Here is a 96,352-nt window from a genome sequence, read left to right as displayed (position 1 = left end):
GACGGCATCCCCAGAATATGCCTTAACAATTCCATGGTCTGATAAATCCGTATTGAGCACATTAAGCTGCTCTTTTAGCAGCTTTCCCATCGGCCCCGATAGCACTGTTTCCTCATCCGTAGACAGAAAATCATTTACTATCTTACTCTTAAGGACATACGTTCCCAGCCGTTCCATTAAAACGGTGTTCGTTACAAACTCGGTCAGCAGCTTATTTGCAATGGCATCTATCAGACCCTGGCCGGTGGTCCCTGCACCCGCTTCTCCTCCAAGTATCCCATGAGTATCTATCGCTTTTAGATTAGCAGCCGTAAAAGTATCCCTGGTGATGATACTTCCCGGTGTCACCGCCGCTATCACATTGCTCACGCTGCCAACCAGTACATACAGAGTGAACTCCGCGAACTTCGACCGGTTCGTGGACCCATTGGCATAGATATAGGTTGGATCCGTTGAGATATCCATGTACCCGTACAGTATCTCCCCTTCATCCGGATCCTCCGCAAATACCCCCACCTCTGTGACCAGAAATCCTTCCGTTACGTTGTCGCTGCTCACCTGTACTGTGATATAGGCCATGTCATCCTGTACCCCGTAATCCGCTATCTCCGCATCTATTTTATAAGTATTCAGGCCAATCATGGATTCCGGCGAATATCCCTCCGGCGGTTTACCGGTCCCTACGGCAGCCCGTGTGAACTGCAGGCTTCCCTGGGATGCCGCCAGCTTTGTTAGCAACCTGAATCCCTTACTGACAACAAACGTTCCTGTTGCCTGAATTACATGTTCATTTGCCATCTTATCTTCCCTCCGGATATACAATCATTTTTGTATGTATGTACACATTTCCCTGTACCCTGACATGGGCCTTCCCTTCCCGGTGCCCATTCGTTTCCTGTGGCCGTCCTATGTATCTTACATAGGTTCCCAGCGTGGTGCCCGCATACAGCTTTCTTTTCCCTGCATAACGCTGCAGATATTCATGCACCGCTTTCAGATGGGCTGGGATATACTTCATGATGCGCTCCTCCTGTTCCAGGACCGGCTCCCTGGCATCAAAATAGTAACGGATAGTCAGGGTCAGATGCTCCGCATCCTCCAGTATCTCGCAGTCCCATCCGGTTATCTGTTTTATCTTGGCCTTCAGGTTTGGGATGTTCATGACTTCCTCATTTAACAGTATCATCCTCTCCCGCAGCCACTCCGCCACTTCCAAGACCACACCCAGATACGCCTGCTCCGCCTGGAGCAGGTCCTCCATCTGAGGAATCCGTATCTTAATTCCCGGAAGCATTTTTTCATCCAGAAGCATTTAATGTCAGTCCTTTCAATGTGAAAAATTGGTCATAGTCCGCTGTCATGGACTCTTCCCCTTCATTCACGGTATATTCCACTATCTCCTTCACGCCAGGCGTCCCGCCTATGAGCATCCCAATACGATAGTAATTCAATACCGTTTCTTTCTTTCCCTCCAGGGCAACTTCCGCCAGGTAAGATTTTACCTCCTTGCCGGCCTGGGCGCGGACACTTTCCATATCCGCCCCTTCCTGCAGCTCGATGATGCCGTTAATAGTCACTTCCACTGCCTCAGCTGCACGGATGACCGGCTGCGCTCCCACCGGCCTCTGGGTCTCAATGTAGGCCCGGACCAGCTCCACCACATCTGGTGTAGGTGCTCCGGCCTCTGGCGTGAGCAGGGCCACGTGTACAATTCCAGACCCATCTCTAACTCCATGGACTCGCGCGCTGCCGATAACCCGTTTCCCTTCTGCGTTTTCTACCTGCCTGGCCCAGAACGCATAGTGATTTTCATTTCCGGATGTGATGACCTCGTCAATCCGCAGGTCAATCTCATCCCACAGGGGTTTAATCAGCATGCTGTTGTACCGGGCCAGCTCCTCAGACACGGCCTGCATGTTATCCATGGAGAAGCTCCCTTCAATCCGGGTGTCCTCATTTTTCAGCCCAGCCTTCAGCCTGGCCAGGATGTCCGATGCGCTCCATTCCAGCTCCATTACCTCACCGCCTTTATATCATGTTGTATGGTTTCTTCACCGTACACGCTTCTGCAGCGGAATGACTCCTTGATTCCATCCTTTTGCAGCACGAAATCGAATTCCGATAGCTCCTCTATATAAGGGTTGCACATCAGTGCTTCCGTTGTGTACCGTTCCAGCTCCATCTGGGTCACCTCATCGTTCATCGGTTGGCCTATCAGCTGCTCCTCTATCTCGCTCCCAAACGTAGTATCATAGGCCGTATATCGGTACCTGGCTGTTTCCAACGCAAAATAAATCCAGATGCGCAGGGCCTCATTCCCCTGGACCAGATAGGTCCTGCCATCATCATCCAGTTTCAGGCAGTGTTTCTCAAAATCATACGCATATTCCCGGAACAAGGGAAGTTTCTTGGACGCGGCTTCCTGGACTGTCTCAGTATTAATGAATGGAAATACCCCCATGTCACACCTCCCTGCAGATAACATAAAAGGAGCTTCCTATCTGGGCCGCCAGCACGGTATCCCCGGCCGTTGCGTCACACTGTGGGTTTCCATGAACATTATGTGAGAACAGTTCCCCACCAATCCGGATGGCAGATGGCGACACATATTCCGCCAGGATGAGGGGACTGCTTCCGCCTGCCCCTTGCTCCTTAATACGCCTTGCCAGCTTTGCTGTATATCCTCCCATATCATCCTCCTCGCTTCTGTTTCTTGTCCTCGGATGGCTTATCAATCTCAACCTCATCCATCAGGTTCTGGAATGCAAGGGTCAGGCTCATCGTAGATTCCCCATTGGAATATTTGTGGCTGTCACTCTCAATAAAGAACTGGCCAATCAGCCCGGTTTCTTCCTCCTGTACCAGCAATGCATATCCGGCCATCGCCCGTGTGTCATCCGGGATGCCCGTGACCGTAGCGGATGGATCACTTCCATGAAGCAGATTCTTAGCTTCCGCCGCTGCGTCCTTTCCCTCTTCCTGTTCCAGGACTTTCTGGATGGTTCCATAGGCCGCCTGGCTGGCTGTATCCTCCACGATCCCCACTACGGTACCCTTTTGATTGGTGATTAAAACCTTGTTGACAAGGTTTTGAAGGGTGGTCTTGTAAGTAGCATCTGACAAGTTGGAATCTCCGGTCAGTATCACTCCGCTGTCCTGGCCTTTTTCAATGACGGATACCCGGTTAACCTCCGTCATCATCAGCTGATATTTCTTACCATTCTTCCGGGCGGCTGCCGTATAGGATGATTGTATGACCTGATATCCGGTCTTTTTTACACATGGATTCGTGATTGTAATACCCGTGGCTGCCATAGTTCCAGCCGTGATTCCAAGTGCCCCGCATACATCCCTTGCAATGTCCTCCGGAGCCCCGTTATAATCCTTCGTCAATTCGGATCCTGTTAAATAGAATATCAGGTCATAAGCCAGATACCGGACCAGGTTGCTTCCTGCCATCTTTTCAATATCAAAGATAATTCCGCCAAATAAGAAGGTTCCCGTGTCCGTCTGAAGGAGTACCTGGTCTCCCTCGTTAATGGTCACATTTGGGAAGTTTGGGTCCTGCGTGTTCTTGGCAATGGTAAATTCCAGTTTCCTGGCTATCTGTCCACTGTCCCCGCTCCAGGTTATGGTTTCCACCAATTCACTCAGATCCTTATCGCCCACCAGGATATTCAACTTTCGTTCTCCTTTCCGATTACGGGATTGCCAGGACCGTCCCCGGATAAATCCACCAGCCGTTGTTACTGCTGCTTTTTCCATGCTGCTTGGCGGCTGCTTCAATCACGGCACTGTTGGCCGCATATATCCGGGAGCTTTGGGCCCCGTTCCCGTATGCTTTTTTTGCGATCCCCCAAAGGGTATCCCCGCTTCCCACCGTATGGGTCTTAGCCGGGACTGCCTCGTCCGGGCGTTGTTTCAAGCCGTTGTCGCGCACCTGCAGCGGGATGGACACGGTCGGCACGGTCAGGTTCCGATACTCCGACAGCTCCAGCGTATAATACATATCCCCGCTGCCTTCCTTTACCTTAAAGCTGCATTTGTCAATCAGCATAGCCAGGTTGACTCCCATGTCCGTAATGATCAGGCGCTTTGTTTCCTTGTTCTCTTTCCAGTTCTCAATCTTAGCCCTGTATTTCTTAGGGGGCATATCAGCATAGCGGTAAAAAGGGGATTCCCGGCTAGGGAAAAAGGAGGAGATTGTCGCTGTGGCGACATCCCGGTTCCCCTTTAAATTGACCGTCCCCATGTTAAGGAGGGTCAGACGCTTATTAAGCTGCGGCGTGATGACTTCCAGCTCTACCGGGTTAACCGGCAGGACAATGTCTCCCAGCTTGATTTTCCTCGTTTTTCCCATATGCCTCTCCTTTCTGTTTATGCTGTATTGTCAAGTTCTTCTATGATTTTCTTTGCAGTGCGTTCGCTGATTTCCTCAATGTCATCCTCACTCCTTACATGGACTTCATCCGCTATCTTTTGGATTTGGATCGTGATGGTCTTTCCACCAGATGGCGTCACATCCCCTCCATCGGCTGGGTATCTGGAAAGTTGGATTATATTACTGTCTCCCATAGCTGCCCAGGTAAAGCTTTCCTTGGAAGGCAGTATCCGCGTCCCCTTCGGAAGGTCAATCAGCTCAGGGCCCTTCTCACCCACCCAGGTGGGACCGCCTCTCCAGTTATTGTCTCCTCTGGCATTCTTCCCGGGACTGACGCCGCTTCCGGAGCTTCCGCTTCCGGTATCTCCTCCGCCGGTCACCAAATCCTTAACCTTGGACCAGGCCCCGGCCAGTAAGTCCGCGCCCTTTCCAATGGTGTCAAATATCGGCTCAAGATGGGACCACACCCCGCTGATTGTATCCTGGATGCCGGGCCATACCTTCTGGACCACGCCAAATACCAGCTCAAAGGTGGTAATCAGGATGTCCATAACCGGGCTGATGATGCCCCAGGCAGTTTCCAGTACCTTGGCAATGGCTGGGCCTGCCGTTTCTATAACGGACTGGATGAAATCTGACCGTTCCGCTAAAAATTCCACCACGCCGCCTATCTTGTCCCCGATTTCCGACATGATGGTCGTGACAACCGTAGCTACTGCGGAGATGGCTGAACCAATCCCGCCCGCCACAGCCCCTATGATAGAGGCCGCCTGTTGGATAACCGGCACCAGGCTCATGACCACGGGGCCGATACCCGCCATGGCCGTGGTAACAACCGGGGCTATCTGTCCAAATACCGTGGACATACTCCCCAAGAAGCTGGATGCGATGGGCAGAGCCGTGGATACCACGCTGCTGATGATAGGAGCTATCTGAGTGAAGGCGGTCTTAGCCAGACCGATTCCCTTCCCAAGTCCCTGTCCGAATCCGGAGCTGAGTTTCTTTAAGACGGGCTGTGCCTCGTCCATTAGCCCAATCACCTCGGACAGAACCGGCTTTAACTGCTCCACCACACCAAGGCCGAAGTCCGCCGCGTTGCTCTTCATTTTGCCGGTGATCGTGGACATAAGCCCCGCTCCGGAACCGGCCAGCTTTCCGGCTGCTCCTCCAAAAAAGTCCTGGAGTTCACCGGATACGCCGGAAAATCCCTTCTTTTTGAACTCCTCCGCTGAAACCTTGAAGCCGAAGGATTTAAGCCGCTCCGTCTCCCCGACCTTTAAGTCTCCCAGGGCCTCGATGGCATCCATGATGGAGGCAGTCCCTCCACTGGCTGCTGCCATATCCTCCGCCAGCGTTACCAGGTTCATGGCGTCCGTGGTGCTTCCACCAGCAAGTGAAATGGCCCTTGAACCAGCCTGGATGACTTCCCCGGTTTCAAAGGGAGTCGCATTGGCATTCTCCCTCAGCTGCTGAATGTAGGACTGAGACTGCGCCTTTACATCCGCTTGGGAAAGCTCTTTATTCGTGGCCCCAACGAAATGTTCAATGGAAATCTGCTGCTGTTCCAGCTGCATCCCCGCACTGACGGATGCGCCAAGGGCCGCTGTCCCGGCTGCCGCAGCAATCCCCACCGGTATCGCCACAGCCTTGGCTGCCTTGCCAATCCTTCCCACGATTCCCTTGATGGCCCCGCTGGCCTTGTCCACCACCTTAATGACGGGGGAAGCCACCTTCCTTCCCAGACGGTCCAATGCACCGGCTGTCTTTTTTACCACCTTGAAAGCCGTATCCTTCGCCTTCAGAACGGCCGTTACAGGCCTCCCCACAGCCTTCAGGACAGTTCCAGCGCCCTTAATCACCTTTGTGGCTGTATCCTTTGCCTTGACTGCCACCGTGACCGGTTTGGTTTTCTTCGCTGCATCCGTGACACGTTTTAACGCTCTGGTCGCATCGCTTACATCGGCCTTTAGTTTTCTGGGTGTTCCCCATACGCTTTTCAGGGCGCTGGATGTCTTTTTTGTATCCTCACGGAGTTTTGACTGCTCGCTCCGGAGGTTCCTCAAGGTGGCGCTGGCGTTATCCTTGAGGCTGATGCTTCCTGTTACGCCTCCCATCGCCTACCTCCTTCTGGACAGTACCCTGCATAGTGCCTTAAAATATTCCTCCTCCCGCTTCTGTTCCAGCCGCATGGATGCGACAAAGAAAAGTTTCTGGGACAGTCCCATGGACAGGAGATATTCCGGGGTGAATCCCTTCTGGATGTAATGGCTTAAAAATTCCGCCTCTCCATCCAGTCGGATTAGTTTTTTAGGCTTTCCTCTATGACCTCAATCTTGTTCTTTCCACTTACACCGGACAGCTCCATGATCTTTTCCGCCATCTGCCTAATCTCGTAAATCTCAAAAATGTCAACCACATCCGTGTATTCCTGGATGTTCCCGTCCTCCTTCATCTGCTTGGCAACCGCTTTTAAATCCGGCTCCACGGTGGCTATGTAGACGGAATATTTATCACCTGCGTAAGGGTCATCCGTATTATCAATCTCCGACACCTCCGCAATCTCCTGTTTTGAAAGGCCGCGGATCCGGATCCGTTCATCCATACTTGGCACCCGGACCAGGCAGGTGCGGTGTATCTTCTTTTCCTCCGCCCGTTTTTCTGCCTTTGCTAAAAAACGTTTAAAAACATCCTCTTTATTCTGTTCCATCTTCCGATTCCTCCGTCCTATTTGATTTCGTCTAAATTCTTCATGTCACTTGGAGTAAAGCCGAACTCCCACTCCTCCTGTACCTGTCCCCCTGTCTCCCAGTTGATGACCGGGATGGTGTTCCACCAGACATTATCCGTGCTCCAGCGTTCTATCTGGCCGTCCACGGCATCCGGGTCCTTCAGCTTTGCAATGATCTGGCTGCGGACATCCTGGCCTGCACTTAGCTTTTCCAAGACAGCCTTTGCCCTGGAATAAACCTTCTTGATGGACAGGGTGCCTGACCCCTTAAGCCCGGTCATCTTGCTGTCCACGTCCATCCCCATCTGCACATCCTCGCGGTTGACCTCCACCTTCTGTTCAATCTTCTGAAGAACGAAGATTTTTTCACCGTCCACCCAGACCTCTCCCCAGCTTCCGGTCAGGGTCCGGTTCCCTCTCACGTTTCCTGCCATTGTCTCCTCCTTACATGTTCACGGTCATCTGCAGGTCCTCCATTGCGTCCACGAACTTCACATGGCTGGCAATAAACACCTTGGCCCCAGTGTTGGCCGTCAGAATTTCTGTCTCTGTCATCTGGGATACATCCTGCCCCCGTTCCTGCAGGTACTGCTTCTGGGCCTGCGCGTCCACCGATGCCGTATTGTCATAGCTGGCATCCAGCACCTCCCCTGCGAGTCCTGCCTGGTACGCCCGCACAGCTGCCACGAATAGCTGCTTGTTGTCATAGTCATTCACATACTTTCCTACATAGCTGTCTGTGAAGGTGTTGCGGATGTCGTCCTGATATAGATCCATCCCCTCCACGATCTTAATCTTGCGCACATCCTCCGTCTTTTCCTTCGTAAAGGTGGTCAGGCTATTAACACCACGGCCCACCTTGTACTTTTCGCCGTCAAACACCAGAATAAACTCTCCCTTATTAATGCGTTCATCCGGGTCCGATGGACACTCTGCCTTTAATACGTCTCCCAGCACGTAGTAAGTGCTGGAGCGTGACAGGGAAAGCCCGGCTAAGACCCCCGCAATCCGTGCACAGTATTCCTTTGCCGTGTGGGTCTTTCCAGTAATGGAGGACTCTATCCCATCCGTGGTCAGATTGATAATCCCTTCATGATCGCTGGCACTTGCTGCCAGCACTGCTTTAAACGTCTTATGGTTCTTATCCCGCATCTCCTTGATCCAGGCCGCCAGCGTGGTCTTGTCCTCGTCTGAAATATCCGGATAGCACAGGTAATTCCAGCGCAGGTACATCAGCACCTTCAAGGCCGCAGCCAGGTTGGGGGACTCGGCGGACTCCCTCAGTACAATCACCCGCACGGGTCCTCCTTCGAATAGCAGCTTTAAATATCCGTAGTTGGCTTCCGTCATGTGCTCAAAGTCAATGTCCAGGATGCTCTCATAGACCGACAGCCTCTGGCCGCCCTCCGTGTCATCCTTTATAATACAGGCCACAATCCCCCTCTCGCTCCGTTCGATGGCGGAGGCGGCAAGGCCCTTAAATATAATTGTGATGTTCGGTAATCCTAATGCCATGTTCTCATCCTCTCTCGGTTCTCATTTCCAGTGTTCCAATCTCCGTTCCTTCCTCAGGCCTGTCCGATACGATGAAGGTAAGAGGGAAGGTCAGGTGAAGCATGCCGCCGCTGATATTGGTGGTAACGCGGGCTACCGTGGCTGCCCGCCTCTCTCCTCCGTAAGCAAATGGAAAGACCGGCCGGAATACGCGGTCCAGTTCCATGGCCTTTTCGCCATATCTGCGGATTGACTCCTCTGGCTCATGGTAATCTACGGATACCATCAGGGCCGCTTCTGTCTGGTCCGGGCTGATAGTCGTGAATGAGGTGGGAATCACCTCCACAAAATACCATTTACTGCTATCCTCGTTCTCCGGTTCCAGCGTCCTGTCCGTCCGCATAATTTCCTCGGCATACACATCCACATCCGGTTCATGGCCGCGCAGCATACCGATGGCCGCGTCCTTTACTGCCTGTAAGATGTTCTCATCCATACAGTTAGTTCCTCCTGTCTTATACAATGTCATGGGTGTTCAGGAAATCGTTCATCCACTCCTGCAGGTATCCGGGAAGTACGGCCTGAAGCTCCGCAAGGGACAGCTCCATCATGTGGGCCCCCTTAACCGTCTTTGCCTTCAGGCGCTTCCCCAGGGCCGGAACATACTGCCCTACCTTCTGGCGGTGTCCCCATTCCACTGCCTCGGCGTACTCTACGTTGTTGTACACCTCAATCACATATTCATCCCCGCGTTTCCGGACTTCCCCCACTTTCCAGTTGTTCTGCAGCCAGCTGGTCTTTTTAGGAGTTTTCTCCTCGACCTTGCCCTGCAGCTCCATGGCCACCTGGATGACCATGGCCTTAAACTCTTCCGGATACTGCTCCTCAATGGCCCTGGCCAGTTCCTGTTCCCATTCGTCCAGTCCATCCATACGGTATTCCGTCCCGGCCATCAGACACGCTCCTGTTCCAGGATAAGCGGGACCTGGTTGTGAGAGGGCTGACGCTCGGCCAGTCCGGCCATGGCTTTGGTGAGCCGTCCCCTCTGTTTAATTTCCAGGTAATCATTAGGCTCTATCTCTATCTCCGGACGCACAAACAGACTATACTGGGTGGGGACACTTCCTGCGGGCAGTTCCCGGTTCAGAGTTCCTCCCGTATGGGTGGACAAAGCGCAGGAGATGGATTCATAAACCTTCCTTCCCTCCGCTTTCCTGTGAAAGACCGTCTCTCCGTTTGGCAGACGGTCTTTGAAAGGTCGGTAAACAGTCACGGTATCTTCATAGGTCAAAGCCAGGATATCTGCTTCTGTCATGTGTTCCTCCTTTATTTTGGCAGGTTCATCTTTTTATAGCGGCGCAGCTGGGGCTCATAGTCTTTCAAAAGCCGGGAGGATGCCTGGGTAAGGGCCGTGTCGTCCCGATAGGTGATGGAGGTATCTCCCCTGGTCACGGAGGAGACAGCACCTGCACCGGACAGGTTCATCTCCTCCTTTAAGGTGTCCTCCGCCATCTGTGCAATCACCGGCTCCAGCATTTTTGGAATATCCTCCCGATTGCAGCGGATGAGGACCATGGTTCCAATCCGCCGGATACACCGCTCCACATCTGATTTCTTGTCATCCGATAGCTTTAGGGAGGCCATCACCTCCCCGGTTATCCATGTAAGCTGCTCACTGGTCATCTGCGTCTCCCCTCCATTACGCCGTTTCTTCCGGTTCCACAGCGGCCGGTTTTGCCTGTTTGAAATTCGCACGGCAGGTCTTGAGCTTTTCCTTCGTGATCCACAGATCATGGTATCTCCGGTAATCCCAGCCCCATGCCCGGGCCTTCTGGTTGGTATCCGGGTCAAAGATCCGCATCTTGTCCGTCTTGGAAACCGCGATGGGGGCGTTCTGCGGCGTGATGAGCCAGTTAATGTCAATAGCATCCTCCGCCGCCTTAAATCCGCCTTTTTCCTGTCCGGCTGTCTTTCCGTCCTGGAACACGTACTTGGACTTCATACGGCCGGACGGCACGGACCGTAAGGGAATCCCATTCAAGGATTTGACCTTGACCGTTACATCTCCCTGGGAAAAATCCGTCACATCCAGCCGTCTGGACAGCTTATCCGAATTATTCAAGAGGTTTAAAACCAGGGTGGAGATGGAGACGATGAGAGGGGTGTTCTCCCCTACCACGTCCTGCACAGCCGCTATATCATCTAAGAGCGCTTTCAAGATGCTCGATTCCGCAGGCGTATAGCTGTATGCTGCCAAGTCCGCTCCCATACATTTTTGCGCAATGGTGCTGTAACGGTAGGCATCAATCTCCGGGACAACATGGACCCGCTGGAATTCTCCCATCAGGCTGGCGGCTGCCAGCACAAAGCCGGACTCATCCACATCGTTTTCATCGATTTGGAAGGAGCGGCCCCTGTCCTTGGTCATCTTCATGGTCTGCCACGAAAGGTCCACGCTGCCTGCGACAAACCCGTTCGCCCGGTCATAGTCCGCCAGCCCGTCCATGACAACATTGGGAATTTTCACCTCATCGCCCCCGCTGTAGCGCACCAGGTCACGGTTCACCTCCATCCAGCCGGATGTAGCCTGTTCCACAGCTGCCGCGTCAAGCTCCGGCTGAAATATCTTTGCATACTCAATTGTGTTTGCCATCTTATAATCCTCCTCTGATTCGTTTCTGAATTTCCGCGCTGATCATGCCGTCTGTCAGGCTGGCTGCTCCTCCCAGTCCCTTGGGAGTGGTGCCCTTAAGCCGCTCCTTGATGCCTGTCTCCAACTGCTCCTGGTACATGGCTCCAATCTTCTCCAGGCTGGCCGCCATCCTGGCTTCATCTGTATAATCCAGGAATTCCGACAGTCCGACCGGAAGCTTTTTCTCCGCCAGCTTAGCGGCCGCTTTCTGTTCCAGCTCCATCCGCTTCAGTTTCCCGGTCAGCTCTGCGTTCTCCTTTTTCATAGCCTCCCGCTCCTCGGCCTCCCGTTCCTGCGGCGAAAGCTTCTCCAGGCGCTTTTCCTCCGCCCGCCGGGCCTCTTCCGCCTCCTTTGCTTCCTTTACGGCTTTTTCAATTTCAGCGGCCAGCTCTGCCTGGGTATAGGTTTTTTCTGCCTGCTTTTCACGGGAAGCCTCCTTCCCGTCTGTCCCTTCCTCCTTTTTTTCCCCTGCTGTTTTCCCATCCTTTGCGGGCGTCTGTACCCCCGGGCCCTCCTCTTTCTTCTGGCTTCCTCCCAGGAGGCTGCGTATCTTATCAAGCAGTCCCCCCTCCTCCTGTTTCTCTCCCTGCTGCTCCAATACCGTATCTGACACAGCTGCCTTTGTTCCTTCTTCCATCCGATGTTCCTCCTATCCATTCACTTCCGCCATGATTTGGGCTTTCTCTTCCTCTGTGATCCACTTCTTTTTGACCGCATTGGTCAGATATTGCTCGTTGCCTGTTTCTCGATAGATACGGGTCAATGTCTGTATCATGCTCCCTCACCTCCTGTCAGTGCATCCATAGCAAGCACATCCGTGGTTTCCTCCACTGCCCCTACTCGGTCCGCCAGCTTTTCAAGCTCCGTCCGTTCCCGGATTCCCCAGGAAGCAAGGAGGGTGCCGTCCTCCTTTCCCCGGACTACCAGCACCGGATCTCCAAGTATTAGGTGCTCGTAGGTCCCGGTCACCGTATCACCGTTCTTTATCTGTACCCGGGATAAGTTCTCTTTTGTCATCTTTTCCCAATCCGCCATTAAGGCTTCCCGCCCCTCATAGGCGGCCTCCATCTGCCCCAGGCAGGATCCGGCTTCCAAGATGATGGCTGTTCCGTCCTTTAACAGTAATTTACGTTTTTCCATGATATTCTCCTTCCATTGCTCCTATTTTTGCGTAATAAAATAAGCCCCATAGCTGGGACTCATTCTCATTTCGTTACTGTATCGTTCCCTCCAGATGATTCTGGCTCAATCCGATGCGGGCAGGCGTCCTTCCCGGACCATATCTCTTTTGGGATTCCTTTTTCATATGACAGACAGTAGTGGAGCTTCCATGCCTCCTCTTCATCACAGGGAGCCAGGATTCCCTCCATCAGTTCATCGTATACCAGGCAGTTTTCACAGTTCTCATGCTTCATGCGATTTACACTCCTTCACCAGGCGTTTTATGTATTCCGGCATCGGCTCCCCGTTTTCGTACATAACCGCCGCCTCACAAATAAACTCCCGTTCATTTTCCGAAGCACGGTAGGAAATACCATAAACATCGCCGCTTTTCATAGCCCTATTATAACATTCCTTTAATTTCCTGTCATCCCGCATCCCTGTTTCGTTTACAATCATATGCATCATTTCATGCTGGATGACGCATGCTATCTCACGGCCTTTATATAAGACATTTCCCCGGCTGTAACGTTTTAATTCCATCTGCCTGCCATATGCCTCCCTGACTGCTTCCGACGCCCCTTCATTTAGTCTCGCCCGCAGCTTTCCCATGGAAGCTTCAATCCGTTTTGTCCAGTGCAGTACACTTCCTTCATAATACTGCTCCGGCGCATTCATGAGCGCCGTACCCATCCGCAATCGTTTTCCTACGGCTGAGCCCATTTTTCCAGGAGCATCCCGGGAATCAAATATTGTGATTTCATCCAGTTTCTGAAACGGGGCCTTTGCAAGCTGCCGTTCCAGCTCCGCAGCTGCTTTCTTGTAATTTGCTTGATTCACCTCCCCTGTCACCTTTACCTTGGATGCGTAGGGCTGCAGCAGGCCGGTCGCCTCCCGCCGATTCTTTAGATTCGCAAAGATGCCTTTCTTCGCATTTTCCTGTCCTGGTCCTGATTCTGCTTTATCCGATTCCTCCATATGTTTTTTCTTCCATTCTTCAAACTTCGGATTACTTTTCAGCGGATTTCCCTGGCGTTGTTTAAATACGGGTATATCATAGGCTGCCACCGTGGTGCATTTGCAGTTCGGATGGATAGGCGGCAGGTTCTCCCCGGCCCTCGCGTCTGATAGTTCAAACACCTGACCATTCAGGCGCTGGCAGATTTCACAACCTCCGCCCAGGAAACGGTACTTTGTCACCCCAGCATCCTGATACGCAAGCAGCTGGCCCTGATTGGCAAAGTAGATGGCCTCTGTCCGTACCAGACGCTGGGCCGCATACCTTCCCTTTCCCATCACATCGTCAATCTCCTTTGCAATTTTATCCACACCGGCCCCGCTCATGAATCCCAGGGTCAGCTCCCGGCGGGTCAGCGCTGCCAGCTGGTCCGTGTTATCCCAAAGCGCTTTTGAATACTGCTTTCCGCTCCATGGATAAGATAAAATCTGCTTTAACAGCCGTTCATCCACCTTCGACACATCCCAGGCCACTCCCCCGATACTCTGGATATCGAACATTTTACGTTCATAGTTGGTCTGCACCAGTCCTTCCAGCAGTCCGGTCAGCCCTGTTTCTGACCGGCCAGCCAGGCGGGCCATGTTGTGATAGATATTTGCCAGCAGCTGCTCCTTCCGGCTGACCTGGCTCTTGGCCGCCAGGGTGTTCAGTTCCAAGGCCAGCCGCGAATCCTTCCCCTGGCCTTCCAGTTCCTCAAGGTATCCCTCCAGTGACTTTTTCCATGTACTGTACTCCTTTCCCGTCAGCAGTTTTGAAGCCTGGGCCTCTGTCAGCTGGTTGTCCCTTGCATACCGGCTGTAAAAGGCCCGGATTTCATTCTCAAGGCCGTTGGCACATTCGTCATACAGCTCCATCAGGTCTGCCTCGCATCCATCGGATGCTTCTGCATTCCGTAAGACCTGTTCCTTCGCCGCCTCAATCCATGCATTACGCTGCCGCTGGTTCATCTTTTCTCAGCCTCCACTTCCTGGTCAGACTTTTCGGTCCGGAATGCCCGGACCAGGTTCTGGTACATCCCAAAGGATTCCACCCCTTCCTGTTTCTCCTCCTCCAGCTTTTCCAGTTCCTCCTTCGGATTGTCCACAAAGGGCAGGAGCTGCAGCAGCGTCTCCTTGGGCAGCATGCTGGACAGGTTTCCGATGATTTGTGACTGCTCCAGGATGTTCTGCGGCTTATTACGCCGGAACTGCATATCAAGGTCCCGGTAATCATAGTTATGTCCCAGCAGGTTCAGGACGTGGGTAATCAGTTCAATCCTCCGCTGCAGGGCCCGCTTGAACTTCCGTTCCTTGATGGCGCATATCTGCTCCAGGCCCCACAGCTTATAGGATACCGCCACCCCGGACAGGTTCCCTCCAAACGCTTCATCTGTCATGTTGGGGACATTGGCTCCCAGGTGGATATCCTCACGCAGCCGGTTCTTATAGTTCTCCAGCGCCGTGTCATCCACTGTCTTTAAAATCCAGCCCACATCCCCTCCATCCTCCAGAATAACGGCACGTTCCCGCTTCATCTGCGCGATGTCCTTGGAATCCACATCCCCCAGCCGCGTTACCTTCAGGATGGCATCGTCATTGTACTGGAAATAGTTGGCCGTATTGGACTGCACCCGGTTATAGGCATCAATCTCAGAAAGGACCCCTTCAAAATCCCCAATCCGCTCCCGGTTGTTGACGTACTCGCAGAATGGCACATCATTCCAGTAATGCTCTTTCCACCCGGTCACTTCTAACATTCCTCCGTTAAAAGATCGTAGGTAGATAACCCGGGTCCATGTCCAAAACTCCACACGCAGGAGGATGTTCCCATTCTTATCCATGCCCCGCACCATGCGGATAGCCGCAAGCGGGGAGGTGAACTCGCTTTCCGTCTCATAAAACAGGATGAGGTTTTCCGGGAAAACCAGGCCCAGCCGGATCCTCCCGTCCTCATCCAGATAGACCATCTCAAAGCAGTCCCCCTTGATGCTGCACTGTTTCCCCAGCTCCGTGTTGTGATCCTGCTCATCGTTATAGTCGAAGATATCCTGGATGGTCTGCAGATATTCCTCGTTCTCGGAGCTGTACACCACCGGCTGCCCCAGGAAATAGCCCGTGGCCGTGTCGGTGATGTAGCGGGCCATGTTATTGACAATCCGGTTGTCACCTCCGGTCTTATCCGTTCTCTCTGAATGCAGGATGTCATGATCCCCCACATAGTAGCGTTCCAGTTTCTGATATTTCATCTGGTAACTCTGCTTCACCACGATTTCCCGGATATCCTTCACCGTCAGGGACTCGATGGAGGCCCGGTCCATATATACAATCATTGGATTCCTTCTTTCCTCTTTCTTATCAGATCAGGCTTTCCCTTGGGATGACCTTAAACTTTCTGACTTTCTTGGCCAGGGTCCGGCACCCCTCCAGGGCGTCTGGGCCGTCATCATGGGCTCCCATTGGGAACTGTATCAGCTGCTCCAGCAGGCGCTTATGGCGTCGGCTAAACTTGATGTATTTGTTCTTGATATCCGGCTGCATGGTCTGGATGCGCAGCGTTTTGTCCGCCGTCTGTGGGACTTCCTCCACAGGCAGGTACAGCCCCGCTCTGGCGCTGGCTTTTACCAGCTCCTCCTTTAAGAACCATTGGAACTGCACCGTCTCACAACCGAATTTCTTATATCCCCTGCCATAATCCCGTCTGATCCGCCGCTCCTTTTCCAGGATATCCGATATGATGCGGTCCGGATGGCGGCGCTCGATATCGGCGTCAAACACATACATATATCCCGTTCCCTTATGCTTAGCCAGTGTGATGATAGCCGAAAAGTCGCTGTGCTTGGTCTTTCCAAGGGATGGGTCCACAAAGCCGTAAAACACAAAGCTGCGGTCCTTAAAGTCCACCTCGGCTTCGTTGTAGTAATCCAGCCATTCCTCCTGGAACAGGCAGTCATCCGGATTGATGGGCTCGTTCTGTTCCTCACTGTTAAAGGATGCCTCTCCCTCATCAATCCGCATCTTCATCAGGTCATAATAGGACAGCTTCTCCTCCCACAGGACCTCCGTCCCTTTGAGCATCTCTGCCTTATGGGCTTCAAAGAATGCCTTTGCGTCCTCCTCATGGGAATCATTGGAAAGGTCCGTGTAGATGTCCTCCCATTCCTTCCAGAGGTCATCTGCCTGGGAAAAGGAGAGCACTGCCTTGTATTTGATGGATTTATACCCCGTATTGGTCAGGGTATGGGCTAGCAGGCTGTCATAGTGCAGCAGGGTCCCGATATACACGATATCCGTATAACTGTCGCCTGCCTTGGAAACGGCCTTGTTAAACCAGTTTGACAGCTTGGAACGCTGCTCCGCGGTCCGGACGTTCTCATCATTCTCGATATCATCCAACACCAGCAGGTCCGGCCTCCAGTTCCGATGCTTCCTGCCTCGTATCTTCTTGCCTGACCCGATGGCCTCCACCTTGATGTTGGTGGTAGTCAATATTACATTGTTACGCCATACCTTTCCCTGCAGGTTCCCGAAGTCCTCCCGTATCAGGCCGTTTTCCTCAAACTCCACACGGATGTTCTCCAGGAATCCTTCGGCCTGGTCCGAACTGTCAGAGAGGATGATGGGATAATGCTTGTACTGATACAGGATGGCATGCATGCTGCCCTTGAAGGTCAGCGTGGTGCTCTTCGCATGGCCTCGGGGGGCTGCCACGGCCCGGCGGCATCCAGGCAGGCGGTCAATCTCCCTGGCTGCCTTCGGTGTGATGGGGAAGCGGCCCTTTAACACGCCCTGCTGCCAGATGGCGTCCAGGTCCCGGTGGAAGCTAGGGGAGGGCTTGGAAAAGTAGTGGGGGAAGTAAGCGCGGCCAAAAAACTCCATGTCAATGGCTCCCAGCTTCCTGCGGATCCCCTCAGGTCCGGTAAGTGGCAGGCCGGAATCATACTCCTTTAAAAGCTGCCTGCGTTCCGGCTCCTCACCCTTCCTTAAAAAAACGTTCAAAAGTTCATCCAGGTCGTTTAAAACGTTGTCCTCTTCCTCATAAAAAGCCCGGCTTTCCGCCTCCGCCAGTGCCCCCATCAAGGTGTCAATGCTTTTCTGCTTTCCTTTCCTCATGGCTCCCACCTCCTCCCTGCCGTTCCCGGCTTCATATACGGCCCGTATTTGGAATTTCCCGTCTATTGGGGCGTTTCCCCGCTGGGAATCTTTTGAACGCTTTTAAACGGGTCCTGATACGATTTAAACGGGGTCTTGTCCCAATCAAAAACGGAACCCCGCCTGGAGTTCCCGGAAGGACTGGCTTCGCCATCCCGACCGGGCTTTTCCCGCTTGGTTCCGTTTCCTTATATCCGCGCGCTTCCTGCACCGGGACGAATCAACCGTCTGCATTCTTCGCGTTTCCTGTCTGTCCTATACTTCCTCTGGCAGCCGGATGCCCAGCTGCACCTCTTTCTTCTCACCACAGATAGATAGCTCAATGGTAGCCCTGAGGCTCCGCTTATCCATCCGTATGATACGGCTCTTAAAGTTCTGCAGGATGCCTGTTTCAATCTCCAGGCCCCCCTCTGTCTCCCGCACCAGTGTGGGCTCCAGAGGTATTCCTCCCTGTCCGGCCAACAGCCGGATCCATTCTGCTTCCAGGTAGGTCAGGGTACCGGACAGCAGCTTTACGATTCCTGGGACAGCCTTCAGCCGGTAATAATTTCCGGCATTGTAATCCATCTGAAGAAACACATAACCGGGGAACAGTACATACTCCTTTGTTCCCCAGGCTCCTCCGCTTCGGACCGGACGGTTCTCCACCGGTGCCAGCGTCTGGAACCCCATGTCCGTCAGTTTCGCGGCAATGTCTCTTTCTTCACCGGTTCTCACCTGGACCACATACCACAGCATGGCTATCCCTCCATCCCTTCCTGCTTCTTTTTGTTCAGATAGGCGCTGACTTGCCGGTACAGCTCCGGCTGTTCCTTGGCCATGGCCTCGAATACCAGTCCCTTAACCGCTTCCAGTCCGGCCTCATAATTCTCCCGTGTCTGGACTTCAATACGCTTCTTGTAGGCCGCTGCGCGGATAAGGCCGTTAGTCTCCTTAATCAGCTTATCCACCGGCACTTCCTTCATCTGCTCCTCGTCCACGTTCGTCAGGGCATTCATCACATGATGGCTGGCCAGACGGATAAGCGCCTCCGATGTGTCCAGATCCGGGTAGCGGTTCATTTCATCCATCAGCATTGAAAAGTTACTCTGAGCCACGTTAATCATTTCCACCGTGGCCAGGTACTTCTTGGCATAGGTGCAAATGGCCATTTGGCTCATTTCCTCACCGTTTTCCTTCAGGTATGCCACAATCTCCTTGTAAGTGCTTCCGGTCAGCAGCATCTGCTCCACTGTATCCTTTAGCTCCGGAGGAAGCCGGTCTACCTTTCCAATGCTGCGACGCCGGTTCTCGCCGCTCATACCTTCACACATTCGTCAGTCAGACTTCCCTGCATCAGCCGGATGCCCTTTTCCGACGCCCTTGCTTCCAATTCGTCATAATTGTAGTCGGCCAGATCCGCGCCAGAAATGCGGCCTTCAATGGTACGCGTTTCGATGTATCCGGCCAACTTCAGGAAATGGATGCTGTCCAGAAATTCCGGCTTTTCCACGCCCCAGTTTTTCACTCCTACCCGGACCTGCTCCAATGGGCTGAAGCCGCTCCGGTTCAGCAGGTTGATACAGGTAAGGACCGATCCGTTGTTTGCCGGGAATGCATCCGCTCTGATCCGTTTCATCATTTCGTCTCTGTTCATATCACTCACCCTTTCTTTGCCGCTTCTATCATCATTTCCATCATCCGGTCCAGCTTCCGGTCCATCTTGCTGATTTCACGGATAAAGTCATCTTTGGTCAGGTAGTTCTCACGAATTTCTTTAATGTCCTTCCGGCATTCATCAAAGTCCTTCTGGTGGGTATCCCTGGGTGTATAATCCTCACGGATTTTCCGGATATCGTCCTTAAGTTCTTTCGTCTGCTCCTTCAAATCCTCTTTACTGGCAGATTGTTCGCGGCCCTCCCGAATCTCCGTGTCGTGCCGGTCTACCTGGGACATGGTCCGTTTCAAAAAATATGAGACAACCCCGATTCCCAGGGTGATTACCGTCGTTATGACCCATTCATTCATCGCTAACCTCATAAATCAAAAAAAAATACACCTGCAAACTAGTGCAAGTGTATCTCATCATGGGGCAATATTCAAAAAAAGTACTTAAGAAGTTTAGTACAAAATTCCTTTTAAGGATATCTGGCCATCCATCGGCTTTGCCCGTATCTCGCGGGCTTTCTCTATGACTATATTCCGAATCCAGGTTTCTGTCAATCCATATTTCAAGGCAAGCTCACGGTAGTTCTTTCCGTCAAACTCCTCCCGTATAAGTTCGTCCCTCACCGGTTTCTCCAGGCTCTCTATCTTGGGGATATAAATGGGGGTACCGTTATAGTTCCTTACCAGGGCCCGGAACGCCTCTATACCGATGAGTCCGGCAAGGGTACGCTGCTCCTCATCCAGGTCCTCCATCTGCACCTTATCCAACAGGTCCATCCTTACACCCCCTTCCGGCGCTCTTTACATACCCCTTTAATACTTCAATCAGCTTGTTTCCTGAGTCAAAGTCAATCCAGGCAAAGGGTGTCCTGGCAATTGCGTCCGTCCCCAGTTCCTTTTTGATGATGGCGCACAGACGGTCTCCCAGTGATACACTCCCAGGCTTTTTATCGTACTTGGCCAGCTCATACATCAGGGCCCATATCTTCTTCTGCTGGCCGCTTGTTACCCCGCCAGGCCTCGATGGATGCTCCCGTTCCCGCCGGGGCCTTGGAGGGGCCTGCCCGCCCTGCAGCTGCGTAAGCCTGGCAATTACAGATTCCGCTTCCCGGTAGCTCAGGGCCTTCACGGACTCTTTCCCGGTTATGGTTGCCACCAACGCATGCAGCTCGTCCTCATGGTCATGGCCCACAAGGCTTAACTGATGTCCAACAGCATAAATCCGCTTCATCTGGTATGGGTCAATGCTTCTCATGGCTTTATCTCTCCCCTCCTCTATGGCCTCCTGGCCTGCTGACAATCCCTAACTTTTTTCTTCCGCTCCTACCGTCACCTTGAGGCTCTCATCCACAATCACGGCCGCGTTGATGATATCAACCGCTTCCTGGGGGGTCCCGCTCCATTCGGCTGCCTTCAGCACCTGGAGCATCCACTCCCAGTTGACCACCTCTGACACCAGATAGGCCCAGTCGCTGGCTTCCTTTGCGTCCAGCCCGGCTGACTTCATCAGGCTTTCCGTGTCCTTCTCATACTTTCCCTTCAGCTTCTCATCCTTCGTGATGGCCTGGATGGTATCATCCAGTGTTCCTTCCGTATAGGCGCCAAGATAGGCGATGGTGAACAGGCGCTTGGCCGGAGCTGCAAGGGAATAGCTGGTCTTTTCCGTTACAAAGTCTGGGTAAACGGTATTTAAAAGCCGTTTAACCATCGCCATGGAGACCGGCTTGACCGTTTCACTGTTTCCCACCACCACCCGGGCATTGCTGCTGCCCCAGTATTCCACGGTCTTTTTCTTGGTGTCCTTTAAGTCATTGACAGCCAGGTTCTCAAACCACGCCTTGATTTCCTCCATCTCCGCCTGGATCCGCTCCTTCTGGGCCGTCAGCTCCACCAGACGGTCCGCCCTGGCTTTGATTTCCTTTGTTTTCTCCGTCACTGGAACACCTCCGCAATCTTCCCGGCACAGGTCCGGCAGACTTCCATCCCGCATACGGCAGCCACATCCTCCACTGTCCCGCAGAACCGGCAGGCTGGGACATGCTTCGCGATATGGATTCCGGCCTCATCCGCTGTCACATCCACTGGGACCCCCGGAAGGATTCCTGTTTCCTGGCGGAGCATACGCGGAATTGTGATACCGCCGCCTTTGGTAACTTTTTTACTCATCTGCATGGAATTTCTCCTTTCCCACTCTGCATTGATCAGGGCTTGTGACCCGCACTGGCTATAAGCCGGTGGCTGCATTAGGAAGGGGCGGCTGCCCCTTAGCGGTTCCTTTTTCCATACCGCCACTTATTACTGTATTTCTGTATCTGGCAGACCAGGGTGAATACCGCTTCAATCCGCTGTTCCTGCTTCATCTGGTCACTGTCCAGCGTATAGATAAAAAGCTTGCTGCCATTATCTCTTATGTATACGGTCTCCTCCGTGTGCGGGAGCAGCATGTTGCCGGTGTATACTTCCCCATACCAGCGCAGCTTCCCGCTGCTGTCAATCACACGGGGTTCAAAGTAAAACTCATCCCTTAGTGCTTTCATCCTTTCTCACCCCCATCCAGGCCGTCTGGAGCAGGAAACCAAGGAGGTTCCATATCCGGTCCCGGATCTTCTCCATGCAGGCCTCCTGGCCAATCTCCTCCGAATAGTTTCTTGGGTCCACGCAGGCACTGGATTCCACCAGCTCAAACCCATTTTTCAGGATGCACCGGACCACGGTCGTGCGCTCCCCCAGCTTCATGACCTCTACCTGGTCAATGAACGCCTCCACCATTCCGGGTCCGATGCTCACGCCGGATGGGAGCTGCGGGTTATCATCCACTTCCAGATAGGAGTGGTCAAACATCCCCTTGGGGCTCCAGCTGACATATCCATCCGGGTACTGTATCAGGTATCCTTCATCTTCCGGGTTTTCATCCGCCGGGTTTTCCCACCCACGGTATCTGTTATACGCGCCTCTTGTCATTGGACGCGCCTGGACCAGCTTGGTTCCTATGTATTTCTTCATATGTTTTTCCTCCAATTTTAATTTTTCGGTTTGCTTTTTAACGCTACTCCCAAAACATACGGAGCGAGTTCTCCAAGTGGAATATTCCACACTACCCAAAACAAAATCCTTTTTATCATGTTATTTTTTCTCCTTAAAAGCCTAAGTTTTAATATCCCAGATACCGGCCGCATGTCCCAAGGGGGCATACCGGATTCAGGTACTTCCTTCCCACTGCGCATGCACACAAGCTAATGCTCTCACCCCTGCTGTCCTCTATTACTCGCCTGTGGCGACAGGACAGGCATCGTTTTCCCATTTCTGTGGGCCTATGCTCCTTTTCCATTCCCGCCTCCTTCTACTCTTGGCTTGTATGTCCGCTTCCCGTCCAGGTACTGTTCCTCCGTTTTCTGACGGCCCACCAGTTGATTCATCCGTTTAAGGATTGCTCTCGCTGGCTGTTCCCGGAAGAATTCCACTACCTGCTCATTCCGTTTCATGATGTCCTTCTGTTCCCTGCGAAGCTTCCGGCTCCTGGAGAGCTTCGTTGCCACACGGCTCCGTTCCTTGCTGGTGGCCGCAAACTCCATCTCATGCAGCAGGTCCTGCAGACGCCGGTCCTCAAGGGCTACCGCTTCACTGGCTGTCCGGTACTGCTCCTCACATTCCTTCACCCAGGCCAGGAACTCCTCCAGCCTTACGGAATGGTTCTCCTGACTCTTCAACTTAACCTCCCTCCTTTTATACTTTCTTCTTCCTTTTGTTTCCTCACTCTGCATTTGTCAGGGCTTGTGACCTACACCATCAGGTGGCTGCATTAAGGAGGGGCCTAGACCCCTTTTTACTAATGAGTTATTCCCGGTGTGAAGGTATCAGGCATCCGTCCTGGCGGCCTTCTTTATATCCCTTCAGCCACACCTGATCCGCATCCAGACGCGTTCTGGTCTGAAATCCAATCATCCAGCCGCTCAGACCCGCCAGAACGATCAAACCCAGAACGCTAATGAATCCCCATATTCCAAGCTTGCCCCCCATCACTAAAACTGTTAGTACTGCCGCCATGCTGCTCCCGATCATAAGTCCTCTTACCATCATTATCACTTTTTCATTCAAACGCTTCATGCCTGTTCCCCTCCTATATAAACCTGATTCCCATGGTACCGGCCACCCGCTCAAGTCCAGCCATTGATACATCCTCATCATTTACCGCGTTACGGAACACATTGACCATTCCACGGATTCCCCATTTGCTTCGGCTGATGCTGTGCAGGTAGTCAATCTCTTTCGTCATCCTACGTTCTTCCAATGCGGGAAGCAGTTTGACCACATCTTCCCTTTTGATGTCTGTAGTCCGGTACCGGCCATGGAGCCGGGTCCGGTTAAACTGCTGGGAAAAGATGGCTTCCTGTCTGCCCAGCATCTTATTGTATACTTCTACGTTACCGATCAGGACGATGCCGATTCCCGGCTTCCCCGTAAGAGGATCTTCATCCACCCAGCCCCTTATCTCTTCCAGAGCCATGAATTTTAGGTTCTGGGCCTCATCAATGATGATGATTTTATCCGTCTCCTTCAGCTTGTCCTGGATTGCAAGGGACAAATCTTCCGTCCGCTGGTTCTCCGGCAGTTTCAACGTCCTCCCGATCATCTTCAACAGGCTTCTTAATGTCCCAGTGCTGGGGGCCGCCTTCAGGTATACCGTGGTGGATGGGTTGTCCTGAAGAAACTTGGCAGCTGCCTTGGTTTTCCCGATTCCGGCGTCTCCGTCAATAACCACAATCCCCTTCTCAAGCTGACAGTAGCGGATCAACTTGTAGGCCGCTTCCGATATGGATGTAGGGATGTATCCCTGGAGGCTGGCTCGGAAGGGCTCCGCCTTCCGGCTGTTCTGGCCCTGTTCTTCCTTGATCCGGAAGAATTCTTCCAGCTTTTTCTCGACCTCCCCAATATCGCCCTTGTCATAGACGCTTCGGCGGTACTGGCTGAGTACTGCCGCGCTAATCCCCAGGATCGGTGCTGCTTTTGCCTGGCTTAGGCCCTCGGCCTCCAGGTAATCTTCCAGCTTCTTCTGTAATTTTACGTTATACTCTTTACTCATTGCATTTACCTCCCTGTCTGTCCCTTATCTCTGTTTTTCCTGTTCATGTCTGATTTCCGCATTCCGGATCATTCGGTCCAGATTGATACCTCCAACCACCTTCTTAAATGCTGGTTCCTCGTCTGCCCTCTGAACCTCTATCACCTTGGGGTTGGCCTTGCCCTGGTAATTCTCTTTATTGTATTGTGCTTCCTTCAGCACCAGTTCCATGGCTGTTACCTTGTCACAATCTGCCAGGACAGCATGTTCAATATATTCCTTAGCAACCTTTTCCAGCCTCCGGGTTTTTGCCATAGCTGCTTTGACATCTTCTCTGCTGGCATTATAGGAAAGAACTGCTTCATTATCCGCTGGTACCGTCATAATGTAACGGTCCTCCAGGTCATAAATCCGTACTTCGCTTAGATTATCCGGGTCATATCTGAAATACACCTTCTTGCCAAGCATTAGATGGACAAAATCATCGTTCCAGTAATCAATTCGCCCTCCGGCAATATCCAGGTGTACCCCTCGCCTGCCTACGGTCTGTGCACGGCTGCTGCGCATAAGCATGAGATTCAGGGCTTCTGCCGTGGCTGTGCGTTTTTTAATCAGATGTTCGTTAAATACATCCATTTTGAGTTTTCCATGGTCTGCCGGGACTGCCCCATGATAGGGCTGAAGGTTGAAATAATAGTCAATCACTGCCTCGACATATTCCTGAAACTCATCATCTGAATAGATTCTATCCTTCTTTAAAACGCCTTTTAAACGTTCTGGCTTTTCAACCACACTGCCTCCCGTATAAGTATCAAACAGCCTTGACAGGGAATCCTTGACATCGCGGAACCGGCGCTCAATAATCTTGGCCTTTGCGTTCCGGACGATGGCATTCGTCATGTTGATTCCAAGCCGCTTGAACACGCCAGGCGGTTCAAACCGCTCCTCGCCATTTTTAGGCTTCTTTCTGCGGTGCCCCAGCCCTCCGATATCAAAGGTCAGGAACTCCCGGCCATTATCTACGTAAATGTTATCTGGAATACCGTAGTTCAGGATTCCTTTCCGGAGGGCAATCAGTGTAGCCTCTGAACTGGGATTGTATGTAATATGGTATCCGGTAAATATGCCGCTTCTGGCATCCAGGAAGGCCGTCAGATAAGGCCGGTGGAGTTTTCCGCTCTTATCCCTTACCATCACGTCAAATGTATGGTTATCCGCAATCCACCACTCATTGCTGGCAATGTCCTCGTAAATCCTACGAATGTGTGGAGCACAGCGATCATTATATGCCTTATGGCCCTCACGTCCCAATACCTTCACGCCCTCCGGAACCTCATTATTCAGTCTCCGATAAAAAGCAGAATAGCTTGGAATATCCGCGTACAGCTCCGGCTGATTTTCACGAATCCACATCTTTGCATACTCCAGACATTTCTGGATTGGGTGCTGGCTCTCGTCCAGGTAGTAATAGAGAAACGCCTGCCAAACGGTTTCGTTAATAGCGCTGCTCCCCTTCCTCCATTTTCCACGCTTGTCAATCAACCCGCTCAGATCATCCTCCCGGACAGATTTCCACTTCCGATAAAGGATATCGAGGGAAATGTTCCGGTCTGGGTATTCCAGGCTGCACCAGGCGATAAATTTCTGATCCACCTCCGCCTTTGAACCGCTCGGGGCCATGCAGCGGTATTCCTGCCACTTCCGAATCAGCCCTATCCAGAAATCCATTTCCTTCCGTTCCGCTTCTGAATATCGGTCAGGTTGCTCCTGCTCTGGTTCCTGATCCGCCGGGACGGCTCCCTCAGCTATCTGCTCCTTCTGCATTTGATACCAGCGTTGTTGGAGCTCTTCGTCTAAGGATTCCAACGGAATCTGGTAGACCTTACGGTTCCGGCTGTTGACCGTTTCTACAGCCTGGAGCTTTCCTTCTTTTATCTTTTTTTGAATATATTGAAAACTACAGCCTTTTACTTCTGCCAGTTGCTTTGCAGTCAGCATCTGTCCCATATCCTTATCACCACCTATAGCCTGTCATCATCAAATGCAGGAGGCTGGCTCTGCATGACGGAGCGGTTGTCTCTGTTTCGACTGTTCCATAATTCTTTATTGTGCTATACTTAAAGAAAAATGGAGGTATCGTTATGAACATAACTGCTGTTGAAGTTTCTAAACGCCTTGACCATCTCGCCCATCAACTATTCATGGTTCCTAAATTTTCTGAACGCTGTGCGTTTCTGGAAGTGACTCTAAAAGATAGGCTTCCTGTACCTTTAAATTTGGCGTTTACATTTGCTAATCCTATAATGAATCTTGTGGATATCTTGATGTATTCATCCTTTCCTGATGATGAACAGTTTTATGAAAAGTTGTTTTCCTTTTCCGATCCACGTGTACTTGTCGGATTTAAGGCCGCCGTTGCGCACTCTGTGGCATATCTGCAAAATGAAGGGCAACAACTGTATAGCGTACCAGAAGATGATTATACATTCTTTCGTGACTATGCTTTCATAGCATTTACATAAGCATTTCACAAAGGCGGGGTTGAGCTTTTTGATATTCTTCCAATAAATCCCGCCTGCATATATTTAGCCAGGCTTTTGTATACCTCAAGCACTCATCAACACTATACTGTGCCGCGTCCAGATAGTAATAAAGGAATGTTCCTATGATTGTCCTGGCACCCTCAGTTGAAATACCCGCCTGTTCTAATTCCTTATAGCATCCTTTCATTTTGAGCTCCTTTTTCAAATGACTTTTAATAACTCTTCAAAATCCTCCACGTTTCCACCCAGCTTCTCAATAATTGGAATTATGTACTTTCTTCCCGACATCCTTCCATGCAGTGCCTCACTAATCCGCGTAGCCGGTATCTGCATCTGCCGCGCCAGCTCCGCCTGAGACATTTCCTGCCCTGCTACTTGGATCCGTACCCAACGGCGGAACTCCGCTATACTTGTAATCTTTTCATTTTTCAAATTCATCAGCCTCCTTTACCCGGTATTGTAGCAGTTCTTTTCCCGTTTGTTGTTAGTTTGTTACAAAATAACGTTTACGGTTATATTCTAACGTGTTATAATTCAATGTAACGTTATTACAAATAGTATATATTCTATTTTGAATAAAGTCAATACTATTTTGAATTATTATATATTGTTTTGAATTCGGAGGATGTCACTGTGGGGACAATAGGAGAACGTTTAGAATATGTAAGAAGTACTATTTTATCAATGAATCAGAAGGATTTTTCACAATTGATAGGTGTTTCTCAAGGTGCTCTAAGCGCAATTGAAAATAATAAGCGCGGATTACCTATGGAGGCAATCATCGAATTAATGAAATATTCAAAAAAGGATAATTTATTTTCATGCTATTGGATATTAACAGGGATGGATGAACCCTCTACGGATAAGGGACTGAGTGTTGATCAAGAGGAGCTGATTAGCACATATAGCCAACTTGATCGTCGTGGTCAGCATCGTGTCCATACTATTATCTATGAAGAATTAGATCGTATGGAACAGGCAAAAAATTCCGCCAAGGTCGGATAATCGAACAATATGACAACATTTTACAAATTGACTTCCATCATACAGAGTGATATATTTTAATTGCATTTACCACCATGCCAGTTTGCCCCTGGCGTACAAAAGAGGAGCTTCCTAGCAATAACGGTCTGCTCCTCTTTTGATGAATATATTCAGTTGGCATTAAGGTTGGCATTAAAATTTTAAATTTGTATATCTCATATATATCTTTTAAAAGGTTCTGTTTTTAACCGTTCAAACAAAAAAACAACATAAAATCAATAGTTTTAAGTACTTTACACAATTTCTTTAAAAAGGTTTTAAACGCTTTTAAACGGTATTTTAAAACCCCTATCTTGATTTCAATATTTCTGGCAAATCTATTTATTTTGACCATTCTAATTTTTCAAGTTGGCATTAAACTTACATAAAAACTCTAAGCCTATTTATAGTCCGTTAAGCCTAAAATATCCCCATTTCATGAGCTTTCTGACCATGTAAGGAGTTTTAAGGGTCTATAAGGGGTCGAGGTTGGCCTACTTTGCATTCTACATGAAAACTTACAACCACACCCATAACGCGTCCGTTCTTTGCCACCACAAGAGGTGTTCCTCCCTGGTTTGCAATCCGCTTTACGATGTCCTCGCATTCCCTGCTGAACGCGCCTCCATGCCGGTCCACATAGGCTTTAATGGCGTCAGCCGCGCCCTTTCTGATCTCATTTCCATTGTAGTCAATGCCGCTCATCCTGGTCTTGGCAGTGAAGGGCACGAAGGAGGCCTGAAGCTCCTCCATATTCCTTGCGCGGATTCCGAAGCGCTCCTTTGCCAGAACCACAATGCTGCGTCCCTCAGGAGTTTCGTCTGCCAGGGATGACAGCTGGGCCGCATCTGCCAGCTCCATTTCCTTGTGGCCGTCCACCGGAATAAAGGCGTCTGCCTGGCGGTTTCCAAGTGTTATGGTACCCGTCTTATCCAGCAAAAGGGTATCTACGTCTCCGGCCGCCTCAATGGCCCTGCCGCTCATGGCCAGCACATTGGCCTGGTTCAGGCGGCTCATTCCCGCGATACCGATGGCAGACAGCAGAGCGCCAATGGTAGTGGGCGCCAGACAGATTAAAAGCGCTACCAGATTGGTGATGGATGTGGGATTGGCTGCTCCTGCCTCCACGGAGGAGAACACGGAATAGGAGTACAGGGACATGGTAACAAGCACAAAGATAATAGACAATGCCACCAGAAAAATCTGCAGTGCCAGCTCATTGGGGGTCTTTTTGCGGGAAGCTCCTTCCACCATTGCAATCATTTTATCCATGAAGCCCTCGCCCGGATTGCTGCTGACCCGCACCACGATCCAGTCGGATATAACCGTGGTGCCTCCTGTGACGGCACTTCTGTCACCGCCGCTTTCCCGGATTACAGGAGCTGACTCGCCGGTAATGGCGCTCTCATCCACCGACGCGGCGCCCTCCACCACGTCGCCGTCTGCCGGTATCTGTTCCCCTGCCTTAATATAGACAAGGTCCCCCTTTTTCAGTTCCGTGGATTTCACCCTGACGGCCTCGCTTTTGCGGTCAGCCGAAGGAATCCTGGATGCCATGGTATCCTTTCTGCCTGCACGCAGGGCATCTGCCTGGGCCTTTCCCCTTCCCTCTGCTATGGCTTCCGCAAAGTTACCGAATAAAACCGTAAACCAGAGGATGACGGATATGGCCAGTATATAACCCGGCGCAGCGTCCCTGATACCTGCCAGAGAAAACAGGAACATCACAAAGGTCAGGATGGCGGATACAAAAACCATAAACATGACCGGATTCTTTATCTGGGTCCTTGGATTCAGTTTAATAAAGGAATCCTTAAGGGCCCTGCACATAATCTCATGATTGGAAAATATACTCTTTTTTTGTTCATTCATGTCTCATTGACCTCCCTATGCTATCATCTGGAAAAACTCAGCCACCGGGCCAAGTGACAGGGCCGGGAAAAAGCTGAGGGCCCCTACCAGCAGTACCACGAAAATCAAAAGGAAGATAAACATGGCATTATGGGTGGGAAGGGTGCCGGAGCTGACTGCTACCTTTTTCTTTGCCGCCAGACTGCCTGCAATGGCCAGGGTGGCAAACATGGGCAGGAACCTTACAAACAGCATAATCAGTCCGATGCTCACATTCAGGAAGGGCGTATTTGCGTTAAATCCTGCAAATGCGGAACCATTGTTGCCGCCTGCGGATGAATACGCGTAAAGGACCTCTGACAATCCATGGGCTCCCGGATTATTCAGGCTGTCATGGGTGGACGGAAGCAGCGTGGCGATACCGCTGCCCACCAGGATGGCCACAGGGGTCGCAAGGCAGACCAGCACAGCCATCTTCATCTCAAAGGGTTCTATCTTTTTGCACAGGTACTCCGGCGTACGCCCCACCATCAGCCCCGCTATAAACACTGTAAGGATGGCAAACCCCAGCATACCGTAGAGCCCGCAGCCCGTACCGCCGAATACCACCTCTCCCAGCTGCATCAGCAGCATAGGAACAAGTCCGCCAAACGGCGTGTAGCTGTCGTGCATGGAATTGACCGAGCCGTTGGAAGCAGCCGTGGTAAATACAGCCCATGTCCCGGATGTGGCTATGCCAAATCTGGTTTCCTTACCTTCCATATTACCGCCTGCCTGTCCCTCAGTCCCCATATAGACCGCGCCGTCCTGGGCTATCTGGGGGGTGCCGGCCTGTTCACTGCAGCCCACAATGGCCAGCGCTGCCGCCAGCATGATGAACATGGCCAGGAACACCGCCACGCCCTGTCTCTTGTCCTTCACATTCCTGCCAAAGGTAAAGCACAGGCCCGCCGGTATGAGAAGCAGGGAAATCATTTCAAATAAGTTGGATAACGGAGTGGGGTTCTCAAAGGGGTGCGCCGAGTTGTTGCCCCAGAAACCTCCGCCGTTGGTTCCCAGCTGCTTAATGGCAATCTGGCTGGCAGCCGGTCCCAGAGGAACGACTCCCTTTGTGACCTCTGCGGCGGTGCCGTCCTCCTGTTCCACCACCACCGGTTCCACCAGCTGTACCTCATCGTACTGCTTAAAGGTCTGCGGAACACCCTGGGAGGCAATGGCAAGAGATACCACCACTGACAGCGGAATCAGTATGTAAAGGACTGTCCTTGTCATGTCGGTGTAGAAGTTTCCCAGTCCCCTCTCCTTCACGCGGACGAATCCGCGGATCAATGCGAACAACACCACAATTCCCACAGCGGCAGACACGAAATTCTGGAAATTCAGCCCGATCATCTGGCTGAAATAGCTCAGACTGGACTCTCCTGAATAGGCCTGCCAGTTTGTGTTGGTGGTGAAGCTGGAGGCCGTATTAAAGCCCAGATGCCAGCTCATTCCGCCCATTCCCTGGGGATTAAGGGGAAGCAGGTTTTGAAAGCACAGGATGATCCAGAGCACCGCCAGGCTCATCACGCTGAATACGGCTGTGCACACGGAATATTTCTTCCAGCCCATCTCCTCCTCTTTATCAATCCTCAGGACCCTGTAAATCAGGTTTTCCACAGGCAGCAGAAGCCTTGACAAAAACACCCGCTCCCCGTTCATCACCTTTCCCATATAGGACCCAAGGGGTATTGCTAACACTACCAGTATGACACAGTAAATTATCATCTGCAACGCCACATTCATCATTGTTTATCACCTCTCAATAAAATGATTACCAGGTAAGCCAGTATAATAACCGCGGTTATTCCTATGATACCTAACAGTAATGCCATGGATGATTCCTCCTCTTTTCAAGATAGGGGTATGGTATCACAGATGGTGATAAAGATTCCATATGGGAGCTGGCTGCTTTGTATAAATATAATGTTAATATAAAAGAAATACGCTCCGTCCTCTGTCGCAAAAACATAATGCGGCTGCACCCATGTATGCGATATACATGGATGCAGCCGCAGCTTATCACAATATTTTTTATTCCATTATTCCCAAAATACCGACATGAGCTCCCTGACAGCCCTCTCACTGTCCACCTCCACCGCAAAACGCACGTATTCCGCCTGGAACGGGTGCTCCCTCAGATCCGTCACAATCATTCCCCTGCAATAGGAGCCGCCGCACTCCACCCTGGCCTTCCTGCTCTCGGTACGGACCAGGCTGGGCGTCACGGCGCACATAACAGCCAGGGGATCATGGAGAGGACAGTCACCCATGCAGTAGTTCTGGGTCTGGTTTCCCCTAAGATAATGGACCATGGCCTGCCTCATATAATCCACTGCCGGACGGCAGGCCGGCTTGCAGCAGCCCGACAGCCAGTCCAGATGCTCCATTTTAAGCCTTGTCCTCATGGTGACATCCAGTCCCACTACCGTGATATCCATACCGGAGGTAAACACCTGGTCGCAGGCCTGGGGATCGCAGGCCACATTGGCCTCGGCCACAGGAGATACATTTCCGCGCATGGTCAGGGTACCGCCCATCATCACAAGGCCCTTTACCTTATGCACAAAACCGGGATATTCCCTAATGGTGCGGGCTATATTGGTCAGAGGGCCAAGGGTGATGACCATAAGCTCTCCCCCATACTGCTCAGCCAGATCCATGTGGAACCGGCTCACGTCCACGTCTCTTGTACTGCGGCGGCTGGGAGGTAATTCCACATTGCCCAGCCCGTTTTTGCCGTGTATAAAGGCAACCCGGCCGTCCCATTCCCGGCAGGATGGCTTCTCCGCCCCCACTGCCACCGGTATATCGGGCGCTCCTGCCAGGTCCAGTATCTTCATGGTATTCTCCGCTGCCAGCCATGCCTCTACATTGCCGCACACCGCAGATATGCCCACTATCTCTATCTCAGGATTAAAAAGCGCGTATAATAGGGCGATGGAATCATCCACACCTGTATCCACATCCAGTAAAACCTTCATCTGCCTCTCCTCTTTCATTATGTCATGCGGTATATCCCGGCGCCAGTATCCTGTCTGCTGTCCCGGCTTTCTCTGCCGCCTCTGCTGCCTCAGCCGCCAGTTCCAGGGCGCACCGGATCATGCTGTCCAGGCTCTGCTCCCGTTCCTCGTTGGTAAGAGCCCTGTCATGGTGGATGCTGCTCCCCACAGTCACCATGCTGAGCGCTCTCCTGCCTGCTCTTGCCGCTGTGCAGTAGAGGGACAATGTCTCCATTTCCTGGACCAGAACCCCCATTTTTTCCCACTGTCCTTTTTCTCCCTGACAGTCCTCATAGAACACATCCGAACTGTATACATTCCCTGCCCGGAAGGGGGTATGGCTGTTTCTGGCATGGGCCGCAGCGGCCTCCAGAAGGCCGAAATCCGCTATGGGTGCAAAGGTTCCCGGCAGATGGTACTGGGAGGGAAAGTTAGAGTTGGTGCAGCAGCCCATGGCCAGCACCAAATCCCCCACCTCCACATTGCGGTGAATCGCGCCCGCGGTCCCCACCCGGATGATTGTGTCCACATCATAATTGTGATAGAGCTCGTACGCATAGATACCCATAGAGGGAATGCCCATGCCGCTGCCCTGGACCGATAGTTTCTTACCCTTATAATATCCTGTATATCCATTCATGCCCCTTACCCGGTTGTAGCAGAATACGTCGGTCAGATAGGTCTCTGCAATGTATTTTGCGCGCAAAGGGTCACCCGGCATCAGGACAACCTTGCCAATCTGTCCTGGTCCCGCTTCATTATGGAATGTTTTCATATTTGATTACTCCGATTTCTTTATTATATTCCTGTCATTCTTTCTTCGTATGCTCAGCTCATGCTGCTCGGAACCAAAAAACAGCTTTTGGGACAGGACAGGCGTATCATACTCGGAATAGAGCACCTCCTCCAGAATCAGGATTGGGTCTCCCTCCTGCATGTTCAGTATATTTGCCAGACGCTCCCTGGCCTGTCCCAGCCGGATTTTGGCATCGCTGTACAGGCCGCCTTCGGACAGCAGCCCGGTATAATACTGGTAAACGGTATCTGGATTCTCCAGGTCCACATCGCTGTTGTCAAGTACCTCATGAGGCATATACACCATGGCAAAGCCGGCCGGCATATCACCGCAGTAGTAGGTTATGTCAATGACCGCCACCACGCTGGAGGGCCGCAGCTTAAGCACCTGCTGGTGCTTTTGGGTGGCCGGCTGGAACCCTATGGCGGTCACCACCTTATCAATGGGCCTGCTGCAGAAATCCACAATGGGATTTCCCACCTTCTCCAGCCCGCTTTTGCTCATATCCTGGTTGGAAAGCACAATGTTGCCCTTTCCCTGATGGTTTATGATTAAACCATCCTCCTGAAGAAGCAGCATGGCCTGCCGCAATGTGCCTCTGCTGACTGCAAGCTGTTCTGCCAGGATGTTCTCTCCAGGCAGCTTATCCCCAGCCTTATACTTTCCCTCTTTCAGCCATTGGCTGATGGTCTCATAGGCAGTCACATACAACGGTATCTTTACATTCTTTTCATTTATCACATTGTCCTTCACAGGTCTGCTTGCTCCTTTCGCGCGCCCGGCGGGCAGTCCTCACTATAGCTCACTATAGATTAGTATAGAACTAATCCACCAATTTGCCAAGTGCCTCCGGACCTTTCACCCTCTTTCCCACAAACAGCAGTACCAGCAGCGTCACCCCATAGGGCAGCATCTGGACAAACTGGGACGGGACAGACGCATCCGTCAGATAGAATCTGGCTGCCTGGGCCACCGCAAATATCATTCCGGCTCCCATGGAGCCCAGGGGCTGCCATCCGCCGAAAATGTTGGCTGCCAGTCCCATAAAGCCCCTGCCTGCCGTCATATCCGCCACAAACAGGTTGTTCTGGGAAATGGACAGGTAGGAACCTGCCAGCCCTGCAATGCTTCCTGCGGCTATCATGGCAATGTAACGGTAACGGTTCACCTGCACACCGGCAGTCTGAACCGCGTAGGGCTGGTCTCCAATGGCCCGGTACCTGAGTCCGAACTTGGTCTTATAAAACACAATCCACACCGCAGCCACAATAAGGAACATAGCGTAGAGATAGGGGGACTGGTCTTTAAACAAGGCCCCGATAACCGGAATACCGGAAAGGCCGGGTATGGTCAGATTGGAAATGGAGGGAACGGATTCCGACATTCCTTCTGTCTGCCAGATTGCCTTTAACATTACGGCCGTGATACCGCTGGCAAAAAGATTGATGCCCACACCTACCACTGACTGGTGGGCCTTCCATTTCAGACAGAAAAGGGCATAAAACCAGCCAATCATACCGCCCAGGACCACGGACAGAAGCACCCCGGCCATGGCTGATCCGGCTGCATAGGAACCGGCTGCCCCGGCAAACGCGCCGATGAGCATGATTCCCTCCACACCCAGGAGGATGATGCCCCCGCGCTCAGCGATGGTGCCGCACAGGGCCCCCAATATAATGGGCACTGAAAGCTGAAGGGTAAGTCCGATAAAATTATTAATCATATCCATATGTCATCCTCTCTTTCTGCTCCACTTAATCAGTTCCGGAGCCGCTACCAGGAGTATCACCAGACTCTGTATTACCGTCACCATGTTGGTGCTTACCATGGTCTCGCGGCTCATTCGCAGCGACCCCATATCCATGATTCCGAAAAGCAATGCGGTCAAAAGCACACCGGCCGGATGATTCCTTCCCAATATGGCCACGGCGATTCCCGTAAAGCCGAAGGATGGGGAAAAACCCTCTATAAAGCGGTGGTATTTTCCAAACACCTCTGTAATGCCCGCAAGGGCCGCGATTCCTCCGCTGATGGTCATGGACATAATCAGAAACATGTTGACACGGATTCCGGCTGTTCCGGAGGCAGAGGGATTGGCTCCCACTGCCCTCAGCTGGTATCCCACCGATGTCTTCCACAGGAATATGTACATGGCTGCCGCCACAAAGAGCAGCAGGAACAGTGCATAGGTGAGCTGGGTCCTGGGCACCAGCTTTCCGAACCAGATTCCCTCGGCTATAAGCTCAGTCTGGGCCGTGGAACCCTCTGTCTTAAAGGGCCCATTTACCAGATAGGATGTAAAAAGAGTACAGATATAGTTCAGCATAATGGCCACGATTACTTCATTGGTGCTGAATCTGGCCTTAAAAATGCCGGGAACGCTGCCCACAAGCATGCCCGCCGCGATTCCGGCCAGGATACTGATTACAAGCAGCAGGGGAGCAGGGAGCGCGCTAAAGTAAAGGGCGGTGATGACACTGGCCATGGCTCCTGCGTGAAGCTGGCCCTCTGCACCGATATTCAACATACCGCACCTGGAACCCATGGCCACGGCCAGGCCTGTAAAGGCCAGCGGAATGCTCTTGCTGATTGTATTGGCCAGGGACTGCGGTGTGCCCAGAGCTCCCTGAATCAGGGAACCGTAGGCTTTAACAGGGGATTCCCCTGCCAGGAGGATAAAAAGGGCTCCTATCAGAAGCGCAAGCCCTATGGATGCCAGGGATTTGCCTATTTCCGCTGTGTGCCTGCCGCCACGGATTTTTCCAACGGTCCGGGCTTTCTCACCTGTCCGGTCACCTCCGTCTGCCTGGGCGTTCTTATTGCTGTTCCATTTCATGAGCCCGCACCTCCTGTTTTTTTCCTGCCATGAACAGTCCGATTTCTTCCTTTGTATACTCCCCGTTGTCAAACTGGGCGCTGACCTCTCCCTCGTAGAATACAGCGATGCGGTCGCTCAGGTTCATGACCTCTGAAAGCTCTGCCGATATAAGCAGGATTGCCTTTCCCTGCTCCTTTAACTGAAGAAGTGTCTTATGCACCCTCTCAATGGCTCCGATATCCAGACCTCTCACAGGCTGGGCCACCACCACCAGCCCGGGATCATGGCTGATTTCCCTTCCCAGTATCACCTTCTGCTGGTTGCCGCCTGAAAGCTGTCCTATCTCCTGGTCCACACCGGCCACCTTGATTTCAAACTCCTCTACCTGTTTCTCTGCATCCTGTCTCAGCCTCTCATAATCAATGAAACCCTTCCTGCAATACTCCGGTGTTTCCTGATAGCCCAGCAGGAAATTCTCTGTAATGGAAAAGCTGGAAATCATGGCATTCTTATGGCGGTCCGATGGGATGTATCCCAGGCCCATGGCCTTCCTGTCCTTGACAGCCATGTTCTGGACCGGAATTCCATTTATAAAAATTTCGCCTTCCCTGACCCTGCGGTTTCCCACGATCATTTCCTCCAGCTCCTGCTGCCCGTTGCCATCCACCCCGGCAATGCCCAGGATTTCTCCGGCACGGACCTTCAGGCTGACGGTTTCCCCGGCCCTCTCATGAAGGCGCACACCTTTCAGCTCCAGAACGGCCTGGCCGGTTTTCTGTCCCCTCTTTGCCACGATGTTCTCCACCTGCCTGCCCACCATCTGGGTGGCCAGCTCCCTCTCATTGGTGGAGCTGGTGTCGCACCGGAACACCACCTTCCCCTTCCTGATGACTGTAATGCGGTCAGACAGGGACATGGTCTCATTCAGCTTATGGGTGATGAATATGATGGTCTTGCCGTTTTCCTTTAGCTGGCGCAGAATCTTAAACAGCTCGTCCACCTCCTGGGGCGTGAGAACCGCGGTGGGCTCATCCAGGATAATGATGTCCGCTCCGCGGTACAGGGTCTTAAGTATCTCCACCCTCTGCTTCATGCCCACGGACAGGTTCACCACCTTCTCCTGAAGGTCAATCCTGAATCCGAACCGTTCCACCAGCTCCTCCACCTTTTTCCGGCTTTCCTTCCGGTTGAGGAACAATCCTCCGGATTCCTTTCCCAAAATAATGTTTTCAAGAACCGTCAGCTGATTCACCAGCATAAAATGCTGATGAACCATTCCGATTCCCAGGGCATAGGCATCGTTGGGATTGGCTATGGCGGCCTTTTTTTCATTGATGAATATCTCTCCCGCATCCGGATGGTACAGCCCGAAGAGAATATTCATCAGAGTGCTCTTACCAGTTCCGTTCTCACCCAGGAGGCAGTGGATTTCCTGCTGTCCCACGATGAGATCAATCCCGTCATTGGCGCGTACCGGCCCAAAACATTTGACGATTCCAATCATTCTGATTGCGTCCATATCTTCCTCCTCTATTTATCCGGCCTATCTTAATTAAGCTCAGAGGGAACCTGAATCTCTCCTGATATAATTTTCTGCTTCAGCTCGTCCAGTCTGGCCAGGATATCATCGGAAACCTTGATATTGCTTCCCTCCACCGTCACATCCACGCCTCCGTCGCTAAGGCCCAGCATCTGGTTCTCCCCTGTATAGGTATCCTCCACAATGCTGGCAATGGCGTGGTATGCGCAGGAATCCAGCTTTTTAAGCATACTGGCCATAATATAGTCCGGAGCGATGCTGTTCTGGTTTAAGTTCACGCCGATGGCAGCAAAGCCTTTTTCCTCGGCGGCCTGGAACATGCCCATTCCCGAAGCACCCGCTGCATGGAAGATTACGTCGGCTCCCTTTTCCACAAAGGTGTTGGCAATGGTCTTGGCAGTGGTGGGGTCATTGAAGCCGCCCGCGTAATCTACAAGCACCTTCATTTCCGGTTCAATATACTCAGCCCCTGCCTTGTAACCTGCTGCGAAGCGGTTGATAAGGGGATTATCCACACCGCCGATGAATCCGATGGTCTTTCCGTCTCCCAGCTTGTCATCTGTCTTTTCCTGCTTTGCAAGGGCTGCCAGGGCGCCTGCCAGAAACGCTCCCTCCTGCTCCTTACAGGAATAGGAGGCTACATTGGGAAGATCAGAGGTGGCATCCAAGAGGGCAAACCGCTGTTCCGGATATGTGGAAGCCACATTGGTCAGGGCATCCACCTGTTCTGCCCCCACGCAGATAATTAAATCATAGTCCCCGGACGCAGCCATCTCATCCTGGATGATTTCCTCATCTGACACGGACTTTGGCTCCACCTCATCGTAAGTGATTCCGTAATCAGCGGCAGCCTTTTTAACACCCTCCAGGGCCAGGTCGTTAAAGGAATTGCCTCCCAGTCCCGCCTCTGTGAAAATGATTCCTATGTGTGCTCCTCCCCCGGAACCAGTTCCGGTCCCATCTGCTGCTTCCCGGGAAGTCTGCCCGCTCCCTGCGTCTGGCTTCGGTGCAGACGAACCGCATCCCATCACTGCACTGCCTGCAATGCCAACTGCCGCACATAATGCTGCCCACTGTCTGATTCTTTTCTTCATCATGTTCCCCTCCATTTTATACCTGTTTTGTTTTAGTATATATATGTTGCTTAACTTGTTTAACAAGTTATCTAAAATGTAGCATGATTTATTATATTTGTAAATCCCAATTTTACATTCACCCATAGAATCGTTAAATCTTGCTAAATACAGGCAAACTTTTCTGTGCAATTTTACATCTGTATTCCCTTAAATTTACAATATATTGGAATGATTGAGATACCCGGATCACAGCCTGGCCAAAAGGACAAAAAAAGCCGGATGGTTTTCATTATCTGAAAGCCATCCGGCTCCGGCCTGTAACGATACTCAGGATTCCCATATGGGAAGCAGGCCCTATATTCTGTGCGCCACCGCTTTTATTCCACTAAAAAAACAAGTACCGATTCAGATTTCTCCTCCTCGATACCTGTTTTTTGTTTTTCTGCTCTCTTTACTCTGTTCTTTTGGATTTCCTTTACTTATACGGTCTGTTTATTTTCACCTTTCATTATCAAGTACATTTTAATGATACTTTCTCGTCATATCATTATAAATGTTCCCGTTCCTTGATCATCTACTCAGTATTTGAAAATATAACGGGACTCGTATTGTATCAGTTTCCTTTTGAACATTTCATCAGGCAGATTCCTTATTCTCTGTTTTCTATAATAATCATTTGATTATATGGAAAACGAAAAATCACTTTCCGGTGGTCTGTACCTCCTTTTTTAGATTTCGTTCTTTTTGATAGTTTTAGTATACTCAAAAGGAGGTCATTTGTCAATACTTTTTTATTAATATCTAAATTTTAATAGTCTTTTTCGTATATATTGTATAAATTTTCAGTTTTTTCACGACAATCAGACAAATCTGCACACTACCTTTTTGCAGCAGCAGCTTCCTATTCTCCCACTACCATTATTCTCCTACTACCCTGTATGTCTCCTCCACAATGCGCTCCATGGCGTTGAGTATGTTCTCATAGCCGGTACAACGGCAGAGATGCCCGGATATCAGCTTTTTCAGCTCCTCCCGGTTGTACTTCTTTCCTGTGCCTACAATCTCCACGGCCGACATAATAAGACCGGGGGTGCAGAATCCGCACTGCACGGCCGCCTCTTCTATGAAGGCTTTCTGGATGGGGCTCAGCTCGCCGTTGGGACCCTTTAAGCCCTCCACGGTCATGATACTTTTGCCGTCCGCCCACATGGACAGATAGATGCAGGAATCAATGGCCTCTCCATTTACAAGGACCGTACAGGCCCCGCACTCCCCAACCTCGCAACCCTTTTTTACGGATGTGAAGCCCAGGCGGCGAAGGGTATCCAGAAGAGATTCCCTGTCATCCACAGCAGTCTCCTGTTCCTTTCCGTTAATTTTCAGCTTGATTACTTTAAGCATCTGCCTTACCTCCTGCCAGTGTGATGGATGTTTTAAGAGCGCGCCTGGCCAGCTCCCCGATGAGCTGCAGGCGGAATTCCCGGCTGGCCCTCCAGGATGTGCGGGGATTTACCTGGGACAGGGCTTTATCTGCAAACAGGTCATATATGGTCGCATCTGACACCTGTTTCCCGCGAAGGGCTTCTTCCGCCTCGTAACAGCGCACCGGAGTGGGGGCCGCCACGCCGTAAGCCAGACGTACGTCTTCCAGCACTGTTTTATCAGGCGACAGCTTTACCCTCACCGCACATCCCAGTGTTGCAATTTCCATGGCCCTGCGTTTTCCGTATTTAATATAATGGCCTTCCCATCCCTCATAGTTTTCCCTGGTAATCTTAAATGCCGTACAGACCTCATTCTGCTTCCTGACCGTACGTCCGGGACCTGTATAGAATTCTGTAACCGGCACTTCCCGTACTCCCTCCGGCCCTTTTAACACCACTGTAGCATTCAGGGCGCACATGGTGGAGGCAGAGTCCGCAGAGGTGGCCCCATTGCAGATATTCCCTCCGATGGTGGCCGTATTTCTCACCTGAGGTCCTCCCACCTGGTCCACTGCCTCCCCCAGCATGCTGAGGTGTTTCTTTATAATGGGGTCATTGGTTATATGGGAAAAGGAAGTTGCAGGCCGGATGATGATGGTCCCGTCCTCCTCCAGGCTGACGCCTTTTAACTCCGGGATATTGTGGATGGATACCAGGCCCCTGCCTGCATCCTTTCCCTCCCTGACGCGTATGAGCACATCCGTCCCCCCGCTGATGACCTGGGACTGAGGGTCCGCGGTGAGGGCGGCAATGGCGTCCTCCACCGAATCTGCTTCGTAAAATGACTTTATATCAAACATGATGACTCTCCTTTATACTTACCTGACCTGCTGTTTTACATCAGCCATTACAGCTCTATATCAAACCCTTTGCCTGAAATGCCTCTATGAGCCTCTGTGGCGTCATGGGTATGGTATCCATGGCAACGCCTGTGGCATGGAGCACTGCATTGCGCAGGGCCGGCGCCACCGGGATGGCCGGCGGTTCTCCCAGGGACTTATTTCCGTAAGGGCCGGTGGGGTCCTCAAGCTGGATAAACTTCACATGAAGGTCCGGCGTATCCATGGCTGTGGGAATCTTATAATCCAGCAGATTATCATTGAGAGGCCTGCCGGCGTCATTATATAAGAATTCCTCGGACAGGCCGTATCCCAGGCCCATGGACATGCCGCCGTGCACCTGCGCCTCTGCCAGCTCAGGGTTGATCAGTATTCCGGAGTCATGGACATTTACAATGTCCTTTACCGTCACCTGTCCCAGGGGCATATCCACTTCCACCTCCACAAAACAGCAGCCGGAGGAAAATGAATTGTCCCTGCATTGGTTGGTGACCTCCGCAGTGATGTGCTCAGAGCGCTCCAGGGAGTAAAAGGCGGTAAGAGCCAGGGTTTCCATGTCAAGAAGCTCTTTTCCCGTGGCCTTCTCCACAATGTGATCGTGAGCCACGTCCATCTCTTCTGCCGGGCGGCCTCCCAGCATAAACCCGGCATAATCCAGAATCCTGGCCTTCAGCTGCTGCGCGCATTTCTTGACAGCCATACCGGTCACATAGGTCTGGCGGGATGCATACGCCCCTGTGTCAAATGGGGCTGTATCTGTGTCCTGTGTGGATACAATATACACTTTTTCCAGGGAAATGCCGGTTGTCTCAGCTGCCATCTGGCTGAATGCAGTGTCAGCACCCTGTCCTATTTCCGTGGCTCCCAGCTGAAGCTGCATGGAGCCGTCCTGATTCAGTATCATCCTGGCGGAGGCAGTCTCCAGTGAAATGGGATATACCCCTGTCTTATAACAGAAGATAGCCATTCCCACTCCCCTTCTCACGGGGCCTGTCTGGTTGGCATAAGCCCTGCGCTTCTCCTCCCATCCAATGTACTTCGCCCCTTCCTCCATACACTTTTTAAGGCCGTAGGAATGGAAGGTAATGCCGTTGGCAGGGTCCACGAATCCCTCTCCCATGCAGTTTTCCATGCGGAAAGCCAGGGGGTCTGCGCCGATTGCCCGGCACACATCGTCCGTAAGGCATTCCGATAAAAAGGCTGCCTGGGGAATACCGTATCCCCTCATGGCTCCCGCAGTGGCAGTGGAGGTCCATACCGTGTAGCAGTCAATCTCAGCCCCCAGCCGGTCCTGGTAAATATCCTTGAATACATTGCCGCAGTTGGCGCAGATGGCGTGGCCGTGGGACGCATAACCGCCGTTGTTGGCATAGGCTTCCAGCTTCCTGGCAAGCATTTTTCCGTCTTTTGTGGCCAGGGCCCTGCATTTCCCGTCAATGGCATGGCGGGTCCTGGTGCCGTAAATGGTTTCCTCCCTGCTGATTTCCAGGCGGACCGGACGCCCTCCCACCACTGTGGTCAGATAGGCATTTAAGGGCTCATAGAGCACATCCTGTTTGTTGCCGAAGCCGCCGCCGATGTAGGGCTTGATGACCCTTATCTTTCCAACCGGCAGTCCCAATGCCTGGGAAATGACGCGGCGCACAATATGGGGAATCTGCGTGGAGGACGTAACTGTTATCTTGCCCCCCGGCTCCTGATAAGCCCAGGATACCGGCAGTTCAATATGGCAGTGGGAAATACGCGGGGTGTGGTACTCCCGTTCCAGGACCACCAGATTCTCCTTTCCGTACTTCTCCTCAGCCTCCCTGAGCCCTTCCTCAAAGGTAAAATCCTCTGGCCCCATGGTGAGATGGGAATGGACAATTACATTGTCCTTTCTCAGATCAGGGTGGAGAGGCGTGGCATCCTCTGCCATGGCCTGTTCCACTGTGACCATTGGTTTGTATTCCTCATATTCCACCTTTATGAGTCGGGCCGCCTGCTGGCAGGCCACATCATCCGAGGCAATAACGGCAGCAATGTCATCCCCATAGAGCCTGACGCGCCGGTTCAGAAGCTTTCTGTCCCCGATATCCTGGTGGGCGGCCTCCACACTCCACGGATGACCGGCTGTGGGAAACTGGTAATCCGGCACATCAAAACAGGTGACGATTTTCACAACGCCCGGCACCTTAAGGGCGTCCTCAAGGTCAAACCTCTTAACAAGCCCATTGGCAATGGTGGAATGGACCACCCTGGCGCACAGGCAGTCCCTTGGTTCCAGATCCGATGTGTACTTTGCCTCTCCTGTGACTTTTGCGTAAGCGTCAACACGGGTAACGCCTTTACCTACTATATTATTCATGATAAATCCGTCCTCTTTTCCATTTTCCTGCCTCTTTAGAGGGCCAGCTTCCATATAGCTATCAATATAGAAAATACAGCAATGCCTTTTTTCAGAAGAATCTGATTGATTTTAACCGCATTCCTGCTTCCGTATACAACTCCTATGCCGTGGAACACAAGGGCCGCCGCCATAACAGGCAGAAGATCCTTGACGGAGCACTGCATCATGTATCCGATGCAGGCAGGTATGCCGATGAACACAGAGTTAAAGAGGGCCACTCCCACCGCGGTCCTGATGCCGATTCCCAGAACCACCAAAAGGGGCATGACCAGCACCGGTCCCCCGGCGCCTGACAGGGAGCACACGGCTCCTGTGACAAATCCCAGAATCAGTGTGGCTGCCAGGTGATCTGAGATGACATATGCCCTGCCGCCCTCCTCCTGGCTCTTATCCTTGCGGAGCAGGATGGAAATACCCGAGAGAAGGACCACCACGTACAGGATAACCTTTACCGTGGATTCCGGAATGATGAGATTCAATTTCACTCCCAGGACAGCGCCTGCAAGGCTTCCCAGACTGAGGCGGATGCCGAATGGGATATCCAGGTTTCCCGCCTTGTTATAATTGACGGATCCCAGGGCCCCCGACACAATGAATGCCGCAAAGCTCAGCGCCAGCCCCTCCGTCACCCCCATTCCCAGAGGACCTGTATACACGATGGGAAGCAGAAAGCCTGCCACCCCCGTAAGTCCTACAAACGCGCCAACTACCAGGTTCGCTGCCATAACAATCATCCAGAACACCATGAACCAGTTTTCCTCCTTGCTATATCTTTATAGAATCATTTAAAATGTATCTGCATTTTCTTCCATATACTTCCGGGATTCGTACATAATACGCTCCTCGTCCAGAGACAGGACCTCCCTGTTCTTCATGAGAATCCGGCCTCCCACTATCATATCCTCCACATCGCCTGCATTTACACATTCAAACAGTGTGTGAATCTTGTTTCCAGTGGGGCACAAATGGGGCTGGTCCATGTTAATGCTGATGATATCCGCCTTGTATCCGGCTTCCAGACGGCCCAGGCTTCCTTCCTCGTTAAGGGCTGCGGCCCCGCCTTCCAGCACAATCTTTAAAATAGTCTCAGCCGGCATCACCTTGGGATTTCCGTTGGGAACGCCGTGGTATATATTCATGACAGAGCGGAATATCTTCATCTCATTCCAAAGGCTTAAGCCGCCGTGGGCCGCTCCGTCCGAACCCAGGCCCACCGGAATTCCCATTTCCAGAAGCTGCGGCGTATCCGGCACTGCTTTGCCGCAGTTGCTGAAGGGACAGTGGCAGGTCTTTACGCCCCGCTCCATCACCAGGGATTTCTCCTGCTCGGAAAGTATCAGGCTGTGGGCGCCCAGGAAATTGCTTCCCAGCACATGCATTTTCTCCAGATACTCATAGGGCCGCATTCCCTCCCGGTCCACGATACCGTTGATTTCCCCCATGTACTCGTTCATATGGGCCTGAAGCATGGTGCCCCGTTCCCTGGCCCGCATAGCTTCCAGCTCCACAAGACGGCTGGAACAGGAATTCAGTGCCCGGAGAGAGTAATACACCTTAAGGTTTCCCTTTCCGTGGAACCTGTCATAGAGGGAATCCGTACGCTTTAACGCTTCCTCCGCGTCCATGGCTATGGACTCCGGCAGCCCCTCCTCATCCATGGTGGAATAGGACAGTGCGCCGCGAAGGCCGCTTTCCTCGTAGACAGAAGCCGCTGTCTCCATATGGTAGCTGCCCGCGTCGATGAATCCTGCCGTACCGCATTTTATCATCTCCAGAGCAGCTGCCTGGGCGCAGAGACGCATTTTATCCGGAGTCAGCGTGCTCTCAAAGGGAAGCATGATTCTGGTCCAGATTATGGGCTTTGCATCCAGCACCAGCCCTTTTAGCAGCTGCTGTCCCGTGTGCATATGGCTGTCAATAAGACCGGGCATAAACAGCTTTCCTTTTCCGTTTATTGTCTCAACGGCCTGATATTTTTTCCACAGCTCCTTACCGGTCTCCAGAATCCTTCCCCCGGAAACCGCCATATCCACATGTTCCTCCAATTGGTCATACTTTATCAACAGGGAACCATCTTTTATTAACAAATCACATGTCTGCATCTTATCTTCTCCTTTTTCAATCGGACGGCCTGTCAGATATCTCGCACCCCGCCGTCATCTCTTCACGCTATCAGATAACGCCTGCCAGGCTGAGAAGCATCTGGTCCCAGAGGCAGGAGCCAAGAAAGGTTCCTGTCATAACGAAGATCCCCACTATCAGTATCTTCCAGCCCTGGCTGATGAACGTCTTTAACTGGTCGCTGATGGCCAGGCCCGCAAACGCTCCAACCATGGTAAAGGGGGCCGTAAAATTAATGTTGGAGGCTGCCTGTATCACAAAATCCCTTACCGGTGAAATAGGGGACGCGGAAAGCAGCCCTATGATGGAGCAGTAAGCCACGATGGGAAGCTTCAGCGGAAGCACCTTAGTGAGTACGACCGCTGCCATGGATATCACAATAAGTACTGCCAGTCCGGGAATGGAATCCGTGATTCCCACCCCATAGCCAATCAGATTGGCAAGACCGGTTCCGCATGCCGCCAATACAAACAACACAAGCCATTCTATGTATCTCATACCGTCTCCTCCTTAATATCCCTGCCCTCTTTGTTCTTTAAAGCAAACCGTCCCAGCTTGGGTTCCAGAATCGTATATAATTTGTCCGTCATGGGTATGGCGATAAACATGGTAATATACATGCCCGTGATTCCGGCAATGGTTTCACCCACGCTGGCCATGGCTGAAATGGTATCGGTCCATTCCGGATAAATAGCGCACAGGCTGGCGCTTGAGCTTGCCATCATAATTCCCGCTCCTACACCGGAGCCAAGTCCCAGAGCCTGTGGATGGAACCATCCTGTCATTCCCACCACAGATGCCATGAGACCGAAGTAGATGGTACCTACCATACCGCCTACGATGTAGATGGAAAGGCTTCCTCTGGCCTCTGCCGAGTCAGGTCCGTAGATGTTGTTAATCAGCGCCATGTGGTACTCCCTGTTGATGGAATGACAGGAACCGATGGCCTCCCGTTTCATGCCCAGCAGGATTGCAACAGGCAGTGCCAGGAGCGGCCCCAAAAGATTTCCAAAACCATGAAGCAGAAGGACCGGACCGGACTGAAGAATGGTGTCGATGTTTGCCCCTGCCGTAATCCCCAGTTTGGCGATAAAGGGACATATACCCACCACCACCAGTTTGGAAGCCGCCTTCACATGCCTGTTATCCACGATTTTAAGCACCTGCGGCCCGCTTAATACCCCCAGAATAATTGCATAGAAAATCGGGAACAGGATAAACATTCCTTTCCCCACCGGAATCTTAATCTGGCCGATATTATCCGCTATGAGGATGAATCCAAATGCCAGGGCGTAAATCTTCCATTCCAGTGCAAACCGTTCCTTAAGGGAACCATACACATATGTTTCTTTTTTGCCGCTCATAAGAGCCCCTCCTTTCCAGCCGGCCATATTTTATTTATTTTCACCCCGGCCGGCTGTTACAATCACCTTGTATTGAATATTTTAGACAAATTCCCAAGATTAAAAAAGGACAAATGAGCACTTTTAACAAGAAAATACATTGATTTTAAGAAATATAAAATGATATACTTACAATAAATGACTGAATAAAGCGGGGAATACAAATGACACTGACAGAATTGGAAGCGGCCGCGCCCGCCCTGAAAGAATATACAAAGAACATGCCCGAGGACATCCGCAGCCGCTGCACCGTAAGGACCCATGCGGCGGGCTCCATCATTCACCAGAAAAATATGGAATTAGGGTATTTCGGAATTGTTGCAAAAGGTGAAAACCGGGTCATCAATGAATTTGAAAATGGAAATGTCTATATGATTGAGAGCAATAAAGCCATTGACTTTATCGGGGAGGTCACCATTCTGGCCGGAATGAGCCACACCTCGGTGACCATCGAGGCCGTGACCGACAACGTGGTGGCCTACATAAGCCGCAGGGATGCCGAGCGCTGGCTGGCATCCGACATAAACATACTGAACCTGGCTGCCCGCCACACCGCCTTCAAGCTTTACCGTTCCTCTTACAATAACGGGGCCAAGCTGTTCTACCCGCCCTCCTATCTTCTGTTGGATTATATGGTAAAGTACGGACGCCAAAACGGCATGGAATCCTCCCGCGGCATGGGGTCGTCCCGTGGCATGGGGACATCCCGCGCCCCGGCATCCGTCACTGTGCTGCGCACCCGGCAGATGCTGCAGGAAGAAATCGGCGTCAACGTAAAAACCCTCAACCGTACCATACGCCAGCTAAAGGAGGAGGGATTCTTTTCCATATGCAAGGGGAAGATAACCTTTACCAGGGAGCAGTATGAGAAGGCCATAGAGTGGCTGGAGGCGGAAAAGGATAAATAGAAAAAGAATCAATAAGAAACAGGATTTTCCCGCCATATAATCCCAGGAAATCAACCAATGTTTCCCTTACTCTTTCTGATATAATGGCAATATTCTAACTAATTTCAGGAGAATTGCCTTATGAATCAGACATCAGCCTTATCCCCGGTAACAGAAGACTACGGCGCTGCCCAGATACAGATACTGGAGGGGTTGGAAGCAGTGCGCAAGCGCCCCAGCATGTACATCGGCAGCACGTCCTCACAGGGGCTTCACCACATGGTATATGAAATCGTGGACAATGCCGTGGATGAAGCTCTGGCAGGCCACTGCACCCTGATTCAGGTATACCTGAACAAGGACGGCTCTGTAACGGTCCGCGACAACGGCAGGGGGATTCCGGCGGGAATCCAGACAAAAACAGGACTGTCCGCCATCCAGGTGGTATTTACAGTTCTCCATGCCGGCGGAAAGTTCGACGACAGCAACTATAAGGTTTCAGGAGGCCTTCACGGTGTGGGGGCTTCTGTAGTCAATGCGCTGTCCTCCCATCTGCATGTGCAGGTGGACCAGGACGGCTTTTCCTACGCCCAGTCTTATGAACGCGGCATACCTGCAGCCCCTGTAAAACAACTGGGTCCGTGCAGTCAGGGGACCCACGGCACCACGGTGACCTTTATACCGGACCAGGACATTTTCCCTTCCATTGCCTGGGACAGGAATATTCTGGAGGAACGGCTCCGGGAGACAGCGTTCCTGACACAGGGTCTGGAGATATCCCTGTACGATTTGCGGAGGGACCCGGCCGGCGAGGCAACCTGTCCGGTGACCGCCTGGTCCCGTACCTTCTGTTTCCAGAACGGGCTTAAGGACTTTGTATCCTGGCTGGAGCAGGACGGTGAACCCCTTTATACAGGAATCATTTCCGGCCGCCATGAGACAGATAAGGTGCAGGCGGAATTTGCCCTTGTGCACAACTCCTCCTACAGCGAGCAGCTCTTAAGCTTTGCCAATAACATTTCCACACCAGAGGGCGGCACCCATGTGACGGGTTTCCGCCAGGCGCTGTCCAGGGCAGTCAATGACTATGCCCGAAACGCAAAGCTTTTAAAGGACACGGATTCCTCCCTGAGCCGGGACGAGCTCTCCGAGGGTCTGACCGCGGTCTTAAGTGTACGTCTCCAGGACGCCCAGTTTGAAGGCCAGACAAAGCAAAAACTGGGAAGCAGCCATGTGCGCCCGGTGGTGGAGCAGATGGTGTATACACGTCTCACGCTGTTCCTGGAACAGAATCCCGCGGCGGCAAAGGCCATATGCGACAAGGCCATGTTAGCCAGGAAGGCCAGAACCGCTGCCAGAACCGCCAGGGAAATGGCCCGCCGCAAAACCGCGCTGTCCGGACTCTCCCTTCCCGGCAAGCTGGCGGACTGTTCCAGCAAAAATCCCGGTGAATGTGAGCTGTTCATCGTGGAAGGCGACTCGGCAGGCGGATCAGCCAAGCTGGCCAGAAGCCGCGAAAACCAGGCGGTTCTCCCCCTCCGGGGCAAGATACTCAATGTGGAGAAGGCGTCCCTGGACAGAATCAGCGCCAACGCGGAAATTAAGGCCATGATTTCCGCCTTCGGCACAGGCATACTGGACACATTTTCCCTTGAAAACCTGCGGTACAACAAAATCATCCTTATGACTGACGCGGATGTGGACGGCGCCCATATCACCACGCTTCTGCTGACCTTCCTCTTTCGGTTCATGCCGAAGCTGATCGAGGAGGGACACGTATTTTTGGCCCAGCCCCCTCTTTACCGGGTAGAAAAAGGAAAGAAACTCTGGTATGCTTATAGTGACAGCGAGCTTGAGCAGACCATAAACGCCATCGGGCGGGACGGCACCTACAAAATCCAGCGCTACAAGGGGCTGGGAGAAATGGATGCCGGACAGCTCTGGGAAACCACCATGGACCCCTCCAGGCGCACGCTCCTGCGCGTAACCATAAATGACATGGAAATGTACCATGAGACCTGCCAGACCTTCTCCATCCTAATGGGAGACGAAGTGGAGCCCCGGAAAAATTTCATTCTGGAACATGCGCAGTATATTTCCATGCTGGATATCTGATAAAGGGGGATTTTGCCTTGAACCGGGATGATTTACAGCTTTTTATGACCATACTGGAAGAAAATAATCTAATAAAGGCAGCCGAACAGCTCTACCTCTCACCATCCACTGCCGGTTCTCGGCTGAGAGCCATGGAGGAAGAGCTGGGCTACCCGCTCTTTGAGCGCAGAAAAGGAGTCAAGTCCGCCCTGCCCACATCCAGGGGACTTGCCTTTTCCCATATCGCGTCCCAGATGCTGGCCCTTTGGAATGAAGCGGACCAGATAGGGGGAATGAGCGATTCCCCCTTCCTGACCATCGCCACGGTGGACAGCTTTCTGGACTATAATCTGACGCCGTTTTACAGGGAGCTCATATCCCTGCACGGTTTTTCCCTGGATATCAAATGCTATCCCGCGGACATGATTTACTCCCTTGTAAGCAGCAAACAGGCTGATGTGGGATTTGCCCTCTATGACATCAGCACCCCCCATGTAAATGTGACCCCTCTCTCAGAGGATGACATGGTGCTTGTGGTTCCGGAAGGCTCCGGTCTGATACCGGCAGAGGATTGCCCTGCTCAACCGGTTCATCCGTCCGTCCTCCCTCCTGACAGGGAGCTTTTTACCGGCTCCTCCGCCAACAGCAATATCGGATGGGGTCCCCAGTTTAAGCTGTGGCACGACCGGTATATCAGATCCGGCTCCCGACCCCTGGTGACAGCCACCAGTATTTCCATTTTGAATGATTTCCTGGAAGCCGGGGATTACTGGACCATCATGCCCTCCACCACGGCCATGGGACTAAAAAAGCAGTACCCTGTCCGGATACTGCCCCTGTCACCGGCTCCTCCCCGGCGTACCCTCTATATGCTGAAACATAACACCCCTTCCAGGATATCGCTGGAGAACATGGCTCTCTTTACGGGATATCTGAATGAGTATCTGGACAGGAAAAATTCGTTAATACTGTAATTGTTGCGAAACAGCCGTTTAGATACCAAACACATGCCTGCAGAATTCCAGCGCACCCTTTGCATCCCTGTCCAGTGCTTCCTCAGAAAGATCCGGCACCATGTCTCTCCATATCTTTATCTCAGAACCGATGGTCCCTCCCTGCATGACAAAAGGTTCCATGACAGCGGCTCCCTGATAGTTAATATCACGGAGCGCCTGCCCTATCTCAGCCCATGGCAGGCTGCCTTTTCCCGGCACCAGGCGGTTCTGTTCTCCCAGATGGAGATGTCCCAGCCTGTCTCCCGCCTTGCGGATTGCATCAGCCATATTTGTCTCTTCAATATTCATATGGAAAGTATCCAGCATGATTTTTACATGGCTGCTTCCAATCTCATCGACAAAATCAATTGCCTCTTCACAGGTATTAAGAATATACCCCTCATAGCGGTTCAGTACCTCCATTCCAAGCACCACGTCACATTCCTCCGCTGTTTTGGACAATTCCCTCAGATTCCTGACAGCCCTGGCCCGGTCTCCCTGCTTGTCATTATTAATGGTAAAATCCACGGGCCAGTAGGAATATAATCCCCCTCCCAGGATATGGATATCCATTACCTGCAGCTTTGGAAGCAGGTCCTTGAAGAATGTCATGGCCCGTCTCACTGCCTCCGGGTCTTCTGAACACAGATTTTCTGCTTTAGTAGGTCCATAACCAGCTGTTAGAACAAGCCCTTTTTCTTTGGCGTATTCACGTAGCTCAATCAGCTGTTCCTTGGTTGTGTATACATCTCTGAGGGCTGCACAGGAAATTTCCAGGACATCAAACCCCAAAGCAGACACCTTATCCATATACTTCTTATAATCAGCAAACCATTCCTTCGTCCAATAAGCAAAATAAATACCATATTTCATCCCAGCTACCTCCTCTTTAAAATACCTCAAACAAATGTTCAAAAAACTTCTCTTTATTAACCTTCATGGCTACTCTATGACGCCCATCGCTCTTTTTCTTCCAGTAAGTGAATCCTGAAAGCAAAGAGCTGTCTGTTTCTATGAATAAGTCCCCCTGTTCAAATAAACACACATCATCGTGAAACAGGGAAACTGCTGCCAGCGGGTCATGGAATGTGACTCTCTCTTCATCCTTAAACCACTCTCTGGCAATATCTAATACTGGTTCCAGAATCGGGTGGCGGAACAAACCTTCCGCTTCCTCCGGCTTCATAATTAACTGACTGGTCACATTCAAACCGCAGGTAATGTGTTCCCGCACATCTGCCCCATATACAATCTTTGTCGCGTGAGGGTCGATAAGTGCGTTATTTTCAATAACTCCCTTACTTCCCAAAACAATAACATCACTCTTTTCCATAGCGCTCATGGTCTCGCCTGTATTATCGTATCTGGTATATGTAGGCGAGCCGCACATAAGCACAATACGTTTTAACAAGGAAGCAATTTCAGGGTCCATTGCAAAAAGCAGCCCCACATTGGTGAGAGGGGCAATACATACCAATGTAATCTCCCCTGGATTCCTTCGTATTACATCCTGCATGAACGCAACCGCACGGTTAGGCGGAAATTCCTTTTGATGTTCCCATCTGCCGAGTACCTTTTTCTGCGGTGCATACAACTCAATCTGGGGAACAAAAATAGGATTTTCACATCCCGGATAAATAGGTATGTCTTCCCTCCCCGCTATGCGGCACAGTACGCTTGCCAGCCTTGCCCGTTCTGCCGCCTCTCCGGTAACGGTGGTGATTCCCATGATTTCTGCATCCGGATTAGCCAGCAGATATGCCAGGGTAATGGCATCATCCACCTCTGTACCGATATCCGTGTCCAGTAATATCTTTTCTCTTCCCATATGTATTCTCCTTATGATTCCGGAATCCATCTGTATTAAATCATAAACCGCTCATTGGCTACATACAGTTCCCGGAAGACCCTGTACTGTTTTTCATAAAGACCCACATGCTCTGGAATGGGCTCATACACCTTTTCACGAAAACTAACAAACCTGTGGGCAGCTTCCTCTATACTGTTAAATATCCCGCACCCGGTTCCTGCCAGAATACAGGCACCCAGACAGGCCTGTTCATCCACTTCACAAACCTTTACCTTTTTATTGAATACATCCGCCTGTATCTGCAGCCATACATCACTGTGGGAACCGCCTCCTGAAGCAATGACAGTTTCGCACTGGATCCCCAGCTCCTCAAAAATAGTCAGCGAATCTCTCAGACTAAACGTCACTCCTTCCATGACGGCCCGGGTCAGATAACGTCTGTCCTGACATAAACTGAGACCAAAAAACATTCCTTTTGCACTGGGATTCATATGCGGTGTCCTCTCTCCGGACAGATATGGGAGAAATATCAGACCTCTGCAGCCCGGATCTATCTCCTGGGCCATGTGGCTCATGCTGTTGAAATCCTCTATGCCCAGCACTTTATTTTTCAGCCAATTTAAGGACATTCCGCTGCAAAGAGTAGCTCCGTATATAGTGTATGCCTTATCCAGGGCATGGCAAAAGGTATGGGTCCTCAGCTCTCTGTCATATTTTGCTTCCTTTATATAAGCGGATATCTGGCCCCCGGTACCTATATTTGAGATGACCTCACCTTCCCTGAATACTCCATTTCCAATGCTCTGGGCCATCTGGTCCCCGCTGCCATATACAACCGGAATTCCTTCCTTAAGTCCACATTCTTCATGGCATTGTCTGGTAACTGTCCCTGCCACCTCCATGGACTCTTTGCAGACAGGAAATATCTCCTCGGGAAGTCCAAACTTTTTAATGATACCAAAGGCCCAGTCTCTTTTAGCTGTGTCAAACAATGCGGTAGCTGAAGCATCCGTCACATCCGACGCCAGATTGCCCGTCATCCTGAATCGGATATAATCCTTTGGCATCAGGACTACCCCGGCTTTTAGCAGCACTTCCGGCTCATGCTCTTTCAGCCACATAAGGGACGGGAAGGCAAATCCGGTAAATGCCCTGTTTCTAAATATCTCTCCCATTTCCCTGAAATCCAGCACGCTGTTAATGGACTCCAGTTCTTTTCTGGATCGCTGGTCCAGCCATAGAATAGCTGGCCTAAGAGGCTTTCCCTCACAGTCTGCCACCACGATTCCATGCATCTGACCTGAAAAACCCACTGCCTGAATCTCGTTGAATTCCTGTTCATTTTTATCTCTCAAACGCCCCAGTACCTGTTTTGTCTCCAGCCACCATGTCTCCGGATTCTGCTCCGCATACCCTTCAAATGGTATAGATACCTCATAAGGGCTGCTCTCTACCGAGATAACCCCTTTGACGCTGTCTAAAAGCATGGCTTTCACGCTTGATGTCCCCAAATCAATTCCCAGAATAACTGACATATTTCATCCTTTCCGGCGAAAGATTAATCTTTCATCTTCTTGATATAGTCAATAAATACAGCTATGAGGACCACTACACCCTTTACCACATACTGCCAGGAGGAATCAATTCCAAGGATATTCATTCCATTGTTCAATACTCCGATTACAATACAGCCAATAATGGTCCCGCTGAGGCGCCCAACACCTCCGCTCATACTGGTACCTCCCAGTACAACGGCTGATATGGCATCCATCTCCGAACCTTCTCCTACATTAAACTGTGCCGAGAAGGTACGGGCAGAACTCAGAATACCTGCGCAGGATGCAAAGATTCCCATAATCACAAATACTGTCATGGTCACTCTTCTGGAATTAATGCCTGAATAAGACGCGGCCTGCTTGTTATCTCCTACCGCATAAATATTCCTTCCAAATTTTGTCCTGTTAAGTATGAGGCCCGAAATAACAATGACTACCAGCATGTATACAAATTGGATTGGCACCCCTCCCAAAATTTTACCACTTCCAATAAAAGTAAACAATGGGTCATCTACTAATATTGTAGTTGCCTTGGTATATATGCGGGCAAATCCCCGCCCTATATTCATCATAGCCAAGGTCACGATAAAAGGAGGTATAGTGGTTCTGGATATTACAAACCCATTAAACACCCCTACCAGGGTTCCTGCGCAGATGGAAATAGGAATAGCTATGATAGATGGAACTCCCACATTGGTAATCAGCCCGCAGCAAAGACATCCGGATACCGCTATAACCGAACCAACAGAAAGATCGATTCCTCCCAATATGATTACCATAGTCATTCCGCATGCCAGAATCACATTAATGGATATTTGCCGCATGATGTTGGAAAGGTTTCTCACTGTACAAAATGAGTCAGTCATGACACTCAGCAATAGACAAATGATTAAAAGGCCAATGATAATTCCGCCATTATACTTAACTGTTGAAACCACATTCCTGCCAAAACCAGGCAAAATGCCGTCACTCTTTTTTGCTTCCATTTTATCCTCCTGTTTTGAAACTTAAGCGCCTATCTCAGTAGTGGCCAGAGTCATAATCCGCTCCTGGGTCAGTTCATCTCTGTTTAAAATGCCTGTACTGTATCCATTGCACATAACCAGTACCCTGTCACTCATGTTAATAATCTCCGGAAGCTCCGAGGAAACCATAATGATTGACATTCCGCTGGCTGCCAGCTGGTCGATAAGCGCATATATCTCGGATTTTGTCTTTACATCCACGCCTCTGGTAGGCTCATCCAATATAAGCACCGACTGGGTGGAACACAGCCATCTTCCGATTAATACCTTTTGCTGGTTCCCGCCGCTGAGCTTTCCCACTACCTGTTCCGGCCCCGTGACACGAATATGCATATCGTTTATCTTTCCTTCAACGATGCCGTCCTCTGCCTGCCTGTTCCAAATGAAATGCTTTAGAAATCTGGGAACTACGTTAATCGTTGTATTAAACCGCACACCGGACTGTAAAAATAATCCCTGTTCCTTTCTGCTCTCCGGGACCATACCGAATCCATTGGCCATGGCCTCCCTTGGATTCCTAAAATCCACTTCCCTGCCTTTGAACCTGACAGTCCCTCGGACCTTTCTTCTGATTCCAAAAAGGCATTCCACCGTTTCACTCCTGCCTGCCCCTACCAGTCCGGACACTCCCAGGATTTCGCCCTTTCTCAGGTCAAAGCTTACTTTCTTGACCATTTTGCCGTCAGACAGCTCCTTTACCTCCAGGACCACTTCATCCTTTGCATTGTCATTCTTCGTATAATAACTGGCCAGGTCGCGGCCTACCATCATAGCAATGAGCTCGGCCCTCTCCGTCTCCTTCATCCTGACTGTACCCACATGTTCCCCATCCCGAAGCACCGTGGTTCTGTCCGCAATATCATATAGTTCATTGAGCCTGTGGGATATATAAATAATGGATACCTTCTGTTCCTTTAATATGCGGATCATCTCGTAGAGGATATCCACCTCCGCATCTGACAGCGAGGAAGTGGGCTCATCCATTACAATTATTCTTGAACCGAAAGACACTGCCCGTATGATTTCCACCATCTGCTGCTGGGCAATGGTCAAGCGGTCCAGCCTTGTATCAGCCTTTAGCTTTATTCCATAATGGTCCAGGAATCTCTGTGTCTCGGCTTCCTGCCTGGCCAGGTCCACAAACCCCCCAGCCTTTTTCTGTTCCCTGCCCATAAATACATTTTCCGCTATGGTCATGTGTCTGGCCAGCATCAGTTCCTGGTGGATAATACTGATACCATTATCACGGGCATCTGCTACATTATGTATCTGAACTTCCCTGCCGTTTATGAGAATACTGCCGGCGTCTTTGGTATAAATTCCGCCAAGAATCTTCATAAGGGTCGATTTTCCGGCACCGTTCTCTCCCAGAAGAGCATGGACCTCGCCTTCCTCAACCGTCAGATCCACATCCAGCAGCACCTTGTTGCCGGAAAAACTTTTTGCTATGTGTTTCATTTCCAAAACCGCACTCACCATTGGCACCCCGCTCTCTTCATACTATATAATAAAGGGAGGCTGGCCCGAAGCGCTCCTAAGAACACTCCGGGCCCACACTGTACTGTCACGTTCCCGCCAGTCCAGCATCAAAGGCCTCCACCTCACCTACTGCCAGTCTGACTTGTTATACTGGTCGATATTCTCAGGTGTTACCGCAAAGGATGGAATCTTGATTTCGGACTCATAGGATTCGCCATTTAAAATCTTATACGCAACCTCTGCGCTCTTTTGTCCTATACCGATTGGGCTCTGGGCAGCAGTACACTTCCAGATTCCGTCCACTCCGTCCTTTGTCATGGCTGCCTTTGCTTCGGGTCCTGCATTGACACTGTATATTTCAATCTTGTCGCCTGCTGTTGTGATAGCGGAATAGGCCCCCTGTGCGCACTCATCATTAATGCAGAACACGGCGGTCAGGTCACTGTGGGCCTGCAGTAAATCCTGCATTACAGTCAGTCCCTTCTCAGGTTTTGCCCCTGCATCCATCTGCGCCACCACTTCAAATAAACCGTCAGCCGTGACTGTGTCCACAAATCCCTTGGCCCTGTCAGCAGCAGCTGCTGATGCCGGGAAATCCAATACAGCTACTTTTCCGCCTTCAGGATGATTCTTAATCAATTCCTCGCCTGCAATCTGTCCGCAGGAATAGCTGTCGCTCACTACAAAACAGTTCACCTTAGAAAGGTCACTGACAGCTGAGTCAAAGTTTACAATGGGGATACCCGCGTCATTAAGCGCCTTGACCGCTGCCGCTGACGCCGCTGCATCTGATGGATTATAGAATACCAGGTCGCATCCCTGTGAAATAAAATCCTCAATTACACCCAGCTGGTATGCGCTGTCAGCTTTACCTTCCACATGGACGATCTCATCCCCATTGGCTTTGACCACTTCCTCAACACCACTGTAACAAGCATCAAAGAAAGAGCCTGCGCTCATTTCTGTAAACCCAAATTTATATTGTTTCTTCTCTTCTGTACCTGCTGCTTTTTCCGTTTCGTCTGTCCCTGCACCTTCTCCGGTTTTCTCTGCTGTACTTTCTGCTGCCGGTGCTTTGGCAGCCGCGGCCGTTGTATCTTTAGCTGCAGACCCTCCACATGCTGTCAAGCTGGCTGCCATCATAGCTGCAAGAACAACTGCTAATGTTTTTTTCATGATTTTTCCTCCTCCAAAATAATCATTTTTTGAATATATTCATTAATTGGATTAATTAATAAGTTGAGTTTATATTACAACAGATCGGATATTTTGTCAATAAGTTTTTAAAAATACAGCATTCCAATTTTATTATTTGCTATTTTGCACAAAAACAAGGCTGTGGTTTGTGCACTTTCACAGACCACAGCCTCTTTTATGTATCGTCTTCACACGCCTAATTTAGTCGTCTCTTTGATTACTCTCAAAATATGTTAACGGATGATTGAAAATATCATTTATCGCCACAATTGCCGCCCCATGTGCCATAGAATCATTGCTAACTACGCTCATGGTTATATTCATATTGGCATAAATTTCCGGCAGCACCCGTTCCTTTACATTGCTCTTAACCCTTTCCAACATGACGGAAGGAAGGATATGGGACATTTCATCTCCTATTACGATGACTGATGGATTAAAACTGTTGATGATATTCACGATTCCAACAGAAAGTTTATCACAAGCATCCAGAAAAATATCCGTAACCACCTGGTCTCCATCTCTCAGGAGCTGGGATACCTGACGGAAATTATATTCTATTTCAGGTCTTAATACGCGGTTCACCTCTTTGGTAAACGCAATGGATGAACAGTAATTTTCCAGACACCCATAATTGCCGCATGCACATCTGGGTCCATTGTAACAGATAGAGGTATGTCCCACCTCCCCGGCAACACCGATGCAGCCCTTCAGCAGCTCACCATTATTGATGATACCGGCACCAACACCCTGCCCAACTGCAATATATACAACAACTCCATTTTTATAATCCTCATCATTATGCCAGTACTGGGCCAGGGCACCTGCATTGGCATCCTGTTCTAAAAAAACCGGTATTTTGAAAATATCCTGCAGTTTCTCCTGTATGGGAATTTCATTCCATCCCAAAACGCCTGTCATCAGCTCAATCCGCCCTCTTTTTTCACTGTAAGGACCGGGTATGGCCATACCTATGGCTATGATTTTCCTGGATTCAGATGATCTGATGAGTTCTCCGGCCTCATGGATTATGGCTTCAAAGGTTACCCTTGGAGGCTGGTTCACATCCAGCTCCACCCGCTTCTTATCCAGAAGCCTGCCTGACAGATTGAAAATACCTACCGTATAATTTTTTCTGGCAAGCCTTATGGCTAAAACTCCAAAGTCATCGTTATTAATGGAAATACCTATGGATCTGCGCCCTTTGTTTCCAACTAAAAATCCCACCTCTTTTACCAGGCCCCAGTCAATAAAATCACTGACAATATTAGTCACCGTGGCCTGTTTTAACTGGGATAGGTTTGCCAGATGGGCTCTTGCACAAATTCCTTCCTTCCTGAGAAGGTTAAGGAGCAGCGTACGGTTCATGTCCTGTATATTCTCCTGATTAAAACCCCTTATACTTCTGTTCATACATTCTCCCTATTCATTAATTGATTTTAATGAATTAATCCAATTAATATATTCATCATACGTTGCCACGAACCGATTGTCAAGACAAAAATAAGGAAGAGGGGGGATTTATTATCCGGCCTCTTCCTGCTGCCTTCACTGCAATTTAAACTCAAACACTCCGTTTCTTCCTCATCCGAATCCCAATCAGCTCCTTCACATCCTCCAGCACTTCCCCATTCCTTACCTCTATCATCATCCATCTCCCCCCATTAAAGGGAGTAGTATCATGATACAGCTGCCGGACATACGCAGTGCAGCCGTTCAGTGCCAGTTCTGCCTCCGGTGCTTCCTTTGCCCCCACTGAAATCATGCAGATAAAATACCCTTCCTCTGGATACAATGTACAGACTGCCCTGGAGCTCTTCTTATACTTCACATTCCAGCCTCCCTGCATGGAGCATCTGCTGTACTCAATCCTGGGGGATATATGAAAGGTGTCCTCCAGCCACGCCAAAAGCGGCTGCCAGCAGGGACTTGCTATATACCTTCCGATTTGCTCCATGTCCGGCTGCCTGTGAGCCGGGTATGCCTCCATCCATGTCATTGTGTACCTTCCTTTCGTTATGCCGGAGAACGAAGGGAGACAGACCCGGCCGTGATGAAACCCCATTATAACCGGCGCGTCTGCCGGCCTGGTGCCGTGTGCCTCCGTATCATATATCTCATATATCTCATATATCTGTCATTTCAAAATTATATCACATATAAAATGACATCTGTATGTCATGTTTTTCCTGCCTCAGGCCCGGTCCTCTACGACATCATCACGGTACGGTATGCATCCGACCTCAGAAGCCCTTTAATAAACTCCTTTGCCTCAGGCCCGGTACGGTAAAAGGGCATCTCTGCAAATATCCGGGACTGGCCGTCAATCTCCTCCATAATGGCCCTGCACTGTTCTGCAATCCTGCTCCGTCCCTGTTCCATGCCGTTGTACTCCAGGCGCTCCGGTGTCAGCCGGCGGCTGGCAATAGCATAATCCACGCGCCTTCTGCAGCTGCATTTTCCTCCTGCCAGACCGCAGTATTCCCCCAAAAATGCCGCCATCTTTTCCCTTATCCGCGATAATCTCTTTCTGTACGCGGCCGGTGATATTCCCAGAATCTCTCCCGCTACTGCGCTGTCCAGCCGGAACATGGTTCCCAGAATAAAGATACATCTGCTTTCCCCGTCCAGACACTGAAGCATTACATTGGTGCAGGACAATTTCAGTTCTTCTTCCAGAATACCGCGGTCCACTCCGCCTGTCATATCCGGCACATCCTCTTCCCTGCCGTTAGCTATGTCTTCCCCGTAATACTCGAAACTCAGAGGATGGTGGCTGAACATATGCTTCCTGTACGCAAGCACATGATTTACAGCAACACGGAACACCCAGGTGCTAAACCGGCTTTCCTTCCTGAAATCAGACAAATGGGTCATTACTTTAATCAGTATCTCCTGGCATGCATCCTCTGCATCAGGAACCGTTCCCAGCATACGAAGGGACAGGTTAAACACCATGTCCTGCACATCTCCCAAGAGTTCCTCCAATGCGTCCCTGTTCCCCGACGCTGCCAGGTCAACCAGCCTTTCCATATCATACTTTTCCTGTTTCTCCATAGCTTTCCGCCTCCTTTTATAAAGTTAGAGGGAGGACACTGCTGGTTTGTGACATATATTTATAAAATTTATGTAATTTATGAAAGAATTTATTCATCCCAGTCCGATGACCGGTATATCACCGGCTTCCCAGCCGCCGGACACCATGCTCCGATATCACCATATCCATCAGCTGGTCGTGGGGCTCCACAGGTATATCCGCACGCATGATCCGTTCCCTGCATATGACCGCCTTCACGGCCCGGGTCCTGACCAGATAGCGGTCATAGTACCCGCCGCCGTACCCCAGACGCCTGCCGTCATGGCTGCATGACATACATGGCACAATGGCCAGATTAATTTCCTCCGGCTGTATGACCGGCGCCTCTGCACCCGGCTCCAATATACCGTACTTTCCTGCCTCCAAATCCCCAAGGCTCCTGATTTCACGAACTTCCATGATCCCTCTGGCCGTACACTTGGGAACACCCACCCGTTTTCCCTTTCTTAATGCATCCTCCAGTATGGGCACTGTGTCAATTTCTCCGCTGGTTCCCACAAAGCAGAACAGAGTCCCCGCCTGCTCATATTCCAGCAGCCCCGCCACATGGCTGAATATCTCAAGGTCCGCCTCCTTTGTATAACCTTCATCCAACGCTGCTGCAGCCGCTTTTATCTCCTGGCGCAATGCCTTTTTCCGTTCTTCCAAATCCATAGATGTTTCCCCTCCCTGTTGGTATTTTCCTAATTATACACTTCCCCATATAGGAAAACAACCACCTGAAAGACCGGATGGAAAACAGGCAGGGAGGTTTCGCTTAAGGACATGCTGGATGCCAGGGAGCACCGGCAGGAGGTCCAGAGAATGCTTCTGTCTGAACATCACCTGCCTGTCATCTCCTTTACCCTGAATATTGTAGGACCCGTCAAGGTATTCCCTCTGGCTCTGCGGACCTTTCACGAAGGCATCCGCCTCATTGAAACCCAGTGCCATGCATGGAAAATCCCCATCATTGCCACCTATTCCACCACATCCCATGCGGGACATGAGTATTTCTGGGCAGTAGACGGGGATGCCCGGTTTATAAAAGAAAATCTCTGCCTGCTAGAAGACTCTGTTGCCCTTGGCAGACTGTTTGACATTGACGTGATTCAGACAGACGGAATGAAAATATCCCGGACAGACCTGGGATTTTCCACCCGGAAATGCCTTATCTGCAACCAGGAGGCATTTGTGTGCAGCCGTGCCAGGACCCATTCCGTAAAGGAGCTGCTGGAGCAGGAATGCCAGATCATGACTAATTATTTTGCGAAACAGCATGCCAGGAAACTTTCCTCCTTGTCCATGCAGGCGCTTTTATACGAGGTCAGTGTTACTCCATGAACGGCGCCCTGGGCTACATGTATGCCAACCACATTCCATACTCTCCGGACGCCCTCCTTAAGATAAACAGGAAGCTGGTGGCAGACGTGCTTGAGGATTTTAATGATGTGACGGTTGAAAATGCCCGCACAAACGGAGAAAGACTTTATGCCCTCTATGGCATGAAAGGAGCCAGAGGCGAGGCCCTGTCAGGTTATCACACAGTCTTAAAGAAAGCTCTTCCTGTACTGAAACATCAGCTGGACAGGGGCCTCTCCCTCAATGACGCTGGCGCTGTGACCCTGTTATATATCATTGCCCACTCAGAGGATACCAATATTGTAAACCGATCCTCCTATCATTCCATGAAGAAAATCCAGGCCCTTCTTCGTGAAACGCTAAATGACCCGGAATTCATAAACAAGGACCCGATTCCTTATATTGAATCATTGGACAGGGAATTTATTAAAAACAATATAAGCCCCGGGGGCAGCGCCGACCTGCTGGCCCTTACCTTCTTTCTTTATCTGTTTGAAAACTCAGGGCTTTCTTCTATTTTATAGACCACATACCCTGCATCCTTAACAGCCTGTTTAAGCTCATTGTTTCCGTACTCCTGTTTCATCCGCACCAGGGCCTCGCCTTTTTCCAGGTCCACCTGGGCCCACACTCCTTCCAGGCTGTTGAGTGCATTTTCCACATGGCTGGCACAATTACCGCAGGACATACCGTCCACCTTGAGAAGCCGTGAATAGGGGTAATGGGACTTATCCTTATCCCTGACTTTCATTTTTTTCACCGATGGCTGGGAGGAGGCCCCGCAGCACCCGGAGGTTAATTTTTTGGCGTAGCTCTTGATTCCAATGATTGCAATGACAATCAGGACCGCGCATATAATGGCTGTTGACATGATATCACCTTCCTTCTGCTTGGCTAATGAGTCGTTTATGTGATAAGATTAGCATTGACTAACCAAAATGTCAATTCCTTCCTTATATAATATTTTCTATAATACTTATCTTTCCGCTTTTTCTATCCCAAATCTTCCCATACCAAAACAAATGTGTCCCGGAAGCCAGCCTTCTATAATAAAAGGCAGCATCCAGGACACCTATGCTTACGCTGCGGGCGCCGGGCCCGCTTATATTTTATCTGATTATCTTACCACACAGCTATTTCTCTTTCATCAAAGCCTTCACAAGGGCAGCCCCTGCAAACAGCATAATGAATATAAAGGGGAATGCCGCTGCAAGCGAAATAGTCTGAAGGGGTTTCAATCCTCCCGCAACCAGAAGTCCCACAGCCAGAAGAGACTGTACAACGCCCCACAGCACTTTTCTTCCGTTCTTCGGATTCAGATCTCCCTTGGATGAGAACATGGCAAGTACAAAGGTACCGGAGTTTGCCGAAGTAATGAAGAATGTACATAACAATATAAGGGATACCACGCACAGAATCATTCCCAGAGGATACTGTCCCATAACAATGAACAGTCCTGTCTCAGGCTTGCTTGCAATATCCGCCAGCTGGGCAACGGAAAGTGTACCGTCCATACCCAAATGCAGTCCCAGGCTTCCCATAATGGCAAACCAGAGGATGGACCCCAGGGCCGGTGCCAGCACCACGCCTGCGATGAATTCCCGAATTGTCCTGCCCTTGGAGATACGTGCAATAAAGGATCCCACAAATGGAGCCCATGCAATCCACCATGCCCAGTAGAACACTCTCCAGGCTCCCACCCAGGTATTGTCTCCATAATTGTTGATCATGAGGCTGTCCCCGAAGAAGTTCTGCAGATACTGCCCCAGTCCGTTTGTCAGGTTGTTAAGAATCTCAAGTTTCGGCCCTACCAGGAATGTAACAGTGATCAGGCCAATGGCAATATATAAGTTAGCGTCGGAAATGATCTTAATGCCGCGGCTGATGCCGTCAACAGCAGACCAGATGTAAATAACGCTTATTACCGCAATGATAATAATTTGAATCACCAGGGTCGTGGGAATGCCGAACAGGTAGTTAAGACCTGCATTGATCTGCATAACGCCCAGTCCAAGGGAAGTAACAACGCCCGCTACTGTGGCGAACACTGCCAGTACGTCGATGGTCTTTCCCACCCATCCGTTGATTCCCTTTTCACCGATCAGGGGTTCAAATATGGAACTGATAAGACCCGGTTTTCCCTTGCGGAACTGGAAATAGGCAAGGCCCAATCCAATGATGCAATAGTTTGCCCACGGATGAAGTCCCCAGTGCATATAGCTGGACCGTATGGCAAAATTTGCGGCGGCTTCCGTGCCAGCCTCAATTCCGGGAATCGGATTTGAAAAATGCGCCAGAGGCTCAGATATTCCCCAGAATACCAGACCCACACCCATGCCAGCCCCAAACAGCATGGCAAACCAGGATACAGTGGAATATTCCGGCTTGGAGTCATCCGGTCCCAGCTTAATCTTTCCCCATTTACTGAACGCAATTGCAACGGAAAAAATAACAAATGCGGTCATGGCCATAAGATACAGCCAGCCGAAATTATTGGTCAGAAATGAATATGCAGCATTTGAAACAACTGTAAAGTTGGCATTAAAGGCAACCGCCCATATTGCCATGATAATGGTTATTGCTAGTGAAACTACGAATACCTGATTTTTGTCTTTCATATAGGCCCTCTCCTTCTCCTAAAAGCATGCGGACAGCCGGCAAAATGATTCTGGACAGCCAAACAAAAGCTCTCTTGAAAACATAAGCTCCCAAGCAAACACAAATGCCGCCTGACAGGCCCCCCTGCCAGGCGGCACACAAAGCCACTCATCACTCATGGCATACAGAACCGTATTTCGTACCGCCCTGTATCCTAGATTTCTACTTTGAAAATCGTCTGCTTTTTAATATCTGTAGCCAGTGCATCCAGCGCTGCCTCCACTCTGGAGCGGCGCAGCAAATGCTGCTCCTCCTTGGAGGTGGAAGGATTGCCAAGAGGATAAGGTATGGATATAGTTGGTACCATACGGTTTACGCCAACCGTCTGGGCAACCGGAAGAAGGTTGCACATAAGTACAACAGGGAAACCTGCGCGCTCAAATTCTTTTACCATCGTTGACCCGCAACGAGTACAGGTCCCTCAGGTGGAGACCATGATGACGGCGTCCACATGGTCCTCCTTTAGAAGCGGTATGATTTCTTTGGCCATTCTTCTGGCCTCTCCCTGTGTGGTTCCGGTTCCTACGGTTGAATAGAAATAATCGTGGAGAGAACCATATTTGCCCTCATTCAGGAATTCCTTCATAACATCCACAGGCATAATGACGTTGGGGTCTGCGTTGGCAGCCGCCGGGTCAAAACCAGCGTGGATTGTCTTAAACTCGCCGCCTGCTAAGCGGTCCATCTTGGAAATATCATATCTGCCCCAGCGTGTTGCAGATGCGGACTGAATCCTGTCCGGATTGTCCACAGGAACAATACCGCCGGTGTTGGCCAATGCGATCCTGGCATGTTTTAAGTCCTTAAGAGCCGGTGCAATGGGTACCAGGTCCTTCTTGGGAATAATCAGCTCAGACTGATAGGGCTGTCCTGTAGCCTTGGCAATGAGCATATCCACTGCGCGGTCTGCTGCTGCCACGCCGTCCTCGCGCCATACCTGGTGGCGGATTCCTCTTGCATAGTAGCCCTCTGCATCCGGTCCCTCCGGTGTCTGGCCCTTTAACAGCTTATCAGCCAGCTTTACCATGGCGCCTGCATCCTTCTTCATGCTGGCTGCGGAATGGCTGCCTGTCATGACGTACATATCCTTCTTAAACATCTCAACACCGGGGTTCTCCGCATGCATGGATGTGATGACCGGTACGCCGAACCTGGCGGAAACCGCTTTTCCAATCTCACCGCAGGCAACTCCGTAGCGGCCTGCCTGGAAGGCTGGTCCGGCCAGGAAAAGATCAAACTCCCTGCCCTCTAATGCGGTCAGAATCCTCTCAATGGCTTCATCCCTGTGTGTACTCATAAAGTTGTCACCGCAGATAATGGTGGTGGTAACCTGGGCGTCAATCTCTGCCAGCATCTGGTTGATGGCTGCTGTGGGTCCCATGACGCCGTCTCTGATTTCCGGTTCATAATCAGCCTTGTCTTCGCCGCCAATGCCTGCAAAGAACTGATTGATATAACAGATAACGTTCTTCATAACGAAACTCCTTTCACTGATTTTCCTAAAATTCCCTGACAGTCTTGGTGGACCAGCCGATAATCTGGTCTCCGCAGAACATGGCGTTGTTTTCCATGATGATGGATCCATCCGGCCTGACAGACGGCCCTAAAATCTCATCCCCGGCCCAGCCTCCTGACAGACCGTCCCTGGCAAGGGCTTCCAGCTCGCCGATTACCTCCGGCATAGGAGGAAGTTCAATCAATTCAGAAACATTACCGGTAGAAACAATGGCGTCTTCCTTCTCATCCATGGAAACCAGGGGATCGGACTTGCCGTCACGGCCTGTACACTCATTTGTAAGGCCTACCGTCTTAACGCCTGCGTCCTCCAAAGCCACGATGCAGCCTGTAAAGTCAGCGTCCGGATTGCCGTAGCCTTCCTCAGTCACAAGGGCAGCGTCTGCTCCAAGGGACTTCGCAATCTGAGCCACAAACAGAGCGGAACGCTCCTTCTGCTCCAGGGCAACGTTCAGGTTTGACATAATCACTCCCAGGAAGTTAAGTGTCTTGCCGTGCTCCTTGTACAGCCTCTTGATGACTGGACAATTCTGGAAATCATAGGTTGCCCACTTGGAAGAGCATGGCATAAAGCTTCCGGAAATCATAGCTCCGTCCAACACCTCGTTGGGGTTCATGAAGGTGGGAAGCATATGGTTGCAGTCCCATCCATAGCAGAGATCGTTGTAACCCATCTCCTCCATCTGGGACTGAGGCTGCATCACGTACACGACGGATGGAAGCTTCTCCGTCTCAGGCGCTCTCCTGATAACCGGCTCCAGCTCGTAGCTTTCAACCTCTTCCGGCTCCATATCCTTTACACAGGAACCAATGTACTCGGCAAGTTTGTGAACTGCCTCCCTGATGGCCCTGTTTTTCTTCTGCTGTTCCCGCTTCTCAAAATCCTCGTCTGTATCTGCAACCAGCACAAGATTCTTAAGCTGGGAGAAATATGTATATTTAGCGCCTTCCCCTCCCATATCAATGAGTCCGTCCTGGAAACCTCCCCAGTGTCTTCCAACAGCCAAAAGGCTCATATCCTTCAGGCAGTGGGTCCTTCCGTCTCCGGCCTGTGACAGTGGTCCTGTGTAACCTGGGAACAGTGCGTCCCCATTTACCTTTACTCTGCACTCTACCGCCTCTTTAACAGGTACCAGTCTCACCATGTCACCAGGCTTTACTATTCTTAAATCTGCCTCCGTGATGTGCGGGTCTCTCTTGACAAAGGCAAGGCAATCCTCTTTGTCTACCGTAAGGATACCGTTCTCATACTTGGTTTTGTCACCAAAAACGATGTCCTTTACATAAAAATTACCGAGTTCCAGCTTCATAAATGAACTACTCCTTTCTTATAGAAATTTTCTATAGTTCTGGCTCTTAACAGTTAATATTTTAACATTAACTGCCTGGTTTGCAAGGCTTTTTGTGCATTTTGACGATTTTCAGAACATTGTTGGATAATACCATGGTAACTTTATGCATCATGTAAGGGACTCGATATTTTCAATCCATTCCCTCTGTATCTCAAAACATACCCCCAATTCGTCTGCCGGTGAATTGGGTTCCAGTTCAAATACCCGGTCCCAGCTGGAAATAATTCTCTTTTTCAGCATGGGATAATAATTGCCCAGAGACTCTGTGACAAGAGCCATTTCATTTTCAATCCCGTATCGTTTCAGCTCCTCGTTAAACGCGCGCTCATCCTCCAGGTTTAACGGCACATACATATAATTGACCCTGAACCCCCAGGCATACTCAGAAATGACATGAACCTTTTCCCGGGGTATCCTGAGGGTGAAGCAAACCGTATCCTCTGTGTTCCTCAGCCTGTATTCATCATGCATGGACAGCCATATGGGAAGAGAACACCCCTTCGGAATATCAATTCTCTCCCTGCACCGTTCAGCAAACCACCGGTAAAGTTTCAGGTAATACTCTGAAATAGAGTCATTTTTCATCCTGATATACTCCTCTTTAACCCGGTATTCCCCCGTTTTTTCCAGCTCCTCCAGCACCTTTTTGGACTGCCTGGTGTAAACCCTATAATATCCGTTTGCTGTCTCTTTGCTCATATCAATTCCTCCTGTCTTCATCACATATATTCTGGTTTCATAAAAAATGAGCCGCGGAAATCTCTTCTGACAGCCGCGGCAGTTCATATTGTTTCTGATGTTTTTCTATCTGGCATTTGCCAGATAATCATGACTCAGTGTATCGCTGGCATATATACCTACGATGACTTCCACATCACGCTTAAACTCCTGGACCTTACCCTCGATTTCATCCGGTTCCAGACCATAATCCAGAATCTCCTTCAGGTACCCCTTATACAAAAGGCAGACCATCCGGTTCATATTCATGGCATTCCCCATGGTAATAACGCCTGCCTGGGCACAGCGCTCAGCCATGACCATATCACGCTCAAACAGGTCTGTGGACTGGAGCATGACCTGAAGATATGGGCTGACTATATTGATTCGTTCCGGAAACATATCATAGTATTCACGGATGGCTGTGGTCAGGTTCCGGCTGGCCGCGCTGAAAAATATGATATCAAAGGCCTGGGGATAGCGGAAGGCAATACGGCAGTAGCATTCCCATATGCCAATGTGCATGTCCCAGATATCACGCCACTCCTTCTCATGGACATTCAGCTCCTCCAGGTACTCATCCAGATACCCCAGGTTGGCATAATAAAGCAGTTCCTCCACATTCTCAAAATACCGGTACATGCTGGTGGTGCTGCACTGGAATTCCTTGGCCATCCTGCGTATGGAAATGGCCTCAGTCCCCTCGTCCCTGATGATTTCCAAGGCCCTCTCTATGTAAACCTTTCGGTTTAAATCCTTAAAATACTTTCTCCTCACCCGTTCATTTTCCACTGAAACCATCCCTTTCTTCTAAAGCTGAATGGGAATTAATTCCCACCACATCCTCTTGTCTGAGCTGCCATACGGCGGCTCCCAGGTTAGTCTGTTCCGTATTGTCTATGTCAAATATGCGCTCCCAACTCTTCTTGATTTCTGACTTCAAGTATGGGTAGAAGGCGGACTGAAACACTTCCCAGTAAGTGGTCACACCCATCTGGTTCATTTTCTGTTCAAAGCGGGCCTCGTCCTCCTGCTCCTTCCCCACATAGGAAAGATTCAGAACCCTTTGCCACCTTTCACGGTCAAACAGCACCACCCGTTCCCTGGGAACAGACAGTTCCAGCAGATAACTGTCCGGAGACAAAAACACCCAGCCTGGGTCGAAAAAAAGCCAGACAGGAGATTCAGCTCCTTCGGGCGGTTTGACCATGAGCCTGGCCCTCTGTTTAAAAAAGCCATACGCCTCCTTAAACACCCAGGCGCTCTCCTCATACTTCTTGTCAATAAATTCCATCTTTACCTGGGAAAATCCATTCTCCCTGATACAATCAAGGACTGCATCTGTCTGAGCTGTCCACAAATGCAGCATGGAACCCGGGCTGAATCCATCCTCCTTATTATTCCTCAGCATATCAACCTCCATAGGCATATTCCTGACTTTAAACTATATTTTCAGTGTACATTGTTTTATAATATTTGTCAAAAAGAAAACGAAATCCCTTCCCGGCATTGTCCAATGTTCTACCATATGTCCCTATTTCATACAGTATAACAGGAGGTGCATATGAATATTTCACTAACAATAGCCGGGATACTGTGCGTATCCATACTGGGGACCCTTCTCCATTTCACCTACCGCTGGTCCGGCCGCAATCCCCTCATCGGCCTTATCGCTCCTGTCAATGAATCTGTGTGGGAACACATGAAATTGCTGTTTTTCCCCATGCTCCTGTTTGGACTGTGGAACCTAAAGGGAGTGACCGATGCCTGCCGCATATCTGCTTTTCACGCAGGACTGCTCATGGGGACGCTCCTGATACCGGTACTGTTTTACGCCTATACAACCGTGCTGGGACGTAACTTCCTGGTATTGGATATCGCCCTGTTTTACATTTGTGTAATTGCTGCCTTTCTCATATACCGCGGATTGTTAGGGAGCTGTCGATTGGAAAAATACAGCCATGTGACATCCATGGCCGTGTTTCTTTTATTGATTTGTTTTCTGCTGTTTACTTATTTTCCGCCGGGATTTTCTATTTTTAAGGATCCGGAGAGGTGACAGAGCAGGACAGATCCATGATGGATTGCTGAAGGTGCGGCGATGGTATGACAGCTTTTCCGGAATTATAATGCGATTAAATACTGACCGGAATGGTGCTTTGAAACAGCCCGGTATTGCCCGTAACAGGACATCAAAATAGTTCGTTATCGTCCAATTTGAAATGTATAAACAGTCTGTTTTCCACAGAACATATATGCTGATTTGCGTAAGCTAATGCCCGCCATATATACTGCATAATCTTATCATACAGTACATCTGACGGGCATTTCCAATTCGTCTTTTATGCAGATCATAATGACGTTATACACGGGAAATACAGGTCTTATACAGGTGTTATATTCTCATAATTTGAACCATTCATATCCGTCAAACCAGCCGATTTATTTTACCGGACCGGCTCATATTCCATGGCAGAATCCTGTCCGGCAGACTCCACTTTGAATATGACAGGCCGCAGTCCGTCATTGCAGCTGCATATGGCGACTCCCGGCTTTCTAATCCAGTTTCCATAATAAAACAGTTCATTTCCCGTACCATGGACCAGGGAAAATACATACGGATGAATGGCTATCCATGCCCCATCACAAAACCCTTCAGGCTTAGCATAATCCACATAAAATATCTGCCCCTCCTTCATCAGGGGACAGGCAGTAAGGCCCTCTGCTCCGTATTCCCGGGCCAGCTCTTTGTCCAGGGTGGTTTTTAAAACAGTTATCTTTACTTTACTCATGTTCTCAACCTCCTTTTGTCACTGCGGTTTCCCGCTGATATAATATCAAGGCAGCTTAAGACATCTAATGTCGCTTTAAGCCGCCTAAACTGACAGTATCAATAAAATGGGAACGGGTTATCTTTACTTTCCGCAACTGCTCCGACATACCCTCCCCATCTTTTTTCTCCCGTGCACATTATTATATTTACACTCAATCATTTGGTTCCCTGATTCTGATTAACTCTATTTTGCCTCCGCAAGTCAACCGCTCCGCCATAGACTTCACGCCCAAAATTTCCGTATTGGTATGACTTCCCACAAAGAGATTCATCCCGCAGAATCCAGCATATTGCTGTGAATACAGGGCATATTCCCCTGTAACATATGTATCACATCCCAGCTCCACTGCCGTCCTCATATCACTGGTCATATTGCCTCCGCCCGCAGCCACAGCTATCCGGCAGACCGGCCTGTCGTTATTCCGATGACAGCGCACATTTTCCTGCAATATATGAGAAAGGCTCGCCGCAAAAGACTCAAAATCCGTGGGAATAATTTCACCGGCAACACCTCCATAATACTGCTCCCTGTATGGCATGACCTTTTTACAGCCCTTCATCCCCAATGCCTGGGCCAGCGATGCGCTTGTACCAAAATCCGCATCGTCTAACGGTGCATGAAAAAAGGCATGTGTCATACCGGCTTCCCGAAGCATTTTATTACAATGTTCTTTCAATCCATATATAAATTCCCAGGAGTCATGGTGAGTAAGAAGAAAATCCACCCCTTTTTCTCCGGCTCGTTCTATGATCTCCCCGGTAAGATTTGTGGCATATCCAATGCACTTAATATCCCTTTCCGTTTCATTAAAAAATCCCCATTCTTCCGGAAATAAATGCAGTTTGTCAGAGTCAAACATACTCAGAAGCTGCTCTTTCAGGTATTTATATTCCATTGTTTTTTCTGTTTCTCCTTATAGTTATATTTTATTATTCTTCGCTTTATTGGGATTTATTTCTTTATTTTGTTCCGGTTTATTTCTATAGTTTGCTTCGATTTATCCTTCTTATTTACTCCGATTTATCTCCCTGACTTTATATATTTTAACATTAATTCCCCATTTCCCGTACGTCCGCACAGACTATTAATTCGCATCATGACCTGAACTTTATCACGCTCAATACTGGTCTCTCTATACTGTTCACTGTCCCTGTTTACAACCACTTCTTCTATTCTTCTGTCCCTGGAAAACTGAACCTTATAAATACAAATTCCAGTCCAGCTCCGGTGAATATACAGGATATTATTTTCAAAATATTCAAACCACTTATCCTCCATTTCACATGGAATATGACCATTTTGAAGTGCGGAAAATTCACCTTCTGTCAGACTGATATCAATTGAAAATGACGCTGTTTTCTCCGGCATATCCAGTGTTTTCCAGTCTGTTTTTATGGCTTTATTCATAGTAATTATACCTGCCTTTCAGTGCTTTTGATAACTCTTGAATTACCAGGATTAAATGGAACATTACACGCATTTTCATCCCTTTACATTATGATTGAAACGGCAGTTTTTCGCCAAATAAGAATAGTTGATGATAACCGCTTTTTCTATTATTCTTCCCAGGTATATCCTCCACCCCACACCGGCAGAGGCATTGGAAGTACCTTCTTTCATATAGTAATAAAACATCCGCCCATTGCCAAATTCCGGGGTACAAACCGCCTCTTGCTCAAGTGCCTCCAGGTCCTCAGTGAAGAACCCGACTAGCGTTTTCTGCTGCATTTCGGACAGCGCCTTCCTGTGCTGGTAAAATGGGCCGGTGCCACAGAATATTCCAGTCCGCATGCATTATGGCGCATCTTTACATGAGCAAAAGCATTCTGATATTCTGATAAGACAGTGTATTCTTCCCCCACCAGAGCTTCCACCTGCTGCTGAAATTGCTCCGGCGTCTTCTTTTTACACGGGCTGATACAAATATGATTTCTTCCATGCATAACTGCACTGGGCGTCACCTCCCAGATCTCCCCACAATGATGGCAGCGGAATTTATGGGGTACTCCAAGCCTCGTGCATACATCGCTTTCCAATGTATATCCTCTTGCTTCTATTTCAGGGAGTTTCTGATAAAAACTCTGAATCTCGCGATTTCTCCTGGTTTCTGCTGAATGGATAATACGATTCCGTTTTCCGCAAACCGGACAGCCACGTTTCATAAAATCCGTATAAGTAATCTGGAATGTTTCATTACAAACCGTATGATACATTGTCATGGAAGTTTTACAATTTTTATAAATGCTCAGAACCTGTATTTCCTCTCCGTATTTCTCTGCAATTCTGCCCTGAATACGTGCAAGCTGTTTACAGTAAGGACAAGCGTGATGCTCCATAAACCATGTAGCAGAGCATTCAAATTCCTGCCCGCACTGATTGCAGAGGAACCGGATAGGTTTTCGGGTATTTACGTAAGAACCCAACATCTGAATCTGTGGATACTCCTGTTCACAGCAGATACCGGACCTGCTATTTGATTTTAGTTCCTCATTCGGTCTGTACTGCATTTTTTCCAAATATTTCTTCTGGTCCTGCAGCCGCATTTTCTGTTTCAAATATCGAATTCTTTTTTCCTGTTTATGCTGACGATTTTGTTCGGCCTGTTCCACTCTTGGACATCTTCCATCAAACAGACCGTCCGCCTCAGCCTTTTTCAATTTTTGGCAGACTGTAGAAGGGTGTACCTGAAGCTTTTCACCAATCTGTTTCTGAGTGTATCCTTGTTTGGATAGTTCTATCATCTGCAATACCATTGAGGTATTTGCGTCCTGTCTGACCTTCCCCCAATCCACACCATCTAACGGATAACATGCTAATTTACTTATAATCTCTTTTCGTATCCAATCCGGTTCCGATTTTCTGCAATCCAAATATATATACTGTAAATGCAGAACTTCTTTTGCAAACCGTTCCTTCTCCCGATCACGTTCCTGAATCATCTCCAACGACCACCCTCCAATCCGTTTGAAAACATCTGGAGCAAAATGCTGAAGGCCATGTACTTCCAAAAGAATTCCTTGCGGTTCATCGTAAAAATCGTATTTATAATGACTTCTCTTTCCTTCTTTTTCAAACGGTACCATGTATTGTCTATGAAAGGAGATATTCAGCTGTGCCAGAAACGCATTGACATACCGTTCCGGATAACTCATACCATCTCTGCAATAAGGGCAAGGGACATATTTTCTCTGATAAACAGTATGAATACTCTTGTCCCGCACCAATGAGCCGCATTCCTGACAATAAAAGTCTGCCAGTGTATGCGAATAACGGCTTCTCTCCCTTGGAATCTGCGGTTCTGCAAACCATAATGCGAAATCCGGATCCGTCTCAGCAATCGGAGGATGATAACAATGTTTGCATGTGCGCAGACGCCCCTGCTGCAAATAGCTTTCTCCAACCTCATATTGGTGGCCCCTTCCGCATTGCAATGTATAGTATTTCCGGAAATGATCAGGTTTTTTCTCCACCTTTTGTCTTGCAATTACAGCCATGCTGCCATGTTTTGTTGAAAATACATGACCAATCTCATAAGCATACTGTCCGCGTTTTTCATTCATGGGTTTTGAATCCTTTCACCTGTTCTTTCCCTGCTGCTTCAGTGTGCTTTTTTCGTTAATGCTGCGGCCGCTTCGCAGGAAGCGTGAAGATTCTTTCCAGCGAGTGCCGGTAAATACGGCGTAGAGGTTGACCACAATCCAATGCAAGATTCTGTTCCCGGCCCGGTCGAAGTGATCCAGCTTTCTCAAAAATTCTTGATTGTTATCGTCTTTTCCCATCAGGGGATTTCTTTTATGAAAACTTCATATCCTCCGCCTGAATCGTAATGCGCTCTCGGGCCTCTTCCTCCGCATTCCAAAAGGACATTGGATGAAAACCGCACAATCCCGCGATGAAACTGGCCGGGAACATCTGGATGGCGTTGTTGTATTTGAGCACGGTGTCGTTATAGAACTGTCTGGACAGGGCGATTTTATTCTCCGTATCAGATAATTCGCTCTGAAGCTGCATAAAATTTGCGTTTGCCTTCAGCTCCGGGTATGCTTCACTCACCGCAAAAAGCCGCCGAAGCGCCGCCTGGAGCTTCCCGTTCGCGGCAGCCGCCTGATCGAAGTCCGCGGCAGCCATCGCGCTCTGGCGGGCCTTTACCACGGCCTCCAGAGTGCTCCGTTCAAAGTTGGCATATCCTTTGGCCGTTTCCAACAGATTGGGAATCAGGTCATAGCGCCGCTTAAGCTGTACGTCAATCTGCGCCAACTGGTTTTTGACCCGGTTTTGGAGTACAACAAACCCGTTTCTGGTCTTGATGATTACAAGGAAGATAACCGCGACAATCAGAACGGCGCCTCCAATAACAATGTATTTTCCTATGTCTCCCATTTTATGTTCCTCTCATTTCTTAGAAAAGTATAAAATCCCGATATTTCAAATTCCTTAAACGAAAAATATCCTCGATAATGCGTTCGTTTTCCTCCAGCACCACCGCATAAATCAAGAAATCGTCCCAAAGGACAAGCTGTTCTTTCTCCGATTCAGCCAAGTTAGAAAAGTCACGGATAAAATTTTTAAGCCCCCAAATCTGCGCCGTTAAAATCTCGCCCGCCTGCGTCCTCTTAAGCCGTGTTCCTGTGCCGTAAATGGACAACGCCGTGCGCAGAACAGCCGCAATCGGAAGCAGAAACATTGCCAGAAAGGACAGAACAAAAAAAGCGGTCAGAGGGATCGCAATCACCATATCCGGCGATGACAAAAGGTATTCCATTTGTCTCATACCGAAAGACTGTGGAGCCGCCGCAAGAAAGCCATCTAGCTTTTCCATCCAGTCGCTGTTGTTAATCGCAACGGCGGTGATACCCATTCCAAGGAAAATGAGGATAGGGAGCAGACATCCGCCGAGGCATCCTGTTAGACAGGATCGGGATGCGGAATGTACATTTTGCCGCATGCCTCTGTATTTCAAATTGCCTGACTCAACGGCCTCCGTGACGGCCTGCCTCCTCCACGCGCCAAGGTTTGCAGGCTGTGCCTGTCCCCCGGCAATCAGCGCCAGAAGCGTCCGGTCGCTGGGGAGCAGTCCGGGAAGCTCTTGATTTTGCACATGAACCGTCCCAGCCTTCATGGAAACCGCGCCCATTTTGGTATATTTTAAGAGTAATGCCGCCATGTCTTTTTTTGCTTCAATCTGCAAATCCATCAAGAGGCTGATAGTTGCGGGCGGAACGCCGGTCAGTTTTTCCCGGTAATAGTCGAAATCCTCATCGGCCTGAAAGGTGGCATTTTGAATCGCGGCTTTTTTCATGGTATGGCTGACGGCCCGCCATATAAGTACAATCGGCAGAGAAGCCAAGACAGCGGCCAGAGCCAGGAGAAGCAGCGCCGCAATCGTTACCACAAAATTCCGCTCCCTCAGAACGATTCCCCAAAGCAGCCGTCCTTCTTTTCCAATGGATAGAAAAAGAAACAGGACCAGCGGCACAAGTAGAGCCAGCCTGTCCAGCTTCTGCCAACGTTTCATTTGTTTTGTCGCTATTGTTTTTTTCATGGTTTACTCCCCGGTATAGGAAATGATGTTGTTCTCTGTTGCTTGTAAATCCCAAAGGAAGCGGGGAACGCCGATTTCTACAAAGCGGAAGTATCCACATAGTAGTAAATCGTGTATTTGTTCAGCTTACGCGCGCCGCTTTGTCTGCCCGTTCTGCGGGTCGAAATACTCCACGTCAATCCAGTAGTTCGGCACGCGGCGGTAACAGTTCTGGAACGTTTGAGGCTGGCGCCCACACTCCATGTTCGTCCACATGGTATCCGTCCGGAGTAAAGGTATTCGGGTGCATTCTTCCTCTCGTTCCATTCGGTTTTTCATGGAAATAATAGTATTTTCCATCAATCACAACCCAGCCGAGTCTCCATCTGCCGTCCTCCATTGCTTTCCAGATTACTTCTTCCACATAGCTGGGGACTTTGACGTTATTTATGATTTCCGTCTCACCTGTATGATTTTTCGGCAGGCTTTCTTTCAGTCCTCCGACCGCGGCAGCCGGACCTCCTGTGCTTCCACCAGATCCACCCATACTGCCAGAACCATCTGTATTCGTCCAATGAGCATAAATGGTACTGTCCTTTGTGAGTACCGTATCCACAGTTACCTTTGTGCCTCCTGCTTTCGCTTTAAACCAGCCGTCAAACTGATAATTTCCACTACGAATCGGGATTGGCAGACTGCCGTTATCATTATAAATGATGCGGCTGCCCTCGCCGTCTCCTCCGGTGACAGTTCCGCCGGATATGGACATATCACAAAGTCAAGTTTGATATTCGAGTATGCCTCCCCAGTCACAAACACCTTATTGTCCTCCGCTCTGGCTTCGATACCACCGTCAGCGCGATGGAACATAGTCTTCTGCATCGTTTCTTATCCCTTTGCATGTTGTTTCTCCCCTTTGTGTATTTATGAGTCAGCCAATCCTCCAGCTGACTATTCCTATCATACCTTATTAAATAAATACACAGAACAACTCCTGCAAAATCATACTATGGAACGCAAAAAAAGCTCATTCATTTCCGTCTTCACATATCCGGTATCAAGACAGTCGCTTTCACATAATCCCCCTCCGCCTTTACTACAAAGGTCCCATCATACCGCCCGGCAATATCCTGAATAGCCGCCAGCCCATAACCATGGTTTTCTTCATCCAGCTTTGAAGTCATCAATCTGCTGTCTTCCAGGTGCAGCTGCCCGGCATAAGAGTTTTTCACGGTTATCACAAGCTGCCGTTTTTCCCGGACAATCCGGACCAGGACCATTCCTTCAGACTCGCATTTTTCAGCCGCTTCTATGGCATTATCCAGCAGGTTTCCCAGCAATATAATAATCTCATCTTCTTTTAATATCATATCCCGGAGATCCCCGCACATGAGGTTTACGTTTACACCTCTGTTTAATGCTTCCTGCCTTTTCATATTCAAAATTGCATCAACAACCGGATGATTGGTGTAAATGCGTTCCAGCGCTTTCCCAATCTCTCCAGTCAGGCCCTGGGTGTATTGAAGCGTCTGGGATACCAGCCCCTGCTCCAGCATATCGCTGATTGTCAAAAGCTGGTTCTTATACTCATGAAGGCGTTTTCCCTGTTTTGTATACAGCTCCTGTTTATTTTGGTAAATTAGAAGTTCCATCTTTGTTTGACGGGCCGCGTCCTTCAAACTGTTTTTCTCCAGTTCCACTCTTGCCGCCAACAGCATATTAAAAACCAGAAAAATATTGAGTCCTATCATGCCAGCCATAAGAACCGTCACCTCCACAGGCACAGTCTGCGTCCGCATCAGAAACTGTGATGCAAAGATTCCTGCCCCCGCAATGATTACGAATGACGGAAACAATGCCCGTATTCCCTCTGAACGTATGGCTGCATTCCCGCCTTTTTTCCAAAACCATCGGATCAAAAAGCCGCTCCCAAGCTCCGTACTTTTTACCATCAGGCACATGAGGTAAAACATTGGCATATTTTCCGAAGTTCCAAAAATATAGTAATATCCGGACACACCAATAAAATCAATACAGATAATCACCGAATAATTAATTACATATACGGAGAGCGCCTCCCCTAATGTAGTTTGATAAAAATATAAAAGATAGGCATAAACAAGCAAAAAGTCAAAAAACAGCTTAAGTGCCACAATATCCTCAAACAGCGTCACACTGACTGACATAACCATGGTCAAAAAGAGCAGACCAAAAACACGTTTTGATCTGCTTCCCGATTTCTTTTTTATCAAAAAGGCATCGGCCAGAATATCCAGGAAAAGCATTTCCATAAACACCCACAGATGCGTCAAAATATAGGCAATCATAGGCTGTCTCCTTTGTAAATGGCATACTCCCGTTTTACATACGGATACCTGTTTCTAGGGACGTGCAGAATAATATCCGGCTCCAGTTCCAGGCGGTAGCTTGCGATGTTTACAATATATTTCATGTTAACCATATAACTCTGATGAACCCGCAGAAACCCATGTCCGCCAAGCAGGCCCTCCACGTCCGTCAGCTTCCGGTTCATGGTTCCGATGACATGTTTGCCGTCCACTGCCAGAAACAAAAGCTTATGCCCCCTGCTCTCCACGAGACAGATTTCATCTGCTTTCAGATACAGCTTTCTATCAGTAAATTCCAGACAGATTTCATCCGTATCTATATGAAATTTCTTCAGCACCGCTTCCATACATTCCTCAAAGCTAATCTCCAGGGAATCCTTCACCAGATAGCGAAACGCTCCGACTTTGTAGCCCTCCAGCACATAGTCCATATAACCCGTCACAAAAACAATGCAAATTTTCCGATTCCTGTCTCTAAGATACTCTGCTGCATCCATTCCACTGACCGCATTCATGCTGATATCCAGAAATGCAATATCAAACAATCTATCTTCATTGTGCTTAAGAAGCTCTTCCCCTGAACAGAATGCAGCCATCTGAAACGGTATCTCTCTGTTTTCTAAATAAACGGTAATTTTATTAGCCAGCCTGTCTAAAAATGGTTTCTCATCATCGCATATTAAAATATTCAACATACTTTTTCTCCATGTTTCGTATTTTATTGCAGCCATTCAGACGGCAGGAAAATGCCGTCTGAACTGTTACAACTTATCTTCCGCAACTATCTTATCACAGGTTTCTTTTCCTGTCATACCATTGTCATACCTTCATCCTTCACCATTTTTTTACCGTAAACGGCATACATAAAATACCAATCAAAACCGTAATCAGTAAATACGGGGACCAGATTAATTTACCAAAAACCAGGTATGTTCCAGCTCCGCCTCCATGCCGGCGGCTTCCATCCTCTGGTAGTCTCGCACCAGCTGCTGCTGCGTTTCATCCGTCAGTTATACTCCAAAGGAACGCGCATATTCCTGGTTGCCTCTTATCACTATGTATCCATCAAAATTGTTGCCAAAAGCGCTTGTGTGGTCACCGGAGCTTCCAAAGCTGAATCACTGGAGGGAAAGTACCCCCACCCCTTATGCAGGTTGAACTATCACACCACGTTCGTTTGATACCCCAGGAGATTGAATCGGCAATGAGAAATGCTGGAATCCATGCAAATTCACCTTTGGAGGTATGTAGAATGTACAACGCAGTAGGAATTGATATTTCAAAAAACAAGAGCACCATCGCTATCCTGCAGCCTGGCGGCACTATAATCCGCAAACCTTTCAATGTTTCCCATACATCCCAGAACCTCATTGAACTTGCAGATTACCTTGGTTCTTTAGAGGGCTCAACCAAAATCGTTATGGAATGTACGGTCAGATGCCATGAACCCATGCTTAAGGCTCTGTACGAAGCCAGATTATTCGTTTCCGTTATGAATCCCCACCTGAGCAAAAACTTCGGCAACAACTCCTTGCAAAAGGTCAAATCTGACCCGGCAGACGCCAGCAAGATTGCACGCTATACTCTTGACAACTGGGCAGAATTGCACCAATATTCAGGTATGGACAATACACGTACTCAGTTAAAAACTTTAAACTCTCAATTCAGCTTCTTTATGAAGCAAACGGTTGCCGCAAAAGCAAACCTGATAGCACTGCTGGATAATACTTATCCCGGTGTCAATAAACTCTTTAACAGTCCGCCACGTGAGGACGGAAGCGAAAAATGGGTTGACTATGCCTATTCTTTCTGGCATGTGGAACGTCTCCAGATTTACCCACAGGGAAGCACTAACCGCCTTTGCATGCGTTGACCCCGGTGTGGATGAGCCCGGCCAGCACAAGTCCAAGAGCAACAGGGCTTCAAAAGTTGGCTCTGCCAGGCTTCGCAAGACCTTATTTCAGATCATGGCAACGCTGCTCCAGAATGCCCCTGAGGACGATTCGGTATATCGTTTTCTTGATAAAAAGCGGGTACAAGGAAAGCCTTACTATGCTTACATGACCGCCGCAGCGAATAAGTTCCTCCGCATTTATTATGGCAAGGTCAAAGAGTGCCTGCGAAACTTGGAGCAGGCAGAGTAACATCTGTTTCTATACACAACCCCACCCACCCCATTTTTTCAAAGCCGGCGGTTCTGGCGGCTTAAAGGTTATGCCCTAATATATCAAATTTTATGCGGACACTCCCACTTTTTAATCACTTTAGACAATTCATGATTACACTAATCATCATTTCTTTTTCCTCTGGCCTTGATTCCGCAATCATAATTGTCAAAGCTACCAAAGTATGATCAGAAATTATCTTTTCATCATCCAGAAACAGCGCCTGATTTCTATCCATAAAATATAAGAAAATAGCAGCAGCAATCCTTTTATTCCCATCCGAAAAAGAATGATTCTTTGTAATAAAGTATAACAAATTTGCTGCTTTTTCTTCCAAAGACGGATAAACTTCCTGGCCTGCAAAGGTCTGGTAAATTGCTCCAATACTTCCCTTAAAAGAATCATCCTTCTCATTACCGAAAACATTACTGTACTCTCCATAGCTCATACTGTCAATTACTTTCCGACACTCTTCGTAAGAGAGTATATAAATAGTATTCCCACCTTCTGGCCGCTTCATATTTTGATGGTCATATGCATCCAACAAGTCCAGAGCTAAGTTATATTTTTCAATCACTGATAAAATCTGTTTTGCATCCAACTGTTCTTCTGTCCGTTTCATAATCCGCATCACCTCTTTTAAATGATAGTTGCGGTCTGATCCTGCAACTCCTCTTTCAGCGCATTGTTAACATGTTTTCCAATCGTTTTTACATCACGCTCAAATAATTCGGCCATCTGATTACGGTTTAACCAAACGGTATCCTGTTTCGGCGTTATGGGTACTTCTAACGCAACATTGCCATCTGTAAATAAAACAATTTCCTTCTTAATGCATTAAACAACCCTGTCTTAATTATTTTGCATGTCTAAAACATGTTTGAATCAATATCAAATATATCTTCTGTTTCCATACAATCCTTTATCATATTCTGTATCGCTGTAGAATTATTCGAATTATTGTAAGCTCTCCACATCCATCTTTGTCTATCCTCTTTTTCATTTTCTTGATTAAAACTATTCGCAGCCTCCAAATAAATCATAGTTTCTATCACTTTTGGAAGCTTTAATCTATTAGCTTTACGTTATACTTATTCTATCACATTTTATAGTCTTTTTTATCAGAAAACGTCATTAATCATTTTATAAATTATAACTAAAAAACAATGCCTGCTCCCTATGTTTGGAAAACGTTTTCATTTACTATTTTTTGTAATTGTCATTTCTACTGATTAGCCTATTTCATATTTTCGACAATTGGCAACAATCTTCCACATGGGTAGAGGTGGTGATTCGGATACCCGGAAGGCGCAGTTTCGCTTTGGCGGAAGCCCTATACCTCTTGCCAAAAGAGACGTCAAGCCCTATTTTTCAGTTAACTCTACGCCCACATCCTGTTTTTAGATTATACCATAGATTTTTAGATTTGGGGATGCTTCGCATCGCCAGAAAGAGAATTGTTTGCTGGTAGTAATTACTGCCAACAATAAAGCCCTTGAGCCTGGTTAACTCAAGAGCTTTATTCTTAACAGCATTCACGACTTATGAGAACAAAACCTTGTATTTTTTCTATCTATGGCCTCTCATAACTTATCCTCTGGATTATAGGTAAGGTTAAATACCAAGTCAGATAACCACTTCTTGAAAGATGGGTTATCCTGAAACTGTTTGAACAGCTCCATGTTGTCTGCCATAATAGAGAAAATGACATGCTGCAGGGCACGTTCACTTTCCAGCCTTGCACTTTGTTCATCTGAGTTTCGCATAGCGTTCTGGTAGGTTTCATCCTTAGATACCATCTCTGGAATAGCGACAATTTGTCGCTGCACATTCTCTGAGTCTTTCCAGTTGATGTTGCCAAACATATCATTGAAATCGGCAACAATTCTGGATAGTATATCCATTTCAGGCTCGACAATATGTCCTGTCTTACCTGCTGGAACTGGAGCCACCTCCGCATCTGCGTCCTCTAATTTAATGGATATCATCTCACGTGCTTCATTTCGATAGCTCTTCAGATCAATAACTTCCAGAATTCCATCTGACATATCATTATCGCGCGGAGACGGCAATTTCCGAATAAGTAAATTCAAAAAGATGGATAGCTTCTCCCATTCCATATTTCCATAAGGAAGTATCGATCCAAGGAAACCATACGTTCTGACAAAAGATTTTGCAGAACTCTTGAATTTAATCTGGTCATTCGTCTCAAGTTGCTTATATACAGCTGTACAAGCATCAAGGATAGAATCGATACGGTCACGGTTAACTCCATTTAAAAACAAGTCAACCACGCGTTCAATGTCTTCAATTGTATATATCTGATACGCCTCCATATCCGCAATCAGATCGTATAGCTTGTTTGGATCGGTTTCTCCTGACAAGATGGTTGTCCGGTAAAATGTAGAGAATGCTTTCTCAATGACCTCCGTCTTATTTGCAAAATCAAGCACAAACGTATCCTCCTTACCTGGACAGGCACGATTCAGTCTCGAAAGCGTCTGAACGGCACCTATATCGTAAAGAGACTTGTCCACATACATGGTATGGAGCAACGGCTCATCAAATCCAGTCTGAAACATATCTGCAACAATTAAAATACGGTATGGGTCTTTTTTTAATTCTTTCGGTATCTTAGAATCCGAAAAGCCATTCATTGCTGCGGAAGTTAATGCTGGTTCCTGACCATTATATTTATGTTCACCAGAAAATGCCACAATACTTTTATATGGGCTGTGCCGCTCTGCGAGACACTTGTTAATGGCATAGTAGTATTCAACACAACGAGGGATGCTTGCTGTTACAACCATCGCACGAGCCTTGCCGTTTATCTTCTTTTTGGCAATTACCTGTTCATGAAAATGTTCAACCATCATAGCCGCTTTCTTTGCTATGGTGTAGGAGTCGCTTTCCACAAAAGAGCGAAGCTTCTTCTGGGCACGTTTTTTATCAAACATAGGGTCATCATCCACCGTTTTCATGATACGGTAGAAGCTGTCAATGGCAGTATAATTCTTCAGCACATCGAGAATGAAACCTTCCTGTATGGCCTGTTTCATCGTATAGACATGGTATGGCTTCGCTTTTTGTGTGCCATCCTCATTTAAAATAGGCTTTCCGAATTCATCATACATTTTCTTGCCGAACATCTCCAGTGTCTTGTTCTTTGGCGTGGCAGTGAAAGCAAAGTAGCTGGCTGTAGTTAGGAGTTTTCTGCCTTCCATCATAGCGTTAATCTTGTCCTCATTGTCCATTTCTTCCTCAGAAGCAAAACCAGAAAGAGCCAGATTCATTTGTGCGGAGTTACGTCCGCTCTGACCAGAGTGTGCTTCATCTATGATAACGGCAAAACGATTATTTTTATGATTTTGACCGATTTCCGTCACAATGTATGGGAATTTCTCCACCGTGGTAATGATGATTCGCTTGCCGTCTTGAATTGCTTTCCGCAGATCACTGGAATGTTCTGCCCATATGACAGTATTCTTGACCTGCATAAATTGTTTGATAGTATTACGAATCTGTTTATCCAGTATACGACGATCCGTAACCACAAGCACGGAGTCAATCAAGGGATGGCCGGCCTTTTCCAAGCCAATCAACTGATGAGCAAGCCATGCAATTGAATTGGACTTGCCGCTGCCTGCACTGTGCTGAATCAGATATCGCTTGCCGATACCGTTTTCTTTCACATCAGCGAGAAGTTTCTCAACGGCATCCAACTGATGATAACGTGGGAATACCTGCTTAATAGTTTTCTTCTTGGTATCCTCGTCCGTTTCTTCAATAACTTGCGCATAGTTCTCTATAATTTTGGAAAGTTTTTGTTTAGTCAAAATATCCTTCCATAAATAGTCTGTCATTAGACCATCCGGGTTTGGCGGGTTACCTGCACCATCCATATAACCTTTATTAAAAGGTAAGAACCAGCTGTCCTGCTTGGCAAGCTTTGTGCAAAATTTAATTGTGGCATCATCCACGGCAAAATGCACCATACACCTTTTGAAAGAAAAGATAAGATCACGAGGATCTCTATCGTCCATATACTGCTGCACAGCATTTTCTGTATTCTGTTTTGTCAACTGATTTTTCAGTTCCATCGTAACAACTGGAAGACCGTTAATGAACAGGCAGAGATCAAGTGTGAGCTTTGTTGAATCCTGTGAATAACGGAGCTGACGGGTCACACTGAAAATGTTTTTCTCATACATTTCCTTCTGCTTTTGATTTTTCTCAGTTGGCGTGAGGTAGAACATGATGAGATCTGCAGGATAAACCTTGACTCCGTTTCTCAGAACATCGATTATACCGCGCTTGGCAAGCTCGCCTTGTAAGCGGTTTAAAAACTGGCGCTTCTTGGCATCGGAGTAGCACACACCGAGTTTCTCGATTTCCTCTGTCTGCGTGTTCTGTAGAAAGCGGAAAAGGCGAACCTCATCTATCGCATATTCTTTATTATAATCTTCATTCGAGCCTTGCTCGTAGCCATTCTGCTCAACAAACCATTTCACTATGAGGGATTCAAGTCCTTCTTCTCTGGTATTTGCAAAAGCCATAATTACTCCTCCTGTTCACCAGTTTCATCGATACCTACATCCTCTTCAGAAATAGTGCCCGTTTCATCCACCACATATTCAAAGTCAGGTACCTCAATGCCACGAACATCAATTTTACCTGTAACTACATCGGAAATGAGGCGGGTCTTAAACTCATCAAGTACTTCTCTCTCTTTCTTAATGGTTTCTATAATCTTGGCATATTTCTCATGCTGAATATCCAAATATGCGGCAATTTCCTTCTGTTCATTCATTGGTGGTATAACTACTGGCATCTGTTTTAATAGATTCTGCCCCAACGATGCACGGATAACAATGTTCATCATTGAAGAAAAGTGATTTCTGATGGCTGGAATTTTGAGGTAATATTTCATATAATCAATATCAACCAAAGTACGATATGGTCTGCATCTGATAACAAATCCAGAAAACACTGCTTTTTCTATTGTGTGCTTACAGACAGTCGCCATGCCAACTTCCTCTATATTTTCTGATGTCCGGGTAAAAAAGATATCTCCTTTACGAACAGAAAACGTCTTTTGCTGCTGTTCGTTGGAGCGGGCAACACCGCTCACTGTTTCTGGCAATTCCAAGTGGCGGTAGACATCTCCATAACTAACAAAAGGTGTACCAGAAGTAAAGAAAACACCGGATTCGCTGATTCCATTTTGAAATGAGCAGAATCTTCCAAGTTTTATAAGGCTCCAATCCGAAGGGATATCTCCAATCCATCTGTTTCCACTGTCCTTTAGTGCTGAATTATGCAAACCATGTAATACAGTCTCACTAATAATTTTCTTTTCCTGTTCCTCAAGTTCTTTTATTTGCATTTGCTTTATAGAAATCAACTTGTTAATTCTCGATATTTTCCAATTCAAAAATTTAACTATTTGATCTTGTTCGGAACGCGGAGGTATTGGCAATAGGACATTTCCTAAGTAATCCATTGATATTCGCATTCTCACAGAAGTTAGTGTACCAGATTCACTTTCATGCATAAGAATACCTTTTCCAAGTCCAATTAAGCTTCTTTGGAACGTCATCAACCGAAAAATATAATGGTAATACCATACGTTATTGTCATCATGAGGATAAAGAGCATAATAAACCGGACTAATTGCTCCGAAATATCGAGAAACACCAGCAGCCCCTGATACAACATTCATACAGTTTACAAGAAGATCATTTTTATGTGCTATATTATATTGGGTTAAATCACTTTTGGGTTTATTTCCTCCAGTTCCCTCTTTTTTTGCATAAGGAATGACTCCTTGTTTTGCGGTCAAAGATAGAATGTTGTCTGTTATGACAGGATTGTTTCGCTCTTTGCGCATCGCAAAAATAGCCTTTAAACGTTTTACATTCCAATGTGATGGTATAGTATCTACCCATTTTTGTTTTATGGTAGAATAGGAAGGATAATCATCATACATATACAATCCCCCCTAATATCTCTGAAAGCATTCCATTAGCTTCTTTTTCAAGATTATGCAACGTATCTAAAATTTCATGCATTTCCCTTAACTTGACTGGTTTATAAAAATACTTATTAAAGCTAATCTCATAACCAATAGATGTTTTTTTCTCATCAATCCATGCATCAGGAGCATAGGTCAGAACCTCATTCTGCATAAAAGAGCTAATACCTCCTTCATACAAAAGTGGAATGATTTCTGTATCCCTCAAATCAGCATCTGGTTCACCATCAATTGGCTGTGCTGCTGGGTCTTTTTCTGTGATAAACGGACGTACTTTTTTAAGGATAGCGACTTTTAACTTTGTCTCTTTAGCGAATGCTGTCCAATCATCTAAAGGTGTGCCAATTGGAACAGATGCGATCGCTTTTCTGACAGCTTTCATTTCATCTGCATTTTTTAAAATACCCACAGGAATTTCCCGGTCTGGATATATTCGGAGACGAAGAGGTCTCTCGATTGTAATAGACCAATAACCAAATTCTTCATTGGTAAAAATTCGGCTGACCTCGCTTTCTTCCATTTCCAGATATATTCGCAATATTTCCTTACGTATTTCAGAAGTAAATTCACAATTTTTTTTCCCCATGTTTTTGCGGAGAGGATTTTTCATTCTTGATGCATCTATTAGTTGGATTTTCCCCCGTCTCTGTTCTTCTTTTTTATTTGACAGTATCCAAATAAAAGTTCCAATTCCAGTATTATAAAACATATTATCTGGTAATGAAATGATAGCTTCTACCATGTCATTTTCTATCAAAAACCTACGGGTATTACTTTCTCCCGATCCTGCGTCCCCAGTAAAAAGAGAGGAACCGTTATGCACCTCAACAATACGACTGCCAAGAGCAGTGTCTTTCTTCATCTTGGATACATTGTTCAACAGGAACAGAAGTTGACCATCACTGGTACGAGGAATCATTGCCATCTCCTCTCCACCCTCAAGATATGTATTAAATCGAGTGTCGAGGATTTCCTTTTTTCCACCCATTTTTTCCGCATCTGTTTTCCAACTCTTACCATAAGGCGGATTAGACAGCATGAAATCAAATTGACGGGACGGATTTTGATCGGAGGAGAGCGTAGAACCAAATCCGATATGCTCCGCCTGATCCCCATCCCCCTTTAGTAGCATATCCGCTTTTGCTATAGCATAAGTCTCTGGATTGATTTCCTGACCGAATAGGTGAATGGAGACCTTCTTTCCGCGCTTTGCGGCGAGTGTGAGAAGTCTTTCCTGTGCTACCGTAAGCATACCACCCGTGCCGCAAGCTCCATCATAGCAGGAGTAGGTGGCATCCTTGATCTGGTCAGCCACAGGAACAAAAATGAGGTCTGCCATGAGTTCTACCACATCTCTTGGTGTCCAGTGCTCTCCAGCTTCTTCATTATTTTCTTCATTGAATTTGCGGATAAGTTCCTCGAATATCGTACCCATTCCGTGGTTATCCAGTCCTGGATGGCGAAGGATGGTTTTCTCATCATCCTTGTAAACGGGATTGGGGCTTAAATTGATATCTGGCGATACAAATTTCTCTATAACCGCGCCAAGGATATCCGCATCTACCATAGTAGCAATTTGATTACGAAACTTAAACTTGTCAAGGATTTCCTGAACATTTGGAGAAAAGCCGTTCAGATATTCCTCAAAGTCTTTCTTCAGTGTTTGCTTTTTGGAACGACTCGTAAGATCACGAAGCAGGAAAGGCGACGCATTGCAGAACGCTTGTCCCGCAGCATTGCAAAGTGCCGGCCACTGATTGTTAATCTTGGCCTCGTCCATTTTTTCCTTCATTTTAAGGACGTTTTCCTTTGAGTCCTCCAGCAGAGCATCCAGTCGGCGTATCACTGTCATTGGTAAAATGACGTCACGATATTTTCCGCGCACGTATACATCGCGCAGACAATCGTCCGCAATTCCCCATATTAAATTTACTATCGAATTATGAAGCTGATTATCCATTGTGGTTATTGTCCCTTCACAGCATATTTTATCATATGAAATCATATTTCAATCTTTAACATTAAGATTATAGCATACTTATAGTTTTTAATAATATTGATTAAACCCATTGCCTCATATGTTTGCTTTGTTTGTATTTTACCACATTTTTGTCTTTTAGCCAACTACCGAGCAATATGTTGTCTGTTTTAGCCACTGCTAACAATAAAGTCCTCAGCCCACCGTCTGAGGATTTTATTCTTACCAGTGATATGTACCCGCCAGCGGAAGCCACTCTCTTTTCAGCTTCCGCTGACGCCTTAGTCATCGCACAGGATATCCTGTTTCATCACAATGCCCGACTTAAATTGGATTTCTATTTTATTCTCATTGATGACCTTGATGCTCTGGATCAGCCTCCTGACAAGGTCATCATCAAATTCTCGCTTTAAGTAGCTGGTTTTCTTTATATAGCCGTCCACAGCCTGCGCCCGCTGTTCGTAGGACTCCGCCAGATGGATTTCCCGTATCCGCTTTGCTTTCTTCTTTTTCAATTCCTTGATCTGGTCTGCGATTTCCCGGTACTGCCTGTCGAATTCCTCATCCGCGTTTTCCAGCTTGGTGCTCTCCTCGATCAGCGTCATCATCTGCCTCTGGAGGCTGTCGATCTGCCCGTCATATTCTGTCGGCTCTTTATCGGCGGAGTAGCTGCCGATAATCCGGATCACATTTTCCCGGAATGCTTCCACAAACTCCCCCTGATCCTCCACCACGCTGTTGATAGCCTCCATAATGGCTTCGTGAAGAGTTGTTTCGGCCAGGGTGGGAGAATGGCTACATTTCTTTGTTCCATATTTTAAGCGGCTGTCACAGCGCCATACAGGCTTTTTCACGCCGTACTTTGACCATACCTGCCTGCGGTACGGCTGGCCACATCTCCCGCAGATGCAGATGTCAGAAAGCACAAACTTGGAACTGTACTTCCCTTTTATCGGATCCGCCCTTTTCTTTGAGCCGGGCCGGTAGATGCTGGCGCGGCGGGCCTTTTCCTCCTGTACCCGGTAGAATAATTCTTTCGGGATGATGGCGTCGTGGTCGTCCTCAATGTAATACTGTGGCACGATTCCCCGATTGATCACCTTTTTCTTCGTGAGGAAATCCACCGTGTAGGTCTTCTGCAGCAGGGCGTCCCCCATATACTTCTCGTTGGAGAGCATCCTGTCAATGACGCTGGCGGACCATTTCGGGCTGCCGGTGACGGTGCGGATGCCGTCCGCTTCTAATACTTCTTTGATTTTATAACTGCTGTTGCCCTCTAAAAAAGACGTAAGATCCGGCGCACCAGTTCCGCTTCTTCCGGAACGATGACAAGATTCCCGTCTTCGTCTCTTGTGTAGCCCAGGAATTTTTTGCAGTTGACCCTGACTACACCGTTTTCAAACTGCCTTACAATCCCCCAATGGCAGTTCTCGCTGATGTTGCGGCTTTCCTCCTGCGCCTGGCTGCTGAGTATGGTGATCAGCAGTTCTCCGCTGTGCTGAGTGCTGACCCGGCAGTAGGCCGCTACTTGCAGTCTCTTGTATTGTGTCCGCGCACTCCGGCTATTCTCCAGATTGGGCATTATCCGTCTGGTAATCCCGGTCCCGGATACGGGCTACTCTGTACTGGGACCTGGCCCGTTCATAAATAACCTGCACCATTTCCTTCGCCGGATACCCCGGCTCTTCCTCCAGCGCCTGCAGCTTCCTGGTCAGTTCCGCCGCCTCCCGGCTGTATGGCAGCCCCTGCTCGGCCGTTTCTGGCTCCAGACGGAACCTACCGACCTTTAGTAGTCTTAAAAGTTCCATAAATGCATTTATAATCTGGCTGTCTACCAGGAACACATTTCGGCAGTAAACCCTATTTCCATTTATGTAGTGCTTGCATTTCCAGACGATTTTCTCTCCCGGCTGGCCGCAGTGTTCCACATACCTGCGGTAGGGCTGACCACAGATTCCACAGACCAGACGATCTGCGAACATGGAGCGTTTCCCAAAGCTGTTGGGCTGCATGATGCGTCCCAGCTCCTTACTTTTTTCTTTTCTGCGCTCCTGTACCTTGTAGAACAGTTCCGGTTCCATAAGGGCTGGATAGAATTCGTCTCCCAGATACCTTCGGTTCTCCAGGATTTTTCCAACCGTCCCATGGTTCCAGACCGGCTTATGGTTTGCATTGAGCGCCCCATGATCCGTGAGCCTCCTTGCAAGCTGGTACAGGGAGTTCCCTTCCGAATATGCCTGAAAGACTTCTTTCACAAGTTCCGCCTGTTCCGGGACTATGAGAATCTTTCCTCCTGCCATCCGATACCCCAGCGGCATATGGCGTTGTTTCATACTCTTCTCGCCTCCTGTTCATTTTCTTCCAGTTCCAGGCCATTTTTCAGCCGGAATACCAGCCGGCGCCCAGGCAGCAACGTGATATGCTCCACCAGCAGTAGGAACCGTTCCTCGTCATACGTTTCCAAGATGGCAGGACGGTGGTGGAATACGCCTATCAGATATTCGGTCTGGGATATCTCCCATTCAAAGGCTTTCTGTCCCTTCAGCTGCCGCAGCCGCCTCTGGTGCGCTTCCAGCTGTGCCTCAACTGGTTCTGTCTCTCAATAAAAATGGCAGAGCTTATGCTGTCTTCGGTTAGTATCCTACCCAGCCTGTATCCCTGTCATTTTAGTTCCTGGATATTCTGTTCTATCTCCTGCATCTCCCGTTCCTGCTCCGGGTTGCCCTGGATTGCTTTCAGCGCCTACAGCATGGGAATCAGGATTTCCTCATAATTGCTGTCTAGCCGGTTCCAGAGCCTAAGAAATGCAGTCTGGACGACGTCCTCACGGACTGCCTTCTGGCTGCATTTCTTACTGTCTTTAATATGCTGGTAGCAACACCACTGGATTTTTTCATATGGTTTTCCGATGTAGATTTTCTGCCCGCGAAAATTTGTCCCACACTCCCCACAGGGAATCCGGCTGCTGAATGCATACCGGTTCTGATACACGCTGGTATCCTCTGCACACTGCCGTTCCCTCCGATACTCATAAATCTGACGGACAGCCGCAGCAACCTCCCTGGTAATGATCGGCTCATGGTCATCTGAAATTTTACCCCATATCCTCTTTTACCCGTCTCACATCTATGAAAAGGCCAAAAAATCGGGGTCAAAATCGGCCATTTTTTGCCCGATTTTTTCCTGGATTTTTGCCAAAAACCACTATATCTTGTGGTTTAACTTCTCTATTTTCCTTTCAAACCACAATTCCGCATCATTATTACCGACTCGACATGCACCGTAAGTCGATGTCAAAAAACCATGTGTGCTACACAATATTATAGCGTAACTTATTATCTTTTAAAATAAGAGATTTTCAAGAAATAGAAAAACCAGAAGTACTATAGCGTAACCAAGCGTGTTATAGAAAAACTTGTGCAAGGTAGGCAAATCGTAGTCACTGCCTACCAAATGAGGCGGGCCCGGTATTCCGGAACCCGCCTGCATCATGATTTTTTCTTGTTCATAATCTGTTCACATTTGTTTGATATATTCCATGTTTGGAATCATGTGTCTATCTTTTCTTTAACCCCATTGTCAACCGGCACATGTTTTCTCATAAACGAGGCCGGCAGAAAACTGTCAGCCTCTCCTCTTTTTCAGAACATGCGCACCCGAACATTTGGTATCTGCCTCCATCACTCTCCGCCTTCCGCCTCCCCTATCCTGATGGCTAAATCCAAAACAGTAGCGGCTGTCTCGTCACTGATGAAATGAATATGATTCATCATAATATCATTTATAAGCAATCTCATTTCACAAAACATGTCCTCTGCCGCCTTGGCAGACTGATATTGTACATAAGCTCCTTCAATCATAACTTTATACCTCCCCACCGTTTATATATATATATAAACGCTTTTTTCGGTATTTTTCTCCATACATTTTTTACTTGTGACAAATTCAGTAAGCATGTGGCTGTGAACAACAGTTCAATTTTCAATTAACATTGAGGTGTTTTTCGTTACTAATAACAAAAGACGCCATTATGGCGCCTTAAAATTTTTCCAGTTAACAATTAAACCTGCTACTTTTTTGTCACAGAAATCACAGTTCCAGTGAATGCTTCTGTTTCTTCCAGTTTTCCTGTATAAACAACAGAAACCGTATCTCCTTCTTTGACAGAAGATAATCCTTCTGGTTTTTCTCCTTCAAAGCTAAGAACATAATCCACTCCATCCCCATCGGTGATAACAAACATAAAATCCTTAATGTCACTGATAGTACCTGTAAGAGTGGATTCTTCTTCAGCCATTCTATTTTCACCGCTTTTAGTGGAAGACACATCAAGCGTACTTTCCGCTATCGAAGTGCTAACTATCTGTGTAGGCGCTGCGGAAGATACTTCACCTTTCTGCGCGGAACATCCCGCAACCAACATCAAAGTTACACAAGTAGCTACAAATACATTTCTTTTCTTCATTATCAAATCCTCCTTTTTATAATTTCATAATATTAGACGTATTGTATTTCAAAAAAGTTGCAGATTTTAAAAATTTTTTTAAGTTATCTTTTTAGTTTTCCTATTCATACTTTGTCTATATTTAGTCGATATAATATTTTCGTAGATGTCACCATCTATGCCCCCGAATATTTTGTACATGGATGGGTCTGGTCCTATGGACTAGACCCATCTCCTCTGTTATCCCCATCCTTATCTGGCATCAGTGTCACCACTCGAACACATACCGACGATTTACCATGTCGTATTCTTCTGCAATCCGGAGCGCTCCCCTGGCATCCGTAATCATGCACTTGCCCTCATTACTGCCTATTACTGGGCAGAGTAAAAATGCCTCGCCGGCGGGGTCCACCTGGTAGCCGGTCAGCATATAACCCTCGCTGTCAAATAAGTACCATCCCCATGTCCTCCGCTCCATCTCCTGGAGCCAGTACCAGCCGTTAGCCGCATAGTTGCCGTCTGCAAACTGGTACCACCAGCGCTGCCCGTCTGCGGCCGGCTGAAAGCCCTGGGTGTATGTCACTGGGACCGGGGTATAATCAATATCCCTCAGTTTAAGCACCTTCTGCCAGGGCGTGGCCGCTACTCTGGACTTGATAGTCCCGTAGTTGATGCCCTTGGCCTCAATACACCAACCATCACCTATGTACACCCCGATATGGCCCGGCTTCCAGAGCGCCCAACCGACCATGGACTCGTCCAGATGGTCGATACCCACGCGCTCCACGGCTGTGTCGTGGTAGTTGTAGCTGCCGCGGATGCGCCCAGTGTACCAGCTGATGAGGCCGGAACAGTCCGTGCAGCGCTGGCCTATGTACTTGGCTGCCTTAGCTTTGTAGGTGGATGTGTATGTGCCTGGGTTCTCTCGGGCGAGGCGGTCCAGTATGGCCTGGGTAAGGACCTCGCCCTTGGCGCCGTAGACGTAAGGGGTGCCCAGCTTGTCCTGGCAATGCTGAATTAATCCTGCTGATGTGTTACTCATAGTGTTTTCCTCCATTCAAAAAAAAAATAAGGCCCAGGGGGCATCCCTGAGCCATGAAAAGTTGTGACGTCACAAGTTGCGATATCGCAACGTCCAATTAACCTTCTATCATCTGTTTAAACGCCTGATGCAGGCCTGTACTTGCAAGACCGCTAAAGGCTCCGGCCAGAATGATATCCGGGCTTACACTTCCCGCAATCCAGATGTTAAGTGCCGCTCCCAAGATGGCCACCATGGTAGGGATGTATTTGTTGTCCAGGTCTTTCACCCACTTTTTTGCTATGTAACCTGTAATCAAGCAAATGCCTACAATGACCGCCACCGCATAATTGCTAAAAAATGATAAATCCATATTCTATTCCTCTCTTTCTTTTTCCAGGTCGCCAATCCTATGGTTGGCAACCTTAATCTGTTCCTGTATGACCGCCTGAGTCTCCTCCAGCTTGTATGTGCGTTCAATCACAGTGTTGTGCTTATCCACCTTCTTTTCTAGCTGCTCAATCCGGTAATTGGTCAGCTTGGCAGATGTTACCACACCTACAAAAGCTCCCGCAGCGCTCCCAAGCAGGCCGATGAGCGCCACCATGATATCCGTGGGTATCTGCATATCATATACCTCACCTTTCCTATTCTTCTAAGGCTTCCAACAGCTCTGCCTTTTCCTCTTCTGTCAGGTTCTTGTAACCTTCCAAGATGTCTGCCGGTTCCTCTCCTTGACTTTTCCGAATCCGCAGGGCCCGGATAATGATGTTGCGCTGTATATTGGATAGCATTACATTGCACCTCCTATCATGTCTGCCATTGCTACTGTTAACTGTGCATTATCTGCCTTTAACTGCTGAATCTCTTCTTTGTCAGTCGGTAGTCTATTGATTGGTGTTGTCCCATCGGCCTTGTAAAATACGCCGTTTATGTACTTATCTCCTATCTCACAGGGATATTGCAGGCAATCAACCGCAAAGGCATCGTCACCATATACGCACCGCGCCACCCGGTTGGTTTCTTCATAATGCCCTACCACCACATTCTGTA

General features: G+C 49.0%; 106 protein-coding genes and 2 pseudogenes. 9 read left to right on the top strand and 99 right to left on the bottom strand.

Features of this window, described 5'->3' with window-relative positions; genetic code table 11:
• The 38 genes from LI015_RS18250 to LI015_RS18065 form a co-directional block, all read right to left on the bottom strand.
• On the bottom strand, positions 1-798 hold a 798-nt coding region (locus LI015_RS18250; RefSeq protein WP_227125932.1), incomplete at its 3' end, for a hypothetical protein.
• A gap of 1 nt (position 799) precedes the next feature.
• Positions 800-1,312 carry a hypothetical protein gene (locus LI015_RS18245; RefSeq protein WP_007863081.1) on the bottom strand — a complete coding sequence of 171 codons (513 nt, stop codon included), beginning with the start codon at positions 1,310-1,312 and terminating at the stop codon, positions 800-802.
• Entirely contained in the window at positions 1,299-2,015 is a 717-nt protein-coding gene (locus tag LI015_RS18240) for a baseplate J/gp47 family protein (protein ID WP_007863083.1), read from the bottom strand. Before LI015_RS18240 ends, LI015_RS18245 begins: the two co-directional genes overlap by 14 nt.
• The gene (locus LI015_RS18235; RefSeq protein ID WP_002570854.1) at positions 2,015-2,461 is read right to left on the bottom strand and encodes a DUF2634 domain-containing protein; all 447 of its coding nucleotides are present in this window, start codon (positions 2,459-2,461) and stop codon (positions 2,015-2,017) included. Before LI015_RS18235 ends, LI015_RS18240 begins: the two co-directional genes overlap by 1 nt.
• Position 2,462: 1 nt before the next feature.
• Positions 2,463-2,690, bottom strand: coding sequence for a hypothetical protein (locus LI015_RS18230; RefSeq protein ID WP_007863090.1), 228 nt, complete (start codon positions 2,688-2,690; stop codon positions 2,463-2,465).
• Position 2,691: 1 nt separating this feature from the next.
• On the bottom strand, positions 2,692-3,681 hold the full coding sequence (locus LI015_RS18225; protein ID WP_007863091.1) for an XkdQ/YqbQ family protein: 990 nt from the start codon (positions 3,679-3,681) through the stop codon (positions 2,692-2,694).
• Positions 3,682-3,700: 19 nt separating this feature from the next.
• The gene (locus LI015_RS18220; RefSeq protein WP_007863093.1) at positions 3,701-4,360 is read right to left on the bottom strand and encodes a LysM peptidoglycan-binding domain-containing protein; all 660 of its coding nucleotides are present in this window, start codon (positions 4,358-4,360) and stop codon (positions 3,701-3,703) included.
• A gap of 17 nt (positions 4,361-4,377) precedes the next feature.
• Entirely contained in the window at positions 4,378-6,495 is a 2,118-nt protein-coding gene (locus LI015_RS18215; RefSeq protein ID WP_007863094.1) for a phage tail protein, read from the bottom strand.
• Positions 6,496-6,680: 185 nt separating this feature from the next.
• Entirely contained in the window at positions 6,681-7,088 is a 408-nt protein-coding gene (locus LI015_RS18210; RefSeq protein WP_007863095.1) for a hypothetical protein, read from the bottom strand.
• 17 nt (positions 7,089-7,105) lie between these two features.
• Positions 7,106-7,543, bottom strand: coding sequence for a phage tail tube protein (locus tag LI015_RS18205; RefSeq protein WP_007863096.1), 438 nt, complete (start codon positions 7,541-7,543; stop codon positions 7,106-7,108).
• A gap of 10 nt (positions 7,544-7,553) precedes the next feature.
• Positions 7,554-8,624 (bottom strand): phage tail sheath subtilisin-like domain-containing protein, encoded by a 1,071-nt coding sequence (locus tag LI015_RS18200; protein ID WP_007863097.1) that lies wholly within the window; start codon positions 8,622-8,624, stop codon positions 7,554-7,556.
• A 4-nt stretch (positions 8,625-8,628) separates the two neighbouring features.
• Complete coding sequence (locus LI015_RS18195) at positions 8,629-9,099, bottom strand: hypothetical protein (RefSeq protein WP_007863098.1); 471 nt, start codon at positions 9,097-9,099, stop codon at positions 8,629-8,631.
• A gap of 19 nt (positions 9,100-9,118) precedes the next feature.
• Positions 9,119-9,556: an HK97 gp10 family phage protein gene (locus tag LI015_RS18190; RefSeq protein ID WP_007863101.1), complete on the bottom strand. Its 438-nt coding sequence runs from the start codon at positions 9,554-9,556 to the stop codon at positions 9,119-9,121.
• Positions 9,556-9,918: a hypothetical protein gene (locus tag LI015_RS18185; RefSeq protein WP_007863103.1), complete on the bottom strand. Its 363-nt coding sequence runs from the start codon at positions 9,916-9,918 to the stop codon at positions 9,556-9,558. The genes LI015_RS18190 and LI015_RS18185 overlap by 1 nt, the downstream gene beginning before the upstream one ends.
• Before the next feature lie 11 nt (positions 9,919-9,929).
• The gene (locus LI015_RS18180; protein ID WP_007863104.1) at positions 9,930-10,286 is read right to left on the bottom strand and encodes a hypothetical protein; all 357 of its coding nucleotides are present in this window, start codon (positions 10,284-10,286) and stop codon (positions 9,930-9,932) included.
• A 16-nt stretch (positions 10,287-10,302) separates the two neighbouring features.
• Positions 10,303-11,256 carry a hypothetical protein gene (locus LI015_RS18175; protein ID WP_002595611.1) on the bottom strand — a complete coding sequence of 318 codons (954 nt, stop codon included), beginning with the start codon at positions 11,254-11,256 and terminating at the stop codon, positions 10,303-10,305.
• 1 nt (position 11,257) lies between these two features.
• Positions 11,258-11,932, bottom strand: coding sequence for a capsid assembly scaffolding protein Gp46 family protein (locus LI015_RS18170; RefSeq protein ID WP_002595612.1), 675 nt, complete (start codon positions 11,930-11,932; stop codon positions 11,258-11,260).
• A 12-nt stretch (positions 11,933-11,944) separates the two neighbouring features.
• Positions 11,945-12,070: a hypothetical protein gene (locus LI015_RS18165; RefSeq protein ID WP_002595613.1), complete on the bottom strand. Its 126-nt coding sequence runs from the start codon at positions 12,068-12,070 to the stop codon at positions 11,945-11,947.
• Positions 12,067-12,435: a hypothetical protein gene (locus LI015_RS18160; protein ID WP_007863109.1), complete on the bottom strand. Its 369-nt coding sequence runs from the start codon at positions 12,433-12,435 to the stop codon at positions 12,067-12,069. Before LI015_RS18160 ends, LI015_RS18165 begins: the two co-directional genes overlap by 4 nt.
• Before the next feature lie 65 nt (positions 12,436-12,500).
• Complete coding sequence (locus LI015_RS18155) at positions 12,501-12,710, bottom strand: hypothetical protein (protein ID WP_007863112.1); 210 nt, start codon at positions 12,708-12,710, stop codon at positions 12,501-12,503.
• Entirely contained in the window at positions 12,700-14,421 is a 1,722-nt protein-coding gene (locus LI015_RS18150) for a minor capsid protein (RefSeq protein WP_007863114.1), read from the bottom strand. The genes LI015_RS18155 and LI015_RS18150 overlap by 11 nt, the downstream gene beginning before the upstream one ends.
• Positions 14,418-15,782 (bottom strand): phage portal protein, encoded by a 1,365-nt coding sequence (locus LI015_RS18145; protein WP_007863117.1) that lies wholly within the window; start codon positions 15,780-15,782, stop codon positions 14,418-14,420. The genes LI015_RS18150 and LI015_RS18145 overlap by 4 nt, the downstream gene beginning before the upstream one ends.
• A 25-nt stretch (positions 15,783-15,807) precedes the next feature.
• Complete coding sequence (gene terL / locus LI015_RS18140) at positions 15,808-17,562, bottom strand: phage terminase large subunit (protein WP_007863119.1); 1,755 nt, start codon at positions 17,560-17,562, stop codon at positions 15,808-15,810.
• A gap of 294 nt (positions 17,563-17,856) precedes the next feature.
• A complete protein-coding gene (locus LI015_RS18135; protein WP_007863121.1) occupies positions 17,857-18,339 on the bottom strand; it encodes a transcription termination/antitermination NusG family protein in 483 nt (160 codons plus the stop codon).
• Between the two features lie 2 nt (positions 18,340-18,341).
• Complete coding sequence (locus LI015_RS18130; RefSeq protein ID WP_227125930.1) at positions 18,342-18,914, bottom strand: phage protein Gp27 family protein; 573 nt, start codon at positions 18,912-18,914, stop codon at positions 18,342-18,344.
• Positions 18,899-19,237: a hypothetical protein gene (locus tag LI015_RS18125; protein ID WP_007863124.1), complete on the bottom strand. Its 339-nt coding sequence runs from the start codon at positions 19,235-19,237 to the stop codon at positions 18,899-18,901. The genes LI015_RS18130 and LI015_RS18125 overlap by 16 nt, the downstream gene beginning before the upstream one ends.
• Positions 19,238-19,242: 5 nt before the next feature.
• The gene (locus LI015_RS18120; RefSeq protein ID WP_002570877.1) at positions 19,243-19,608 is read right to left on the bottom strand and encodes a hypothetical protein; all 366 of its coding nucleotides are present in this window, start codon (positions 19,606-19,608) and stop codon (positions 19,243-19,245) included.
• 93 nt (positions 19,609-19,701) lie between these two features.
• Positions 19,702-20,025 (bottom strand): Mor transcription activator family protein, encoded by a 324-nt coding sequence (locus LI015_RS18115; RefSeq protein WP_007863125.1) that lies wholly within the window; start codon positions 20,023-20,025, stop codon positions 19,702-19,704.
• Positions 20,009-20,503 (bottom strand): regulatory protein GemA, encoded by a 495-nt coding sequence (locus LI015_RS18110; protein ID WP_007863126.1) that lies wholly within the window; start codon positions 20,501-20,503, stop codon positions 20,009-20,011. Before LI015_RS18110 ends, LI015_RS18115 begins: the two co-directional genes overlap by 17 nt.
• Positions 20,504-20,551: 48 nt before the next feature.
• Positions 20,552-21,184 (bottom strand): hypothetical protein, encoded by a 633-nt coding sequence (locus LI015_RS18105; RefSeq protein WP_227125927.1) that lies wholly within the window; start codon positions 21,182-21,184, stop codon positions 20,552-20,554.
• Positions 21,181-21,420, bottom strand: a complete 240-nt coding sequence (locus tag LI015_RS18100) for an AbrB/MazE/SpoVT family DNA-binding domain-containing protein (RefSeq protein WP_007863130.1) — start codon at positions 21,418-21,420, stop codon at positions 21,181-21,183. Before LI015_RS18100 ends, LI015_RS18105 begins: the two co-directional genes overlap by 4 nt.
• A gap of 92 nt (positions 21,421-21,512) precedes the next feature.
• Positions 21,513-21,785, bottom strand: coding sequence for a hypothetical protein (locus tag LI015_RS18095; protein WP_002595627.1), 273 nt, complete (start codon positions 21,783-21,785; stop codon positions 21,513-21,515).
• Entirely contained in the window at positions 21,766-22,251 is a 486-nt protein-coding gene (locus tag LI015_RS18090) for a Gp49 family protein (protein ID WP_007863132.1), read from the bottom strand. The genes LI015_RS18095 and LI015_RS18090 overlap by 20 nt, the downstream gene beginning before the upstream one ends.
• 148 nt (positions 22,252-22,399) lie before the next feature.
• Positions 22,400-22,576 carry a hypothetical protein gene (locus LI015_RS18085; RefSeq protein ID WP_002595629.1) on the bottom strand — a complete coding sequence of 59 codons (177 nt, stop codon included), beginning with the start codon at positions 22,574-22,576 and terminating at the stop codon, positions 22,400-22,402.
• Entirely contained in the window at positions 22,560-22,955 is a 396-nt protein-coding gene (locus tag LI015_RS18080; RefSeq protein ID WP_002595630.1) for a hypothetical protein, read from the bottom strand. The genes LI015_RS18085 and LI015_RS18080 overlap by 17 nt, the downstream gene beginning before the upstream one ends.
• A 127-nt stretch (positions 22,956-23,082) precedes the next feature.
• A complete protein-coding gene (locus tag LI015_RS18075; protein ID WP_002595631.1) occupies positions 23,083-23,352 on the bottom strand; it encodes a hypothetical protein in 270 nt (89 codons plus the stop codon).
• Between the two features lie 13 nt (positions 23,353-23,365).
• Complete coding sequence (locus tag LI015_RS18070; protein ID WP_007863134.1) at positions 23,366-24,328, bottom strand: AAA family ATPase; 963 nt, start codon at positions 24,326-24,328, stop codon at positions 23,366-23,368.
• A gap of 24 nt (positions 24,329-24,352) precedes the next feature.
• Positions 24,353-26,314 (bottom strand): Mu transposase C-terminal domain-containing protein, encoded by a 1,962-nt coding sequence (locus LI015_RS18065; RefSeq protein ID WP_007863136.1) that lies wholly within the window; start codon positions 26,312-26,314, stop codon positions 24,353-24,355.
• Positions 26,315-26,448: 134 nt separating this feature from the next.
• Between LI015_RS18065 and LI015_RS18060 the strand changes: the two genes are divergently transcribed.
• Positions 26,449-26,829, top strand: coding sequence for a hypothetical protein (locus LI015_RS18060; protein WP_007863138.1), 381 nt, complete (start codon positions 26,449-26,451; stop codon positions 26,827-26,829).
• On the opposite strand, the gene LI015_RS18055 is transcribed toward LI015_RS18060, so the two are convergent.
• Together LI015_RS18055 and LI015_RS18050 are read right to left on the bottom strand one after the other, a co-directional pair.
• Complete coding sequence (locus LI015_RS18055) at positions 26,822-27,037, bottom strand: hypothetical protein (RefSeq protein WP_007863140.1); 216 nt, start codon at positions 27,035-27,037, stop codon at positions 26,822-26,824. The two genes, LI015_RS18060 and LI015_RS18055, sit on opposite strands and share 8 nt — an antisense overlap.
• Before the next feature lie 14 nt (positions 27,038-27,051).
• On the bottom strand, positions 27,052-27,288 hold the full coding sequence (locus LI015_RS18050) for a hypothetical protein (protein WP_007863142.1): 237 nt from the start codon (positions 27,286-27,288) through the stop codon (positions 27,052-27,054).
• A gap of 195 nt (positions 27,289-27,483) precedes the next feature.
• Between LI015_RS18050 and LI015_RS18045 the strand changes: the two genes are divergently transcribed.
• Entirely contained in the window at positions 27,484-27,855 is a 372-nt protein-coding gene (locus LI015_RS18045; RefSeq protein ID WP_151189888.1) for a helix-turn-helix domain-containing protein, read from the top strand.
• 540 nt (positions 27,856-28,395) lie between these two features.
• On the opposite strand, the pseudogene kdpB reads toward LI015_RS18045, so the two are convergent.
• The 16 genes and pseudogenes from kdpB to LI015_RS17965 all read right to left on the bottom strand — a co-directional run.
• Positions 28,396-29,745, bottom strand: a pseudogene (gene kdpB / locus LI015_RS18040) (potassium-transporting ATPase subunit KdpB); the annotation flags it as partial.
• 15 nt (positions 29,746-29,760) lie between these two features.
• On the bottom strand, positions 29,761-31,512 hold the full coding sequence (kdpA, locus tag LI015_RS18035; protein ID WP_117626774.1) for a potassium-transporting ATPase subunit KdpA: 1,752 nt from the start codon (positions 31,510-31,512) through the stop codon (positions 29,761-29,763).
• 293 nt (positions 31,513-31,805) lie between these two features.
• Positions 31,806-32,747 carry a nucleoside hydrolase gene (locus LI015_RS18030; protein ID WP_117626773.1) on the bottom strand — a complete coding sequence of 314 codons (942 nt, stop codon included), beginning with the start codon at positions 32,745-32,747 and terminating at the stop codon, positions 31,806-31,808.
• A 22-nt stretch (positions 32,748-32,769) separates the two neighbouring features.
• Entirely contained in the window at positions 32,770-33,540 is a 771-nt protein-coding gene (gene deoD / locus LI015_RS18025; protein ID WP_227125925.1) for a purine-nucleoside phosphorylase, read from the bottom strand.
• A 6-nt stretch (positions 33,541-33,546) separates the two neighbouring features.
• Entirely contained in the window at positions 33,547-34,314 is a 768-nt protein-coding gene (locus LI015_RS18020) for a GntR family transcriptional regulator (protein ID WP_227125923.1), read from the bottom strand.
• Between the two features lie 70 nt (positions 34,315-34,384).
• On the bottom strand, positions 34,385-35,290 hold the full coding sequence (locus LI015_RS18015; protein ID WP_002566759.1) for an ABC transporter permease: 906 nt from the start codon (positions 35,288-35,290) through the stop codon (positions 34,385-34,387).
• 3 nt (positions 35,291-35,293) lie between these two features.
• Positions 35,294-36,397 (bottom strand): ABC transporter permease, encoded by a 1,104-nt coding sequence (locus tag LI015_RS18010; RefSeq protein ID WP_002572848.1) that lies wholly within the window; start codon positions 36,395-36,397, stop codon positions 35,294-35,296.
• Positions 36,378-37,898 carry an ABC transporter ATP-binding protein gene (locus LI015_RS18005; protein WP_227125921.1) on the bottom strand — a complete coding sequence of 507 codons (1,521 nt, stop codon included), beginning with the start codon at positions 37,896-37,898 and terminating at the stop codon, positions 36,378-36,380. Before LI015_RS18005 ends, LI015_RS18010 begins: the two co-directional genes overlap by 20 nt.
• Positions 37,899-37,927: 29 nt before the next feature.
• On the bottom strand, positions 37,928-39,016 hold the full coding sequence (locus tag LI015_RS18000; protein ID WP_002572850.1) for a BMP family lipoprotein: 1,089 nt from the start codon (positions 39,014-39,016) through the stop codon (positions 37,928-37,930).
• Between the two features lie 897 nt (positions 39,017-39,913).
• Positions 39,914-40,396 (bottom strand): xanthine dehydrogenase subunit XdhC, encoded by a 483-nt coding sequence (gene xdhC / locus LI015_RS17995; protein WP_002572851.1) that lies wholly within the window; start codon positions 40,394-40,396, stop codon positions 39,914-39,916.
• Complete coding sequence (xdhB, locus tag LI015_RS17990; RefSeq protein WP_002566764.1) at positions 40,389-41,279, bottom strand: xanthine dehydrogenase subunit XdhB; 891 nt, start codon at positions 41,277-41,279, stop codon at positions 40,389-40,391. Before xdhB ends, xdhC begins: the two co-directional genes overlap by 8 nt.
• Before the next feature lie 55 nt (positions 41,280-41,334).
• Entirely contained in the window at positions 41,335-43,665 is a 2,331-nt protein-coding gene (gene xdhA / locus LI015_RS17985) for a xanthine dehydrogenase subunit XdhA (RefSeq protein ID WP_117626805.1), read from the bottom strand.
• 35 nt (positions 43,666-43,700) lie between these two features.
• A complete protein-coding gene (locus tag LI015_RS17980) occupies positions 43,701-44,453 on the bottom strand; it encodes a sulfite exporter TauE/SafE family protein (RefSeq protein ID WP_002572853.1) in 753 nt (250 codons plus the stop codon).
• 39 nt (positions 44,454-44,492) lie between these two features.
• Positions 44,493-45,809 (bottom strand): amidohydrolase family protein, encoded by a 1,317-nt coding sequence (locus LI015_RS17975; protein ID WP_002566767.1) that lies wholly within the window; start codon positions 45,807-45,809, stop codon positions 44,493-44,495.
• A gap of 70 nt (positions 45,810-45,879) precedes the next feature.
• A complete protein-coding gene (locus LI015_RS17970; protein WP_002566768.1) occupies positions 45,880-46,326 on the bottom strand; it encodes a hypothetical protein in 447 nt (148 codons plus the stop codon).
• Complete coding sequence (locus tag LI015_RS17965; RefSeq protein ID WP_002566769.1) at positions 46,323-47,192, bottom strand: DUF3100 domain-containing protein; 870 nt, start codon at positions 47,190-47,192, stop codon at positions 46,323-46,325. The genes LI015_RS17970 and LI015_RS17965 overlap by 4 nt, the downstream gene beginning before the upstream one ends.
• Positions 47,193-47,395: 203 nt before the next feature.
• Here LI015_RS17965 and LI015_RS17960 point away from each other — a divergent pair, with 203 nt between their 5' ends.
• The 3 genes from LI015_RS17960 (at position 47,396) to LI015_RS17950 (ending at position 51,186) form a co-directional block, all read left to right on the top strand.
• A complete protein-coding gene (locus LI015_RS17960; RefSeq protein ID WP_227125919.1) occupies positions 47,396-48,139 on the top strand; it encodes a Crp/Fnr family transcriptional regulator in 744 nt (247 codons plus the stop codon).
• 120 nt (positions 48,140-48,259) lie between these two features.
• Positions 48,260-50,233: a DNA topoisomerase (ATP-hydrolyzing) subunit B gene (gene gyrB / locus LI015_RS17955; protein ID WP_227125917.1), complete on the top strand. Its 1,974-nt coding sequence runs from the start codon at positions 48,260-48,262 to the stop codon at positions 50,231-50,233.
• A gap of 17 nt (positions 50,234-50,250) precedes the next feature.
• Positions 50,251-51,186, top strand: coding sequence for a LysR family transcriptional regulator (locus tag LI015_RS17950; RefSeq protein ID WP_002572856.1), 936 nt, complete (start codon positions 50,251-50,253; stop codon positions 51,184-51,186).
• A gap of 18 nt (positions 51,187-51,204) precedes the next feature.
• Here LI015_RS17950 and LI015_RS17945 read toward each other — a convergent pair whose 3' ends face one another.
• The 10 genes from LI015_RS17945 to LI015_RS17900 all read right to left on the bottom strand — a co-directional run bounded on the left by LI015_RS17945 (position 51,205) and on the right by LI015_RS17900 (position 62,025).
• Positions 51,205-52,080 carry a D-psicose 3-epimerase gene (locus LI015_RS17945; protein WP_227125915.1) on the bottom strand — a complete coding sequence of 292 codons (876 nt, stop codon included), beginning with the start codon at positions 52,078-52,080 and terminating at the stop codon, positions 51,205-51,207.
• Between the two features lie 16 nt (positions 52,081-52,096).
• Positions 52,097-53,035, bottom strand: a complete 939-nt coding sequence (locus LI015_RS17940) for a nucleoside hydrolase (RefSeq protein WP_002572858.1) — start codon at positions 53,033-53,035, stop codon at positions 52,097-52,099.
• 35 nt (positions 53,036-53,070) lie between these two features.
• Complete coding sequence (gene xylB, locus LI015_RS17935; protein ID WP_227125914.1) at positions 53,071-54,552, bottom strand: xylulokinase; 1,482 nt, start codon at positions 54,550-54,552, stop codon at positions 53,071-53,073.
• Between the two features lie 23 nt (positions 54,553-54,575).
• The gene (locus tag LI015_RS17930; protein ID WP_002566776.1) at positions 54,576-55,559 is read right to left on the bottom strand and encodes an ABC transporter permease; all 984 of its coding nucleotides are present in this window, start codon (positions 55,557-55,559) and stop codon (positions 54,576-54,578) included.
• 21 nt (positions 55,560-55,580) lie between these two features.
• A complete protein-coding gene (locus tag LI015_RS17925; protein WP_117626766.1) occupies positions 55,581-57,077 on the bottom strand; it encodes a sugar ABC transporter ATP-binding protein in 1,497 nt (498 codons plus the stop codon).
• Positions 57,078-57,203: 126 nt separating this feature from the next.
• A complete protein-coding gene (locus LI015_RS17920; RefSeq protein WP_002566778.1) occupies positions 57,204-58,253 on the bottom strand; it encodes a substrate-binding domain-containing protein in 1,050 nt (349 codons plus the stop codon).
• 222 nt (positions 58,254-58,475) lie between these two features.
• Positions 58,476-59,687, bottom strand: coding sequence for an ROK family protein (locus LI015_RS17915; protein WP_002566779.1), 1,212 nt, complete (start codon positions 59,685-59,687; stop codon positions 58,476-58,478).
• 151 nt (positions 59,688-59,838) lie between these two features.
• Positions 59,839-60,273, bottom strand: coding sequence for a DUF3788 domain-containing protein (locus LI015_RS17910; protein ID WP_227125912.1), 435 nt, complete (start codon positions 60,271-60,273; stop codon positions 59,839-59,841).
• A gap of 209 nt (positions 60,274-60,482) precedes the next feature.
• Positions 60,483-61,331 carry an RNA polymerase sigma factor gene (locus tag LI015_RS17905; RefSeq protein WP_054354893.1) on the bottom strand — a complete coding sequence of 283 codons (849 nt, stop codon included), beginning with the start codon at positions 61,329-61,331 and terminating at the stop codon, positions 60,483-60,485.
• A 118-nt stretch (positions 61,332-61,449) separates the two neighbouring features.
• Entirely contained in the window at positions 61,450-62,025 is a 576-nt protein-coding gene (locus LI015_RS17900; RefSeq protein ID WP_227125910.1) for a 5-formyltetrahydrofolate cyclo-ligase, read from the bottom strand.
• 150 nt (positions 62,026-62,175) lie between these two features.
• Here LI015_RS17900 and citX point away from each other — a divergent pair, with 150 nt between their 5' ends.
• Positions 62,176-62,694 carry a citrate lyase holo-[acyl-carrier protein] synthase gene (gene citX, locus LI015_RS17895; RefSeq protein ID WP_264468652.1) on the top strand — a complete coding sequence of 173 codons (519 nt, stop codon included), beginning with the start codon at positions 62,176-62,178 and terminating at the stop codon, positions 62,692-62,694.
• Complete coding sequence (locus LI015_RS17890; RefSeq protein ID WP_227125906.1) at positions 62,691-63,236, top strand: triphosphoribosyl-dephospho-CoA synthase; 546 nt, start codon at positions 62,691-62,693, stop codon at positions 63,234-63,236. The genes citX and LI015_RS17890 overlap by 4 nt, the downstream gene beginning before the upstream one ends.
• Here LI015_RS17890 and LI015_RS17885 read toward each other — a convergent pair.
• The 7 genes from LI015_RS17885 to LI015_RS17855 form a co-directional block, all read right to left on the bottom strand.
• Positions 63,197-63,583 carry a heavy-metal-associated domain-containing protein gene (locus LI015_RS17885; protein ID WP_002566784.1) on the bottom strand — a complete coding sequence of 129 codons (387 nt, stop codon included), beginning with the start codon at positions 63,581-63,583 and terminating at the stop codon, positions 63,197-63,199. The two genes, LI015_RS17890 and LI015_RS17885, sit on opposite strands and share 40 nt — an antisense overlap.
• Positions 63,584-63,845: 262 nt before the next feature.
• Entirely contained in the window at positions 63,846-65,330 is a 1,485-nt protein-coding gene (locus LI015_RS17880) for a glycine betaine uptake BCCT transporter (protein WP_002566785.1), read from the bottom strand.
• Between the two features lie 194 nt (positions 65,331-65,524).
• Positions 65,525-66,844, bottom strand: a complete 1,320-nt coding sequence (locus LI015_RS17875) for a glycine/betaine/sarcosine/D-proline family reductase selenoprotein B (RefSeq protein ID WP_080548671.1) — start codon at positions 66,842-66,844, stop codon at positions 65,525-65,527.
• Between the two features lie 25 nt (positions 66,845-66,869).
• Entirely contained in the window at positions 66,870-68,195 is a 1,326-nt protein-coding gene (locus tag LI015_RS17870) for a glycine/sarcosine/betaine reductase component B subunit (protein WP_002566787.1), read from the bottom strand.
• Between the two features lie 150 nt (positions 68,196-68,345).
• Positions 68,346-68,936: a DUF3841 domain-containing protein gene (locus LI015_RS17865; RefSeq protein WP_227125904.1), complete on the bottom strand. Its 591-nt coding sequence runs from the start codon at positions 68,934-68,936 to the stop codon at positions 68,346-68,348.
• Positions 68,937-69,041: 105 nt separating this feature from the next.
• A complete protein-coding gene (locus LI015_RS17860; protein WP_227125902.1) occupies positions 69,042-69,755 on the bottom strand; it encodes a TetR/AcrR family transcriptional regulator in 714 nt (237 codons plus the stop codon).
• Positions 69,736-70,365 (bottom strand): DUF3841 domain-containing protein, encoded by a 630-nt coding sequence (locus LI015_RS17855; protein WP_227125900.1) that lies wholly within the window; start codon positions 70,363-70,365, stop codon positions 69,736-69,738. The genes LI015_RS17860 and LI015_RS17855 overlap by 20 nt, the downstream gene beginning before the upstream one ends.
• Positions 70,366-70,518: 153 nt before the next feature.
• On the opposite strand from LI015_RS17855, the gene LI015_RS17850 reads away from it, so the two are divergent.
• Positions 70,519-71,013, top strand: a complete 495-nt coding sequence (locus tag LI015_RS17850) for a DUF6512 family protein (protein WP_227125898.1) — start codon at positions 70,519-70,521, stop codon at positions 71,011-71,013.
• A gap of 388 nt (positions 71,014-71,401) precedes the next feature.
• Here the strand turns inward: LI015_RS17850 and LI015_RS17845 are convergent, their stop codons facing one another.
• The 11 genes from LI015_RS17845 to LI015_RS17800 all read right to left on the bottom strand — a co-directional run bounded on the left by LI015_RS17845 (position 71,402) and on the right by LI015_RS17800 (position 80,352).
• Positions 71,402-71,746, bottom strand: coding sequence for a TIGR04076 family protein (locus LI015_RS17845; protein WP_002572865.1), 345 nt, complete (start codon positions 71,744-71,746; stop codon positions 71,402-71,404).
• Positions 71,747-71,939: 193 nt separating this feature from the next.
• Positions 71,940-72,683, bottom strand: coding sequence for a Nif3-like dinuclear metal center hexameric protein (locus LI015_RS17840; RefSeq protein ID WP_002572866.1), 744 nt, complete (start codon positions 72,681-72,683; stop codon positions 71,940-71,942).
• 125 nt (positions 72,684-72,808) lie between these two features.
• Positions 72,809-73,195 carry a hypothetical protein gene (locus tag LI015_RS17835; RefSeq protein WP_227125896.1) on the bottom strand — a complete coding sequence of 129 codons (387 nt, stop codon included), beginning with the start codon at positions 73,193-73,195 and terminating at the stop codon, positions 72,809-72,811.
• Positions 73,196-73,270: 75 nt separating this feature from the next.
• On the bottom strand, positions 73,271-73,516 hold the full coding sequence (locus LI015_RS17830) for a hypothetical protein (protein WP_002572868.1): 246 nt from the start codon (positions 73,514-73,516) through the stop codon (positions 73,271-73,273).
• Positions 73,498-74,529, bottom strand: coding sequence for a helix-turn-helix domain-containing protein (locus LI015_RS28820; RefSeq protein WP_243008711.1), 1,032 nt, complete (start codon positions 74,527-74,529; stop codon positions 73,498-73,500). Before LI015_RS28820 ends, LI015_RS17830 begins: the two co-directional genes overlap by 19 nt.
• An 834-nt stretch (positions 74,530-75,363) precedes the next feature.
• A complete protein-coding gene (locus LI015_RS17825; RefSeq protein WP_007035712.1) occupies positions 75,364-75,567 on the bottom strand; it encodes a hypothetical protein in 204 nt (67 codons plus the stop codon).
• A gap of 13 nt (positions 75,568-75,580) precedes the next feature.
• Entirely contained in the window at positions 75,581-76,168 is a 588-nt protein-coding gene (locus LI015_RS17820) for a LemA family protein (RefSeq protein WP_002566798.1), read from the bottom strand.
• A 19-nt stretch (positions 76,169-76,187) separates the two neighbouring features.
• Positions 76,188-77,330, bottom strand: a complete 1,143-nt coding sequence (locus LI015_RS17815) for a DUF2207 family protein (RefSeq protein ID WP_118019302.1) — start codon at positions 77,328-77,330, stop codon at positions 76,188-76,190.
• Between the two features lie 175 nt (positions 77,331-77,505).
• Positions 77,506-78,078 (bottom strand): InlB B-repeat-containing protein, encoded by a 573-nt coding sequence (locus LI015_RS17810; RefSeq protein WP_227125895.1) that lies wholly within the window; start codon positions 78,076-78,078, stop codon positions 77,506-77,508.
• 274 nt (positions 78,079-78,352) lie between these two features.
• Positions 78,353-79,636, bottom strand: coding sequence for a sensor histidine kinase (locus LI015_RS17805; protein WP_002566802.1), 1,284 nt, complete (start codon positions 79,634-79,636; stop codon positions 78,353-78,355).
• On the bottom strand, positions 79,633-80,352 hold the full coding sequence (locus LI015_RS17800) for a LytR/AlgR family response regulator transcription factor (RefSeq protein WP_002566803.1): 720 nt from the start codon (positions 80,350-80,352) through the stop codon (positions 79,633-79,635). The genes LI015_RS17805 and LI015_RS17800 overlap by 4 nt, the downstream gene beginning before the upstream one ends.
• Positions 80,353-80,909: 557 nt before the next feature.
• Here LI015_RS17800 and LI015_RS17795 point away from each other — a divergent pair.
• Positions 80,910-81,801 (top strand): annotated as a pseudogene (locus LI015_RS17795) (IS110 family transposase).
• 115 nt (positions 81,802-81,916) lie between these two features.
• Here LI015_RS17795 and LI015_RS17790 read toward each other — a convergent pair.
• From LI015_RS17790 to LI015_RS17725, 15 genes are all read right to left on the bottom strand, one after another.
• Entirely contained in the window at positions 81,917-82,444 is a 528-nt protein-coding gene (locus LI015_RS17790) for a type II toxin-antitoxin system death-on-curing family toxin (RefSeq protein ID WP_227125893.1), read from the bottom strand.
• Between the two features lie 961 nt (positions 82,445-83,405).
• Positions 83,406-86,378 carry a type I restriction endonuclease subunit R gene (locus LI015_RS17785; RefSeq protein WP_227125891.1) on the bottom strand — a complete coding sequence of 991 codons (2,973 nt, stop codon included), beginning with the start codon at positions 86,376-86,378 and terminating at the stop codon, positions 83,406-83,408.
• Positions 86,379-86,380: 2 nt separating this feature from the next.
• Positions 86,381-87,811 carry a restriction endonuclease subunit S gene (locus tag LI015_RS17780; RefSeq protein ID WP_054354884.1) on the bottom strand — a complete coding sequence of 477 codons (1,431 nt, stop codon included), beginning with the start codon at positions 87,809-87,811 and terminating at the stop codon, positions 86,381-86,383.
• On the bottom strand, positions 87,804-89,816 hold the full coding sequence (locus LI015_RS17775) for a type I restriction-modification system subunit M (RefSeq protein WP_227125889.1): 2,013 nt from the start codon (positions 89,814-89,816) through the stop codon (positions 87,804-87,806). The genes LI015_RS17780 and LI015_RS17775 overlap by 8 nt, the downstream gene beginning before the upstream one ends.
• A gap of 299 nt (positions 89,817-90,115) precedes the next feature.
• Entirely contained in the window at positions 90,116-91,063 is a 948-nt protein-coding gene (locus LI015_RS17770; RefSeq protein ID WP_330629888.1) for a recombinase family protein, read from the bottom strand.
• Positions 91,064-91,110: 47 nt separating this feature from the next.
• Positions 91,111-91,416, bottom strand: a complete 306-nt coding sequence (locus LI015_RS28595; protein WP_330628631.1) for a hypothetical protein — start codon at positions 91,414-91,416, stop codon at positions 91,111-91,113.
• Positions 91,397-92,167 carry a recombinase family protein gene (locus LI015_RS17765; protein ID WP_227125887.1) on the bottom strand — a complete coding sequence of 257 codons (771 nt, stop codon included), beginning with the start codon at positions 92,165-92,167 and terminating at the stop codon, positions 91,397-91,399. Before LI015_RS17765 ends, LI015_RS28595 begins: the two co-directional genes overlap by 20 nt.
• Positions 92,168-92,576: 409 nt before the next feature.
• Complete coding sequence (locus tag LI015_RS28815; RefSeq protein WP_227125885.1) at positions 92,577-92,825, bottom strand: zinc ribbon domain-containing protein; 249 nt, start codon at positions 92,823-92,825, stop codon at positions 92,577-92,579.
• Between the two features lie 689 nt (positions 92,826-93,514).
• Positions 93,515-93,694 carry a hypothetical protein gene (locus LI015_RS17755; RefSeq protein WP_002576608.1) on the bottom strand — a complete coding sequence of 60 codons (180 nt, stop codon included), beginning with the start codon at positions 93,692-93,694 and terminating at the stop codon, positions 93,515-93,517.
• Between the two features lie 209 nt (positions 93,695-93,903).
• A complete protein-coding gene (locus LI015_RS17750) occupies positions 93,904-94,299 on the bottom strand; it encodes a hypothetical protein (protein WP_002578544.1) in 396 nt (131 codons plus the stop codon).
• 247 nt (positions 94,300-94,546) lie between these two features.
• Complete coding sequence (locus tag LI015_RS17745; protein WP_227125882.1) at positions 94,547-95,320, bottom strand: C40 family peptidase; 774 nt, start codon at positions 95,318-95,320, stop codon at positions 94,547-94,549.
• Between the two features lie 97 nt (positions 95,321-95,417).
• A complete protein-coding gene (locus LI015_RS17740; RefSeq protein WP_021893251.1) occupies positions 95,418-95,672 on the bottom strand; it encodes a phage holin family protein in 255 nt (84 codons plus the stop codon).
• Positions 95,673-95,675: 3 nt separating this feature from the next.
• On the bottom strand, positions 95,676-95,927 hold the full coding sequence (locus LI015_RS17735; RefSeq protein ID WP_027640423.1) for a hypothetical protein: 252 nt from the start codon (positions 95,925-95,927) through the stop codon (positions 95,676-95,678).
• A 19-nt stretch (positions 95,928-95,946) separates the two neighbouring features.
• On the bottom strand, positions 95,947-96,093 hold the full coding sequence (locus tag LI015_RS17730) for a hypothetical protein (RefSeq protein WP_227125880.1): 147 nt from the start codon (positions 96,091-96,093) through the stop codon (positions 95,947-95,949).
• A partial coding sequence (locus tag LI015_RS17725) for a hypothetical protein (RefSeq protein ID WP_227125876.1) occupies positions 96,093-96,352 on the bottom strand: 260 nt, incomplete at its 5' end. The genes LI015_RS17730 and LI015_RS17725, both read right to left, overlap by 1 nt.

Source organism: Enterocloster sp. 210928-DFI.2.20 (assembly GCF_020554465.1).
Classification (GTDB): Bacteria; Bacillota; Clostridia; order Lachnospirales; family Lachnospiraceae; genus Enterocloster; species Enterocloster bolteae.
The sequence above is the reverse complement of the archived record's forward strand: the minus strand, read 5'-3'. Positions and strand labels throughout refer to the sequence as shown.

Coding starts and splice junctions, on each gene's coding strand:
- LI015_RS17815 (WP_118019302.1), bottom strand. CDS start 77,330: ATGAAAAAAACAATAGCGACAAAACAAATGAAACGTTGGCAGAAGCTG.
- LI015_RS17970 (WP_002566768.1), bottom strand. CDS start 46,326: ATGAGATACATAGAATGGCTTGTGTTGTTTGTATTGGCGGCATGCGGA.
- LI015_RS18050 (WP_007863142.1), bottom strand. CDS start 27,288: ATGAATTTGAAAAATGAAAAGATTACAAGTATAGCGGAGTTCCGCCGT.
- LI015_RS28595 (WP_330628631.1), bottom strand. CDS start 91,416: ATGCCCAATCTGGAGAATAGCCGGAGTGCGCGGACACAATACAAGAGA.
- LI015_RS18090 (WP_007863132.1), bottom strand. CDS start 22,251: ATGAAGAAATACATAGGAACCAAGCTGGTCCAGGCGCGTCCAATGACA.
- LI015_RS18195 (WP_007863098.1), bottom strand. CDS start 9,099: ATGGATGAGAACATCTTACAGGCAGTAAAGGACGCGGCCATCGGTATG.
- LI015_RS17965 (WP_002566769.1), bottom strand. CDS start 47,192: ATGAGCGGCAAAAAAGAAACATATGTGTATGGTTCCCTTAAGGAACGG.
- LI015_RS17855 (WP_227125900.1), bottom strand. CDS start 70,365: ATGCTGAGGAATAATAAGGAGGATGGATTCAGCCCGGGTTCCATGCTG.
- LI015_RS18060 (WP_007863138.1), top strand. CDS start 26,449: ATGAACATAACTGCTGTTGAAGTTTCTAAACGCCTTGACCATCTCGCC.
- xdhC (WP_002572851.1), bottom strand. CDS start 40,396: ATGCTTAAAGTAATCAAGCTGAAAATTAACGGAAAGGAACAGGAGACT.
- LI015_RS17915 (WP_002566779.1), bottom strand. CDS start 59,687: ATGAACAGAAGTATAAGGGGTTTTAATCAGGAGAATATACAGGACATG.
- LI015_RS18180 (WP_007863104.1), bottom strand. CDS start 10,286: ATGACCAGTGAGCAGCTTACATGGATAACCGGGGAGGTGATGGCCTCC.
- xdhA (WP_117626805.1), bottom strand. CDS start 43,665: ATGAATAATATAGTAGGTAAAGGCGTTACCCGTGTTGACGCTTACGCA.
- LI015_RS17960 (WP_227125919.1), top strand. CDS start 47,396: ATGACACTGACAGAATTGGAAGCGGCCGCGCCCGCCCTGAAAGAATAT.
- LI015_RS17920 (WP_002566778.1), bottom strand. CDS start 58,253: ATGAAAAAAACATTAGCAGTTGTTCTTGCAGCTATGATGGCAGCCAGC.
- LI015_RS18000 (WP_002572850.1), bottom strand. CDS start 39,016: ATGATGAAGAAAAGAATCAGACAGTGGGCAGCATTATGTGCGGCAGTT.
- LI015_RS17805 (WP_002566802.1), bottom strand. CDS start 79,636: ATGATTGCCTATATTTTGACGCATCTGTGGGTGTTTATGGAAATGCTT.
- LI015_RS17975 (WP_002566767.1), bottom strand. CDS start 45,809: ATGCAGACATGTGATTTGTTAATAAAAGATGGTTCCCTGTTGATAAAG.
- LI015_RS18210 (WP_007863095.1), bottom strand. CDS start 7,088: ATGGAACAGAATAAAGAGGATGTTTTTAAACGTTTTTTAGCAAAGGCA.
- LI015_RS18075 (WP_002595631.1), bottom strand. CDS start 23,352: ATGAAGCGTTTGAATGAAAAAGTGATAATGATGGTAAGAGGACTTATG.
- LI015_RS17820 (WP_002566798.1), bottom strand. CDS start 76,168: ATGGGAGACATAGGAAAATACATTGTTATTGGAGGCGCCGTTCTGATT.
- LI015_RS17735 (WP_027640423.1), bottom strand. CDS start 95,927: ATGCAGATACCCACGGATATCATGGTGGCGCTCATCGGCCTGCTTGGG.
- LI015_RS17905 (WP_054354893.1), bottom strand. CDS start 61,331: ATGGAGAAACAGGAAAAGTATGATATGGAAAGGCTGGTTGACCTGGCA.
- LI015_RS17910 (WP_227125912.1), bottom strand. CDS start 60,273: ATGACATGGATGGAGGCATACCCGGCTCACAGGCAGCCGGACATGGAG.
- LI015_RS17850 (WP_227125898.1), top strand. CDS start 70,519: ATGAATATTTCACTAACAATAGCCGGGATACTGTGCGTATCCATACTG.
- LI015_RS18125 (WP_007863124.1), bottom strand. CDS start 19,237: ATGAACAGAGACGAAATGATGAAACGGATCAGAGCGGATGCATTCCCG.
- LI015_RS17880 (WP_002566785.1), bottom strand. CDS start 65,330: ATGAAAGACAAAAATCAGGTATTCGTAGTTTCACTAGCAATAACCATT.
- LI015_RS18135 (WP_007863121.1), bottom strand. CDS start 18,339: ATGCTGTGGTATGTGGTCCAGGTGAGAACCGGTGAAGAAAGAGACATT.
- LI015_RS17780 (WP_054354884.1), bottom strand. CDS start 87,811: ATGTATGATGATTATCCTTCCTATTCTACCATAAAACAAAAATGGGTA.
- LI015_RS17940 (WP_002572858.1), bottom strand. CDS start 53,035: ATGGGAAGAGAAAAGATATTACTGGACACGGATATCGGTACAGAGGTG.
- LI015_RS18175 (WP_002595611.1), bottom strand. CDS start 11,256: ATGGCAAACACAATTGAGTATGCAAAGATATTTCAGCCGGAGCTTGAC.
- LI015_RS18070 (WP_007863134.1), bottom strand. CDS start 24,328: ATGAGTAAAGAGTATAACGTAAAATTACAGAAGAAGCTGGAAGATTAC.
- gyrB (WP_227125917.1), top strand. CDS start 48,260: ATGAATCAGACATCAGCCTTATCCCCGGTAACAGAAGACTACGGCGCT.
- LI015_RS18115 (WP_007863125.1), bottom strand. CDS start 20,025: ATGGACCTGTTGGATAAGGTGCAGATGGAGGACCTGGATGAGGAGCAG.
- LI015_RS18165 (WP_002595613.1), bottom strand. CDS start 12,070: ATGATACAGACATTGACCCGTATCTATCGAGAAACAGGCAACGAGCAA.
- LI015_RS17890 (WP_227125906.1), top strand. CDS start 62,691: ATGAACGGCGCCCTGGGCTACATGTATGCCAACCACATTCCATACTCT.
- LI015_RS17945 (WP_227125915.1), bottom strand. CDS start 52,080: ATGAAATATGGTATTTATTTTGCTTATTGGACGAAGGAATGGTTTGCT.
- LI015_RS18245 (WP_007863081.1), bottom strand. CDS start 1,312: ATGCTTCTGGATGAAAAAATGCTTCCGGGAATTAAGATACGGATTCCT.
- LI015_RS18170 (WP_002595612.1), bottom strand. CDS start 11,932: ATGGAAGAAGGAACAAAGGCAGCTGTGTCAGATACGGTATTGGAGCAG.
- LI015_RS18185 (WP_007863103.1), bottom strand. CDS start 9,918: ATGACAGAAGCAGATATCCTGGCTTTGACCTATGAAGATACCGTGACT.
- LI015_RS17810 (WP_227125895.1), bottom strand. CDS start 78,078: ATGTCCATATCCGGCGGAACTGTCACCGGAGGAGACGGCGAGGGCAGC.
- LI015_RS18205 (WP_007863096.1), bottom strand. CDS start 7,543: ATGGCAGGAAACGTGAGAGGGAACCGGACCCTGACCGGAAGCTGGGGA.
- LI015_RS17930 (WP_002566776.1), bottom strand. CDS start 55,559: ATGGAAGCAAAAAAGAGTGACGGCATTTTGCCTGGTTTTGGCAGGAAT.
- LI015_RS17800 (WP_002566803.1), bottom strand. CDS start 80,352: ATGTTGAATATTTTAATATGCGATGATGAGAAACCATTTTTAGACAGG.
- LI015_RS17740 (WP_021893251.1), bottom strand. CDS start 95,672: ATGGATTTATCATTTTTTAGCAATTATGCGGTGGCGGTCATTGTAGGC.
- LI015_RS28820 (WP_243008711.1), bottom strand. CDS start 74,529: ATGATAGAACTATCCAAACAAGGATACACTCAGAAACAGATTGGTGAA.
- LI015_RS17785 (WP_227125891.1), bottom strand. CDS start 86,378: ATGGCTTTTGCAAATACCAGAGAAGAAGGACTTGAATCCCTCATAGTG.
- xdhB (WP_002566764.1), bottom strand. CDS start 41,279: ATGTTTGATATAAAGTCATTTTACGAAGCAGATTCGGTGGAGGACGCC.
- LI015_RS18110 (WP_007863126.1), bottom strand. CDS start 20,503: ATGAGAAGCATTGACCCATACCAGATGAAGCGGATTTATGCTGTTGGA.
- deoD (WP_227125925.1), bottom strand. CDS start 33,540: ATGAAAACATTCCATAATGAAGCGGGACCAGGACAGATTGGCAAGGTT.
- LI015_RS17835 (WP_227125896.1), bottom strand. CDS start 73,195: ATGAATAAAGCCATAAAAACAGACTGGAAAACACTGGATATGCCGGAG.
- LI015_RS18120 (WP_002570877.1), bottom strand. CDS start 19,608: ATGAATGAATGGGTCATAACGACGGTAATCACCCTGGGAATCGGGGTT.
- LI015_RS18030 (WP_117626773.1), bottom strand. CDS start 32,747: ATGAAGGTTTTACTGGATGTGGATACAGGTGTGGATGATTCCATCGCC.
- LI015_RS18130 (WP_227125930.1), bottom strand. CDS start 18,914: ATGTGTGAAGGTATGAGCGGCGAGAACCGGCGTCGCAGCATTGGAAAG.
- LI015_RS18220 (WP_007863093.1), bottom strand. CDS start 4,360: ATGGGAAAAACGAGGAAAATCAAGCTGGGAGACATTGTCCTGCCGGTT.
- LI015_RS17865 (WP_227125904.1), bottom strand. CDS start 68,936: ATGAGCAAAGAGACAGCAAACGGATATTATAGGGTTTACACCAGGCAG.
- LI015_RS17980 (WP_002572853.1), bottom strand. CDS start 44,453: ATGGTGTTCTGGATGATTGTTATGGCAGCGAACCTGGTAGTTGGCGCG.
- LI015_RS18215 (WP_007863094.1), bottom strand. CDS start 6,495: ATGGGAGGCGTAACAGGAAGCATCAGCCTCAAGGATAACGCCAGCGCC.
- LI015_RS18230 (WP_007863090.1), bottom strand. CDS start 2,690: ATGGGAGGATATACAGCAAAGCTGGCAAGGCGTATTAAGGAGCAAGGG.
- LI015_RS17745 (WP_227125882.1), bottom strand. CDS start 95,320: ATGAGTAACACATCAGCAGGATTAATTCAGCATTGCCAGGACAAGCTG.
- LI015_RS18200 (WP_007863097.1), bottom strand. CDS start 8,624: ATGGCATTAGGATTACCGAACATCACAATTATATTTAAGGGCCTTGCC.
- LI015_RS17775 (WP_227125889.1), bottom strand. CDS start 89,816: ATGGATAATCAGCTTCATAATTCGATAGTAAATTTAATATGGGGAATT.
- LI015_RS17750 (WP_002578544.1), bottom strand. CDS start 94,299: ATGAAGAAAAGAAATGTATTTGTAGCTACTTGTGTAACTTTGATGTTG.
- LI015_RS17870 (WP_002566787.1), bottom strand. CDS start 68,195: ATGAAGCTGGAACTCGGTAATTTTTATGTAAAGGACATCGTTTTTGGT.
- LI015_RS17790 (WP_227125893.1), bottom strand. CDS start 82,444: ATGAAACGGACAGAAGAACAGTTGGATGCAAAACAGATTTTATCAGTG.
- LI015_RS18240 (WP_007863083.1), bottom strand. CDS start 2,015: ATGGAGCTGGAATGGAGCGCATCGGACATCCTGGCCAGGCTGAAGGCT.
- LI015_RS17730 (WP_227125880.1), bottom strand. CDS start 96,093: ATGCTATCCAATATACAGCGCAACATCATTATCCGGGCCCTGCGGATT.
- LI015_RS17845 (WP_002572865.1), bottom strand. CDS start 71,746: ATGAGTAAAGTAAAGATAACTGTTTTAAAAACCACCCTGGACAAAGAG.
- LI015_RS18235 (WP_002570854.1), bottom strand. CDS start 2,461: ATGGGGGTATTTCCATTCATTAATACTGAGACAGTCCAGGAAGCCGCG.
- terL (WP_007863119.1), bottom strand. CDS start 17,562: ATGAGGAAAGGAAAGCAGAAAAGCATTGACACCTTGATGGGGGCACTG.
- xylB (WP_227125914.1), bottom strand. CDS start 54,552: ATGTCAGTTATTCTGGGAATTGATTTGGGGACATCAAGCGTGAAAGCC.
- LI015_RS18015 (WP_002566759.1), bottom strand. CDS start 35,290: ATGGATATGATTAATAATTTTATCGGACTTACCCTTCAGCTTTCAGTG.
- LI015_RS18190 (WP_007863101.1), bottom strand. CDS start 9,556: ATGGCCGGGACGGAATACCGTATGGATGGACTGGACGAATGGGAACAG.
- LI015_RS18010 (WP_002572848.1), bottom strand. CDS start 36,397: ATGAAATGGAACAGCAATAAGAACGCCCAGGCAGACGGAGGTGACCGG.
- LI015_RS18005 (WP_227125921.1), bottom strand. CDS start 37,898: ATGGACGCAATCAGAATGATTGGAATCGTCAAATGTTTTGGGCCGGTA.
- LI015_RS18150 (WP_007863114.1), bottom strand. CDS start 14,421: ATGAACCAGCGGCAGCGTAATGCATGGATTGAGGCGGCGAAGGAACAG.
- LI015_RS17925 (WP_117626766.1), bottom strand. CDS start 57,077: ATGGTGAGTGCGGTTTTGGAAATGAAACACATAGCAAAAAGTTTTTCC.
- LI015_RS18085 (WP_002595629.1), bottom strand. CDS start 22,576: ATGGAAAAGGAGCATAGGCCCACAGAAATGGGAAAACGATGCCTGTCC.
- LI015_RS18095 (WP_002595627.1), bottom strand. CDS start 21,785: ATGAAAGCACTAAGGGATGAGTTTTACTTTGAACCCCGTGTGATTGAC.
- LI015_RS17830 (WP_002572868.1), bottom strand. CDS start 73,516: ATGCAGCAGAAAACGCTAGTCGGGTTCTTCACTGAGGACCTGGAGGCA.
- LI015_RS18065 (WP_007863136.1), bottom strand. CDS start 26,314: ATGGGACAGATGCTGACTGCAAAGCAACTGGCAGAAGTAAAAGGCTGT.
- LI015_RS17755 (WP_002576608.1), bottom strand. CDS start 93,694: ATGATTGAAGGAGCTTATGTACAATATCAGTCTGCCAAGGCGGCAGAG.
- citX (WP_264468652.1), top strand. CDS start 62,176: ATGCTTCTGTCTGAACATCACCTGCCTGTCATCTCCTTTACCCTGAAT.
- LI015_RS18100 (WP_007863130.1), bottom strand. CDS start 21,420: ATGCAGATGAGTAAAAAAGTTACCAAAGGCGGCGGTATCACAATTCCG.
- LI015_RS17825 (WP_007035712.1), bottom strand. CDS start 75,567: ATGGGAAAAGACGATAACAATCAAGAATTTTTGAGAAAGCTGGATCAC.
- LI015_RS18160 (WP_007863109.1), bottom strand. CDS start 12,435: ATGGAAAAACGTAAATTACTGTTAAAGGACGGAACAGCCATCATCTTG.
- LI015_RS17885 (WP_002566784.1), bottom strand. CDS start 63,583: ATGTCAACAGCCATTATATGCGCGGTCCTGATTGTCATTGCAATCATT.
- LI015_RS17900 (WP_227125910.1), bottom strand. CDS start 62,025: ATGGATTTGGAAGAACGGAAAAAGGCATTGCGCCAGGAGATAAAAGCG.
- LI015_RS18155 (WP_007863112.1), bottom strand. CDS start 12,710: ATGAAGCATGAGAACTGTGAAAACTGCCTGGTATACGATGAACTGATG.
- LI015_RS17860 (WP_227125902.1), bottom strand. CDS start 69,755: ATGGTTTCAGTGGAAAATGAACGGGTGAGGAGAAAGTATTTTAAGGAT.
- LI015_RS17765 (WP_227125887.1), bottom strand. CDS start 92,167: ATGAAACAACGCCATATGCCGCTGGGGTATCGGATGGCAGGAGGAAAG.
- LI015_RS17840 (WP_002572866.1), bottom strand. CDS start 72,683: ATGGAATATAAATACCTGAAAGAGCAGCTTCTGAGTATGTTTGACTCT.
- LI015_RS18145 (WP_007863117.1), bottom strand. CDS start 15,782: ATGATTGTATATATGGACCGGGCCTCCATCGAGTCCCTGACGGTGAAG.
- LI015_RS18055 (WP_007863140.1), bottom strand. CDS start 27,037: ATGAAAGGATGCTATAAGGAATTAGAACAGGCGGGTATTTCAACTGAG.
- kdpA (WP_117626774.1), bottom strand. CDS start 31,512: ATGATGAATGTGGCGTTGCAGATGATAATTTACTGTGTCATACTGGTA.